This window comes from Desulfonatronospira thiodismutans ASO3-1, assembly GCF_000174435.1.
In the GTDB taxonomy this organism is placed as follows: domain Bacteria; phylum Desulfobacterota; class Desulfovibrionia; order Desulfovibrionales; family Desulfonatronovibrionaceae; genus Desulfonatronospira; species Desulfonatronospira thiodismutans.
This window is the reverse complement of record NZ_ACJN02000002.1, coordinates 57,672-173,014: the sequence shown is the minus strand read 5'-3', so window position 1 is coordinate 173,014 and position 115,343 is coordinate 57,672. Positions and strand designations below refer to the sequence as shown.

General features: G+C 52.1%; 86 protein-coding genes and 2 tRNA genes (2 of these 88 cut by a window edge). 41 read left to right on the top strand and 47 right to left on the bottom strand.

Going from position 1 to position 115,343, the window contains the following annotated elements; all coding sequences use genetic code 11:
- Nucleotides 1-1,970: the 5' portion of an endopeptidase La gene (lon, locus tag DTHIO_RS06965; RefSeq protein WP_008869618.1), read on the bottom strand. It extends 478 nt beyond the left edge of the window; 1,970 of the gene's 2,448 nt are visible here — the first part of the coding sequence; it begins with the start codon at nucleotides 1,968-1,970; its stop codon lies off the left edge, out of view.
- Between the two features lie 137 nt (nucleotides 1,971-2,107).
- On the bottom strand, nucleotides 2,108-2,578 hold the full coding sequence (locus DTHIO_RS06960) for a methylated-DNA--[protein]-cysteine S-methyltransferase (protein WP_008869617.1): 471 nt from the start codon (nucleotides 2,576-2,578) through the stop codon (nucleotides 2,108-2,110).
- A 522-nt stretch (nucleotides 2,579-3,100) separates the two neighbouring features.
- Here DTHIO_RS06960 and DTHIO_RS06955 point away from each other — a divergent pair.
- Entirely contained in the window at nucleotides 3,101-4,807 is a 1,707-nt protein-coding gene (locus DTHIO_RS06955) for an FAD-dependent oxidoreductase (RefSeq protein ID WP_008869616.1), read from the top strand.
- A gap of 50 nt (nucleotides 4,808-4,857) precedes the next feature.
- On the opposite strand, the gene DTHIO_RS06950 is transcribed toward DTHIO_RS06955, so the two are convergent.
- A complete protein-coding gene (locus tag DTHIO_RS06950) occupies nucleotides 4,858-5,310 on the bottom strand; it encodes a metal-dependent hydrolase (protein WP_008869615.1) in 453 nt (150 codons plus the stop codon).
- Nucleotides 5,311-5,841: 531 nt separating this feature from the next.
- On the opposite strand from DTHIO_RS06950, the gene DTHIO_RS06940 reads away from it, so the two are divergent.
- The gene (locus tag DTHIO_RS06940; protein ID WP_008869613.1) at nucleotides 5,842-7,251 is read left to right on the top strand and encodes a sensor histidine kinase; all 1,410 of its coding nucleotides are present in this window, start codon (nucleotides 5,842-5,844) and stop codon (nucleotides 7,249-7,251) included.
- A gap of 45 nt (nucleotides 7,252-7,296) precedes the next feature.
- On the top strand, nucleotides 7,297-10,926 hold the full coding sequence (locus tag DTHIO_RS19650; RefSeq protein ID WP_008869612.1) for a response regulator: 3,630 nt from the start codon (nucleotides 7,297-7,299) through the stop codon (nucleotides 10,924-10,926).
- 66 nt (nucleotides 10,927-10,992) lie between these two features.
- Here DTHIO_RS19650 and DTHIO_RS06930 read toward each other — a convergent pair whose 3' ends face one another.
- Both DTHIO_RS06930 and thiE read right to left on the bottom strand, forming a co-directional pair.
- Nucleotides 10,993-11,277 (bottom strand): GYD domain-containing protein, encoded by a 285-nt coding sequence (locus DTHIO_RS06930; RefSeq protein ID WP_008869611.1) that lies wholly within the window; start codon nucleotides 11,275-11,277, stop codon nucleotides 10,993-10,995.
- A 127-nt stretch (nucleotides 11,278-11,404) separates the two neighbouring features.
- Complete coding sequence (gene thiE / locus DTHIO_RS06925) at nucleotides 11,405-12,049, bottom strand: thiamine phosphate synthase (protein ID WP_008869610.1); 645 nt, start codon at nucleotides 12,047-12,049, stop codon at nucleotides 11,405-11,407.
- 313 nt (nucleotides 12,050-12,362) lie between these two features.
- On the opposite strand from thiE, the gene DTHIO_RS19645 reads away from it, so the two are divergent.
- The 5 genes from DTHIO_RS19645 to DTHIO_RS19640 are packed head-to-tail and all read left to right on the top strand — an operon-like array spanning nucleotide 12,363 to nucleotide 19,305.
- A complete protein-coding gene (locus tag DTHIO_RS19645) occupies nucleotides 12,363-13,769 on the top strand; it encodes a PAS domain-containing sensor histidine kinase (RefSeq protein ID WP_008869609.1) in 1,407 nt (468 codons plus the stop codon).
- A 32-nt stretch (nucleotides 13,770-13,801) separates the two neighbouring features.
- Nucleotides 13,802-16,657, top strand: coding sequence for an intermembrane phospholipid transport protein YdbH family protein (locus tag DTHIO_RS06915; RefSeq protein WP_008869608.1), 2,856 nt, complete (start codon nucleotides 13,802-13,804; stop codon nucleotides 16,655-16,657).
- Nucleotides 16,658-16,717: 60 nt separating this feature from the next.
- Complete coding sequence (locus tag DTHIO_RS06910; RefSeq protein WP_008869607.1) at nucleotides 16,718-16,942, top strand: hypothetical protein; 225 nt, start codon at nucleotides 16,718-16,720, stop codon at nucleotides 16,940-16,942.
- A 30-nt stretch (nucleotides 16,943-16,972) separates the two neighbouring features.
- Complete coding sequence (locus tag DTHIO_RS06905) at nucleotides 16,973-17,377, top strand: YdbL family probable chaperone protein (RefSeq protein ID WP_008869606.1); 405 nt, start codon at nucleotides 16,973-16,975, stop codon at nucleotides 17,375-17,377.
- A gap of 5 nt (nucleotides 17,378-17,382) precedes the next feature.
- Entirely contained in the window at nucleotides 17,383-19,305 is a 1,923-nt protein-coding gene (locus tag DTHIO_RS19640; protein ID WP_008869605.1) for a sensor histidine kinase, read from the top strand.
- A gap of 29 nt (nucleotides 19,306-19,334) precedes the next feature.
- Here the strand turns inward: DTHIO_RS19640 and DTHIO_RS06895 are convergent.
- The 19 genes from DTHIO_RS06895 to DTHIO_RS06810 all read right to left on the bottom strand — a co-directional run bounded on the left by DTHIO_RS06895 (nucleotide 19,335) and on the right by DTHIO_RS06810 (nucleotide 39,085).
- Nucleotides 19,335-19,411, bottom strand: a tRNA-Arg gene (locus DTHIO_RS06895).
- 73 nt (nucleotides 19,412-19,484) lie between these two features.
- Nucleotides 19,485-20,309, bottom strand: a complete 825-nt coding sequence (locus DTHIO_RS06890; protein WP_008869604.1) for a motility protein A — start codon at nucleotides 20,307-20,309, stop codon at nucleotides 19,485-19,487.
- Between the two features lie 78 nt (nucleotides 20,310-20,387).
- Nucleotides 20,388-21,059 (bottom strand): OmpA/MotB family protein, encoded by a 672-nt coding sequence (locus tag DTHIO_RS06885; RefSeq protein WP_008869603.1) that lies wholly within the window; start codon nucleotides 21,057-21,059, stop codon nucleotides 20,388-20,390.
- A 451-nt stretch (nucleotides 21,060-21,510) separates the two neighbouring features.
- Nucleotides 21,511-22,008, bottom strand: a complete 498-nt coding sequence (locus DTHIO_RS06880; RefSeq protein WP_008869602.1) for a 4Fe-4S dicluster domain-containing protein — start codon at nucleotides 22,006-22,008, stop codon at nucleotides 21,511-21,513.
- Nucleotides 22,009-22,010: 2 nt separating this feature from the next.
- A complete protein-coding gene (locus tag DTHIO_RS06875; RefSeq protein WP_008869601.1) occupies nucleotides 22,011-23,108 on the bottom strand; it encodes an FAD-dependent oxidoreductase in 1,098 nt (365 codons plus the stop codon).
- 382 nt (nucleotides 23,109-23,490) lie between these two features.
- A complete protein-coding gene (gene qmoC, locus DTHIO_RS06870) occupies nucleotides 23,491-24,633 on the bottom strand; it encodes a quinone-interacting membrane-bound oxidoreductase complex subunit QmoC (protein ID WP_008869600.1) in 1,143 nt (380 codons plus the stop codon).
- 10 nt (nucleotides 24,634-24,643) lie between these two features.
- Nucleotides 24,644-26,827: a hydrogenase iron-sulfur subunit gene (locus DTHIO_RS06865; protein WP_008869599.1), complete on the bottom strand. Its 2,184-nt coding sequence runs from the start codon at nucleotides 26,825-26,827 to the stop codon at nucleotides 24,644-24,646.
- A 6-nt stretch (nucleotides 26,828-26,833) separates the two neighbouring features.
- The gene (locus DTHIO_RS06860; RefSeq protein WP_008869598.1) at nucleotides 26,834-28,081 is read right to left on the bottom strand and encodes a CoB--CoM heterodisulfide reductase iron-sulfur subunit A family protein; all 1,248 of its coding nucleotides are present in this window, start codon (nucleotides 28,079-28,081) and stop codon (nucleotides 26,834-26,836) included.
- A 131-nt stretch (nucleotides 28,082-28,212) separates the two neighbouring features.
- Nucleotides 28,213-30,216, bottom strand: coding sequence for an adenylyl-sulfate reductase subunit alpha (aprA, locus tag DTHIO_RS06855; protein ID WP_008869597.1), 2,004 nt, complete (start codon nucleotides 30,214-30,216; stop codon nucleotides 28,213-28,215).
- A gap of 50 nt (nucleotides 30,217-30,266) precedes the next feature.
- Nucleotides 30,267-30,761: an adenylyl-sulfate reductase subunit beta gene (gene aprB / locus DTHIO_RS06850; protein WP_008869596.1), complete on the bottom strand. Its 495-nt coding sequence runs from the start codon at nucleotides 30,759-30,761 to the stop codon at nucleotides 30,267-30,269.
- Between the two features lie 278 nt (nucleotides 30,762-31,039).
- On the bottom strand, nucleotides 31,040-31,390 hold the full coding sequence (locus tag DTHIO_RS06845) for a DUF6955 family protein (RefSeq protein WP_008869595.1): 351 nt from the start codon (nucleotides 31,388-31,390) through the stop codon (nucleotides 31,040-31,042).
- Between the two features lie 37 nt (nucleotides 31,391-31,427).
- Nucleotides 31,428-32,792 carry a sulfate adenylyltransferase gene (sat, locus tag DTHIO_RS06840; RefSeq protein ID WP_008869594.1) on the bottom strand — a complete coding sequence of 455 codons (1,365 nt, stop codon included), beginning with the start codon at nucleotides 32,790-32,792 and terminating at the stop codon, nucleotides 31,428-31,430.
- 257 nt (nucleotides 32,793-33,049) lie between these two features.
- Nucleotides 33,050-33,190, bottom strand: a complete 141-nt coding sequence (locus DTHIO_RS21385; protein ID WP_153305063.1) for a hypothetical protein — start codon at nucleotides 33,188-33,190, stop codon at nucleotides 33,050-33,052.
- Nucleotides 33,191-33,322: 132 nt separating this feature from the next.
- A complete protein-coding gene (locus tag DTHIO_RS19635; RefSeq protein WP_008869593.1) occupies nucleotides 33,323-33,772 on the bottom strand; it encodes a universal stress protein in 450 nt (149 codons plus the stop codon).
- A 161-nt stretch (nucleotides 33,773-33,933) separates the two neighbouring features.
- Nucleotides 33,934-34,362 carry a hypothetical protein gene (locus DTHIO_RS06830; RefSeq protein ID WP_008869592.1) on the bottom strand — a complete coding sequence of 143 codons (429 nt, stop codon included), beginning with the start codon at nucleotides 34,360-34,362 and terminating at the stop codon, nucleotides 33,934-33,936.
- 32 nt (nucleotides 34,363-34,394) lie between these two features.
- On the bottom strand, nucleotides 34,395-35,489 hold the full coding sequence (locus DTHIO_RS06825; protein ID WP_008869591.1) for a sulfite exporter TauE/SafE family protein: 1,095 nt from the start codon (nucleotides 35,487-35,489) through the stop codon (nucleotides 34,395-34,397).
- Between the two features lie 256 nt (nucleotides 35,490-35,745).
- On the bottom strand, nucleotides 35,746-36,162 hold the full coding sequence (locus tag DTHIO_RS06820; protein ID WP_008869590.1) for a NifB/NifX family molybdenum-iron cluster-binding protein: 417 nt from the start codon (nucleotides 36,160-36,162) through the stop codon (nucleotides 35,746-35,748).
- 348 nt (nucleotides 36,163-36,510) lie between these two features.
- A complete protein-coding gene (locus tag DTHIO_RS06815) occupies nucleotides 36,511-37,863 on the bottom strand; it encodes a sigma-54 interaction domain-containing protein (RefSeq protein ID WP_008869589.1) in 1,353 nt (450 codons plus the stop codon).
- Between the two features lie 127 nt (nucleotides 37,864-37,990).
- A complete protein-coding gene (locus tag DTHIO_RS06810; protein ID WP_008869588.1) occupies nucleotides 37,991-39,085 on the bottom strand; it encodes a CgeB family protein in 1,095 nt (364 codons plus the stop codon).
- A gap of 393 nt (nucleotides 39,086-39,478) precedes the next feature.
- Here DTHIO_RS06810 and DTHIO_RS06800 point away from each other — a divergent pair, with 393 nt between their 5' ends.
- From DTHIO_RS06800 to DTHIO_RS06770, 7 genes are all read left to right on the top strand, one after another.
- Nucleotides 39,479-40,573 carry a sulfite exporter TauE/SafE family protein gene (locus DTHIO_RS06800; RefSeq protein ID WP_008869587.1) on the top strand — a complete coding sequence of 365 codons (1,095 nt, stop codon included), beginning with the start codon at nucleotides 39,479-39,481 and terminating at the stop codon, nucleotides 40,571-40,573.
- Between the two features lie 31 nt (nucleotides 40,574-40,604).
- On the top strand, nucleotides 40,605-41,057 hold the full coding sequence (locus DTHIO_RS06795) for a hypothetical protein (protein ID WP_008869586.1): 453 nt from the start codon (nucleotides 40,605-40,607) through the stop codon (nucleotides 41,055-41,057).
- A 148-nt stretch (nucleotides 41,058-41,205) separates the two neighbouring features.
- Nucleotides 41,206-41,646, top strand: coding sequence for a universal stress protein (locus DTHIO_RS06790; protein ID WP_008869585.1), 441 nt, complete (start codon nucleotides 41,206-41,208; stop codon nucleotides 41,644-41,646).
- The gene (locus tag DTHIO_RS21655) at nucleotides 41,646-41,909 is read left to right on the top strand and encodes a hypothetical protein (protein ID WP_040418151.1); all 264 of its coding nucleotides are present in this window, start codon (nucleotides 41,646-41,648) and stop codon (nucleotides 41,907-41,909) included. The genes DTHIO_RS06790 and DTHIO_RS21655 overlap by 1 nt, the downstream gene beginning before the upstream one ends.
- Before the next feature lie 537 nt (nucleotides 41,910-42,446).
- On the top strand, nucleotides 42,447-42,815 hold the full coding sequence (locus tag DTHIO_RS06780) for a ribosome maturation factor RimM (protein WP_008869584.1): 369 nt from the start codon (nucleotides 42,447-42,449) through the stop codon (nucleotides 42,813-42,815).
- Nucleotides 42,816-43,442: 627 nt separating this feature from the next.
- Nucleotides 43,443-43,811, top strand: a complete 369-nt coding sequence (locus tag DTHIO_RS19630; RefSeq protein ID WP_008869583.1) for a ribosome maturation factor RimM — start codon at nucleotides 43,443-43,445, stop codon at nucleotides 43,809-43,811.
- 287 nt (nucleotides 43,812-44,098) lie between these two features.
- Nucleotides 44,099-44,479, top strand: coding sequence for an SgcJ/EcaC family oxidoreductase (locus DTHIO_RS06770; RefSeq protein ID WP_008869582.1), 381 nt, complete (start codon nucleotides 44,099-44,101; stop codon nucleotides 44,477-44,479).
- Nucleotides 44,480-44,715: 236 nt separating this feature from the next.
- Here the strand turns inward: DTHIO_RS06770 and DTHIO_RS06765 are convergent, their stop codons facing one another.
- On the bottom strand, nucleotides 44,716-46,581 hold the full coding sequence (locus DTHIO_RS06765; RefSeq protein ID WP_008869581.1) for a sensor histidine kinase: 1,866 nt from the start codon (nucleotides 46,579-46,581) through the stop codon (nucleotides 44,716-44,718).
- A 52-nt stretch (nucleotides 46,582-46,633) separates the two neighbouring features.
- Nucleotides 46,634-46,999: a hypothetical protein gene (locus DTHIO_RS06760; RefSeq protein ID WP_008869580.1), complete on the bottom strand. Its 366-nt coding sequence runs from the start codon at nucleotides 46,997-46,999 to the stop codon at nucleotides 46,634-46,636.
- A gap of 139 nt (nucleotides 47,000-47,138) precedes the next feature.
- On the opposite strand from DTHIO_RS06760, the gene DTHIO_RS06755 reads away from it, so the two are divergent.
- The 6 genes from DTHIO_RS06755 to DTHIO_RS06730 all read left to right on the top strand — a co-directional run bounded on the left by DTHIO_RS06755 (nucleotide 47,139) and on the right by DTHIO_RS06730 (nucleotide 54,018).
- Complete coding sequence (locus DTHIO_RS06755) at nucleotides 47,139-49,907, top strand: cation-transporting P-type ATPase (RefSeq protein WP_008869579.1); 2,769 nt, start codon at nucleotides 47,139-47,141, stop codon at nucleotides 49,905-49,907.
- 666 nt (nucleotides 49,908-50,573) lie between these two features.
- Nucleotides 50,574-52,202: a peptide chain release factor 3 gene (locus DTHIO_RS06750; protein WP_008869578.1), complete on the top strand. Its 1,629-nt coding sequence runs from the start codon at nucleotides 50,574-50,576 to the stop codon at nucleotides 52,200-52,202.
- Nucleotides 52,199-52,981 carry an inositol monophosphatase family protein gene (locus tag DTHIO_RS06745; protein ID WP_008869577.1) on the top strand — a complete coding sequence of 261 codons (783 nt, stop codon included), beginning with the start codon at nucleotides 52,199-52,201 and terminating at the stop codon, nucleotides 52,979-52,981. Before DTHIO_RS06750 ends, DTHIO_RS06745 begins: the two co-directional genes overlap by 4 nt.
- Before the next feature lie 76 nt (nucleotides 52,982-53,057).
- On the top strand, nucleotides 53,058-53,477 hold the full coding sequence (mntA, locus tag DTHIO_RS06740) for a type VII toxin-antitoxin system MntA family adenylyltransferase antitoxin (protein WP_008869576.1): 420 nt from the start codon (nucleotides 53,058-53,060) through the stop codon (nucleotides 53,475-53,477).
- Complete coding sequence (gene hepT, locus DTHIO_RS06735; protein ID WP_008869575.1) at nucleotides 53,477-53,893, top strand: type VII toxin-antitoxin system HepT family RNase toxin; 417 nt, start codon at nucleotides 53,477-53,479, stop codon at nucleotides 53,891-53,893. Before mntA ends, hepT begins: the two co-directional genes overlap by 1 nt.
- Before the next feature lie 48 nt (nucleotides 53,894-53,941).
- A tRNA-Pro gene (locus DTHIO_RS06730) sits at nucleotides 53,942-54,018 on the top strand.
- 131 nt (nucleotides 54,019-54,149) lie between these two features.
- On the opposite strand, the gene DTHIO_RS06725 is transcribed toward DTHIO_RS06730, so the two are convergent.
- From DTHIO_RS06725 to DTHIO_RS06690, 8 genes are all read right to left on the bottom strand, one after another.
- A complete protein-coding gene (locus tag DTHIO_RS06725) occupies nucleotides 54,150-54,371 on the bottom strand; it encodes a hypothetical protein (RefSeq protein WP_008869574.1) in 222 nt (73 codons plus the stop codon).
- An 815-nt stretch (nucleotides 54,372-55,186) separates the two neighbouring features.
- A complete protein-coding gene (locus DTHIO_RS06720; RefSeq protein WP_008869573.1) occupies nucleotides 55,187-56,551 on the bottom strand; it encodes a TolC family protein in 1,365 nt (454 codons plus the stop codon).
- A gap of 291 nt (nucleotides 56,552-56,842) precedes the next feature.
- The gene (locus DTHIO_RS06715; protein WP_008869572.1) at nucleotides 56,843-58,216 is read right to left on the bottom strand and encodes an HlyD family type I secretion periplasmic adaptor subunit; all 1,374 of its coding nucleotides are present in this window, start codon (nucleotides 58,214-58,216) and stop codon (nucleotides 56,843-56,845) included.
- A 478-nt stretch (nucleotides 58,217-58,694) separates the two neighbouring features.
- Nucleotides 58,695-60,317, bottom strand: a complete 1,623-nt coding sequence (locus tag DTHIO_RS06710) for a type I secretion system permease/ATPase (protein WP_008869571.1) — start codon at nucleotides 60,315-60,317, stop codon at nucleotides 58,695-58,697.
- A 161-nt stretch (nucleotides 60,318-60,478) separates the two neighbouring features.
- Nucleotides 60,479-60,859 (bottom strand): four helix bundle protein, encoded by a 381-nt coding sequence (locus DTHIO_RS06705; RefSeq protein ID WP_008869570.1) that lies wholly within the window; start codon nucleotides 60,857-60,859, stop codon nucleotides 60,479-60,481.
- A gap of 429 nt (nucleotides 60,860-61,288) precedes the next feature.
- Nucleotides 61,289-62,935 (bottom strand): type I secretion system permease/ATPase, encoded by a 1,647-nt coding sequence (locus tag DTHIO_RS06700; RefSeq protein ID WP_008869569.1) that lies wholly within the window; start codon nucleotides 62,933-62,935, stop codon nucleotides 61,289-61,291.
- Nucleotides 62,932-63,360, bottom strand: coding sequence for a hypothetical protein (locus DTHIO_RS06695; RefSeq protein ID WP_008869568.1), 429 nt, complete (start codon nucleotides 63,358-63,360; stop codon nucleotides 62,932-62,934). The genes DTHIO_RS06700 and DTHIO_RS06695 overlap by 4 nt, the downstream gene beginning before the upstream one ends.
- A 416-nt stretch (nucleotides 63,361-63,776) precedes the next feature.
- Nucleotides 63,777-64,073, bottom strand: coding sequence for a toxin-antitoxin system HicB family antitoxin (locus tag DTHIO_RS06690; protein WP_008869567.1), 297 nt, complete (start codon nucleotides 64,071-64,073; stop codon nucleotides 63,777-63,779).
- A 552-nt stretch (nucleotides 64,074-64,625) separates the two neighbouring features.
- Between DTHIO_RS06690 and DTHIO_RS06685 the strand changes: the two genes are divergently transcribed.
- The 6 genes from DTHIO_RS06685 (at nucleotide 64,626) to DTHIO_RS06660 (ending at nucleotide 68,856) form a co-directional block, all read left to right on the top strand.
- Complete coding sequence (locus tag DTHIO_RS06685) at nucleotides 64,626-64,847, top strand: helix-turn-helix transcriptional regulator (RefSeq protein WP_008869565.1); 222 nt, start codon at nucleotides 64,626-64,628, stop codon at nucleotides 64,845-64,847.
- A 3-nt stretch (nucleotides 64,848-64,850) separates the two neighbouring features.
- Nucleotides 64,851-66,101 carry a type II toxin-antitoxin system HipA family toxin gene (locus DTHIO_RS06680; protein WP_008869564.1) on the top strand — a complete coding sequence of 417 codons (1,251 nt, stop codon included), beginning with the start codon at nucleotides 64,851-64,853 and terminating at the stop codon, nucleotides 66,099-66,101.
- A 632-nt stretch (nucleotides 66,102-66,733) separates the two neighbouring features.
- Nucleotides 66,734-66,991, top strand: coding sequence for a UPF0175 family protein (locus DTHIO_RS06675; protein WP_008869563.1), 258 nt, complete (start codon nucleotides 66,734-66,736; stop codon nucleotides 66,989-66,991).
- Nucleotides 66,933-67,472, top strand: coding sequence for a PIN domain-containing protein (locus tag DTHIO_RS06670; protein ID WP_492207315.1), 540 nt, complete (start codon nucleotides 66,933-66,935; stop codon nucleotides 67,470-67,472). Before DTHIO_RS06675 ends, DTHIO_RS06670 begins: the two co-directional genes overlap by 59 nt.
- 516 nt (nucleotides 67,473-67,988) lie before the next feature.
- Nucleotides 67,989-68,426: a hypothetical protein gene (locus tag DTHIO_RS06665; RefSeq protein WP_144311477.1), complete on the top strand. Its 438-nt coding sequence runs from the start codon at nucleotides 67,989-67,991 to the stop codon at nucleotides 68,424-68,426.
- Between the two features lie 61 nt (nucleotides 68,427-68,487).
- Nucleotides 68,488-68,856, top strand: coding sequence for a hypothetical protein (locus DTHIO_RS06660; protein ID WP_008869560.1), 369 nt, complete (start codon nucleotides 68,488-68,490; stop codon nucleotides 68,854-68,856).
- Between the two features lie 213 nt (nucleotides 68,857-69,069).
- Here DTHIO_RS06660 and DTHIO_RS19625 read toward each other — a convergent pair whose 3' ends face one another.
- The 13 genes from DTHIO_RS19625 to DTHIO_RS06590 all read right to left on the bottom strand — a co-directional run bounded on the left by DTHIO_RS19625 (nucleotide 69,070) and on the right by DTHIO_RS06590 (nucleotide 85,672).
- Complete coding sequence (locus DTHIO_RS19625; protein WP_008869559.1) at nucleotides 69,070-70,746, bottom strand: MraY family glycosyltransferase; 1,677 nt, start codon at nucleotides 70,744-70,746, stop codon at nucleotides 69,070-69,072.
- Between the two features lie 227 nt (nucleotides 70,747-70,973).
- Nucleotides 70,974-72,200, bottom strand: coding sequence for a glycosyltransferase family 4 protein (locus DTHIO_RS06645; protein WP_008869558.1), 1,227 nt, complete (start codon nucleotides 72,198-72,200; stop codon nucleotides 70,974-70,976).
- Between the two features lie 56 nt (nucleotides 72,201-72,256).
- Complete coding sequence (locus DTHIO_RS06640; RefSeq protein WP_008869557.1) at nucleotides 72,257-73,432, bottom strand: glycosyltransferase family 4 protein; 1,176 nt, start codon at nucleotides 73,430-73,432, stop codon at nucleotides 72,257-72,259.
- A 364-nt stretch (nucleotides 73,433-73,796) separates the two neighbouring features.
- Nucleotides 73,797-74,558 carry a sugar phosphate nucleotidyltransferase gene (locus DTHIO_RS06635; protein WP_244156358.1) on the bottom strand — a complete coding sequence of 254 codons (762 nt, stop codon included), beginning with the start codon at nucleotides 74,556-74,558 and terminating at the stop codon, nucleotides 73,797-73,799.
- Between the two features lie 13 nt (nucleotides 74,559-74,571).
- Nucleotides 74,572-76,851 (bottom strand): glycosyltransferase, encoded by a 2,280-nt coding sequence (locus DTHIO_RS06630; RefSeq protein WP_008869555.1) that lies wholly within the window; start codon nucleotides 76,849-76,851, stop codon nucleotides 74,572-74,574.
- A 145-nt stretch (nucleotides 76,852-76,996) separates the two neighbouring features.
- Nucleotides 76,997-77,770, bottom strand: a complete 774-nt coding sequence (locus tag DTHIO_RS06625; RefSeq protein WP_008869554.1) for a sulfotransferase family 2 domain-containing protein — start codon at nucleotides 77,768-77,770, stop codon at nucleotides 76,997-76,999.
- 134 nt (nucleotides 77,771-77,904) lie between these two features.
- A complete protein-coding gene (locus DTHIO_RS19620) occupies nucleotides 77,905-78,699 on the bottom strand; it encodes a sulfotransferase family protein (RefSeq protein ID WP_161598643.1) in 795 nt (264 codons plus the stop codon).
- Between the two features lie 26 nt (nucleotides 78,700-78,725).
- Complete coding sequence (locus tag DTHIO_RS06615) at nucleotides 78,726-79,412, bottom strand: sulfotransferase family protein (RefSeq protein WP_244156336.1); 687 nt, start codon at nucleotides 79,410-79,412, stop codon at nucleotides 78,726-78,728.
- A 103-nt stretch (nucleotides 79,413-79,515) separates the two neighbouring features.
- The gene (locus tag DTHIO_RS06610) at nucleotides 79,516-80,277 is read right to left on the bottom strand and encodes a hypothetical protein (protein ID WP_008869551.1); all 762 of its coding nucleotides are present in this window, start codon (nucleotides 80,275-80,277) and stop codon (nucleotides 79,516-79,518) included.
- A 58-nt stretch (nucleotides 80,278-80,335) separates the two neighbouring features.
- Nucleotides 80,336-81,271 carry an NAD-dependent epimerase/dehydratase family protein gene (locus DTHIO_RS06605; protein WP_008869550.1) on the bottom strand — a complete coding sequence of 312 codons (936 nt, stop codon included), beginning with the start codon at nucleotides 81,269-81,271 and terminating at the stop codon, nucleotides 80,336-80,338.
- 5 nt (nucleotides 81,272-81,276) lie between these two features.
- Nucleotides 81,277-82,341 carry a glycosyltransferase family 2 protein gene (locus tag DTHIO_RS06600; protein WP_008869549.1) on the bottom strand — a complete coding sequence of 355 codons (1,065 nt, stop codon included), beginning with the start codon at nucleotides 82,339-82,341 and terminating at the stop codon, nucleotides 81,277-81,279.
- A gap of 193 nt (nucleotides 82,342-82,534) precedes the next feature.
- On the bottom strand, nucleotides 82,535-84,340 hold the full coding sequence (locus DTHIO_RS06595) for an ABC transporter ATP-binding protein (protein WP_008869548.1): 1,806 nt from the start codon (nucleotides 84,338-84,340) through the stop codon (nucleotides 82,535-82,537).
- 111 nt (nucleotides 84,341-84,451) lie between these two features.
- Nucleotides 84,452-85,672, bottom strand: coding sequence for an NAD-dependent epimerase/dehydratase family protein (locus DTHIO_RS06590; RefSeq protein ID WP_008869547.1), 1,221 nt, complete (start codon nucleotides 85,670-85,672; stop codon nucleotides 84,452-84,454).
- Nucleotides 85,673-86,289: 617 nt separating this feature from the next.
- On the opposite strand from DTHIO_RS06590, the gene rfbF reads away from it, so the two are divergent.
- From rfbF to DTHIO_RS06510, 14 genes are all read left to right on the top strand, one after another.
- Nucleotides 86,290-87,072 (top strand): glucose-1-phosphate cytidylyltransferase, encoded by a 783-nt coding sequence (gene rfbF / locus DTHIO_RS06585; RefSeq protein WP_008869546.1) that lies wholly within the window; start codon nucleotides 86,290-86,292, stop codon nucleotides 87,070-87,072.
- Entirely contained in the window at nucleotides 87,057-88,187 is a 1,131-nt protein-coding gene (gene rfbG / locus DTHIO_RS06580) for a CDP-glucose 4,6-dehydratase (protein WP_208596382.1), read from the top strand. Before rfbF ends, rfbG begins: the two co-directional genes overlap by 16 nt.
- Complete coding sequence (locus DTHIO_RS06575) at nucleotides 88,184-89,407, top strand: class I SAM-dependent methyltransferase (RefSeq protein ID WP_008869544.1); 1,224 nt, start codon at nucleotides 88,184-88,186, stop codon at nucleotides 89,405-89,407. The genes rfbG and DTHIO_RS06575 overlap by 4 nt, the downstream gene beginning before the upstream one ends.
- A gap of 15 nt (nucleotides 89,408-89,422) precedes the next feature.
- On the top strand, nucleotides 89,423-90,544 hold the full coding sequence (locus DTHIO_RS06570) for an FkbM family methyltransferase (RefSeq protein WP_008869543.1): 1,122 nt from the start codon (nucleotides 89,423-89,425) through the stop codon (nucleotides 90,542-90,544).
- 5 nt (nucleotides 90,545-90,549) lie between these two features.
- Nucleotides 90,550-91,374, top strand: coding sequence for an NAD-dependent epimerase/dehydratase family protein (locus DTHIO_RS06565; RefSeq protein WP_008869542.1), 825 nt, complete (start codon nucleotides 90,550-90,552; stop codon nucleotides 91,372-91,374).
- Complete coding sequence (locus DTHIO_RS06560) at nucleotides 91,364-92,161, top strand: cephalosporin hydroxylase family protein (protein ID WP_008869541.1); 798 nt, start codon at nucleotides 91,364-91,366, stop codon at nucleotides 92,159-92,161. The genes DTHIO_RS06565 and DTHIO_RS06560 overlap by 11 nt, the downstream gene beginning before the upstream one ends.
- A 26-nt stretch (nucleotides 92,162-92,187) precedes the next feature.
- Complete coding sequence (locus tag DTHIO_RS06555) at nucleotides 92,188-93,045, top strand: TylF/MycF/NovP-related O-methyltransferase (RefSeq protein WP_008869540.1); 858 nt, start codon at nucleotides 92,188-92,190, stop codon at nucleotides 93,043-93,045.
- A 131-nt stretch (nucleotides 93,046-93,176) separates the two neighbouring features.
- Nucleotides 93,177-94,844 (top strand): hypothetical protein, encoded by a 1,668-nt coding sequence (locus DTHIO_RS06550; RefSeq protein WP_008869539.1) that lies wholly within the window; start codon nucleotides 93,177-93,179, stop codon nucleotides 94,842-94,844.
- A 436-nt stretch (nucleotides 94,845-95,280) separates the two neighbouring features.
- The gene (locus tag DTHIO_RS06545; protein WP_008869538.1) at nucleotides 95,281-98,913 is read left to right on the top strand and encodes a pre-peptidase C-terminal domain-containing protein; all 3,633 of its coding nucleotides are present in this window, start codon (nucleotides 95,281-95,283) and stop codon (nucleotides 98,911-98,913) included.
- Nucleotides 98,907-100,088: a hypothetical protein gene (locus DTHIO_RS06540; protein WP_008869537.1), complete on the top strand. Its 1,182-nt coding sequence runs from the start codon at nucleotides 98,907-98,909 to the stop codon at nucleotides 100,086-100,088. The genes DTHIO_RS06545 and DTHIO_RS06540 overlap by 7 nt, the downstream gene beginning before the upstream one ends.
- Before the next feature lie 358 nt (nucleotides 100,089-100,446).
- On the top strand, nucleotides 100,447-106,098 hold the full coding sequence (locus tag DTHIO_RS06535; RefSeq protein WP_244156335.1) for a putative Ig domain-containing protein: 5,652 nt from the start codon (nucleotides 100,447-100,449) through the stop codon (nucleotides 106,096-106,098).
- A gap of 933 nt (nucleotides 106,099-107,031) precedes the next feature.
- Nucleotides 107,032-110,736, top strand: coding sequence for a BspA family leucine-rich repeat surface protein (locus DTHIO_RS19615; protein WP_008869534.1), 3,705 nt, complete (start codon nucleotides 107,032-107,034; stop codon nucleotides 110,734-110,736).
- A gap of 505 nt (nucleotides 110,737-111,241) precedes the next feature.
- Nucleotides 111,242-111,472, top strand: a complete 231-nt coding sequence (locus DTHIO_RS06515) for a cycloinulo-oligosaccharide fructanotransferase (RefSeq protein ID WP_008869532.1) — start codon at nucleotides 111,242-111,244, stop codon at nucleotides 111,470-111,472.
- A 15-nt stretch (nucleotides 111,473-111,487) separates the two neighbouring features.
- Nucleotides 111,488-115,343, top strand: partial view of a hypothetical protein gene (locus DTHIO_RS06510; protein ID WP_008869531.1) — the 5' portion only. Its footprint extends 1,625 nt past the window's final position; the window shows 3,856 of its 5,481 coding nt (coding positions 1-3,856); its start codon is at nucleotides 111,488-111,490; its stop codon lies beyond the right edge, outside the window.

Sequence of the window (115,343 nt, the reverse complement as noted above, 5' to 3'; positions counted from 1 at the left end):
ACATAGCTAAGGGCCGCCTTGGCGCTTTCCTTCATTACGTCGCCAAGCTTGCCGGTGATCTCCACCTTGCCCGTGCCGGGCATGAGGGCCACTTCCACCAGGAGGATTTCGCCCCCTACTTCGGTCCAGGCCACACCGTTGGTTACACCAACCAAAGGCTTGTCCTCGCGCTCACCGTGGCGGATCTTGGATACGCCCAGGTAAGAGGGCACACTCTTGGCTGTTACCCGGACCTTTTTGTCCTTTCTGTCCTTTTCTTCGACTTTTTTCTTGGCCACCTTGCGGCAGATGGAGGCGATTTCACGCTCCAGGTTGCGTACCCCGGCCTCCCGGGTGTACTGACGGATTATTTCATTTATGGCCCCCTCGGAAATGGAGACCTTACTGTCTTCCAGGCCGTGATAGTTGAGCTGCTTGGGCCAGATAAAGTGCCTGGCAATGCGGTTTTTCTCGGTTTCCAGATAGCCTGGCAGCTTGATTATTTCCATACGGTCCTGCAGGGGCGCTGGGATGGCCTGCAGGTAGTTGGCCGTGGTGATGAAGAAGATGTTGGACAGGTCGTAATCCAAGTCCAGGTAATGGTCGCTGAAGGCGGAGTTCTGTTCCGGGTCCAGCACCTCCAGCAGCGCTGCAGAAGGATCCCCCCGGAAATCCATGCTCATCTTGTCCACCTCGTCCAGGCAGAAAACCGGGTTGTTGGTATCCACCCGTTTCAGGCTCTGCAGGATCTTGCCGGGCATGGCCCCGACATAGGTGCGCCTGTGACCCCGGATCTCGGCCTCGTCGCGCACACCTCCCAGAGAAAGCCTGATGAACTCACGCTGGGTGGCCCGGGCCACTGATTTGGCCAGGGATGTCTTGCCCACGCCTGGAGGTCCCACCAGGCACAGGATGGGCCCGCGCATTTTTTCCACCAGGCTCTGCACGGCCAGGTATTCCAGGATTCTCTGCTTGGGCTTTTCCAGACCGTAATGGTCTTCATCCAGAATCTTTTCCGCCTTGGTAATGTCAGTGTCTGTCTCCCTGAGCTCGTTCCAGGGCAGGGCCAGGACCCAGTCCACGTAGTTCATGAGCACGCTGTACTCCCCGGCGTTGGGGGGCATGCTGCGCAGTTTCTTGATTTCTTCCGAGGCCTTGTCCTTGGCCTGCTGGGGCATGTTTTTCTGGTCCACCTTTTCCTGGAGTACATCCAGTTCGGCCTTGGGATCGTGGTCGCGGCCCATTTCCTTGTGGATGGCCTTGAGCTGCTCGGAAAGATAATATTCCCTCTGGTTCTTTTCCATCTGGTTCTTGACCCTGGACTTGATCTTTTTTTCCAGGGAGAAGACTTCGATTTCGCCCTGCAGGTGGGCATAAGCCATCTGCAGGCGCTTGAAAGGATCGAATTCCTCCAGGACCTCCTGCTTTTCGTTAAATTCCACCTTGAGATGGGGCATAATGGCGTCAGCTATGGCCCCGGGGTCATCCATGTTCTGGATGGACTGTACGGATTCCTTGGCGATTTTGGTGTTGGCCTTGGAGTATTCTTCCAGGGACTCCTTGGTGGCCCGGACCAGGGCCTCTGTTTCGGAATGGTCGTTTTCCTCTTCCGGCAGGAAATGGGTCTCCACTTCAGGGACCTCTTCCTCGAAATCGACCTTTTCCGGGTTTACCGCCGCCCGGTGCAGGCCCTCAAAGAGAACCTTGACCGTGCCGTCGGGCAGACGAAACATCTGCAGGATCCTGCTTACGCATCCGCAGGCATAGATGTCTTCGGGGCCAGGCTTTTCCGTCTTGGGGTCATTCTGGGTCACCAGGAATATTTTTTTGTTGTAGTTGTTCAACGCGTGTTCAATGGCCTTGATAGATGAATCGCGTCCCACCAGAAGGGGAATAATGGCCTTGGGAAACATGACCACTTCGCGCAGGGTCATCAGGGGCAGTTTTTCACCTTTGGGGGTTGCTTTTCCGGCATTGGTCTTTTTTGTCATTAAGGCACCTCTTTATTGAGTTTTCAAGGGGGTTAAGTTCCCCCTTGCATGGATGTTATATTCAGACAGTTTCAATACTAATCACTGGTCCTGGTTTTGGCAACATGAAAGAGGCCTTTGTTTTAACCCTGGGTTTTTCATAGAATAATGTCCTCCAGGGCCAGCAGCTTTTTCTTTAGTTCAGTTCCGCAGGAAAAACCTCCAAGGCCCCTGTCAGCCCTGATTACCCGGTGACAGGGAATGATGACCGGCCAGGGGTTGCAGGCCATGGCCGTTCCCACTGCCCGGGCCGCCCCGGGGTTGCCGGCCATGGCGGCCAGCCCGGAATAAGTCATGATCCTGCCCCAGGGAACAAGCCAGAAAAGTGTCCTTAGCACCCTGGCCCTGAAAGGGGGCATATTTTTCCAGGCCAGTGGAATCTCCGGATGCAAAGGCTCCCGGTTCAGGTAGTGTCTGTAGAGGTTTCCAAGAGCCCTGGAGGGCCTTGGTGATGTTTTCATGCAACTTGTGGTCCCTGAGTCCGCCGGCTGTAGAAGCGTCTTTTCTATCAGGTTGTTTTTCCAGATAAGAGTCAGGGTGAATTCCGGGTGGATCAAAAATTCCTGCATGGTGTAAGGTTAAAGCTGAAGGGAAAAAGGTGCAAGGAAAAACTGACAAGGGCAGCCAGGGAATGCATCTGCAAAAAGTCTCTTTGCAGGCGTATAGTAGAGAATTTCGCGCAAAAGAAAAAAATAGGTAACTGTTCAGCACATTTTGTGTGTACTCTTGTTCTGGCCATCGGTGTCGGTGTCGGTGTCGGTATCGGCTTCCGGCTCGGAGAGGTTCGATAGAAAACCGAAAACCAAAGTTGCATGGGGCGTTCCCCAACAGCTTCGATTCCGATCCCGATTCCGATACCGACCCCGACAAAATCAACTATTATGGTGAACAGTTACAATAATAGAAAAACAGGAAGAAGGCAGCACAGGGGGCAGCAGGCTCAACCCTTCAAGAATAGACCTTTATTTTTGTGTATAAATTAGGTATAGTGATGTTTAACTATCTGATCTTCAGTCAGGTATGTTATATAGGCTGAGAAGTGCTTCAAGGGCCGTAATGCATTGGAAAACCTTGAAAATTAAGGAGCAGATATGAGTCAGCAGGTAGTGATTATTGGAGCGGTGGCCCTGGGACCCAAGGCCGCCTGCAGGCTGAAGCGCCTGGAACCGGATTCCAGGGTGATCATGATCGATGAAAATGAGATAATTTCCTATGGAGGCTGCGGCATACCCTATTATGTGTCCGGGGATATAAGCGATGCCCAGGAATTGCAGTCCACTACCTTTCATATGGTCAGGGATGTAAGTTTTTTCCGGGAAGCCAAGGATGTGGAGGTGCGCACCCGGACCAGGGCCCTGAGCATTGACCGTATGGCCAGACAGGTGCATGTACACGATCTGGAAAAGGATGAAAAATACCATCTGGATTATGACAAGCTGGTTCTGTCCACTGGCAGCAGCCCCAGGAAACTGCCCCTGCCCGGGGTGGATCTGCCCGGCGTCTATACCGTTTCCGGACTGGAAGAAGCCATCAGGCTCAAGGGACAGATAAGCCAGAGCGGCGTGGAGAAGGCTGTTGTAGTGGGGGCCGGGCTTATTGGCCTGGAGATGGCTGAAGCCCTGGCTGATTTGTGGGGCATCGAGACCAGCGTCGTGGAGATCGCCCCTCAGGTCCTGCCCGGCTTTATCAGCCCGGACATTGCCCGGATGGTAAGAAACGTGCTGGAAGAAAACGATATCTCCGTTTATACCGGGGAACAGGTCAAGGAAATTTTCGGCGAGGACAGAGTCAAAGGCGTCAGAACAGATCAAAGAGAGCTGGAAGCCGATATGGTGATTTTGGCCGCAGGGGTCATCCCCAATTCGGACCTGGCCCGGGAGGCCGGTCTGGAAGTCTCACCCCAGGGTGCAGTGGTAGTGGACAGACACATGCGTACTTCGGATGAGCATATTTTCGCCGGCGGAGACTGCGTACAGCTGCAGAACCTGGTCACCGGCAAACCGGGCTATTACCCCATGGGCTCCATGGCCAACCGTCAGGGCCGGGTCATCGGCACCAACCTGGCCGGAGGCAATGACGAGTTCCCCGGAGCAGTGGGCTCTTTTGTGGTCAAGCTGTTCGATCACGCTGTATCCGGTACGGGACTCAGTATTGAAACTGCATCCAGACAGGGCTTTGATGCAGTCAGTGCTTTTGTGACCCAGTTCGACAAATCCCACTTCTATCCGGAAAAGGACCTGTTGTACCTGGAACTGGTAGTGGAGAGGGGCACGGGGCGTATCCTGGGCCTGCAGGGGCTGAGTACCGGCGGCGACAGCCTCAAGGGCCGCATAGACTGTGTTGCCGCCCTTCTGCCCGGTAAGCCCACTACAAAGGATTTGAGCAATCTGGAGGTTTCTTACTCCCCTCCCTTCGGCTCTGCCATGGATGCCCTGAACAGCCTGGGCAATGTGGCTGAAAATATACTGCAGGGCTTCAACAAGGGGTTAAGGCCTGCAGAATTTGCTGAGCTGTGGGAAAAACGGCAGGACAAAGACGTGGTTTTCCTGGATTGCCGGGACGAGGACAATGCCAGGCCGTTTATGGATAAATATCCTGAAAAATGGAAGAACGTTAAGGCCGAAACCCTGGACTTGAACCTGGACAAGGTGCCCCAGGCCGAAACAGTGGTTCTTCTGTGCAACAACGGGGCGCGCTCCTATGAAGCCAGGCTCAAGCTGGCCAGGCATGGAATCACCAATACCCTGAACGTGCACGGAGGCATGTCCATGATCAAGAAATGGGGCGTGGATATCTAAGGGCTCGTTTTTTAGGCCGGCCTGTAGCGGGCCGGCCTGCCTGTAAGCAATCAGGCCAGTTGCCGGTCCAGTACAAGATGAGTGAAATAACCGAATACCGAGGCCAGATAGTATGGCAGGAGGACCTGCCAGGCCACGCTGTAAAATATGACCGGCAACAGGAAGACAGCCAGGGGGATGGCCAGCATGGCCCACCAGGTATGGATGAATCCCCTGTGCCTGGCCACCACCGGGAGCATGGCCAGAAAACCCAGGATGGCCGCCCAGCGGTAGTATCCAAGAACCATCAGGGTCAGGTTGATTATCAGCAGCAGGGAGTAAAAAAACTTCTGCCCCCTGGAGTCGGTGTCCACATCCGGAAACAGCGCCCCCAGGACCACGCAGCCCATGAGCACCAGGGCCTGCCAGGGCTCGGGGCGAAACCAGGCCAGCCAGTTCACCGCGGCCAGGGCCCCTGCCCCCAGAATGACAGCACCAGCTATATGGCCCTTATATCCGGGCATGCCGTTTCCTTTACAAATATTTGACTGCAGGACGTCCCGGGATAAGAACGGTCTCTTCCTGCAATTTTTGAACGTGCTTCCAGGGGTTCCGGCTTTTGCCGGGCCCTTCCTGCCGATTTAAAAGCTTTTTGCTCTTACCTGTAATTGCGCTCCGTGTCTACTGCATATAACATGCTGAAATTATTTATTTTTTATTTGAGTTTTCTTTTGACTTGCTTAAACATGCCGTGTAATAATATCTTCAGTAAGTTTACGCTCAGGATACACTTTACCCCCGCACAGCCGGATTTGTGCAGCTGTATCTGTTTACCTTTCCAGGAAAGCAGGGTTGAGGCCCCCATGCCACACCCAAAGCGCTGTCTGAACAGATACGAACAGCTTGCCTGTAAACTGGGCCGGGGTACGGCTGTATTTATATGAAATGCAAAAACCTGAACCCGTGAAGTTCTTCTGGACCGGTCCATTTTCACTGATTCAGGCAGGAAGATAACTATAGAAAGACTGTGCATTTATCTATCCCCGGAAAATTATATGTCAGAAGAAATAAGTATTAAGGAAATTACCAACAGGTGCCTGGAGGAGTCCCGGGCTTTCAAGGTCCAGAAGAGGCTGCTGGAAAAAATCGATGATTATGCAGATTATGCCTTCAGCCCCATCCAGAGTTCCGCGCTCAATGTTTTTTTTGATCTCTCCCAGGAGTATGAATCCTTTCACGATCTCCTGGCCGTGTGCGTCCTGGTGCCCAAGGTCTTTTTCAACCTGGAGTGCAACCTTTTTCTTTTGCGGGAGAACCGGGTGGAAATGGTGGCCACCTGCAAGGGCAACTGCCCGGAGGTCACCGAGGGCAGAATGGACAATCTGCAGATATGCCCTGAGCCCCAGGTAATAAAAGATTGTCTGTACCTGCCCATCAAGGCCAACAGGGACATGCTGGACCAGCTTCCCTTCAGTCTGCCCCAGGGGCTTATCGGGATGCTGGAGGTATACCCTGCCCGCAAGATAAACGAACACGGCCGGTTCTTTTTTCAGAAATACGCCAACAGAGTGGGTTTTCAGCTGCACATGCGCATGATCAGCTGGAAAAACGAGGAGCACCTGCAGTTCATCAACTCCCTGGTCAAGGATATTGGTCACAATGTTATAGTGCCCAACATGTTTTTCAAGATTTTTTACCGCCGCCTGGAAGCGCAAATAAACGCCCTGGGAAACCTCAAAGATGATATGGCCGCCATTGCGCGGGCAGCCGGGGACGACCCGGATAAAGGCCTGGTCGATTCCCGGGAACTTCTCCCCCGCCTGGAATATATCCACAACGGCCTGCGGGAGCAGTACAGCGAGATACTCAATCATTACGAGCAGACCAGCCTTTTTCTGGAAACGCTTCTCAGGCGCAGTCATTTCGAACAGGGCAAGTATGTCCTGGAAAAAAAGGTTTGCAATTTCAAAAGCCAGATAATAGATCCCCAAGTGGAGCGTTTTACGCCCCAGTTCAGGGAAAAGGGCATTGACATCGCCCTGGCCGGAGTGCCGGACCAGGAAATCGAGGTGGTGGTGGACAAGGGGCTTATCAGCCAGGTCTATGCCAACCTTTTTTCCAACGCTGTCAAATATACCCGGGAAGTAACTGATTTTTCCGGCCACAAGGCCAAGTTCATCTCTTACGGCTGGGAATACAAGCCTGACTATTTCGGGCCGGAAAAGCCGGGCATCAAGCTCAACGTATTCAGTAGCGGACCGCACTTGAGCCCTGAAGAGCAGGCCAGCCTTTTCCGGGAGGGCTTCCGGGCCGGCAATGTGGGCAAAGAACAGGGAACAGGGCACGGCCTGTTTTTTATCAAGGAAATCGTGGAAATGCACGGCGGCGAAGTGGGATATGAACCAACCCCGCTTGGCAACAATTTCTTTTTTATCCTTCCCCTTACCGAATCCGCGGACTACTGACTTTAGCCTGCTAAAACAGCTGCATTATTTATTTCAGACAATTTTATGCGCATTCAAAGCAAGATTTTTATCCCCTTGATCCTCCTGGTGCTTTTTTTCACCTCGGTGGCCTTTTATGCCTCCACCCTGCAGCGCGGTCATATGGAAAAGTCCGGGGCTGAGAGGCTGGCCCTGGAGAATCAGGACAAAATTGACCAGGTCGTCAGCATAATGGAGCTGAGCGCCAGGGAGCAGGCAGCCATGTTCTCGGCTCACCCCCTGGTGAGAGAGTCTCTGGAAACGGCCGCAGAAGGAGACATGGATGATCCTTACGATCTGCGCGTACAGGAGGCCAGGGAATTTTTGAGGCATGGCCTGCAGGATTTTATGCAGGGGTACAGCCGGATGCTGGGAGAAGACAAGCCTCTGCGCCTGCACTTTCATCTGCCCAACGGCCGCAGCCTCCTGCGCAGCTGGCGGGACAAGAACGTACTCTTAAACGGTCTGCAGGAGGACAGGTCCGATGACCTGACTCAGTTTCGAGGCACGGTGAACCGGGTAATGGAAACCCGTGAGCCGGTTTCCGGCATCGAGGTGGGCAGGGGAGGACTGGTGGTCCGGGCTGTTCTGCCTGTTTTTTCCGAAAACGGAGAATACCTGGGTTCAGTGGAGTCCCTGTCCCGGTTCAGTGATGTCTGGGAGGACCTGGAACTCAAACATGTCAGTCACCTGAACATGTTCATGAAAAAAGAATGGCTGCACCTGGCCCCGGAGATGCAGGACCGGGATACTTATCCACGCCTGAATGAGAACTATATACTGGCTGCAGGCGAGGGCGAGGAAGAGATAATGCAGGCCCTCAATGTCCAGGATCTGGAGCAGGGAGAGCAGGGTCTGCAGGTGCGCATTGAAAAGGGGTATGCCGTTGCTGCCTTTCCCATACTGGACTATGCAGGCAATGCAGTCGGGGTCTCCGCCCAGTATCTGGATGTAAGCCAGCAGCAGTTCAGGCTGGCCTGGATGAACCGCCTTCTGTGGGGCACTCCTCTGGCCATTATGCTGGTTTTTCTCCTGGTGGGGCGCAAAGTGGTCCAGCAAAGCGTTATAGAACCCATCAGCCGTATCCGGGAGCAGATACAAGGTATCCAGGAAAATAAAGAAAGCCTGGGCCGGCGGCTGGATCCCGGGTCCAGGGACGAACTGGGCCAATTGACCTCGGACTTCAACCGGCTCATGGACAGATACCATGAGATGCTCACTTTCAACACCATGGTCCTGGACGCTATCCCGGACCCGGTGTTCGTGGTGGACAGCAATATGCACATCATGCACGCCAACCGGGCCACAATGGACCTGGCAGAAGAGCACGACCCGGAAGAATTGAGATATTATACATGCCGGCAGATATTCAACGCCGACTGCTGCGGTCTGCCCGAATGTCCCATAGCTACCCTGCAAAGAGGCGAAGATGTGGATACCAGACAGATTATCCGCTGGGACCGGGGTGAAGGCCGGGTCATGTATATCCGGCCCAGGGCCAAGGTGCTGCGAGACCGTGAGGGCAACATCGCCGGCTACCTGGAACTGGCTCAGGATGTGACCGCCCTCATGGAAAAAGAGCAGGACCTGGAGCAAAAAAACCAGGAGCTGATGGTACTCAACGAAAAATACCAGGAAGCAGCCAGGCAGGCCAGGGAGGCCAGCCGGGCCAAGAGCGAATTCCTGGCCAATATGAGCCATGAGATCCGCACTCCTATGAATGCCATAATGGGCATGACCGAGCTGGCCGGCAACACCGAGCTGACTCCCGAGCAGAAGGAATATCTGTCCATTATTCAGAATTCCTCTGAGTCCCTGCTGGCCCTTTTAAACGATATCCTGGATTTCTCCAAGATCGAGGCCGGCAAGCTGGATCTGGAGTACATAGACTTCAGCCTGCGCGAAACCGTGCACAACGCTGTCTACTCCGTGGCCATGCTGGCCCATCAAAAGGGGGTGGAGCTGGTAGTGCGTGTGGAGCCGGATATGGAGGACGGGTTCAAAGGAGATCCTGACCGCCTGCGCCAGGTACTGGTCAATCTGGTGGGCAACGCCATCAAGTTTACCCAGCAGGGTGAGGTGCAGGTGGAAGTCCGCCTGGCGGCAGCAGAAGAAATGCTCCAGCATGCAGCCCGGGACGAGGGTTACCTCTCAAAACTGCAGATACTCTTCAGAGTTGTGGATACCGGCAGCGGCATTGCCTGGGACAAACAGGAAGGTATTTTTGAGGCCTTTGTTCAGGCGGACGGCAGCTCCCGCCGTAAGTACGGGGGCACAGGGCTCGGGCTGTCCATAAGCAGCCGCCTGGTAGAAATGATGAAAGGCCGTATCTGGATGCAAAGCGAGCCCGGCAGAGGCAGCACTTTCAGCTTTGTGCTGCCCCTGGAGCCTGGAGAGGATGCGCAAAAAGAGCAGGTCCTGGGGGATGTAAGCCAGCTGCAGGGGCTCAAGGTGCTCATTGTTGACGACAATGCCAACAACGCCGGTATACTCGAAGAAAGCCTCAGGTACTGGTGGATGCAGCCGGCCATCGCCCAGAGCGGCGGCCAGGGCCTGAAGATGCTGGAACATGCCGCCAGCGCAAATGATCCTTTTCAGGTCATGCTCCTGGACATGCACATGCCGGAGATGAACGGCCTGGACGTGCTGGAGGCCATGCAGGACATGGACCCTTCTGTAAAGCCGGTCATACTTGTACTTACCTCCGGGGCGCAGCTGGGAGACTCCCGGAAACTGCGAACCTACGGGGTCAAGGCCTACCTGTTCAAGCCGGTAAAGCAGTCTAAGCTTCTGGGGGCCATCCTGGATGCCGTATCAGGGGGCATGGACCATGAACAGGAGCAGGCGCAAGAGGGCAAAGGGGAGGAAATTGACGGTTTAAGGCCCTTGAAGATACTGCTGGCCGAAGACAACGAGGTGAATCAGCTCCTGGCCGTCAGGATACTCAGCCAGGAGGGGCATCAGGTCCGCGGGGTCCATGACGGCCGGGAGGCTGTGGATGCTCTGGCCCGGGAGAATTTTGACCTGGTGCTCATGGACGTGCAGATGCCGGTTATGGACGGCCTGGAAGCCACAAGGCTTATCCGGGCCCGGGAGCAGGAAGAGGGTCTTTTAAGGACACCTGTTATCGCCATTACCGCCCATGCCCTGAAAGGCGACCGGGAAAAATGTCTGGAAGCGGGCATGGACAGCTATGTGCAAAAACCCATCCGCAAGGCCGATCTGTTCAAGGAGATAAAAGCAGTGCTGGGAGAACACTCTGGCCGGAGCCAGGAAGAAATGGAAGAAGCCGGTGAAAACATGTCAAAAGATCCAGGTCTTCAGTCGCCGGCAGCTGCTGATCTGGAGACTGCCCTGGCCCGCATGGGAGATGACCAGGAGCTTCTTGCGGAACTGTCCGAAAATTTTCTCCAGACCTACGAAGGCTACATGCAGCGCATCCGCAAGGCTGTGGAGGACAATGATCCGGGTTCCCTGACTCACAGCGCCCATACCCTCAAGGGGATGCTGGGTATCTTTGTGGCGGACGTGGCCTGGGAAACAGCCAGAAAGCTGGAGCATAAGGGCCGCAGTCAGGATATGCAGGGAGTTGAGGATCTGCTGACAGAGCTTGAAAGGGAAGTTGAAGAGGTGACAAGGGAACTCAAAACAAAGTAATATTTGAAATCGTTCAGGGGCGTGGACGGCGTCCATGCCCCTGAACAGCTGCCTGCAGGCTGATGATCAGGTAGCCTGTTTGACAAAAGCATCAATCTCTAAGGCCGGCAAGGTCAAGAGCTCTACAGATCCCCTGGATCCCAGTTCCACGGACATCTTCATCATGGCTTCGTTATCCGGAGCCTCCACGATGTTCAGGAAGTCATAGTTGCCAAGCAGGGCATACTGCTGCTTGACCTTTACCCCCATATCCTCGAGCTCCTTGTTTACCTCCATGATACGTTCCGGCTTCTTTTTCAGGGTCTTGCGTCCTTCATCAGTAAGTTTGCTCAAAACGACATACTCAGGCATATGTACCTCCTTAGGTTATGGGTTCCTGATCAATAATTCCTTCAATCCCAAAATCCTCGAATCCCCCAATCCCTCAATCCCCCAATTCCCCGATCCCAAAATCCCAAAATCCCAAAATCCCAAAATTCTAAATCCGCATCTTATTGTCCCTGATTATCCGGACAAGCTCCCTGGCTGCATCAGCGGGAGAATCAGCGGAGCAGACAGCAGATACCAGGGCCACGCCGTCCACTCCGGTGGCCATTATATCCGCCAGGTTGTCCCTGTTGATTCCGCCTATGGTTATAAGGGGTTTGCCGGTCATGGCCCGGGCCTTTTTCAGGCCTTCCAGCCCGAAGGGCTCCTTGGTGTCGGTTTTGGTCTGAGTGGGAAATACCGGGCTCAGGCTCAGGTAATCCACGTCAGTAAGAGATGCCTGCCAGAGCTGGTCATAGGTATTGATGGACACTCCTATGATTTTGTCCGGGCCGAGCATCTCCCGGACCACCTGGTAGGGCAGGTCTTCCTGGCCTATGTGCACCCCGTGGGCCCCGGCGGCCATGGCCACGTCCACCCGGTCGTTGATTATAAGTGGCACGCCGGAATCAGAAAGCCTTTGCTGCAATGCCCTGGCGGTATTTAAAAACTCTCCGGCTGTGCTGTTTTTTTCCCGGATCTGCACCATACTTACCCCGCCCTGTACTGCATCCAGCACAACACGGGTTAGATCCCGGCCCATGCACAGGCCGTTGTCCGTTACCAGATAAAGGGAGTAGTCAATTTCTTTGGTCATAAACTAAACTCTAAAACATGCAGCCCCCAAAAGCAAGATGCCGGGCGGAAAAGATGTGACAGGAACAGTTATTTAAAAGCCCTTGTGCTCTGGCGGCGTATTTTCAGAATAAAGACCTGAGGCATTAATAAAGACTGGACAATTAATCTAAATTCATGCAAAAAAACATCAGAAATGGTTGGTATAATCCAGGGACCAGGTGCTCTGAGCAGGCGGATATTCCTGCAGCATACCCTGGGAAACGGGTGCTCTCAGGCACGGACAAGTGCCTTTGCAGAGATGATTGCAGTCAAACTTTATTGGATCACAATTTATGCCTGACAACGAAAAATCTACCAGGGACAGATTGCAGGAACTCAGGGAAAAGGCGGAAAAAAGCCTTAAGGAGTATGACGATTTAAGCGGGCCTGCATCGGAGTTTGAAGATGTCCAGGAAGTACTGCAGGAGCTAAGCGTCTACCAGGTGGAGCTGTCCATTCAGAACGAGGAACTTCAGGCCAAGCAGGAGCAGCTGGAAAGAACCAGCAATGAGTACAGGCGGCTTTTTGATTTTGCACCTGTGGGGTTTTTCGTTTTCGACGAAAACGGCATCATAGAAGATGTGAACCGCTACGGGGCGGAAATGCTGGGTATGGATCAGCGTACCCTGCACGGCAAACCCTTTATGCTCTACTTAGACACCACATACCAGAGGGCTTTTTCCGATCACCGCCGCCGTGTTTTCAGCAAAAAGCCAGTGGCGGAAGACGTAAGCCTCAAGCTCAAAGTGCAAAACAGCAGGGGGATCTGGGCGCGCATCAAAAGCATAGCCGTTGAGCACGGCGATCAAAAGGCCCTGCGCTGCTTTACAGCCATGCAGGATATTACCCGGCAGGTGGAATATTCTGAAAAGCTCCTGGAGATGAACAGGACCCTGGAGGGCACCAACAACATGCTGCGCCAGGAGATAGAGGCCAGAAAAAAGGTGGAGCAGGAGCTGATTGAGAGCAGGGATGCAGCTGAGGCGGCCACAAAGGCCAAGAGTGGATTCCTGGCCAACATGAGTCATGAGATCCGCACCCCGTTAAACGGTATCTTCGGCATGCTGCAGCTTATGGAAGATACCTCCCTGGATGAGGAGCAGCAGGAGCTTTTGCAGACAGCCAAGGCTTCCGGCCGGGGAATCTTGACCATACTCTCAGATATCCTGGAGTTTGCCGGCCTTGACCAGGTAGAACCCCGGCTGGAAAACAGGCCTTTTGATCTGCGCAGCGTTGTGCAACAGACAATACAAAGCCTGGAGGCTTCAGCGAGACAAAAGGGTCTCGGCATTAAGCTCAGCATTGCAGCGGACCTGCCGGGAGAGGTCTGCGGGGATCAGGCCAGAGTCAGGCAGATCCTTTTCAATATGCTCAGCAATGCCGTAAAGTTTACCCAGGATGGCGAGATTCATCTGGATGTAAGCCTTCTGCGCAGTTATGAGGACAGTATCCTTGCGGGCTTTGCGTTGAGCGACTCCGGTCCCGGGATATCCGATGATCTCATATTCCAGGTCTTTCAGCCTTTTTCCCAGGCGGACAACAGCTTTACCCGCAGGCACGGCGGCCTGGGCCTGGGGCTGAGCATAGCCCGGAACCTGGTCAAGCTCATGGGGGGCACTATCGCCCTGGATACTGAAGAAGGCCGGGGCAGCACTTTTTACTTTACTTTGAAGCTGGGACTCAACTGCCCTGCCCAGTAACTGTCCTTCATCAAAACATAATTGCGGGAAATATGAGCCGTAACAGTCCTGCCGGGAGCAGGAAGAACCGGCCCCGGTCCATGCACGGCAAGGTGGTTTCAGTACTGCTGTTAATGCTGGCGCTTCTGCCGGTCCTGGTCCTGGGGCTGTATATATCCCTGCCCTTCATCCTGGAAAGGTTTCTTGTAAGCTACATGCAAGACCAGGGCATTCAAGAAGCTCAAATCCGGGTGGACTCCGTGGGTCCCAGGGGGATTCACCTGAGTGACATCCGGGGGGAAAACCTGGGGCTGGAAGTTGACCGGGTGGCTGTGCGCCTTGGGTGGTCAAGCCTTATGCAGGGCAGGGCCGATAGAATTGTGGTCACAGGCCTGAACTGGCGGGCCGGATACACTCCGGAAGGACTGGACCTGGGATTGCCCTTTAAAGGGGACGACCGGGAAAGAGAGTTGGCCGTCCCTGCTCTTCCCTTTGATGTGCTTGAGCTGCAGTCGTCTTCATTTCTTATGGAATACGCAGGCCTCGGCTGGCGGGTGCCCCTTAGCGGTGTTGTCCAGGCCGGGGATGTTAAAAACATCAGGGCCGAATTTGAAACCAGGCTCCTTGGTTCAGCTCTGCAGATAAAGGGTTTGGCTGACCTGGAATCAGGCAGGGCGGATGTTTCGATCCAGAGTTCCTGGCCGGAAGATGAGAGGTTTGAGTCCTTGCCCCGGCAGGGGCTGCCCCTGCAGGCGGAACTTTCGCTAACCTGGGCCGGCGGCCTGGATGATCCAGGAGACGGCTGTATTGATTTTTATGCAGAGCTTGGGCGACAGCACCTGACACTGGCTGGTACGAAGTTCGGCCTGGACAGGGCGGCGCTGAACCTGCAGGGTACTTTTGACGGTTTTTCCCGTGACAGTCTGCAGGCAGGTGTTCAGCTGGAAGGCCTTAAACTGGGTGATTTTCAGTTTGCCGGTATTGATATGCTGCTTAAGGACAGGGGAGTATCGTCTATGCAGGCCCGTCTGGAAAAGCCGGACAGGCTGGATCTGGACCTGACGGGCACACATGAAGACATATTTGCCCTGTGGTCCGGGGATGAGCCCTGGTCCGGAGAGTGGGACCTGGACCTGGCGGGATCTGTATCCCCTGAGCTGGCCGGGGTTTTTCTGCCGAAAGACGCCCTGGTCCAGAGGGACTTTCCCCTGCAGGCTGCAGGTAGACTCAAGGCCTGGGCCATCCGTGATGAAGGCGGGCTGGACTGGCGGGTGTCCTTAGATTCTGCCAGTGCTGAAGCAGGACCGCTGGACCTGCATTTGCCGCAGCAGAAGGCGCAGGTCAGGGGCATTTTTCTGGAACTGTTTCCCGGGATTTCTGCCGGGCCGGATTTGACCACTGTGCGCCTGGGCCGGGAGAGCAGGCTTGGTTTTGATTCCATGTCCATGGACCTGGAGGATGAGCACCTGGAAATACCGGGGATTACCCTGTCCGGCAGAGACGACTGGGCCGGGCTGGATCTGGCTGCGGGAGAAGCACCCCGGATAATGCTGGATGCTTCCTTGCCGGGCGGGCTGGTTGTAAAATCCCGTGACGCACGGGCCTCATTCGCCGCAGGGGGGTTGCAGGCTGACCTGGAGTTCATGGACGGCCTGCCCCGGGGCGGGCTTACAGTTAGTCTTTCCGGGGGCGGGGTAGAACTTCAGGATATGGGCCTTGAACTTGCAGGAATAAGCTTTGGCCTGCCCGTGAGCTGGGACAGCCAGGCACAGGACCGGGGCAGGTGGAATATAGAACATATTTATTATAACGGCGAGAAGTTCCCCGGGCCTGAAGGCGGCGTTGCTGTCAGTGATTACCGGTTCCAAGCTTACGGGGCCTGGGAGGCTTTCCCGGGAATCAAGGCTGATCTGGGACTGGATCTTTTTTTCGGGGACCAGGGTCTGAAAGGCAGGGCAACAGCCGGCACTGACTGGTTTGATGTACCGTCCCGGGAGCAGCTCCAGGACTTTTTTCCCCGGATCAGGGATTTTGATATTCAGGGCCGGGCCAGGCTGGATATACAGGCGGACCTGGATGCAGGGGGCATGGAGCCGTACCTTCAGCTGGAGCTGGAGGACCTGGATGTGCAGGGCCGGGAAGCAGGGATTGCAGCCAGAGGCATATCAGGTCTTGTGGCCCTGGACAGCATCGATCCCTTGTACACCGCCCGGGACCGGGACAGCTATCTGCATGTCCAGGAGCTTGACACGGATATATTTTCCGCCCGGGACGGTCTGACCAGTTTCAGGGTCCGGGGGGATACACTGCATCTGGACAAAAGCTCCTGGCTGCTGGTGCCACAGGGCAGGATTGCAGTACATTCTTCCAGGTGGGACCTGGAAGCAGGGGAAGGCCGGCTGGATATGTATTTTGAGGACGTGGATCTCCTTGAGTATGCCGGACGGGCCTTCCAGGACAAGATAGAGGGCAGCGGCCTCTTTTACGGGCACGTGCACCTGGGCCTGGATTCTGATAGGATAAGTCTTGGGGACGGATACATATATTCCCTTCCTGGAACCGGCAGGCTGGGCATAAAAGATGAAGAGCTCATGGATACCCTGCTTATGTATGTGCGCCAGAGCCTGGCCGGGCAGGAGTACCTCTCAATCCTGAGCGAAAGGCTGGAAGAGGCCCTCAGGGATTTCGAGTATGATTATTTTACTCTGAATATCATTCCCATGGCCGATGATGTCCGGGCGCGCATAGAGATCCGCGGAGAGGGAGTGCACGGCGATCCTCCCCAGCGCGTGGGCAGCTTGGTGCTCAATGTCAGTGGCCTGGAAGACACTTTGAACCATGCCCTGGATCTGGGAATCACCGGAGAAGACGCCGCCAGGAGGGCGCTGGACGACTGGCTGGATTTTTGACCCCGACCTTTGACCCGTTTATCAGTACATTGAACTGTTACCAAAGAAGCGGAGAGAATCATGGACAAGAAGATTCTGTGTTTACTGGCAGTGCTTATTTTTTTGCTGGCATCGTGCACAAGGCACCATGTGACCGCCGACACTACCCACAAGGTAGAAATAGCCCCCATTCATGTCACAGTGGACATCAACCTCAAGGTGCAGAAGGCCCTGGATGACGCCTTAGCTTTTCAGGGCGGTATGGAGGATATTTTTTCCGAAGAAGAGCTGAAGCAGTTGCAATAGTTTCAAAACATGAACCACGAGGTTAAGATCATGCAAAATAAAATCTGGACGGTGCTTTTGATATGTCTGCTGTCTTTTATGCTGGGAAGTTCTGCTGCCTGGGCCCAGAACAGGAGCAAGGATGAAGTGGTGCAGAGCATGAAGGACCGCCATTCCAGCCTGGTACAGGCCAAGGACCAGGGCCTGGTGGGCGAGGCCTGGAACGGCATGGTTGCTTTAGTCGATCAGGGCGCTCCATCCCGGGTGCAGGACCTGGTGGACTCGGAAAATTACGACCGCAGAGAGCTTTACCAGATAATCGCCGCGGATACGGATACATCAGTGCAGGAAGTGGCCCTGCAGAACCGCATCCGCATGTATCGCCTGGCTGATGACAACCATTATGTCCAGGACCAGAACCGCAACTGGGTGCGTAAAAAGGATTTCGAAAATTAGGGCCTATGACAACAAAGGACGATAATAATCCTTCAGGCCATGATGCAGGCCGGGCCGGCCTACAGGACCTGCTCCAGGTATTTCACGGAGTAAACGAGGCCCTGTTTGTGCATGACTCGAAAGGCGGTATCCTGGAGCTTAATGAAAGAGCCATGCGGATGTTCGGCGTGGATAGAAACAGGGCTCTTGACCTTGATTTCGGCAGGGATTTTTTTGCGCCGCATGCCCCCATGCGCAAGCTCTCAAGGCTCTGCTCCAGGATAGATGCCGGAGGGAATCTTCTTTTTTCCTCTACTGCCAGGATTCCAGGCGAGGGCAGGCAGTTTTCCGTGGAAGTGTACATGAAGAAGATCGCCTGGAGGGGCAGGGAAGCCGTCCTGACCACCCTCAGGGACATCACCAGACACAAGGAGTACGAATCCAGGCTCAGGATCAGGAGAAAGCAGCTTGAGGCCATCCTGGACGCTGTGCCCATCGCCACCTTTGTAATCGACCATGAGCACAAGGTGGTTATCTGGAACAAGGCCTGTGAAGCTTTTACCGGGGTCTTAAGGGATAAGACCCTGGGCCGGGCCGTGGACTCCAGGATCTTCTACCCCGGTCCGGGCAGGCAGGTACTGGCTGACCTGGTACTGGAAGGCAACGTGGAAAAGATGTGCACCCTTTACGGAGATAAAAACCTTGCCTCCTGCCTTTATATCCCTGATGCCTACGAGGCCAGGGATACCTTGAACATTCAGGGCGAGGCCAGGGATATATATTTTCTGGCTGCTCCTTACCAGGACGTGCAGGGCAGGGTGCTTGGAGCCATTGAGACCATTCAGGACGTAAGCGACCGGACCAGGGTGGAGCGGGCCCTGAAATCCAGCGAAAGACGCCTGCGGGAAATAACCTCCAACATACCGGGTGTTGTATATCAGTATTATGTCCAGGACCGGGACACGAAGATGTTTACCTTTATCAGCGACGGTGTGCGCTGGATGTTCGGCCTGGACCCATACAAGGTGCTGGAGGATCAGGAGCTTTTTTTCCAGAGTATGGACGAGGACATCCGGGCCACTTTTCTGCAGGCCCTGGAGTCGGGGGGAGAATCGGATGAACTCCAGGAATTCATATTTTCCATGCCCGGAGGACCTGACGGGGAAAAGGTCTGGATCAAGAACAGGGCCCTGTGCAGGGTGCGGGAGGAAGACGGAGCCGTTGTCTGGAACGGGGTGTTGACAGACATCACCCAGGAAAAGAGGCTGGAAATAATGCGCAGTGAAGTGGAGCGCATAGTGCGCCATGATATGAAGTCTCCCCTCATTGGCATCGCCGGCCTGGGCCGGCACCTGCTCAAAGAGGACCTGAGCGAAAAGCAGCGCAATTTCGTGGTCACCATCTACCAGAGCGGGATAAAACTCCTGCGCATGCTCAACAACACCATGTCCCTGCTCAGGATAGAACAGGGCACTTATACCCTCAAGGAGGAACGGGTCAACCTGGCTGAAGTTTTCTGTTCACTGCATGAAGAGCTCTTGCCCTCGGCGGAAAACAAGGGCGTAAAGCTGGAATACTATCTCAACGGAGCGGCCATGACCAGAAGTGACAGCGTGGAGACAAAAGGGGAGAGGATTCTTCTGGAATCCCTGTTCGCCAATCTCCTGCACAATGCCCTGGAGGCCTCTCCCACTGGAGAAAGCGTGCAGGTTGTCATTAAACGCAGCAAGGATTCATGCCTGGTGGATATCCACAACCAGGGGGCTGTTCCCGCAAACATCAGGGACAGGTTCTTTGACCGCTACGTCACCCATGGCAAGCAGTACGGCACGGGCCTTGGCACCTACAGTGCCCTGCTCATCGCCAGGGCGCACGGCGGAGATATTACCTTCACCACCTCGGAAGAAGAAGGCACCCACCTCTTTGTGACTCTGCCGATACCGTATTGATAGACCTGAAGAAGGGGGGAAGGGGTAAGTGGCGCGCCTGGGAGGATTCGAACCCCCGGCCAAGAGCTTAGAAGGCTCCTGCTCTATCCTACTGAGCTACAGGCGCACAAAGTGCATATTAATCAGCAGGACGCCAAAAGTAAAGAGATGAATTTCAGGGTCTTTACTTCACAGCCGGGTTACTGACCCTCCGCCCGGGCCTTGACGCCCTGATTTTTTATGGCGGCATTGATGCGCCTGAAGGCACCGCTGTCCTCCACCCGCAGTTCCGGTTCCGAGGCCATGGCGTTGAGCATGCGCTGCATCTTCAAAAAGTCAGCGCCCCTGCTCATGTTGATCATAGCGCATAAAACCATTTCCCGTTCCCTGATTTCCTTTTCCTTTTCCTGGCGCATTTTTTCAGCTACGGGCAGCAGCAGAAAATTGGCCAGAACTATGCCATAAAGGGTGGAGACCAGGGTGACCGGCACATTTTTCAGGATAAGGCTTGTTTCCTCTATACCCATGAGCAGTCCCACCAGCCCGATTACACTGCCGGCCACCCCGAATGAGGGGGCGTAGGCCGCCATGTTGCGAAATACCTTTTCCAGTTCCTGCCGGAAACGGCAGTGGGCCTGGGCATCAGATCCCATGATCTCCCGGATCTCGGTCTCGCTGTAGCCGTCCTTTATAAGCTCCAGCCCGTGGGCAGCTACAGGGTTTATCTCCCTGATGCTTTCCGGGCTGATGATACCGTGCCTGCGGTGCAGATGCCCCAGGCTCATAAGGGCGTCCAGGAGTCTTTTTTCCCGCCCCTGTTCTTCGGTGTAAGCCCTGGATGCGAATCCCAGGGCCTTTTTCACCCTTCCTGGTCCGGAGCTTAAAAGTCCAGCGCCCAGGGTGCCGGAAGTGACCACCAGAAAGGCAGTGGCGTTGAAATATATTGAGGCCTCTCCGGCCAGGAAAAAGGCTGACACAAAGAGCGTAAAGCAAATCAGGCCTGCGGTTATGGTTTTGTTTATCATGACATACTCCCGGGTCGAAAAAATATATGCTTGTTTACGAGATGCCTCTGTGGCATCTGACTTCTGACCTCTGACTTCTTACGAGTCCACGATTCTTATTTCCACCCGCCGGTTCATTTCGCTGCCCACGGGTGAGTTTTCAGGTACCTGGGGACGCGGAGTGCCGTGTCCCTGGATGACCAGGTTTTCCTGCCTGAGTCCCCTGGACCGGGTAAGTTCTTCCCCGATACGAGCAGCGCGCATGGCCGAGATTTCAAAGATACTGCGGTCCCCCTGTACACTGTTTTCCCTGCTGTCGGTAAAACCCGCCACCTTGACCTGTCCCTGGGCCAGGGAAACAATCTCGGCGATCTGCTGCAGATATTTATTAGACTCAGGGTTCAGGTCTGCACTGCCGGGGCTGAAAAAAACCTCCCCGAACAGGGAAATGAGTACGCTGCCCTGCTCGGTCATTTTGACGCTTACCGGAGCTCCGGGCGTACTCAGCTTTTCCCTGGCCTGGGTGTAAAGGCCCTGCAGCTGCAGGCTGCTGCTTTGATTCTGCACTGCCTGGTTCCAGTGACCGTCCTGGTTTACCGGCACCCGGACCAGTGTCTCCCGGGTATGAAAGACAAAAAGAACCAGGAAGAGTATGAACATGACCAGCATAAGATCCGACCAGGGCACAGCCCAGGAACTTTTGCCGGCCTGGTTTTCCTCTGCACCGGGCAGGCTGAAAAGAGAGATATGGGCGTCATTATTTTGATGCATGAATTTTCCCCGTATTTTGCATAACTACCTGTATCTGTATGATATATCCTGGCCGTGCCGGATCCGGGCGGCAAATTTTTGCCGGGCAGTCATTAACAAGCAAAATGCGGACCAGGGATGTAACCATTCAGGGGATGCCGCAATCGTCCTGGGGACAGTCCCCGCGACACCTTTTCCTACAAAATTAAAAAATTACAAACGCTAATTTTTGTGAACCTGCACATATATTACTTAGCGTGGACAGTCCCCAAGGCCTGGTGCCAGTAGCTACCACCGTTGATGCCCCTGAATGGTTACCCAGGGATGGTTGTACGGGGGCATTGTCTTTTTTAATCGAGGTCGGAATAGGTATCGGGATCGGAAGCGAAATCAAAGGCGAGGTCAAGTACCGGCCAGGGGGAGAGTCCCCTGGCCTATGGCTGGATGATGCAACGATATGCCGGCATCTTAATCAAGTGGTGGGGCATTCCGGGCATATTATATGCTGGCGCACAAGTTCGTAGGCTTTCTGCGCTTCCGGGGTCTTAACCTTGTCCAGGTCCTTATGATCAACCAGCATCAAAGCATCACAGGGGCACATGGGAGCGCAGGCCGGTCCCAGACCTCCGCGGTCCAGGCAGAGATTGCACTTGGTTATAGGGGTCTTCTGAGCACCGGTGCAGACCATGGCCACGTAGGGGCAGGCCATGAGGCAGTTTTTCGTCGGGCACTCGGCGCAGAGTTCCTGGTTTAAAAGGATGGCCCCGGTGTCGGGATCACGGTAAATGGCTTTTTTGGTACAGGCCTTCATACATTTAGGATTTTCACAGTGCTGGCAGTAAAGGGGTACCCACCAGCCGTCGGTTGTCCTGGTCATGATTATCCTGGGATAGGTGTGTACGAACTTGCATACCGACTCGCATGTCCCGCATCCAATGCACTTGCTGTAGTCCAGATATAGTGTCTGCATGGTTAGCGCAAATCCTCCCTGCGTATGACTTCATCCTGAAATTCATCAAGGCGTCCCTGGTCCTTGAGGGTGATCCATTCATCAAGAGACTTGGCTGCCTTGAGCCCGCTGTATACCGCCTTGCCGATCTTGCTGGGACCCATAAGCACATCTCCGGCTACAAAAACCGAATCCAGGCTGGTCATCTGCAGCCATTTGACCTCGCCCTTGCGTACGTTGTCCAGGCCCAGGTCGTGAGCAAAGGGAGGGGTTCCCATTTCACCAACTGCCGTAACCACTATGTCCGCATCCATGATAAAGCTGTCTTCCTTCTGGACCGTCAGGCGGCACTTTCCTGCTTCGTCTGGTTCAGACATGACGCAGGGCGCAAACCTGACCCCCTCGACCCTGTCGGTGCCCACAATTTCCAGGGGAGCTGCATGTTCCATGCACGCAGCGCCCTGTTTCTCCAGCATGTTGAATTCCATGCTGCCGCAGGGGGCCTCCTCCCGGCTTCTGCGGTAAACCAGGTTTACCTGGGAAGCTCCCTCGGTAAGAGCGGCATGGACGACATCCACGGCAGTAAATCCTGCTCCAATGACCACGACTTTTTTGCCTTTTATTTCGGGCACATCCATGTTGGTGATCTCGTAGCTGGCGGCCCGTACCGGAAACAGAAACTCCAGCCCGGAGTAGACTCCAGGCAGCTCGTGACCAGGAATTTCCATACGCCTGGACTTCCATGTGCCGGTGCAGATAAGAACAGCGTCATTGTCCTCCACCCGGCCTCCCAGGCTCTTGTAGGTGTAGGCCATATCATCCCCGGTTTCTTCGTGCATAGGTTCTGATCCGCAGATCTTGGTGCGCAGCTTGAACTCGACTCCAAACTCCTTTTCCAGCTTCTCTGCGCCGCGGGCTATATTTTCCGGCTGAATCCGGTGTCCGGGTATGCCGAAGACCATAAGCCCTCCGGGTTTGGGCAGCTTGTCGTACACTTCCACTTTATACCCGGCACAGGCCAGGTAGCCGGTTGCGGACAATCCCGAAGGCCCGGATCCGATTATAGCCACCTTGCGGCCGTTAGGCTCAGGCTTTCCTGAACAAAGAAATGTAAAATCCATGGCACTGTTTCCGTTTTGGGTTTTGGATTGAGGATTATGGATCAGCAGTACTGCGAAAGATTAAGTTTGTCCGCATGTAGCTGTTCAGCTTCAAAGGAAGCCAAGAGGTTTTGCCCACGGAACACACGGAAGGACACGGAAAGAAGAAATGAGAATTTATTCCGTGCTTTTCCGGGTGTTCCGTGGGCAGTCTCTTTTGCCCCGCAAGGGGCCTTCTTTTTCAACGCAGAGCCGCGGGAAAAGCTTAGCTCCTTCCTTTCAATTTAAAACACCTATAACGCGGATTTGATCTCGCGGCAAATAAATTATGGGAGGATTTTTTTTAAAAAAAAAGCTCCTTCCCGCGGGAAGGAGCTTTTATAAGTTCTGTTTGTTATTCTGACTATTCAGAAAGCCCCTTGCGTCCTATCTGTCTGGCATAGGCCAGGGCCACTGTCCTGTATACCAGGTGGGCCAGCTTGGACCAGGGCAGGTATGCAAAGAGCATGAAGACAGTTACCAGGTGCAGATAATAGACTATGTAGGCCAGAGCAGCTGCATCAGCCAGTCTGAAGATCTGGGCCAGGAAGCCGGTGATGACCACTGCCCAGATTACCCCCAGAAGGTACCAGTCATAAAAGGAATTGACGGTCTTTTTGGGGTCAATGTTCAGGCGCATGCGGGTCATGTAAACAAGCCCCACAATGAGCGCAATTCCGGCAATATTGGCGAAAATCTTCACCGGGTTCCACATGGCCATGGGTGTGGCGAAATCGACAATGCCGAATATGTTCATCCAGTAAGCTGTGGCTACAAACGCGGTTACCAGGAAAAGCCCTACAAATCCGTAGAATACCAGCAGGTGGCCGGTGTAGCGCTCCTGGTTGGTTTCGCAGTCCTTGAACTTGACGTGGGTCAGGATCTGTTCCTTGATTACGTCATAAAGGGACCTTAACAGCGAGGGCGAGCCTTCCTGGGGCACGTACCCCGCTTCCTTGAACGACGACAGCATCCTCCCCACCGAATAGATAAAGGTGAAGACCACGAAAATGACCGTCAGGATGAAAATGGGGTCAATGGCCTGAAGTGTGGGGAACACCTTGCTGAATACGATTTCTCCGTCCGGGATGGTCAGTCCGGTGGTAATGGCCCAGACAATGAGAAAAAGTATAGCCGGAATGGCAAAGAGTACCGGCAGATACTTGGCTGAACTCATCCACTCGCCCAGGATGGCCGGCCTGGCCAGGGATTTGTAGGCTGTATTGCGCAGAGCCGCCAGCAGGTCACCCGGCTTTGCCCCGCGGGGGCAGTAGTCGGAACACTCGCCGCAGTTGTGGCACAGCCAGATGTCGATATCATTGACCAGCTTGTCTTTCATGCCCCACTGGGCCCAGACCATTTCCTTGCGGGGAAACGGGGTTTCTTCCGGCGACAGGGGGCATATCACGCTGCAGGTGGCGCACTGATAGCATTTCTTCAGGGATTCGCCTCCGGCAGCCTGCATTTCCCGGATAAACTGTACATCAGGGTCGATTCTTGTAGACATCTATAACCTCCTAGAAACCCTTGTATGGATTTGGTCCGTATCCCTCGATCTCTTCGATGAAATCATCGATTATCTTGGGGATCTTGTCATATTCATCTATGGATATCTGCTTCTGCTGAACCCTTTCGGATTCAACCTGCAGTCTTTCCAGGGTTTCACCTATGTTGTCCATGCGCATATTGCAGAGTTCGCTTCCCTTGATGAAGTGGCACTGGTAGTCGTCGCCGTACTTGCAGCCAAGCAGCAGTACCCCGTCAATGCCCTTACTCATGGATTCAGCGATCCACTGGGTGTTCACCGAGCCCAGGCAGCGGATGCCTATGAAGCGAATGGATGCCGACCACTTGTTTTTGCGCATGGCCGCCATATCCAGGGCCGGGTAAGCGTCGTTTTCGCAGACCAGGCAAAGGATGCGGTAGCCGCCTTCCTCTTCGTCCTCCGGGACCTGAATTGCACCGATGGCCTCATTGAGCATGGAAACGCTGTAGTTGTCAAAGGAGATGACGCGCTCCGGGCATGCTCCCATGCAGGTTCCGCAGCGGCGGCACCTGGTGGTGTTGGGCTCCGGAGTTCCCTTCTCGTCGTCGTCCAGGGCTCCAAATGGGCATTCCTCGGTGCAGCGCTTACACTGGGTGCAGCGGACCATGTTGAACTTGGGGTAGGTGGGGTCCCCGGAACGGGGATGCACAGCCACGCCGTGATTGACTGACTCCAAACACTGGATGGACTTGAGGGCTGCACCGGCGGCGTCGTCCTTGGCAGTACCCATGCTCATGGGCTGGCGCACGCATCCGGCTGCATAAATCCCTGTACGTCTGGTTTCATAGGGGAAGCAGATGTAGTTGGAATCGGCAAAGCCGTTGAAAAGCTCCAGATCCGGGATCTGTTCGCCCTGGCGGTAACCAAGTTTGAGTACGGCATCTTCTGCGATGGTGGGTAACATGCCTGTGGCCAGGACCAGAAGGTCCACCGCAACTTCCACATCTTCACCCAGCAGGGTGTCGGTTACCTTGACCACGACCTTGCCATCGCCGTCTTCGCTTACTTCCTGAATCTCGGACTTGGTCAAAAATATCCCTGGATCATCCTGGGCCGCCCGGTAGTAGTTTTCAAATACTCCAGGTGTGCGCATATCCTTGTAGAAAATAAAGGCCTTGGCATCATCGTCCTTTTCCCGGATATACCCGGCCTGCTTTAAAGAGCCCATGCAGCATACCGAAGAGCAGTAAGGAAGATGCTCGGGATCTCTTTGTCCGGCGCACTGGATAAATGCAGCACTTTTAACCGGCTGACCGTCGGAGGGCCTTTGCAGTTTGCCTTCCTTGGCCATGGTCTCCAGCTCCACATTGGTAACCACGTTCTTGATCTTGCCGTAACCCAGGTGTCCCAGCTTGGAGGCATCGTAGGGCTTCCAGCCAGTGGCCAGAACAACGGAGCCTATAAAGAGCTCGTGTTCTTCGCCTCCGGACTTTACCGTAACGGTGTATTTGCCCGGGGCTCCCTTGATGAGCTGCAGTTCAGCCTTGGTCAGGACCTTGATCTTGTCGTTTCCTTCCACTTTGCGGATCAGTTCGTCCACTGAGGGTTGTTCAGCCTCGGTATACGGGTGTTTGGTGGGGGTCTGCTTGTACATTTTGGCGGCGAAACCACCCAGCTTGTCTTCCTTTTCCACCAGGACCACGTCGTAGCCGGTATTGGCAGCGCCCAGGGCGGCGTTGAGACCGGTCACTCCGCCGCCCAGGACCATGATGGTGTTGCTTGGCTCCAGGGGTTCGCGCTCGGGGTAATCGGTCTTTTCCAGACGGACAACGCCCATGCGGATATAATCCCGGACCATCATGGTCAAAGGATCGGACATCTCGTCATCTTCAGGCTCCGGAAGCTCCGGATCACGGAAAGACCAGACAGCCAGTTCGCGGATATTGGCCCTTTCCACCAAGACACTTGGTCCGAAATCAAACACGTCCCACATGACCCTGGGAGAACAGGCACCTATGCAGACCTTGTTCACCCCTTCATTGTCGATATCATTCTGGATTTCCGCAACTCCTTCCTTGCTGCAAAGAAATCCATGCTCCTTGAGCACCGCTGGAGAGCACTCTTCGTCAATATACTCCCGAACCGCTTCCTTGTTCAGGTTGTCCCCGATTTCGCAACCGGTACAGATATATACTCCTGTCTTGTTGTCAGCCATTGTGACTTACCTCCTCACCGTTTGAATAGCATTCAGTGCCCCGCCTGTGGCTGTTTCGGCCGAGGTCATAACATCCAGCGGCATTTTGGCGCAGCCAACAGGGAAGATTCCCTTTTCCTCGCCGCCGGTGATAAAACCCGACTCATCCCTGGGAACTTCCACCGCCAGGCCGTCTATGGAAATGGAAGGCTGCATGCCCGTGGCCAGGACCACGAGATCGAATTTTTCCTCTTTCTTGACTCCGCCCATGATATCTTCGGCGGTAACCACCAGATCTCCGGTTGCGGTGTCCTCGGTGATTTTTGCAACCTTGCCCTTGACCATCTGCACTTTTTCGTCCTGCTGGATCTTGCTCAGGAAATTCTCGTACCTGCCCGGAGCGCGCAGATCTATGTAGTAGATGACCACCTCAGCGTCCGGATACTGCTCCCGGATGTATGTACAGTGCTTTAGGGATGCCATGCAGCAGATGTATGAGCAGTAATCCAGGTGATTCTGATCCCTGGATCCGGCGCACTGCACAAAGGCGATGCGTTTGGGCTCCTTGCCGTCGGAAGGCCGCAGAACCTGTCCGTCTGTCGGTCCTGCCGGAGCGGCCAGCCTTTCCAGCTGCATGTTGCTGATGACGTTGGGTATTTGTCCCCCGCCCAGGTTGGTAAGCTTGCTCACGTCGTAGGGCTTCCAGCCGGTAGCAACTATAATGGAGCCTACGTTCAGGGTGAACTCGCGCTCTTTTTCATCCAGGTCTATGGCCTGATACTCACAGGCATCAACGCACTTGGCACAGGATGACCCCTCGCACACCTGATCGTCGATGACGTAGCGCATGGGAAAGGACATAAGATGCGGGCGGTAGATGGCCTTGGTTTTGCCCATGCCAAAATCATAGTCACTGTCTCTTTCCACAGGACAGACTTCCACGCATTTGTCGCATGCTGTGCAGTTGCTGTTGACGAATCTGGGCTTGACCTTGATCTTGGCCTCGTAGTTGCCCGGGCCTCCGGTTACCTGAGTTACCTGGGCCATGGTGAACTGCTTCACCCTGGGGTTTTTTCGGATGCGCTGAAAGTTTATCTCCAGGCCGCATGTCGGAGGACATAGTTTGGGGAAATAGTGCTTAAGCTGGGCCACTCGTCCTCCAAGATAGGGCTCCTGCTCTACGATGTACACCTCGTGTCCGACTTCAGCGGCCTCCAGCGCGGCTGTCAAGCCGCTGAAACCGCCGCCGATTACCAGAATACTGTTATTGGACATTCTCAATCCTCCCTGATTTAATGCCTTATCTTACGAAAATGGCCTAAGGCCGAACTAAACCCGGGTTTAGTTCAGCTCGGACTTAGACCATTAAAAAGGCTGCGGGCCATGCGGCCCGCAGCCTGATTCATTTAGTCCTTGTCCCACTTGGGATCGAAGATCTGGATGTAAGGCCTCTTGAAGAAGGTCATTTCGCCCTTCTGAGGATCGTACTTGGAGTTGGTGAAGCACAGCCACTCTTCCTCGTTCAGACCCATGAAGTCGGAGCGATAGTAGAAGCCGGGGTACCTGGTCTCCTTGCGGAACCGGATGTGCATGGTATGCAGGCGCACGGTCCACAGGCGATGGTAGTTTTCCCAGGCGCGCAGGAGTTCATGCAGATCCCTGGCGCACAGCTTCAGGGAGTCTTCCTGGAGCATATCCAGGTGCTGACTGAGTACCTCGAGCAGAGCCTCGGAAGTGGTGTAGTAGGTTGCAACACCACCGCCGTACTCGTCAGAGTACTTGATCAGGCGCATCATGAAGTTGCGCGGTGTGATGTACTTGGGGTTGATGTCCGGAGCAGTGGATACGTTCTTGTGCTCTTCGTAGTTGTACCAGGGCAGATAGACCATTTTGGCCAGATCCTGCGGGGATTCCTGCAGGGTCGGCTTGAAGTCCTTATGATCCACGCACCAGCGCACCATCTGCTTGGCAGCGATGCGGCCCTCGGCGTGAGCACCGGAGGAGAACTTGTGCCCGGAAGCGCCGACACCGTCAGCGCAGGTCCACAGGCCCATGACCGTGGTCATGCGGTTGTAGGCCTTGCCGTTGGCAGCGCGTACCTTGTACTCTTCCGGAACCCAGTCTTCGTCGGGACCGGATACCCAGATGCCGCAGCAGCCGGAGTGGGAGCCCAGCAGGTAGGGTTCTGTGGGCATCATTTCGGAGCCCTTGTTTTCAGGCTCGATGTTCATGCAGGCCCACAGGTTGGCCTGGCCGACACACATATCCAGGAAGTCTTCCCAGGCTTCGGATTCCAGGTGCTTCTGCTCCTTCTTGGACAGTTCCTTGAAGGTGTCCTGCAGAGCAGTGGCTGTATCCATGAAGATGGGACCGCGTCCCTGCCTCATTTCCTCCAGAGTGCAGTGGTTGCGCAGACAGGCAGGCATGACCTTGCCTGTGGCGTAGCCTTTATCCCGGTAGGGCTGAATCAGATGGTCGTTCTTGACCATGTAGTCTTCGCCCTGGGCGTTGGTGGCCTTGGCCTTAAACAGCAGGAACCATGCGCCCACAGGTCCGTAACCGTCTTTGAAACGGGCGGGTGTGAACCTGTTTTCCATCATGGTCATTTCCGCGCCCACCTCGGAGCACATGGTGTAGGTGGATCCGGCGTTCCATACGGGATACCAGGCACGTCCCATACCTTCACCGGTGGAGCGGGGGCGGTATACGTTTACTGCGCCGCCGCAGGCCACCAGGATGGCGTTGGCCTTGAATACGAACACCTTGTTTTCACGGGTGGAAAAGCCCACTGCCCCGGCTATGCGGTTGGGTTCATTGGCGTCTAGGAGCAGCTTGACCACAAAGATGCGCTCCATGTACTTGTCTTCGCCGATGGCGTTTTTGGCTGCCTCGGCCACGATGACCTTGTAGGACTCACCATTGATCATGATCTGCCAGCGACCGGAACGAACAGGCTTGGCACCTTCGCGTACCTGCAGGCCCTTCTTCTTGGCGGCTGCACCGTCGAGGCGCTTGCCGTCGTCAGTGGTCACCCAGATGGGCAGTCCCCATTCCTCAAACAGATGTACGGAATCATCCACGTGACGGCCCAGGTCGAAGACCAGATCTTCGCGCACGGCCTTCATGAGGTCGTTCTGGACCATACGGGCGTAGTCCTCAGGAGTATTGTCGCCCAGATAGGTGTTGATGGCGGACAGGCCCTGGGCCACTGCGCCGGAGCGCTCCAGGGAGGCCTTGTCAACCATGAGATAACTGACATCGTGCTTGTCGGCCCACTTTTTGATCTCTACAGCAGCGCCGCAGCAACCCATGCCGCCGCCCACCAGCAAGCAATCAACATCAATTTCCTTGATTTCCGGCTCACCGATGGGAACACCAAGATTCTGGCTCTTAGATGGAATAACAGGCATAAATACCTCCTTAAAATGCTTGTGACGAATTAAAATCAGCCGTGATCAGACTACTTCATAACGGCAGGGTTCTTCCATGTCTCTGTGTAGTCGGCGTTCTTGATTTCAACCTTCTGGTTGATGACGTTTGTGGGCTTCTTGAGCTCTGTCTCGTTGAACAGGAGCTCGTTTTCCAGGTCGCCTGCTTCGGGCTTGCCTTCGTAAGGCTTGATGGAGCCTTCTTCAGTGGTCCTGATGGGGAACTTGAAGCGTTTGATGTTGCCGTTGCGGAACTGGATGGTCCACATGATGTCGGTACCGCTGCGCATGGGAATGCTGGTACCGCCCATGGGGGCGAAGTCGGCATAGGGACGGGCCTCAATGGCGCCCTGGGGGCAGATCTTGACACAGGAATAGCACTCCCAGCAGGCGTCCGGCTCCTGGTTGTAGGCAAGCATTGCCTCGGGGTCCAGGATCATGAGGTCGTTGGGGCAGATGTACATGCACGCGGTCTTTTCTCCGCCCTTGCAGCCGTCACATTTCTCCGGATTTACAAAGGTTGGCATAACGGTCCTCCTTAACTATAAGGTTTTAAACTTCCACTACCAAATTCCCCGGGTGGGGAAGCCATAACAAACAAGAACACCAGGTCCTCGTTTTACATATATTTCATGACAAATACTGCATTGCATCAATATTGTAAATTCAATTTGTCTAATATTGAACTTTGATATTTGTCAAGAAAAAGATGTTTGTAATAAAAATAACGTAATTTTATTTGGTTATCATCTCATGCCGCAATGATGCTGCATTGCGGCATGAGATTTTGTAACGATCTCCGGAGTTATATTTCCGGTGCGGGCAGATAGTCGGACTCTTTGGCTGCCAGCTCCTTGATTTCTCCGGCCCGGGCCAGGGTGTTGTCCACCACTTCGGGACCAAGAGATTTGGCCTTGGCGATTTCTTCAAACAGGGTACGGTTGAAGGCCAGGGGGGTGTCAGTGATGCAGCCCCTGGAATCGGTGCGGGCCGTATCAAACTCCTTCATTATGGCATTGGCCTTCTCATCGGGCATTTCCATGGTAAAAGCCCTGAGGTTGCCGCCGAACATATACTCGACTTTGTCCTCCAGGCCGCTGCCCTTGAGGGCTTCCATGCGTTTGTCGTCCAGGAGAACCACGAATAGCTTGGACATAGATCAATTCCTCCTTAAAGATTTTGCGGTCAGGACCTTAGACATCCAGATCCGGCAGATCAACTTCCAGTTTCTGTTCCTGGGCAACCACGTAGTTCTGGTTGCAGAAGGGGAAGTTGAATTCCTTCCACCACTTGACCACTGCCTTGTACACTTCGGGCCGGAAAATGACCCGGGGCGGAAAGATGCCTTCGCCCACCATGCCGCGGATAAAGCTGCCGCTGAATTTTTCCTTCTGCTTGGTATGGCCGCAGGACTCGCTGTAGGCGATTTCCTGGCACACGGGGCAGTACCAGAACTCTCTCATGTTCTGGGGCTTGATATGCAGGCCGTACTCCACCTCGCAGATGGACTTGTCAAAGCCGTAGCTGGGAATGCCCTTGTCCCACAGGGTCTGGGTGGCGAACTGGTCGTAGTAGTCGCCCACTGCGGCGTGGTCCCGGCCGAACATGTGATGGGTGCAGCCCATGTTCTGGCGGATGATGCCGTGCAGCATGGATTCCAGGGGGTTGCCGTAGCGCATGTCCCACAGGCAGTAGGTAACCATGTGCCTTTCCGGCTTGATGTATCCGCCCTGGTTTACGGCTTCGTGGCCTTCCAGAATGGACTCGTCGGGGTAGTCGCCCTTGCGCTTTACGCCGATGATGGCGTTGACCAGGATGCCGTGGCAGGGCTCGATGTCGCCGGTGTAGGCGGCGTTTTTCATGAGGTGCTCATGGCCCACGTGGGGGACGTTTCTGGTCTGGTGGTTGATGACCGTGCGCCAGCCGCGCTTTTGGAACTCTTCGCGTGACTTTACCGGCGGGCACCAGAAGCGGTCGAAGGGAGCCCTGAATTTGGGCTCGTTGATGATGGTGTACTTACCGGCCAGAACCACGGGATTGAGGCTCTTGTAAATGACCCAGCCGGGGTGTTTTTCGTTGAAGGCTTCCTGGACCACTTCGGGATTTTTCTCCGGTGAGCCGAAAACCCTGTTGGCCAGCTCGGTGGTGTCCTTGATACGCCAGACTTCCTCAACGTCCAGGATGGCAAAGGGCTTGCCCTTGAGCCGCAGCAGGACACGGTCACCGGCGGTTACGCCCAGCTGCTTGTAGTCTTCCTCGCTGATGTCGAATACTAAGGGGTAGGGGAAGATCCAGTTGTTCAGAAGTCTTCTTTCGTTGAGGACCTTTTCCACTTCGGCTTCCTTCATGGAGCCTTCAACCGGGCTGAAGAAGCCGTAGCAGGTGGACATGATTTCCCGGTATACGTTGCGGACGGGAACGCCTTTGTCGCTCAGGGTGGGCTTGATGTCGTAAACCGGGCAGCCCTTGGCCAGCTTCTTGGCCAGCTGGGGATCCCTCACGACCCTCTCTTCAAGTCTTCCTCCGTGCGGGGGAGGCGTAGTCATTCTCAATGACATTGCAAACTCCTTGGTTTTAAGTTCAACATCCTAAACAGGCCTCAAAGAACAAAAATAGCATATACACAGAAACGGTTGTATAGATGGCGAAACCGTCTTTGTGAATTTATGAACATAATAATTTCATTTTCTACAGGATGCAACCCTTTTGGGTCCAATTTTTTTTGTTTGGACGCTCCAGAGCGCGTTATTTCACAGGCTCGGCTTATCCCTTTGAAATGATTGTGCGAAAAATCATAAGCAAGGACGCACCGACATCATGCTTTAAAATATCCCTGCCTATACAAAATTTTATGTTCAAAGGCAACCAGTTTTTTTAAAAATCTGATGATTTTTTTTAAATCATTTTGGCCTTGGCCACTCAACCCCTCGGCACCGCCTGGTACTGGAGCAGCCATGACGAGTGGTTCCGCAGAGGCAAAGCTCTGCCCTTGCCGGGGTGCTGCGGCAGTTTCGAATTTTTGGAGTTATTTCGAGCCGGCTACGCCTGGCAAGCAACAGCCGGCTCAATTATCATGTTCAACTATATATCAAGCAGGCCGGTCCGGATGTACCAGCAGAACCGGGCAGTGTGCCTTTTTGGTCACCCGCTCGGCCACGGAGCCCACAAACCATGCTTCAGGTCCTTTACGGGTATGGGTGGGCAGAACAATCATGTTGACTGAGTTCTCCCGGGCGTAGTTCAGGATCTCATCAGCGGGCTGCCCCTTGAGAACAGTCTTTTTGCGGACCTTCACCCCGGGAAGGGCCTTTTCAATAAAGGTGTCCATGAGTTTTTCCGCCACTTCTTTTTCATAGCCCACATGACTTGTGTACACAGACTGGAGAATGTCTTCGCTGATAAAATCTATGTGCGGGGTAACGTGGACCAGGTCCACCTCGGACCCGGCGCACATGGCGATCTGGCGGGCATAGCCAGCGGCCAGGTTGTCGTTGTCTGAAAAAACAACCGGCAAGAGTATTCTTTTTATTTCCGGCATGAGAAATCTCCTTTCATCCAGCACGCAAACTGCATACTGGTAAACTGTTTTTTTGCGGACATGATCTGCGTCAACCAGGTTCCAGGTGCCGGCAGGCCGGGTTGGTGGAACCTGTTTGTTTTCTTTCCGGAAACGTGGAAAGAACCGTTTCCGGGTGAAGACTAACCAATTCTCACAATCCCGGAAGCAGCCAGTATGACCATAAAGCAGACAATAGCGCTTAAAATCACGTACTGAAACTGCTTTTCCCTGGTGAATACCACCATCGTAGGGATCAGCGCCCAGAGAGCAACTGTGGTTCCCAGGGCGACTCCGAACATGGTGAAGCCGTCTCCGGTAAAGAAGTTTTTCCACCATACACTGTGAAACCAGGGCCATTCCCCGTACAGGGCTACCCAGATCTCCTCTCCGGACAAGCCTTCAAAGATAAGAGCATAGGTGAAATAGGGGTTCATGGCTGTATTGTCGGGCATGAACATGGCGAACATGGGGCCGATAAAACAGATGAGGCAACTGGTGAAAGTGATCCAGTACACTATACTGCCGTAAACCCTGTTGTGCAGGGGAGCAAGGGGTCTATCTTCGGTCATTTTGTATTCCTCCGTGATTTAAGTTTGGCCGGCTAATCCTTGAGCCTGGATTCCTTGATGATGTTGACCATTACAAAGCTCAGAAGGAGCAGCAGGACAAGTCCGTTCAGCCAGTGCGGCGGACGCTGGATTATATCCCACATGGACAGGGCCCTGGTAATGAGTCCCCAGCAGGAAAAGCCCATGAGCCCTATGAGCAGCCAGCGCACGAAACCGGCCTTGATCTGAACCAGGACCAGCGCCCCAAGCAGTCCTCCCACTACCTGTCCTGCCAGCCATGGAGCGGCGAACATGGGGATCAGCGCCCCCATCATAAAGTAAGGCCATACAGCTATGCAGTCGCCCATGCCTAACAGGACCACGCTGTTGGCAGCGGCAACCTTGACCGGGGTGCCGGCGATGACGTTCTGGAAGGGCACAATGGCCCAGCCTGCGCCCATGCCGAAAAAGCCTGATCCGGCACCCACAAGCAGGATCCCGGCAAAAAGCCAGCCCATGTTGGTCAGTCCGTAATCCACGACCTTTTTCAGGGAAGGCTCATAGAAAGGCTGACGCAGACCAAGAGCCTGTGTGATTCTGTCTGATTTCTTGACATCCGGCCATTCGATTTTTTTCCCGCCGAAAATGAAATAAATGATCAGACCACCGATAAGCAGACCCAGCAAAAGGCGTATAAAAGCCTCGCCCCATTCTCCCAGGTGTTCGGCCACCAGCACTGCCCCGACTGCTCCCGAAAAGCAGGCGATGCCGAAGGCCACGCACAAAAATATGCACATCTTGACGTTGGCCAGGCCGCTTTTGGCTACCGGCCCAGTGGCCATTAGTCCGCTGAACATGGCCACCACGAGTCCCGTGCCCCTGGCAATCAGGCTGTCCACGGGAGTAAAGGCCATAATGAAAGGAGTAAAAAGTACTCCCCCGCCTATCCCTCCAACTGTGGCCACGAGAGCTATTATGGAGCTGACAATGAAGAACCCTACCAGCCAGCCCCATATGACTCCTCCGCCCATTCCCCCTTCCGGGGTGGGTACAATGGTGACGCTGACCAGAATGGCGATATAGGTGAGTACAGCAAAGGCAAGCATTATGTTCAGTTCCAGCCAGGGCGGCTTCCACATCTTGGACATGGTTGTCTCCTTTGTGAATTGTTCATGTTTGATGGCAATTATGCTCTGGAAAACATCTTTGGGTATATTTTTTTGATTTACTGGTTTTGCTTTGAACCTCCCTGGGGTTACGGGTTGATCTTGAGTCATCTGAAAGCAGGAAGAAGCACTCCAAGGTAAAGCCTTTTGCAGCTGGACCTGAGGATGAAGCACCTAAGCCCGGCGTGAGACAGAGGCAGGTCCGGACTGGTGCAATATTTCACAAGCCAGGGCAGATTCAAGCGTGCCGCGGGGGATTTATCCGCATCAAGGCATTTGCCAGATAGGCCAGGAACTTGGTGTTGTGAGTCTGATAGCTCTGAGGGCAGCCAGGCATGAAGAAATCCTGGATATCGCTTTGGCCCGAGAGCAGGGCTGATAATATACTGTCCACTCTGCCGGACACACAGGCAATGACCCTGATGCCCCAGGCAAGAAGAAGGTCATGGCATAGTCTGGAAACGGCCCCGCAAACCAGAACTTCTATGTCCAGGGCGGCAATCCTTCGTATCCTGGCCAGGCCGTCCAGGCCGGACAGGTCGTGATGCTCCCGGGTTTCGATTCTGCCTGAGGCTGCCTGGACAACCATGATTCTGCCTGAAACATCAAATACCGGAGCCACAAGATCGTTCCATATGCTTACGGCCAGCTTCATCTTTAACCTCGATGGCCGAAAGCTATGCATCCAATGTACCAGAAAGATGTACAGCAAAATTAATAGGGATGGCGTGATGATTTTCTTTTATTGTGGGTGAAAGGCAAAATTAGTGTTGCGTATGCGCATCAATTGAGCGTGTGTGTGTAGCAATTATGCATCAATGCGCGGGGGGAGTGGTGCTCTTGTCACGCGAACCACGCGAAGCGCGTGGCAGGACGCGTGGCTGAGGAAAGAAGTGAGATTACAGATGTACCGGCACTCAGTATTCCTGTGTGCCGTGCAGGCTGAAAAATCAGGGGGTTACAAAGATCGATTGAAGGGTTGATTTGTTACAACTATTGGCATTCACATCTTTATCAGCCCCAGTTGTTTCATCTTGCGGTACAGGGTGCTTCTGTGCATTCCCAGGAGCCTGGCCGCCCGGGTCATGCTGTTCTGTGTCTGTTTCAGGGCCCGGGATATATTGGCTGCTTCCAGGGCCTGTTTAGTGGTATGCAGGTCTGTGGGAGCGTTTTCTCTACGTTCCCTGATTATCAGTTCCCGGGGAAGATGGCTGCGCTGGATTTCGCCGCTGCGGCAAAGGACAAAGGCTCTTTCGATTACGTTTTCCAGTTCCCGGATATTTCCCGGCCAGTCATGGGCCATAAACAGGGACAGAACCTGTGGGTCCACGCCGGTGATCTCCCGGTTGTACAGGCGGTTGAATCGTTCTATGAACTGATCCACCAGGAAAGGTATGTCCTCTTTGCGTTCTCTCAGGGGCGGCAGATCAATGCGGACAACATTGATGCGGTAGAAAAGGTCCTGGCGGAAGGCCTTCATTTCGACAAGCTGTTCCAGGTCCTTGTTGGACGCGGCGATAATCCGGGCATCAGTTTTTTCCGGCTGAACAGCACCCAGGGGCTCAAAGCTTCTATCCTGCAGCACCCGCAGGAGCTTGGTCTGCATGTTCAGGCTCATATCCCCGATTTCGTCCAGAAACAGGGTCCCCCCCCTGGCCTGGGCGAATCTGCCCGGCTTGCTCTTCTCAGCCCCGGTGAAAGCCCCTGCCTTGTATCCGAACAGCTCCGATTCCAGCAGGGTGTCCGGCAGGGCGGCGCAGTTGACCGCCACAAACGGAGCTTCGCGGCCCCGGTGCAGGGAATGGATGGCCCGGGCCACAAGTTCCTTGCCCGTGCCGGTTTCTCCCTGAATGAGCACTGTACTGGAGGTCTCGGCTACTGCCGGAGTAAGCTCCAGCACTTTCTGCATGGCCGGGCTGTGGCTTATGAGTTCCCCCATATCGAAGCCGCCCTTGAGCTGCAGGCGCAGACTTTCCAGGGCGCTTAAATCCCTGAAGGTCTCCACGCCTCCGGTAATTTCTCCCTGATCGTTGCTCAGCACGGATGTGGATACGCTGACAGTGATGCGCCTGCCCCTGGAATCTACGAAATAGCAGGTCTTGCCCACAACGGGCTTGCCTGACTCCATGGTATAGCGCAGGGCGCACTCTGATTCGCACAGGCTGGAATGAAACACTTCCCAGCAGGGCCGGCCCATGGCCTGGTTCCTGGAGATCCCGGTGATCTGTTCCGCCGCCCGGTTGAAGGAGGTGATCAGCCACTTGTCGTCCACGGTGAATACACCATCAGAGATGCTCTCCAGGATGTCGCAGTTGAATCCGTTGCACGGCTTTTCAGGTGGCTTCAGGCTCTGCATAAATTTTTATCTATGATGAGAAGTTAAATTTAAGCTCTTTTGCCATGTTTTTTCTGTGAGACAAAGGGCCGGACATAAGCAAAGCAGGCCTCAGGGCAGAAAAACATTCCGGTCTGGCTGGCTCTGGCTAAGCCTTAGCGGCCTGGCTTTGTGCCTGAACACTGTCCATGTATTCCAGCAGATTGTAAAGCCGCCGGCCATAGGTTTCGTGTTCCAGTATATGGGCCTGCAATGCGCTGCGCATGGATTCGCGGGCTCCCTGGTCGTGCAGGTAGTAGCGGACCTTCTCAGCAAGCTCCCTGGAATCCTGGAAGGTGGCCACGTGCCTGCCGAAATCCTGGCGGTCCACCACGGCCTGTTTTTCTGTTATCTGAAATCCCCCGGCGGCGGGTATCTCGAAAAAGGCCGGGTTCAGTCCGTCATGCCGGGCAAAGTCCTCTCCGTGGGTATTTATTACAATGGTGGACGAGGCGTAGGCCTCCAGGTTCCGCGGCGGAAATATCAGACCATTGGCCCGTACCCATTCATTGTCGCTCCATCCGGGTCCCCAGACGTCCACTTTCTGTCCCAGGGTTTCGCTGACCCGTCTCACCAGCTCTTCTTCGTACTCGCCATAAGGCGAAATGAGCATCACATCCCGGCCGTACTTGCGTCTGGAGCCCGAGGTAACTTTTACCTTGAGCCTGTGATGGTAGGGACAGGCTGCAAAGGGAAGGTGCACGACATTCCGGGCTCCCATTGAGCGCAGATTTTCCAGGTCTTTATTAAATGACAGGGCCACGACATCCACCAGCTCGTCAACTTCCATGATCCTGTCTATCTGGTCTTCCCGGCGAACAGGCGGACCCCACCAGTAAATGATGCGGATAATGGGGTTTAGTTCACGGATATTCTCCACGGTCTGACGGTCAATTAGACCCTGCAGGCTGACAACAAGGGGGGTCTTGTTTTTCTTGACCATATCCCGCAGGCGATGGTTGGACATGGTTTCCCATTCCACGAATGTGCCGGGCAGTCCGAACTTTCTCATGAGGTGGTGCATTCGATTGGAGATCCTGGACATGGGCTCGGGGCAGTCATGAAAATGGATGGCCGACTCCAGTCCCATGGAGTAAAACCCTGATTCCACAACCCATGTCCATCTGTTTCCGGCGATGGGGCCTTCTATGGTGACCTGTTTCTTGCCCGAGGTTTTGGCAGGGCCTTCAAATACCCGTTTCATGAAGTTCTTCTCCGAAGTCGGCTGTTTTATGGGATTTTATTTAAAAAAACATTCAATATTTTTGCTCTTTTTTTCACGGGTGTCAACCGCGAGCGAATAAGAGATTCAGCCTGCGTATCCTGGGGCCAGGGTTGCAAATTGCTACAGGCATGTTTTTTATGTTGCAAGGAAGCTGGAAACAAGTTATGTGGAATAAGACTTTATTAACACCAATCCGGGTGTATTTTTTGCCGGACAGGTTTGTCCTTGCATGTCCGGCCAACTGGTTGAGGTTTCTGGATGATGCCGTCCTGGATCAGGTTCAGGGTCTCTTGCCTGCCCCAGACAAGCAGGCACGGGTTGTTAAGGCTTAGTCCAAAATTGAGAAAAATTTCACACTGAGGAGGGGAGATTATGTCCAAGTGGTTGAAGTCGCCCTGGCTTGAGCTGAACATCATGATAGCGCTGGCGGTGCTTTCTTACGGTGTGCTGGCAGTGGCGGCCCCTTTCGTGCCCGTCCCCGAAGGGGGCATGCCCGGTGGAGTTCTGGTAGGCTGGCTGGTGGGATTCTTCATCGCCAGTACCATTATCGCCATTCTGGCCACCATCGGAGGAATCGGCGGAGGAGTGCTCTTTACTCCTCTGGTCATGGCCTTCACCCCGGTTGACAGCGTCATTGCCAGGGGGACTGGGCTCATAGTGGCCATGTTCAGCGGTCTAATGGCCACAGGACCTGTAATGCGCAGCGGCCTGGCCAACCTCAAGATGTGCATCTTTCTCTGCGTGGCTTTTGCCGTCGCCGCTTTCTCCGGGGCCCAGGGAGCAGTGATCGTGGCCGCCCACCTGGGGGATTTCGGTGAGGGCCTGGTACGCATGATGCTGGGCCTGCTCATAGGCGGCCTGGTGGTTTATTTTATTATGGGCGGAAAAAAGGTTGAATGGCCGGACGTGAAGAAATCGGACAAGATCACCGAGGCCCTGAATCTGCGCCAGCCTTTTTATGAGCCCTCCCTGAAAAAGGTGGTGGACTACGGCCTGACCAATATGGGCTGGCTCTTCGCAGCCATTTTGATTGTCGGTCTTGTCTCCGGGTTTTTCGGCATGGGCGCAGGCTGGGCCATGGTTCCCTTCCAGAACGTCGTTGCCGGCACACCCATGAAGGTGGCTGCGGCCAACAGCGTGGTCCTGCTGGGCATGGGAGACTGTGTTGCGGTCTGGCCCTATTTCATAATGGGTGCGCTCATTCCCATGTTTGCCGCTCCCTGGCTGGCCGGGCAGGTTGTGGGCGGTCTCTTCGGCGCCCTGGTCCTGGTCCAGATCAAGGCCGGCTTTGTCCGCTGGCTGCTCATCGGGCTCATGGGCTTTTCCTGCTGGGGTCTTATTACCAGGGCCCTGTCCATGTGGGAGGTCATCCAGCCCCCGCCGCACTGGCTGAACTTTACCGTCCTGGGAGTCCTCATGCTCTTTGTGATCGTAAACGTAGCCAGGGAACTGAAGCGTAAGGATTAGTTCAACCCAATTAATCAGGAGGCATCTTGATATGACCGAAGATAGACCAAAAGTACCGCTTTACAATACTACTTACGGGGATACGGTTTACTGGATAACCTTTGCCGTGTGTATAGCCTGCCTGGTGGGACCTGCGCTGGCCGTGCTCTTTCCGGGAAATACCGCAATGGATCCCTATTTTACCTATGCTCTTATTTTTGAAGGCAAGACAGGCACGGAGATATGGACGGCCCTTTACGGTGAATGGCCTTACATGCATTCAGTCTGGTTCAAGAACTTCTTTACCGGGGACGGCTTTACCATGTTCGCCATGGCCATCGGCTGCACCGTGGCTGTCTGGGCCCTGATCCCCACCATCGTGGCCTTTGTCAAGGAAGGGCTTACCGGATACGCCCTTTTTTCCGTGTTTATTATAGCCATGATTCTTTTTGCCGCTTCCGGCGCTGTCCAGATCGAGGTGCCCGTGCCCGAGCCGGTGGAATAGACTGGTTGCATGCGCAGACGTACTGCCCTGTCGGGGCGACTGCGCATGAAGCGTCAGCATGACTCTGCGTATTGCTGGACGCAACCAGCAATACGCAGAACACATACTTTGACCGCGCGATCAGAGCGCGCTGTTCAGGAGGTTATTCATGCCCGAAATAAAACGAATGCTGCTGCCGGTGGTCTTTTCCGAAAACGATATGCTGGCTGCTGATTATGCCCGCCAGATCGCCATGTGCGCCGGGTCCGAGGTGGACCTGGTCCACGTCACCCCGCAAATTGACTTCATCAGTGAAGATATCCTGCAGTCTGTATATACCAGTCATGTGGGCTATGAAAAGGAAGTGGCCGAGAAACTCATGGACGCCTTTATCGAGAAGTCCCTGTCCGGGGTGAATGTGCGCAACAAGGCGGTCCTCAAGGGCCAGCCCGCAGAAGAGGTCTTAAGGTACGCCAAGGAGAACAACATTAATATGATCGTTCTTCCCACTCACACCCGAAAAGGGCCCGAGGCGTGGTTCGTGGGTTCCGTGGCTGAGAGAATTACCAAAAGAGCCCATTGCCCGGTTCTCATCGTCCATCCGGACTGATGGGCGACGACCATTGGCTTCAGCCGAAAAGTTTCACCATCAGACCGCAGGGCTCAAGCTCTGCGGTCTTTTTTTTGCCGGTTGCCGGCGGTTATAATTTCCGAGGCATGGCTAACAAGTTTCCATCCGGAAATTCTTTATTTCCGGATGTTGAAACTGATGGTTTTCTTTACGGAAACAAGGAGTTTTTTCTTTTGGCAAGGAAATCAAGCAATTATAAGGAGGCGTATCTTAATACGTTGACGAATAATTGTGCAGATTGACGCCGCCAAAAGGGAAAAGAACCGTTTCCGGATGAAAACTAACAAACTTCCCGCCTTGGGCGGGAGACCTTTTTCATAGCTGCAGTTCGAACTGCATGCCGGCAACACCTTCGCTTTACCCTTGTTGCAAATTTGCTACGTGCGCTCGCCCTACTCTTTTTTAGCCTGTATTTTTTGGCTTAACTGCAAAAAGTCCCCAAACGGACCATCTTAATAAAAGCGTGTTGGAACTCTTTGATTTTTCTAACCGTTGCCTGCCACGCATCTTAGCGTGGCTACCTGACTTCTGTCCTCTGCGCCTGCAACATGATTTTTTCAGGCACATTTTTTTTGCAAGTGATTAGAAGCCTGAATTGCTGACTACTTTTTTGGATTTTTTCGGGGGAAGCCTTAAAAAAACACTTGTGAAAAAATGAACATTTCGATATACGATCAGACTTTAAGGCGGGATGAAAATGCCGGTCAACAGTTTAGCCGGTCTGACAGGCCGCTTGCTGAACCGATAAAACTAAAAATGATACCTGACCAGGAGGAATTATGACTTACGAGCTTAATCAGGAGTTGTGTCTGCACAATGTGGCGGGATGTCCCCTTATGCTCCCCGATGGAACCGCCATAGGCACAGTGGAGGGCGTAAAAAAGCATAAGGGCGGCTGCGAAGTCTGGATGGTCCGGACCGAAGAAGACAGGCAGATAATGTTTCCCATTTACGAAGAGATCGTAGTGGAATGCAGTCCGGATGAACATGTAGTGGTGGACCCGCCTGCAGATCTTCTGCAGATGTACATGGAAGGAAAATATCCGGAGAACCCCTGCCGGGCCATCTGCCGCTTCGACCTCAAAGCCAGACGTGAAGCAATGGCAACGGGCCATTCTTCGAAAAATGTACAGCAGCACGCTGCTTGATGCGTAAGCAGGCAATTAAGCCGAAGGCGGCCTCCCTGAAGCCGGAACAGGGAAGCCGCCTTTTTGTTTTTCATGGACCGTACCTGTAAGATGCACCTGCAAAAAGTCGGGAACTGACTAATTCAGGAATCAATCACGCGTCCTGCCACGCGCTTCGCGTGGTTCGCGTGACAAAAATGACTTTTTTGCGGTCATACCATTTAAGGAGGCGTCCAGGGCAGCAAGCAGCCCGTTTTTCCAGAATAATCTGCAGTTGAAACAGTCTGATGCTACGATTTAGAATCGCCGCTTTACGCCTTGATTTTATTGTTTAGTTGTTTCAGTAAAAGGTGAAAATGTCTGGTGATGCGGTTTAGAATCACATGCCCGTGCTTTCTGTTGCAATAATGCAACGGGACGTTGGTGTCTCCAGGTGAAAGCTCTTTAAATTGCGTGGTTACAGTGTGCTTTGTAACCTGCGCTTGTTGGTATGTTCTATGCATATATACTGACAAGAATTGTGAAAAATTGTTCAAGTTTATGTGGCTGCAAAAAGCTTAGAGCAAAAGAGGCCTGTAGACAGTACGTTCCGGGCACAATTGCTTAAGCATCATTGTCTGTATAATAATAAACTATTGAGGAGGAGTTATGAGTTACGATCTTGAACAGGAACTTTGTCTGCACAATGTTGCCGGATGTCCACTCAGGCTGCCTGGCGGAGAGGTACTGGGCTACATTGAGGGCGTGAAAAGGCACAAGGGGGGATGCGAGGTCTGGGAGGTCAGGACTGAAGAGAACAGGGTGATCATGTTTCCCATCTATGAAGACATCGTAGTGGAGTGCAGTCCGGATGAGTATGTGACAGTAGACCCGCCCAGAGACCTGCTGGATATGTACAAGGAAGGCAAACATCCCGAAAATCCTTGCCAGGCTGTATGCCGCTTTGACAAAAAAGGCAGGCAGGAAGCCAGGGAGAAGAGCCATGTCCAGGAAGGTGCAAAGCGGAAAGCGGCATAATAGACAACCCCAACCATTGTTGCTTTGAGGCGGCCGGCCTGTAATTGAGCAGACCGGCCGCCTCTTTTTTTTCAGCACCTCCCGCCGTCAGGGCTATGATCCGCCGAAATACAGCCTCTTTGCCGGTTCAACCAGACAGTCTGCCTGGGTGTTTAATGCCCGCCACAGTTTCACTCCCGGGGAAAAATATCTCCAGGGTCTTGATAACTCTCATTCCCTCGGGTAAATAATCTTTTCGGATAGAAAGGCTTTTTCTCCGTTGAAATGTACGTGCAAAAAGGTGGAGCATGAAAAAGAAAAGCGAAATCGAGGCGCTGTTCGAAGAATGGAACCAGGCCCTGCAAAGCGGTGACCCGGAAAAGGTTGCCTCTCTTTATGCCCCGGACGCTGTGCTTCTGCCCACGGTGTCCAACCAGGTGAGGCGTAACCGCCAGGAGATAAAAGAATATTTCCAGGTGTTTCTGGCCAGAAAACCCAAAGGCAGCATTGACTGGAGCAATATCAGGATTTTTGAGGATATCGCCATAAACTCAGGGATCTATACCTTTGAACTGTCCCCGCCAGGGGAGACGCCTTTTTCAGTTCAGGCCAGGTATACCTTCGTTTACCAATGGTCAGGAGAACGCTGGCTCATAATCGAACATCACTCTTCGGTCATGCCGGAGTAGACCGAAGTCAGAGGTCAGACGTCAGAGATCAGGTCTTTACGAATCTTCACCATTTTTTATGCCGCTGACCCTGGTGAAATGGAAAAAGATTTCACTGGGCAGGTCGGCGGCATTGAAAACTTGATTCGCAGCAGGTGATGAACTTATCTGCCTTGGCGATTAGCCAAGCAGATATTTAAGGTTTTTCTTATTCGTGATCATTCGCGTCAATTCGTGGACAGATCTTTTGTCTTTAATCATAAATTAGCTTCCTCCAGAGGCAGGTAAATGGTGAACCTGGCACCATGCCCTTCCTGGCTGTCTACAAATATATCTCCGCCATGGTCCTGGATGATGCGGTAGCTCACCGCCAGTCCAAGACCGGTGCCCTTGTCCTTGGTGGTGTAGAAGGGACTGAAGATATTTTTCAGTTTTTCCGCAGGGATGCCCGGTCCACTGTCCTGCACTGAAACCACCACCCATTGATTTTGACGCTTTGAGCTGATGCCGAGTGTCCCGCCCTCAGGCATGACTTCCACCGCGTTTTTGATGAGGTTGACCAGGACCTGCTTGACCTGGTCCGGGTCCATATTCACCTGCGTCAAATCAGTTGACAGTTCCTGGCTGCACACAATCCCGGAGCTTTCCAGGCTGTCCTGAAAGATTTTCACTGTCTCGGCGATTAAATCATTGGGCTGGCAGGGCTTGATACTCAGCTTGTGCGGGCGGGTAAAGTCCCGGACTTCCACGAGCATCTTTTCCAGGCGTTTTGCTTCATTGACTATGATGTCGAGCTTCTCAGCTTCAGGGCTGTCTTCAGAGAGCCTGCGCCGGACCTGACCGGCAAAACCGGCCATGAGCATAAGAGGGTTTTTTATTTCATGAGACATGTGCGAGGCGGCTTCGCCGATGGCAGCGAACCTCTCGGACTGCACCAGCCTTTGCTGGGTATCCTTGAGCTTCTGCATACTCTGCTCAACCTTTTCTTTTTCCTCACGCAACTGTTCCCGGGATTCCATCAAGTGCCTGGTCTTGTCTTCCACCTTGCGGGTCAGGACATGATTCCAGCGCAGGGAGAGGAAATACAGGCCAAAGAGGCCCAGGGTGGCCCCCACCAGGAAAAGTCCGGCCACAACCCACTGCCTGACAACTATGGGCTGAATAAGCCCCCAGACTTCTTCATCAGGAGCGGCCACGCCCACTGACCACAGGTGTGAATCCCGTTTTTTTTCCTGATGGGTGAAAAAGACAGGGCTGAAGGCCAGCAGCTTTTTCATTTCCGTGTAGACTTCCCGGTGCCAGCCGGAAATATACCAGTCTGTTCCCTCATCCCCTGCAAGAAGTCTCTGGGAGACGATAGTATTTATCCGTTCATAGGAAATATCCGGATTTCTTTCATGGCGCACTGTAAAAGAGTCCCGGCCGTCAAAATCGTCCTCAATGTGATACAGAAAGTATCCCTCTTCGTTGATTACCCAGGGATAGCCGGTCTGCCCGGAGATGACTCCGTGGGCATAATCTCTGGATACCTTCATGGCGTCCACCACAAAAAAGGCCGCTGGAGGCATACCTTCAAAATTGCCGGACTCAAAAGACATCTCCAAGTCCCTGGAGAGAGGCTTGACCATGACCATGATCCAGGTCCCGGCATAGGGGCCCTGGTCCGGTCTGAAGGTCCGGCTGAAAAAAACCTGTCCATCCGGGTCTGAATCAAGCCAGAGCTGAAATTCTTCCCGGGGAAAGTCAATCCCCATATCTTTCCAGGAGGAAACACTTCCGTCAGGTGCCATCAGGGAGTTGTCCGGGGCGTTGCCGGCAATGCCCAGGCTGAGGACGTGCCAGTCCTTTAAAATATCGTGAGTGGAATGAAGGTAATCATGTGAAGGCTGCTCAGGCAGGATTTTAACTGTCTGGCGGCTCAGGGTGGCCAGGGCTGTTTCCAGAAACTGGAAATGGCCCCGGATGTCGTCGGCGATCTTTTCAGCCAGTATCAGCTGTTGATCGTTGAACTGCTGTGTAACTACTCCTTCCAGTTCCTGACCGGCATTGTATGCCAGACCGCCGATGGCTGTATAAAGTATTGCCAGGAGCAGGACTCCGGGGAAAAGCAGCTTTTTATTCATGTGTGGATAGCTCCTGGCTGTTCTTTATCGTCTGATTCTCAATGGACCTGCACTATTCCAGCTGATGCCAGCCCTTGCGTTCACCTCCGATGTGCAGGGCCCCGAAGAGCACCGCCACTACCAGAAGAGGAACCAGGGCATTCACAAAACTCAGCTGTAAGTAAAGGTAGGCTCCGGCCAGGCTGCTCAACAGAAGTACCCAGAAACCCCATTTCTTCCACCGGAAAAGGGCGATGCCGCAAGCCACGTTCACCAGGGCCAAAATGAAAAGCCCGGTTATGACCCATTCAGGCGTGCCGGGAAACTGCTCCATCAATTCGTCACGCATCAAATAATGTCGAAAAGCATCTAAAAAGTTGGCTCCAATGACCACTACCAACCATATGGTCAGACACCCGTGACGTTTGCGTTCCTGCATTTAAGCACCTCTTTTTGAGATTTGTATTTGACCTGTTGGCTTTGTTTAGCTGCAAACAGGTCAGGTATGCAAGCCTGATCTGCGCAAAAAAAAATGACAACTCATTTACTTTGCCAGGATCATCTTGTATTATCTGCTTATGCTTGAAAAGAAAGATATCCAGAATAAAACCCCCTGGCACGCGGAACCGGTGGAAAAGTGCTTCCAGACCTTGAAGTCTTCACCGGAGGGCCTGGACCCTGAGGAAGCCGGCAAGAGGCTGGAGACATTCGGCCCCAATATGCTGGCCACTGAAAAGAAAAGAGGGCCGGTTCTTCGATTTCTGCTGCAGTTTCACAACCTGCTTATATATGTCCTTTTGGCGGCGGTGGTGATCACCGCCCTGTTGCAGGAATGGATAGACTCCCTGGTCATCCTGGGGGTATGCGTGATCAATGCCCTGATAGGCTTTATCCAGGAGGGCAAGGCGGAAAAATCCCTGGAAAGCCTGAAGACCATGCTGGCCCCGGAAGCACTGGTCCTTCGGGGCGGGCAAAGGATCAGGATTGAGGCCAAAGACCTGGTGCCCGGGGACGTGGTTTATTTAAAGCCGGGGGACCGAGTACCGGCTGACCTGAGAATAACTGAATGCAAAAGCCTGCGCATAGAAGAGGCCGCTCTTACAGGGGAGTCCATGCCCGTGAGCAAGGCCGGCAATGAGGTGGAGTCCGGGGCGGCCCTGGGGGACAGAAAAAGCATGGCTTTTTCCGGGACTATGGTGGTTTACGGTCAAGGGACCGGGTTGGTGGCCGCAACAGGCCTCGACACGGAACTGGGCCGCATAAGCGAACTTCTCACCGAGACCGAAAGCATCGCCACCCCGCTTATCCGCAAGATGAACGTTTTCGCCCGCCATCTCACTGTGGCCATCTTGCTCCTTGCAGTAGCTGCCTTTATGTTCGGGGTTTTTTTGCGCGGATATGCACCGGCGGATATGTTTCTGGCCGCAGTGGGCCTGGCTGTGGCCGCCATTCCCGAGGGCCTGCCCGCCATCATGACCATTACCCTGGCCATCGGGGTGCAGAAAATGGCCCGGCGAAACGCCATCATAAGGCGCCTGCCCGCCGTGGAGACCCTGGGCTCGGTGACCGTCATCTGCTCGGACAAGACCGGTACCCTGACCAGAAATGAAATGACCGTGCAGAATATTCAAACAGCGGATGAGCTGTTCTGGGTTGCCGGGGTGGGTTATGCCCCGGAAGGCGGGTTCAGGCTTGGGGACAAAGAAGTCCATCCAGGGGAACACCCGGTACTGATGCAGGCTTTGCGGTCAGTGCTTCTTTGCAACGAGGCCCGCTTCCAGGAAAAAAACGGCCAGCCAAAGCTGGAGGGAGCACCCACGGAAGGCGCCCTTCTAACAGCCTCTCTCAAGGCCGGACTGGACCAGGACCAGGAAAACAGGGTTAATCCCAGAAAGGATATCCTGCCCTTCAGCTCCGAAGAAAAATTCATGGTTACACTGCACCACTATGAATCCGGGGACAGTGTTTTTATCCTCAAGGGGGCTCCGGAAAAGGTCGTGGAAAAGTGCAGCAGCCAGGGGGCACTGCAGGACGCTGCCCCCCTTGATCCTGATTTCTGGGTTGAGCAGGGCAATCACATGGCCTCCATGGGCCAGAGGCTTCTGGCGGTGGCCGTGAAAAAGGCCCCTGCAGGGAAGACGGCCATAGAGGATGAGGATATCCAGCAGGGCTTTACCATGCTGTCCCTGTTCGGGATCATGGATCCACCCCGGGAGGAGGCCATAGAGGCCGCAGCCAGGCTCAAGGGCCGCGAGTCTGATCCCGGGGACGCCGGGGCGGGCATCCAGGTCAAAATGATCACCGGGGACCATGCCCTGACAGCCTCGGCCATCGGAGAGAAGCTGGGCATGGGCCGGGGCAGAAAGGCCCTTACCGGGCAGGACCTGGAAAAGATAAGCGATCATGATCTGGTGGAGGTTTCTCTGGATGTGGACATATATGCCCGAACCAGTCCGGAACACAAGCTCAGGCTGGTGCGGGCCCTGCAGGAAGGCGGACACATAGTGGCCATGACCGGGGACGGGGTCAACGACTCACCGGCCCTGAAGCGTGCAGACGTGGGAGTGGCCATGGGGGTTACCGGGACCGAGGCAGCCAAAGAGGCCTCGGACATGGTGCTCACCGATGACAATTTCGCCTCCATCGCCAACGCCGTGGAAGAGGGGCGCACGGTTTACGACAACCTCAAGAAGGCCATCCTGTTCATTCTGCCCACCAACGGCGGTCAGGCCCTGGTGGTCATGGCCTCCATTCTGCTGGGCATCGGACTTATGGACGAGGCAGGGCATTTTTCCCTGCCCATCACCCCGCCCCAGATCCTGTGGATAAACATGGTCACCGCAGTCACCCTGGCCCTGGCCCTGGCCTTTGAACCGCCGGAAAAAAATGTCATGCAGCGCCCTCCCAGGCCTGTGGATGAATCCCTGGTGTCGGGATTTCTTTTGTGGCGCATCAGTTTTGTGTCCCTTCTGCTTGTGGTGGGGGCCCTGGGGCATTACCTGCTCATACTGTCCCATGGTGCTTCCCAGAGTCTGGCCTCCACAGCGGCCATCAATACCCTGGTCATGGGACAGGTGTTTTACCTGATAAACAGCCGGTTCATTGAGGAACCCTCCTGGAATCTCAAGGGTATTCTGGGCAGCCGGCCGGTTCTCGTTTCCATCGCTGTCCTGGCGGTTTTGCAGTTTAGTTTCACCTACCTGCCGTTTATGCAGTTTCTTTTCCAGACCGAGCCCCTGGGCCTGGATGCCTGGGCCAGGATCCTGGCCTTCGGCCTGGCCGTGTTCGTGGCGGTGGAGCTGGAGAAAGCCTTTTTCAGAAGCAGGAGTGTCCCGGGCAGGGGATAATTATCTGCAAATGAACTGGTTATATATATTTTTTTATGGATGATATCTTGCAGGGATATGAATCAGTGTAACCATTCAGGGGGACCTCGGTGTTGGCTGATGGCACAAGGCCAGGGGACTGTCCCCGCTAAGTGATGATTATGATGCTTCACAAAACTTCGCGTCTGTACTTTTCAGTTGTGCAGTGAAAGTGTCGCGGGGACTGTCCCCCTGGCCGGTATCTGCCCCCTGAATGGTTACAATCAGTATGGGATTACGGGCACGGAGTAAACTCCCCTCCTTAGCCAAGGAGGGGCCGGGGGTGGTTGTATGAGCTCCCTTCCTTATGACGAGTTTACTTCGTTTTTACCTTGACAGACTGACCAAACAACATCCAGCTTGACGCTTTCCTTTATTATCTTTATCTTTTCAGGTTTTCCAGGCACAAGACTCTATTTTTTCTGTGCAAGAAACCACGTAAATGTTCACCATGATAACTGGTTCTGTCGGGGTCGGTATCGGAATCGGGATCGGTATCGAAGCTGTTGGGGAAGGCCCCACGCAACTTTGGCTTTCGGTTTTCTATCGACCCCGATACCGATACCGACCCCGACACCGATGGCCAGAACAAGAGTACACACAAAATGTGCTGAACAGTTACAAAACCACAAACAATCACCATATACCATGAGTCAGACAACACCATCAGAATCCCAGTTAGCTCAGGAGGTCCGGAAGAGACGGACCTTCGGCATCATCAGTCACCCGGATGCGGGCAAGACCACCCTCACCGAGAAGCTGCTGCTCTTCGGAGGGGCCATCCAGATGGCCGGGAGCATCAAGGCCAAAAAGGCCCAGCGCCACGCCCGCTCCGACTGGATGGAAGTAGAGCAGAAGCGCGGCATATCAGTTGCTTCATCAGTGATGAAGTTTCTTTACCAGGACTGCGAGATAAATCTTCTGGACACCCCGGGCCACCAGGATTTTTCCGAGGATACTTACCGGGTGCTCACTGCCGTGGATTCGGCCCTCATGGTCATTGACTCGGTCAAGGGCGTGGAGGAGCAGACCAGAAAGCTCATGGATGTCTGCCGCATGCGCTCCACACCCATCATGACCTTTGTCAACAAGCTGGACCGGGACGGCCGGGATCCTTTTGAGCTGCTGGACGAAATCGAAAACACCCTGGGCATCCAGGCCTCGCCCCTGACCTGGCCCATAGGCATGGGCAAGCTTTTTCAGGGAGTCTATGACCTGGTCAACCAGGAAATACGCTTTTTCACCCCGCCTGATGACAAGGGCAGACGTCCAGAAGAAAGGGCGGTGATCAAAGACCTGGATGACAGTAAACTGGATGAGCTCATCGGCTCTGCCGCTGCAGAGTCTCTACGCCAGGACCTGGAGCTTATTCATGGTGCGGGCTATCCCTTTGACCGGGATGCTTATCTGGAGGGCAGGCAGACCCCGGTTTTTTTCGGCAGTGCGGTAAACAATTTCGGAGTGCGTGAGCTGCTGGAGACCTTTGTCAAGGAAGCCCCGCCCCCCAGGCCCAGGCCAGCCAGTACCAGGGAGGTTTCCCCCCTGGAGCAGGAGTTTTCAGGATTTGTTTTCAAGATCCAGGCCAATATGGACCCGGCCCACCGGGACCGCATCGCGTTTATGCGCATCTGTTCCGGGCGGTTCCAAAGGGGCATGAAGGTGCGCCATCACCGCATAGGCAAGGATATCCAGCTCTCCAACGCCATAATCTTCATGGCCCAGGACCGGGCCGGGGTGGAAGAGGCCTGGCCCGGGGATATTATCGGGGTGCACAACCACGGGATACTAAAGATAGGCGATACCCTGAGCAGTAAGGAAGAACTGCAGTTTCTGGGCATTCCCAATTTTGCGCCGGAGTTTTTTCAACGGGTGTTTCTGAAAAACCCCATCAAGTCCAAGCAGCTGGAAAAGGGTCTGGTGCAGCTTACCGAGGAAGGAGCCATCCAGCTTTTCAGGCCTGTTGGCGGTAATGATTACATCCTGGGGGCCATTGGTTCTTTGCAGTTCGATGTCACCGCGGCCAGGCTCAAGGCCGAGTACGGGGTGGATGCAGCCTACGAGCCTCTGGACTATTCCACTGTGCGCTGGATTTGGGCCCGGGATAAAAAGGCCCTGGAAAAGTTCAGAAAAAGATATTTCAATTCCCTGGTCCAGGACGTGGAAGGATACCCGGCCATGCTTTTCGCCACCAGATGGCGTCTGGAGCGTACCCGGGAGGAATGGCCCGAAATCGAGTTCCTGGCCTCCCGGGAGCAGCAGGAGGCTGAAGCGGCATGATTATAAACCGGGAACTTATAGATGATGCGCTGCAGGCGGTGCGAGGGGCAGGGGAGATTATTCTCAAGGCCTGGGACAAACCGCGCAACATCAGGCACAAGGGCCGCATCGATCTGGTCACGGATACAGACGTGGCTGTGGAGGACAGCCTCAAGAAGTCCCTGGGCCGGGTCCTGCCCGAGGCTGATTTCCTGGCCGAGGAATCCGCAGGGGAGACGGAATTAAAAGGCGGTCCCACCTGGATCATGGACCCCCTGGACGGGACTACCAATTTTGCACACAGGATTCCTTTTGTGGCTGTGTCCGTGGGGCTCTGGCAAGGCGGGGCTGTCAGAATGGGCATTGTCCATCTGCCGGTGCTGGGGGAGATGTACTGGGCCGCCCAGGACCAGGGGGCCTTTCTAAACGGGGAGCAAATCAACGTCACCGAGACGCAGGATCTTGTCCAGGCCCTGGTGGCCACCGGCTTTCCCTATACCATAAAAACCGACGTGGACCAGGTGCTCGGCTACATGCGCCGGGCCCTGATGAACACCCGGGGTGTGCGGCGCTGCGGTTCAGCGGCCACGGACCTGGCCTTTACCGCGGCCGGGCGCTTTGACGCCTTCTTCGAGATAGGCCTAAAGCCCTGGGACACTGCCGCCGGAGCCTGCCTCATCCGCGAAGCCGGAGGAATGGTCAGCACCATGCACGGGCAGGATTATTTTCCGGGACAGGAGACCATCCTGGGAACCAACAAAGTGCTGCACGAACAGATGATCAAAATACTTGGGGCTTAAGCCTGGCTGATGGCTGCCTGTCTGATTGCTCCGCCTGGTCGGGCAAGGCCTTTTTGATGTTTTTTCAGGAGAAATGATGAAACCAGCGCCTGCAGATATCGCCGACAGGGTAGAACCAGTCCTGTCCCAACACAGACAGGTCATAGCAGCCTATCTTTTTGGCTCTGCTGCATCCGGGCGACTGCGCCCCGGCAGTGACATCGACATTGCTGTTCTGCTGGATGAAAGAGCAGGAAAATTCGACCGCAAAGAGGAGCTGGAAAGACTGCATCCACCCCTTTGCCGTGCCCTGCGACATGATGTTCACCTGGTTTTCCTTAACCAGGCCTCTTGTCTTCTCCTGGGGCAGGTTATTGACAAGGGAGTGCTGCTTTACGTCAGCGACCAGGAACAACTGTCCCTGTTCCGCATGAGAAGCCTGACTCTGTATACGGAGTTCGCCCCTTATATGCGAATGTTCCGGGAAAGTATGAAGAAGAAAGTGAGCAAGGCCTGATGGTGGACAGAAATATCATATTATCCAAAATGGCGGCGGTGCAGAAACACGTTCGCCGGGTTAAAACAAAGAGGGACATTCAGGAACACGAATTTCTTCAGGATCTGGACAGGCAGGAAAGCATTCTCTTTAATCTCCAGATGGCAATTCAAAACTGTATTGACCTGGCTGCACATGTTGTCAGTGAAAAAGATCTGGGATTACCAGGGAGTACCAATGAGATCTTTTACCTACTGGAAGACCAGGGCTACATTCACCAGGATCTAACGGAACGGATGGTCAAAGCGACAGGCTTCCGTAATCTGCTGGTGCATGAGTATGGCGAAATCGATCTGAAAGTGGTTTTCAAGGTGAGTCATGAGGATGTTGAGGATCTGGAAGAATTCGCCCGTGTGCTGGGAGACTTGTTCGGCTGATACTGTACCTTGACTTTTGAATGTTTTGAAATAATAATAATCTGATATCGGGAAGTGGCGCAGTCTGGCAGCGCACCTGCCTTGGGAGCAGGGGGCCGCCCGTTCAAATCGGGCCTTCCCGACCATTTTTTTAAACAAAAAAGGGGCTGCAGGATTGTTTGCAGCCCCTTTTTGTGTGAGTTTGCAGCGTTGCAAGCGCTCCAGCCTGGACCATACCTGCCAAAATGGCACACTCCTTTACCTTTCCGGCCAGGTCCTACTGCGTCTCGCCCTGCGCTTCCCTCTGGGCCTTTAGCTTCTCATCCAGGTCTTTCAGGCTGCCGGCCAGGCCGTTTAAAAAGTTGTTGGCCTGAGAAGCAGGAACAATCAGGGTTCCTGCGTCCACGCTTTCATTGTCCGCCCCTCTCTGGGTGAGGTTGATGCGCAGGTTGCCGTTGGACAATGTTACCTTTGAGATTCCATCTGCGAATACGTGCATAATCTTGATGCTCCTTTTGTTTAATTGTTAAGCTGTGGTTATTGATCCACTGCTCTTTCTAACACTAACGCGGGCCATGCCCGCAACCCAATAAAGAAAAGAGTTTTTTGACAGGATTAACTGGATTAAGAGATGGATAAAGAAAAAATCATTTTGTCCTGGCCGGAAGCCAGGCCAAAAGGTTATCCTGTCAATCTATGCCTGCCACGCGTCTTTGGCGTGGTTAATCCTGTCTAAATTTCTTGTTTTTTGTGACAGGGTTTCAAGAGTAAGCCACTGACATCAGTTGTTTTTAACCGTGCCCTCCTTACAAGTAACTATAATTCCAGTTCAACTATTTCAACATGTTGTTTTCACCTATGTTTCTCATTTTATGAGTACTGCACGGACCACCTCCTTTATTGGCTAAAAAAAATCCATCTTCTCCCCTCCCTGGTGAAGGATACTCCTATCTTTTCCCCTCCTTGGTGAAGGAGGCCTCTATCTTCTCCCCTCCTTGGTGAAGGAGGCCTCTATCTTCTCCCCTCCTTGGTGAAGGAGGCCTCTATCTTCTCCCCTCCTTGGTGAAGGAGGCCTCTATCTTCTCCCCTCCCTGGTGAAGGAGGCCTCTATCTTCTCCCCTCCTTGGTGAAGGAGGCCTCTATCTTCTCCCCTCCTTGGTGAAGGAGGCCTCTATCTTCTCCCCTCCTTGGTGAAGGAGGCCTCTATCTTCTCCCCTCCTTGGTTAAGGAGGGGCCGGGGGTGGTTTGTTCTAAATGACCACTTCCTTATCAATTTACTCACAGGTTTGGACCCGGGCCGCCATGGTGAGACACTTAATCCAGACCGTAATTGCGCTCTCCTATGGCGAAATACAGTTCGGACAATGCCTGCTGAAAATCCATCAAGGCCTGGTTGTTGCGGGTTTCGGCCTCGGTGAGGTGTTCCTGTGCGGTCAGCAGGTCGGTGATGGTCCCGACTCTCTGCTTGTAGCGGTGTTCCTGCATGTCGTAGTTTTCCTGGGCCGCGTTCAGGGCTTTGCGCGTAGACACCAGCCTGTCCCTGGCTTCATCCAGGCGCATCTGGGCAGTACGCACCTCTGTAACAATAGATGATTCGGTTTCCTTGAGGGTCTGCACCAGCCTGCGGATTTCATAGCCCATGGCTTCATGCTGATAATACTGTTGCCCGCCGCTGAAGAATTCCCATTCTATACTTGCTCCTGCAGTCCAGTGCCGGTTGCGCTGGTCCCGGTCCATGGGGCCTTCCATGGTCTGCTGAGGTTCGTCGTAATCCCTTTTGCGGTCGGTATAGACAAACTCCAGGTTGACCCTGGGCATTTTTTGGCCTCTGGCTATGCGCCGCTCCTGTTCAGTAACAGCCATGTTCTTGCGGATAAACATCAGGTCAGTTCTTTGCTCCATGGCGATGTCGATCACCTCGCGGGTTTCAAAGAAAATATCCAGGGGTATCTCTTCCAGGTCGCCCTCGTAGCCTATAAGGTAGTCATAGCCAAAGCCCAGCAGGGCATTAAGCTGGGTCTTCTGGATCTGCTCCTCGTTCTTGGCCTGGCTCAGGTCCTGCCTGGCTTCTTCCAGTTCCACCCCGGCCTGGAGCACGTCCACATACGGAACCAACTGCCTCTCATAAAAGGATTCTGAAGCTTCCAGGCCCACCTCCAGTCTTTCAACGGAACTGTCTAAGGCCCGCCTGTCCTCCCTGGCCTTTAAGAGTTCCAGGAAGTGATGCTGGATTTCCCTTATAAGCTCTCTTTCCGTGTTCTCTTTTTCCAGTTCACTGATTTCCTTTTCTATCTGGGCCTGCTGGTAGGAACTGAGTATGGTCATCCCGGCGAAAACTGTCTGCACTGCCCGCAAATTCCACTGGTACTGCTGCTGGTCCAGGTAGTCCTGGTCCGTCGGCCCCCGGGCGGAAAGGCTGTCCAGATAAGTATATCCGGCTCCGGCTGAAAGCTGCGGGAAAAATTGCCCCCGCACGGATTTGACCTCGGACTCGCTCCTTTTGATTCCATAATCATGGGCCTGTACCCTGTGGCTTCTATCCAGGCCCATCTTGACAGCGTCCTTCATGTCCAGGACCAGGCTGTCTCCGGAATTGTGCGTCTCATCCCCGGCCTGGACCGGACCAGCCATTAAAAAAAGGCTGACAAACCCCGCCAGTACTACTCTTTTAATATCCATCCCCGATTCTCCATTTTTATTCCCACTTTGAAAGTATGCACGTATTTAAGACGTATGTACGTATGGGAGTATGCACGTAGTTAAGACGTATGTAAGTTTGGGAGTTTGCACGTAGTTTAAGATTTCTATGTTGTTAATACTTCCCCACTCCCACTCGTCCTCACTCCCACACCCCCACACTCCCACACGTCCCCACGCCCCATTCCCTGCTCTATCTTCCCTGAATTCCCCAATCCCACAATTCCTAAATTCCCTAGTCCATACTCCCCTACGCCCATACTCCCATACGTCCTAATTCTCCCGAAAAGCCCGGTCCATGCTGTCAATAATTGGTGACAGGACATAACTCATCACGGTCTGGGCCTCAGTTTGTATATACACCTCTGCAGGCATGCCCGGCGTCAACTTTCCCGGATCGTCGATGGCATCTTTTAGAGACTGCTGGTCCAGTTGAACATAGGTCAGGTAATACGGGGGTTCATCACGCTGTTCAGGTTCGGTCCGGTCAGCTGCAACATATGTCACCACACCTTTAACCTTGGGTGTATACCTTCTGGGAAAGGCCGAGAGCATAACGCTGGCATCCTGTCCTTTTCTGACATCGTCGATCTTGTCCGGGTCCACTTTTGCAGACACTATCAGCCCGGTGTCTCGGGGGACAATTTCCATAAGGGGTTCACCGCCCTGAATTACTCCTCCTTCGGTACGCACCTCCAAATTGACCACCACGCCGGCTTTCGGCGCAGTAACGTTAAGCCGCCTGGCTGCATCCTCTGCAGGCCTCATCTGCTCACGCAGATCCACGATTTCCTGCCGGACATCCCCCAGCTCCGAGGCTGCTTCCTGGGCATAACTTTTTTCAAGGTCGGTTATTTCCAGTTCCAGTTCTTTGATTCTCTCTTCAGCCTGGTCAATTTCCGTGGTCAATTCCTCTTTGTTGGCCCTGTTGGAATTCAGGGTGCGCTGCAGTTCCAGAATCTCGGTTATGTCAATAAATCCTCCTTCGAGAAGCGGGTCTTTGGCCTGAATTTCCTCTTCCAGGGAGCTTATGGTGTCTTCTATAGACTGCAGCTGCCTTTCCCGGCCGTGAATCAGCGAGTTCTGGGTGTTGATCTGGGCCCGCAACAGTTCTATCCTGCTGTTCTTGGCCTCCATCCTGGATTTGAAGATCTGCTCTTCACTCTCCATACTTTCAGTTGCATCAGGCAAATGGGATCTTTCCAAAAGGGCCAGGGGCCATTCTATGGAATCTGCGTTCTGGATTTCAGCCATGAGCCTGGCCTGACGGGCCAGAAAACTATCCATCCTTGCCCTGTACATATCCCGCTGAGCCCGGACTTCCTCCCCGTCCAGAGTTATCAGAACGTCACCCTTCTCAACCTGGTAACCCTCGCGTACCTTGATATCCTTGACGATACCTCCGTCTCGGTGCTGCACCTGCTGCCGGTATGTCTCCACTATGATATCGCCTTGTGCTATGACCGCTCCTTCGAGATTAGCTGTTGCAGCCCAGACCCCGATGCCGCCAAAGAACAGGGCCACAAAAAGCAGGCCGGCAATGATTACATTTCTAGAGGAAGTGGGAAGATTAACCGTTTTCTGGTCGCCTTTATCCCCTTCAATGGCCTTGACATTATTGTTTCTTTGCAGTTTGTTTTCGCTCATGTCCCTGTCTCTAAATCTTGAGAGTTAAAAATTCATCCAGAAAGCTCAAAGTTCATTTGGCTAATCCCATTTAAGACGTATGGGAGTATGTACGTATGGGAGTATGTAAGTGTAAGAGTTTTAGACATGACACGCCCACACATCCCCACGCCCCTACGCCCCTACTCCCACACTTCTTCGAGTATGTACGTATGCAAGTATGCAAGTTTTTAGAGTTTTAGAATGCTCCCACACGCCCACACGTCCCCACTCCCATACGCCCATACACACCTACTCCCATACTCCCATACGTACACACTCCCATACGTCTTACCCATGCCTTGCATCCCCCAATCCCTCAATCCCTAAATTTCTTAATCCCTATGCCCCACGCCCTATGCCCTGCATCCCCCAATCCCTACATTCCTAAATTCCTCAATTTCTTAAATTCCCCAATCCCATACTCCCACACGTCCCCACTCCCATACGCCCATACGTCCTACTCAATCCTGCGCATCGACCCCTGCTGCATATCCAACACCTTGTCTGCAAGCTTGATGAGCTCGTTATTGTGGGAGATCAAAATCAAGAATACACCTTTTGATTTGAGATCTGCAAGGACTTCTTTCATGCTCTCCCGGCCGCCCTGGTCCAGATGCGAATCAGGCTCATCCAGAACCAGAAGCCAGGGGTCTTTGTACAAAGCCCTGGCCAGAACAATTCTTTGCTTCTGCCCTCCGGACAAGGCGATTCCTCCTTCACCAACCCTGGTATCATAACCCTGGGGCAGTCCAAGAATCATGTCGTGCGCCCGGGCCTGCATGGCGGCGTCGACTACGGAAGGGGAATCAACTTCACCGAGTCTGGCGATATTTTCGGCTACTGTTCCGGAAAAAAGCTCCACTTCCTGGGGAACATAACCCATTTTCCGGCCCAGTAACGCCTGGTCAAAACTTTGCAGTGAAATATCATCCAGAAATACGCTGCCCTGGTCCGGTTTCCAGACTCCTAGTAGAACTCTGGCCAGGGATGTTTTCCCGGAACCGCTGGGCCCTGTTACAGCCATCATTTCTCCCGCACTCAACCGGAAGGAAATGTCCTGAAAAACAGGCATCTGGGCCAGGTGCAGGCTGATGCCTTCAGCCCTGCAGGTCTCTGGTTTCTCTGGAGAGTCTTGTTCCGGCAACTGTGGATCGTCATGGGTATGCACTTCGGCCATGAGTTCGTTCAGCCGGTTGTAGGCCAGCCTGGCATCCACAAAGCTTCTCCATGCGTTGCCCAGCATCATGATGGGGGACAGGGCCCGGCTCATAAACATGGCCGAGGCTACCATGGTCCCCAGGGTGGCTTCATGGATTATTACTAAGTAAGCCCCTGTGGACATGATGACCACCACTGTGCCCATCATGATGAATTTGGCCATGCTCTGGAAAAACCCGTTCCGGGCGGCCAGCACATCTTCATAGTAAACGTCCTGGTTGTTGTACTGTTTCCATTGTCTGCTCATGGATGGAAACATGCCCATGGCGTATACTGTCTGGGCATTGCGCATGGAGGAGCTTAGAAACTGATCAGTATTCATTGCAGACTGGGAATGACTGGCCTGCATGCGTGAAGTGGAGATCTCCTGGACCACCACCAGAAGAAACAGGAGCAGTGCCCCGGCACAGGCTAAGTATCCCAGAAGTGGGTGAAAAAGAAAAATCACGGCCAGATATACAGGAACCCAGGGGGTGTCGAAAAGGGCGAAGATCCCTGTCCCGCAGAGAAAATTCCGGATGCTGTTTAAATCCTTAAGGCCCTGAGTGTGTTTTTCTCCTCCGGCAGCAACCGACTGGTCGAGCATACTGCCGAATATCCGCCCGGCCACTATCTGATCAAACTTGACCCCGATGCGCACCAGCAGCTTGGAACGGAACACCTCCATGATCCCGGAGACAACATAAGCACCGATTACAGCAGCAGTCAGGAAGAAAAGTGTCTCCATGCTGCGGCTGTCCATAACCTTGTCGAACAAAAGCCGCAGATAAAGAATGTATGCCAGGGCCAGCAGGTTTATAAACATGCTGAAAAAAAACGCACACCCCAGATGGGGCAGAAATCTTACCAGATATTTTCGCATTCCAAATTTTCCAGTGATTAGTTTTTACTTTGATCCACTACTTAAGAAGTATGGGAGTATGTACGTATGGGCGTATGCACGTAGTTAAGACGTATGCACGTCTTTACTCCCACACTCCCATACGCCCACACGTGCATACGCCCACACGTCTCACCACTCCCCTACGTTCTACACCAGTTGTCTGCCTTATTGGACATGGTTATCAATTGAGCTATGATATATTCGTAGCGCTCATCAAAATCCTGGTGTCTTTCATCTTCCAGGTAGCCAAATTTTCTGGCTAAATCTAAACAGGCTTGAACTTCAGTAGCTTCGGTTTCGGCATCACTGAGCTTTGCTATGAAGGCGGCCTTATATCTTCGTTTTCTCCATGCCTCGGCAGTGTTCAGGCAAACAGACATAGATGCCCTCCGGATCTGACCTCCAAGGGCAAACCGTTCTTCTATCGGAAATGTCCTGGCAAACGTGTTGATCTCTCCAGCCAAATCCAAGGCGTTTTGATAAACTTCCAGCTCTCTGAAACTTTTAGCAAATTTACCCATGCTTCACTCCCATACTTCTTCGAGTATGTACGTATTTAAGACGTATGGGAGTATGTACGTATGGGGGTATGCACGTATTTAAGACGTATTTACGTCTCCACTCCCAATAACTCCCCCACTTCTTCGAGTATGTACGTATGCAAGTATGGGCGTATGCACGAATTTAAGACGAGTGCACGTCTTTACTCCCATACGCCCATACACCCATACGTGTTCACTCCCACACTCCCATACGCCCATACATCCATACGTCTTCACTCCCATACTCCCATACTCCCATACTCCCATACTCCCATACTCCCATACTCCCATACTCCCATACTCCCATACGCCCCTACTCCCATACTCCCATACGCCCATACGCCCCTACTCCCATACGCCCCTACTCCCATACTCCCATACGCCCAAACGCCCATACGTCCAAACGTCTCACTTACCCGGAAGCAGCTTCTGCAGCACCTGCTTACTCGGTCCGTACATGGCCACCTGGCCGTTCTTGAGCATGAGCAACTGATGCGTAAACTGCAAAAGCTTAGGCCTGTGGGTAACCAGGATGACGGTTTTGCCTTCATCCCTGGAACGTTTCAGGATCTCTGTCAGGGAATCTATGCCCTGCTGGTCCAGGCTGGCATCAGGTTCGTCCAGGATAAGTATCCTGGGGTCGCCGAACAAGGCCCTGGCCAGGCCGATGCGCTGGCGCAGACCGCCGGGGAGGTTCAGCCCTCTTTCTTCCAGCATGGTCTCAAACCCCTGGGGCATGGACTCGATTATCTCTTCCAGGCCGGCCTTCCGGGCAGCCTCCCGGATTTCTTCCAGGGAGACCTCCTGAAACCTGGCTATATTCTGGGCGATGGTTCCGGCAAATAGCTCCACTTCCTGGGGCAGGTAACCAATGTGAGGTCCCAGTTGCTCCTGGTCCCACTGGTGCATGTCCGCTCCGTCTAAGCGCAGAATGCCGTTTTGAGGACGAACCGCTCCGGTCATTATTCTGGCCAGGGTGGTTTTGCCAGCCCCGCTTGGACCTATGAGCCCCAGGGTCTGGCCGGCCTGCAGGTCAAAGCTTACGCCCTTGATTATAGGCTTGCCGCCGTGGGCGTACACTATGGACTCGGCTTTTAGATTTCCCTGCGGTTCGGGCAGTTTCAGGCTGACTTCCTTTTCTTTTTCCTCCATGCCTTCCAGATAGCTTTTAAGACGATGGAAGGCATCCTTGGCGTCCTGGTAATTCTGCCAGCCGTCGACCGCCATCTGCATGGGCATGATTACCCGCCCGGCAATGATTACCGCGATTATGACCAGGGCGCTGTCTATCTCTCCCATGAGCATGAGGGAAAATCCCACACCCATGAGCAGCACCTGCATGATCCAGCCCATGGACTTGGTAATGGCTGAATGCACTCCAGCCTTTTCGCTGGCCTCGGTCTGGTCCCGGACCATTTCATCCTGCATCCCCCTCCATTTATGGATCAACTGGGGCTGCATGCCCATGGCCCTCACCGCCTGGGAGTTGTGCACGCATTCCTGGGCAAAATTGTTGGCCCGGGCAAAGCCCATGTTGGACCGGCGTAACAGCTCTCTTGTGGATTTCCTGGTGGCCAGCTTGGTGCCCAGGATGACCATGATGCACAAAATGGCCAGTATACCCATTAGCGGGCTGATGTAGAATACAATGAGCAGCATAAGTGGGGAAATAGCGGTGTCCAGGAAAGCGGTGGAAGTGGGGGAGTTGAGAAACCCCCTGACCTTGGACAGATCACTCATGGCCGTGGACGCATCTCCTTTCTGCCCCAGGGCCCGCTCCTGAAACATTTTGTGCAGAATTTTTTCCCCCAGCTGATGGTTCAGATATTTGGCGAAACGCCGCAAAAGGGCAAAGCGAAGCACATCAAAGATGGTCATGAAAAGAAGCCCCCCCACAGCAGCCATGGCGATTACCGCAATGCTGGAGATGCTTTCACTGGGGACCACCCAGCGAAAGAGCATGATCATGTTGAAGGGCAGGGAAAGCGTCAGCAGGACTACAAAGATGCTCAGCCCAATGGATATAATCAGCACCCTTCTAAGTTCTTTTTTCATAAATTTTTTCCTGTTTCTGGCTCTGTTTTTTTCTGGATCTGCCTGATGAGGACAGGAATGCGCACAGTCCGGTGCCATTTCTCATCCTGGTTGTATTCGGCGATGATATAGTGCATGCCGAAGCTGGTGATGTCCAGGCTGTTGATCCTGAAGTGCAGACGGTGCCTGGGCCTTTCCAGGGTCATGGACCGGGTCTGCAGCACGGGCTTTAAAGATTTGTCAGGCAGTTCCAGTGCAACCCGGAAGCGGATGGACTCCTGTTCCTGACTGTCCTTTTCCCATAATGTGCCAAGAAATATAGGTCCTATCTTAATCGGAACCTCAGCCGCCGCCCCTTCTTCGATACAGCGCACATAAGTCACCGAGTTGGTTTCCTGGTCGGTTATGATATCCCGGCAGAGCACCGACCACACATTTCGAATCATATCAGTACCTTCTCCTCAATCCATCCCCTTGTTTCTCTTCCATCCTCATGTGCTGATAGGGCGTTACATGCCTGTCAGGCAAGAGGCCTTGCATGGCAGGCATCAATTAACCGTGCGCGGCGAAGCCGCCCGTGTGCAACGAGCTTGCCAGTGCCAAAAAAATTATTTCTGGCACGGGAAGCCTTCAGGCTTCACACTGGTGCTCCGCACACACGGCTTTAAAGAATAAGGACCACAGTTCTCTGTTACCCCAGCAAAACAACAACCGCTGCAGAATGCCATTTTTTCTGACAGTGAGCGGGCTTTGCCCGCCCGTGTGCAACGTAGTTGCCCGTGCCAAAAAATCTTTTCCCTTATTCTACCTGCGCTTCTATTCTTCCCCATGCTCCCTGCCCCATGCCCCATGCCCCACGCCCCTACTGCGTAACCAAGCTGCTGGACCCGCTGTTGGCCCAGACCATCTCTCCGGGCTCGTTATCACCAACAGTCATGCTGGAGACCATCTCGTGAACTTCCATGACAGTGTCTGCAATCTTTTCTTCAAAATAGGCGGAAGTCTGAGCCTGGCTGAGGTTGCTGCTCAAAAGGTAGACCACGTAACCGTTCAGGGATACACCCTGCCTGGAAGCCTCTTCAGCCAGCCTGGCATGCAGATCCCTGGGCAGGCGCAGCCTGAACTGTCCGCTGTACTCTTTTTTTTTGTCATGGGTCATATCTTTTGCTCCGCCTTTTAAGAAGTATGTAAGTATGGGGGTATGGGAGTATGCAAGTATGTAAGTGTAAGAGTTTTAGACTTACTCCCATACGTCCCCTCACGTCCATCACCAGAATGGTACCAGATATGGAACCAATGTCAACAAAAATATCTCACGCCCGGGCCGAAGCGGCCCTTGAGCCGCAGAGCAAGGCTTGAGGAAGAGAAGACAAGAGGAAAAGGTATAATATCCATATCCACCGAGCCGGTGTATATGAATAACAAGCTCCCCGCCTGGTGCGGCAGACCCTTTTTCATTACTGCAACTCGCAGGAATGAAAAATAAAGACTTCTCTCTTCTCCCAAGCTCTGTGGCTCAAGCGATCCCGCTTTTAGCGGGAGAGCGGGTGAGAGATAAAAAGACTTCTTCTCTCCAACCTATAATCCCGATCAGGAATATTTGCTTGCAATTCAAACCTTCATAGGCTAATTCGACCCGATCAGGATTATTTTGATCTTAAAGTGCTCGTGACAAACAATTTATACCCCATGGGGATGGCCGAGAAACCTCATGACCCAACCAGTTGAAGATACCAGGAAGATTGGCCGGATAATATCCGAAAAACGAAAAGCTGACGGACTGACTCAGGCCCGGCTGGCCGCACTTTCCGGAGTGGGAGTGCGTTTCGTGGGGGAGTTGGAAAGAGGAAAGCCTACGGCCCGTCTGGACAAGTTGTTTAAAGTCCTGGATGGCCTTGGCCTTTATCTGGCTGTAAAGAAAAGAGGCGAATAGGCCATGGATGAGTCTTTGCTGGTCTATTTTAATGAAACCTTGACGGGAAAACTATGGCTGGGCGAAAACAGGACGTACCATTTCAGATACTTCCCTGAATGGCTCCGGGATCCTCACTCCATACCCCTGTCTGTATCTCTTCCGCTGCAGGATGTAACAAACTCCGGCGATGCAGTGAAATTTTTCTTTGCCAATATCCTGCCTGAAGGCTCTGTCAGGGACAGGGTTGCGGCAAAGCTTGGCCTGTCTACAGAAAATATTTTCAGCCTGCTCAGGGAACTGGGAGGTGATTGTGCCGGAGCGATCAGCCTGTACCCCGAGGGGGCTCTGCTGCCGGAAAGACAAAAAGCCTACCGGAAGTTGAGTGCCCTGGAACTGGAAAAAATTGCTGCCGACCTTCCAAAACGTCCTCTGCTGGCAGGCGAAGATGGCTTACGACTTTCCCTGGCAGGAGCCCAGGACAAGCTTCCCCTTCGCTTTGACGGCAAATCCTTTTACCTTCCTGTAGGTGGAGCGCCAAGCACTCACATTTTTAAACCTTCCATCCCCCATTTGAAACGTACGGTTTTTAATGAGGCTTTCTGCATGGCTCTTGCGAGAGCGTCCGGGCTTCCTGCTCCTGAGTGTACTGTCTTAAATTTAGGCAGTAACCATGCTCTGCTGGTAGCCCGGTATGATCGCCTGGTGGACTATGAGGAAATCCGCAGAGTGCATCAGGAGGATTTCTGTCAGGCACTTGGCCAATCGCCCGAGATCAAGTATGAGGCTGAAGGGGGGCCGGGCCTGAAAGACTGTTCAGATCTTTTGCGCAGACACAGTGCTTCTCCTGCCAGAGACCTGATGCTTCTTTTAAGATGGACTCTTTTTAATGTCCTGCTGGGCAATGCGGACGCTCACGCTAAAAACCTTTCCCTTCTCTATGACCAGGGAAAGGCGCCAAGGCTCGCCCCGTTCTACGACTTGATTTCAACCCTTATGTACCAGGAACTGAGCCGGAAGCTGGCCATGAAAATCGGAGGAGAGAACAGGCCGGAATGGTTGATGAACAGGCATTGGTGCAGAATGGCCGAAGAACTTGATCTTAAACCAAAGTTCGTCCTGGATGAACTCGGTCTTTTTTGTCAGGCCGTCCGGGAGGCTGTCGATCCGGCACTTGAAGGGTTTGCCGAACATTCATCTGCACATACTTTTCTGGGCAAACTGGCTGGTGCTGTGAAAGACAGAACCGAGCGGAACATGAAGGAAATAAACTGAACATATCAAACCGTTCAAAGTGAAGACTTTTTCTCGCCATGGAGAGCAGGGAGGTTCAGAGAGGGGAAGAAAAGAGAAGGATTATCTCACGCCCGGGGTTGAAGCGGCCCTAGAGACGCCCCGGTGAAACACCCTGGAAGGTTTACCCGGTTAACTCTCTTCCAGTTAACTGGGGGACCCGGTTTCACCCCAGTGTATTGGAAGAAGATACACGGGGCAGGCTGGGCAGGCAGAGCAAGGCACCAGCAAGAGATTTAATATTCATATCCCCCGAGTTGGGGGCTATGAATAACATGCCCCCCGCTGGGGCGGCAGATCCTTTTTCATTACTGCAACTCGCAGGAATGAAAAATTGACCCTCTCTTCTCTCTGCGCTCTCTGCGCCTCTAGCGAGTCTTCGAGCGGGCGAGAGGCAAAAAAGAACATCTCACGCCCGTCACGCCAGGGCTTTGAAATGTGGTGTACTTGCGGACGTGAGAGCAATTGAGAGTCACTTTCATTAAAAAAGACTTTAATAGGTTGTAAAAATGGTTATATTGTGAAATCATGGGAATGTTCAACTATGCTTATAATCAGGGCTTAAACAGCATCCGTTGAAAACAAGCATGTTCCAAGATACAGGAGGAATTGACATGGAAACCAGAACACTATCCTTTGAATTGCCTGTGGGCATATTTTCTGCTCTGCGCAAGACACCTCATGAGCTTCAGAGGGATATGCGGATTGCAGCAGCAGCAAAATGGTATGAAATGGGCCATGTTTCTCAGGAAAAGGCAGCAGAGATAGCCGGGTTGTGCCGTGAGGATTTTTTGATGGAGCTGTCCAAATTCAATGTTTCTCCGTTTCAGTATACATCCTCTGAAGTTCTTCAAGAAGCCGGTTATGAATAGCATTCTTATTCTCAACGCCTCACCGCTTATTTTGCTGGGAAAAGCTGATCTTTTGCGGATAGTAGGGCCTTTGGCTGATTTCTGGATCATACCTGAGAGTGTGGTTGCGGAAGTAGAGAGGAAAAGATCCATCGGCCAGTATATTGCTGAACTCGAAATCAGCTCAAAGACGTCGCAGGAATCTATCGATGAGATTAATCCCCATGTTGCAGCCTGGGATCTTGGCCAGGGTGAAAGCGAGGTTTTGAGTCTGGCATTGCAAAAAGGGGTGGGGGCTAAAGTTGTTCTTGATGACCTGCAGGCCCGGAAGTGTGCGAAACTCTTTGATATTGGATTGATCGGCTCAGTGGGGTTGCTGGTCATGGCCAAACGATTGGGAGTGATAGATGCTGTTAAGCCCGAGATCAACAAACTAAGAGAAGTCGGCCTTCGAGTTGATCCTGATTTTTTGGCAACAATATACCAAAAAATTTCTGAATAACCTCCAGGAAGAAAAGATTTAATATCCATATCCACCGAGCCGGTGTATAAGAATAACAGGCTCCCCGCCCGGGGTGGCAGACCTTTTTCATTGCTGCAACTCGCAGGAATGAAAAAATGACCTCTCTTCTCCGCGATCTCTGCCTGTCACGCCCTGGCGTGATAAAATGCGCAAGCACCTCGGAGAGGATTTAACTGGGCGCTTCAAGCTCGCCCGGCCTGCCCCGTAAAACCGGAGTCCCCCCCTGGGGTGTTTTACTGGGGTTAAATAGACCTGCGGTCTACGGCTACGCCGTATTTAACTGGGCGAGTCTTCGAGTTTACCCCGTTGAATTGCTCGTAGAGCAACCCTGAAAGGTATTCAACTGGGGCGGACGAGAGATAAAACTGTCTTACGTCTTGGATCAAACAGGCAGTCAGCATGGCGTTGAGCCTTTTCCAAGCTGCGCATGGTTTGAACCGAATGAGCTATAAAAAAGCTTGTAAACTCTGCCTGGTGGATTGTACATGCAAAGACATGCCAAGCAGTCTGCAGCACCAGGAACCTCTAAAACCCTTTGATCAGTACCTGTGGATTATCGAAGGGCCGTTTTATTACCTGGATAAGTATGCCCTTCAGGCGGGACTGGGACCTGACAGCGCCATACCGATTATCTTCAGGGTGCACCAGGATCCCTTTGATCAGGCCTGGCTCACTTATCCGGGCATCAAGTGCCGCCGCCCTGAAAACTGGCTTAAAGTCCTGGCGCTTATGTACGTCAACCATGTAAACTTCAGGCTTTATCAGGGTGAGGGCAGGGAAGAAAGTCCTTACAGTCTGACACTGTTAAGACCGTCTATACATGAAGATCTTCGGGTGATCCTGGGCCTGGCCGCCCAGAAAAAGGCCAGCGAGCTGCAGAAACTGGAAAATCTCCTGGAGCGGGCCTTCAGCAAGCTGCATGATATGGGATGATGCTTGACAGAACCTGTATTTTGCTGTTTATGTAAAAATTGACAATTCGGGAAGGACAAGCATGACACGAGCAGCTTCCATAATAAATCTATACGACAGCCTTCTGGCAGCAGAGGACGAAAGGGCCAGGGCCCGGATTATAGCTGAGGCCTTTGAGAGCCTGGAGGACCGCTATCCTGAACTGAAGGACCTGGCTACTGCCAGTGGCCTGCGCGAGACCGAGCTGCGCCTGCAAAAAGAAATTGAACAGACCCGCCTGCGTATCGAAGAGGTCCGCTCAGAGCTTATCAGGGAGATTGAGAAGCTGCGTTCCGAAACCAGCAAAGAAATCTCAGCCGGCAATCAGAAAATTATTCGCTGGACCACCGGTCTCCTCTTCGCCCAGCTTGTAGCCATTATCGCCGTGATTATCGGGGTTGGATTCATGTAAAAATAGTCCCAGCAGTTCATCCCCCATCAGTGAGCGGGCCCTGCCCGCCCGTGTGAGGCCCCATGCCTCCCGTGCCAAAAAATCTTCCTCTTCCCCACGCTCCACGCCCCATGCCTGCCCCGTGAAACAGCCCAAAGGGCTCCCTGTCGTAGACAGGGGTTTCACCGGGGCCCCATGCCCCACGCCCTATGCCCCACGCCCCATGCTCCATGCTCAAACCAGCCCCACCAGCAAAAAAAGCAGCATCAGATAAAGCATGAACCTGCGGTTGGGGGTCTGGTCCCTGCGCAGATACGCCTTGAGCATCAAGAAAAGAGGAATGGACTGCACAAAGCTTAAAACCAGAAACCTGCGTATCTGCTCATCTATGCCTAAGGAATAGTGCAGGAGTACAGGAGAGACTACGGCAGCGCCCAGAAGCAGTATCTCGAAGCAGCCGGGCACCAGCACCCGCAGCCTGACGGTATCCAGCACCCGCAGCAGGGTCCAGAGTCCGGCAAGACCGGCCAGGGACCACATATACGGCTCAAACCAGGCACTGTGGGCAAAGCCTGCATTGTAAACAAGCAGCAGGGAATAGATTCCGAAAAACATGAGCCCGTGCCCTATGGGCACATGTTTTGACCCTCCCCTCCATGGGTAGTAAAAGCCGGTGAACAAAAGGATGAAGGCAACGTAGTACAAAAGTCCGGGACCAGAACCCTGCATCATTACGGCCGGCAAGGCGCACCCGCCCCAGATCAGGATGAAAATCTTTTTTCTCTGTCTGAAGTTTGCAATCATTAGCGGCTGCAGTTTTTCCTGCAGGCCTGTCCTCGGTGCGTATGTTTTTTTCGGCGCAGAAGTCCTTCTTTCCCAGAACCACAGTCCACCGTAAAAAAGAGAATAGAATCCCAGCAATGAGTAGAACTGGACCCATTCCGGCCAGGGCCTGATCAGCCAGGCACTTATTCCCATAAAGAACATTAGGCAATAAACAAGACTTACTGTAACATTATGGCTTATACCCAGATCCATGAGCCTGTGATGCAGGTGCAGCCTGTCAGGTTTGAATGGATTGTTTCCATTAACCAGTCGTCTGGTCATGACGTAAAGGGTGTCCCATATGGGCAGGCTAAGGATTATCAGTGCGGTAACAGGCTCGTATTCCTGTACCCCGGTAATCTCCCCCTGGGTCAGGACTACTGCGGCCGCAGCCAGGGTAAAGCCCAGGAACATGCTCCCGGAATCTCCCATGAACAGCCTGGCCGGGTGCACGTTGTAGCGCAGAAATCCCAGGAGAGTTCCGAAAAGGCCGGTGAGTATCAATAGATAGATCCAGCTTTCCTGGGCATAGGCAAAGGGGATGAAGAACAGGCAGGCGATGCCGGCCAGCCCTGCAGCCAGGCCGTCCAGGCCGTCGGACATGTTGAAGGCGTTAATCACCCCCACCATGGCGAAGACGGTGAGCAAAGGCGCTGCCCAGCCGGGTTCAATGGGGCCGAACCCCAGAATATCGCCCAGGTTGTGCAGCTGCATACCGCCAAGATATACGAATGCAGTTACGGCCAGGGCCTGAGCCGCGAACTTGACCCGGCTGGACAGCCGGAATTTATCATCAGCCACGCCGGCTGATATGATCACTGCGGCTCCAGCCCAGTAAGCCCCGAGCTGGCTGTTCCATTTGAGCAAAAGAGTCAGGGTAAAAAAAAGGGCCCCGGCCATGGCCAGTCCGCCTGCTCTGCTTACACACCGGGCATGCGATTTTCTGCCTCCAGGGCTGTCAGTCAGTCCGAGCCTCCAGGCCGCCCTGTCAAAAAGCGGGGTCAGGAACAGCGCCATAAGCAGGGAAACAAAAAAAACCAGGCCCAGGATAACCATTTCCTGGACCTGGTGGTCGCTAAGGGTCATATTGAAGGTCTCATCCAGGTTTGAATCAGGGTCGGGGTTCTAAAAAAGATGACCTTATTGTTATTAAAATACCGCATTCCTCTGCCTTGCAGGGCAGGACAGGGAATCGCCTTTCCGTAATTTTTAGTTGAGATTTTGCAAACGCTCATGATTCCCGTTTGTTCCGGAAAAAAATATAGGCATCCTGCAAGGTGATGCTGGATCTAGTCAGTATAGCATTCACCTCATTATCGGTGGTTAACCAGAACAGCCTTTATGTCTTCAATATATTTTTTTATCACAATATTTTCGTCGTATTCTTTCTCCATTTTTTTGCGCCCGCGGATGCCCATGGCCAGTCTTTTTTCAGGTCCCATATCAATGATCAGTTGCATTTTGGCAGCCAGGTCCATGGCATCCATTGGTCGGCAGAGAAAACCGTTTATTCCGTTTTCAACAGGTTCCCTGGTTCCGACGGAATCGGCCGCGATCAAAGGCTTGCCCATGCTCGCCGCTTCCAGAAGAGAGCGAGGGGTTCCCTCTCTGTAGTAAGAAGGTAAAACAACACAGTCTGTCCTGGCAATGAATAAACGTACATCTTCCTGCCGTCCCACCCATTTCAGGATGCCTTCAGCCTCCCATTCCCGGATTCTCTTCTCCGGAACGGCCCCGGGGTTATTATCATCCACGAATCCCAGAAGCATGAATTCAACATCTGGATACTTTGCCTTGATCGCCCTGGCAGCCTCAGCATATTCTCCGATTCCCTTATCCCATATCAGCCTGGCAATGAGGAGAAAAACAACATTGTCTTCAGGTGCCTGAAAAAGGTATTCCTGTCCTTCATGCAAAGGCTGATTACTATTGTCATTTGATTGCCTGCATGTTAGCTTACCATGAACCCCTGAATCCCCCAATTCTGGATTGAATTTTTCCAGATCCACACCGGAACCGGGCAGCAATTCTGCCTGTTCCGGTCTTGCCATGCCGCAACGGATAAACATATCCAGGTCATCTTTGTTCTGGAAAAAAATTTTTACTGCTGATCGCTGTGAAAATCTGTACATGACTCTGGCCATACTGCATAACCAGCCATTGCCGGCAAATGCAGTTCCCAGCCCGCCAATATTGTTGATGTACGGTATCCCAAGCATTTTCGCGACCAGAGAACCGTAAATGTTGGGTTTCGGGGTGAAGTGCAGAACTGCAGCAGGGCGTAGTAAGGAGTAAATGCGCACGTACTGGTATATGGCTTTGATTTCAACCAGAGGATTAATGCTCTTGCTTAGCAAATTTATAGGCAGTATGCGGCAGCCTTCCTGCACCAGCCTGGACAAGTATTCGTCCTCAGGCGCGACTACTGCCACCTCAAATCCCTGATTTATCAGCTCCCTGATCATTCGGAGGCGGAAGTTGAAAATATACCAGGAGGTATTGGCGGAAATAACAATTAAATTTGATTGTAACCACTTCATTTATATTTATTTTCCAGTATTATTGAAGACAAAACGTGCTTAAGAGTATACAATCATTATTCAATCAATTCGCACACTGTTTTCCAGTAGCGTTTAGCCCACTCCCTGTGGGAAAAGAATGCGTCTGCGTCTTTTTGTGCCTTAAGGCTCATCTGTTTAATTAACTCCTGATGAGATATGCTCTTGACAATAGCTTTTTTCCATCCGTAGGCATTGTTGTCATGAACCAGCCATCCATTGACTCCATCCTTTATAATTTCCGGTATGCCCCCCACTGGAGCGGCAAGAACCGGTAGCCCAATGTACATCGCTTCCTGGACAGAGTTGGGCACTCCTTCATCCTGAGAGGGCAAAGCAAATATATCAACATCTGACATAATTTCTCCGATGTCGTTCCGCCATCCTAGAAGCAGGCAGCGTGCATTGGGAGGCGATTTTTTTATCAGGTCTTGAATATTTTTTTCGTATGCCCGGTCCTTGACACGGCCGCATAAAATCAGGGTTAAACTGTATTGAGGACAGGCAGCGGCAGCCTGCTGAACCGCATGAACCAGGGTCAGCTGGTTTTTGCGGGGAAAAATTGTTGCGGCGGTCAATATAGTGAGGTGATTCTTTTGGCTTCTGTAGCCGGTATCGCGCTTTTCACGGTAAGAACGTAAAGGTTCGCTGTCTATTCCGGGCAAAATGGATGCGAAGGATTTTTTTCTCAAAATGCTCCGAGAAAGCAGTCCGAGGTCTTTTCGGGTTTTCTTGTATTGAGCAGTTACCAATCTGCTCAGCAGTATTGCGTATGCTGTGAGCAGGCGTACCGGCATGCGGTATGTGGCAACATAATCCAGATCACATATAATTTTGCTTCCGGCAGCACGAGCGCCGATACCCATATACAGCGGTCCTTTCGGGGCTCTGAGTATAACTGCCGAAAGGTGTTCCTGCCTGACTATGCGATAAGCGAACAAATTGCTGCGGACAAGATCAGCAGTACAACGGAATAACAAAAGCGGATTTTTTTTAAGTTTTTTCAGGGAAATGTTTTCCCGAATTGTTCCAGGAGGAATTTTCAGACAATGCGCACCGCTTTCTTCAAACTCAAGATTCCACACTCCCTTTGTGGAGACAATCGGACAAACAGACACTCCCATATCAGCCAACCCTTTAACCAGATTGGCCAGCCTTCGGGGTTCACCTGTTTTATCCGCAGCATGGACCATGTAAACACCAATTTTTGGCAAAACAACTATATCCCGGTGTATTGATTAGTGGCTTACTCCTGAAGCCCTGTCATAAAATACAATAACCACGCGAACCACGCTAAGAAGCGTGGCAGGACGCGTGGCAGGCCTTAGACAGGATTAACAGGATTAACAGGATTGACAGGATAAGCAATCAGCGGCCGGATGCCGCAGATTGCATTAGCCATCGCCAAAGGCGAGTGATTACCTTTTGGCCTGGCTTCCGGCCAGGACAAAAATGTTTTTCTCTTAATCAATCTCTTAATCCTGCTAATCCTGTCAAAAAACTCTTTTATTTATTGGGTTGCGGGCATAGCCCGCCATAGTGAAAGCGGTTGTCATGTCCTGCTCCGACAATAGACAACTAATTGTCATCCAAGAGTTTTCTGGCTTCAAGATAACCCTTCGGACTGCCTACATCCAGTATTTTGGTTTTGACCTTCAACCCGTAAATCTGGTGACCTTGTTCTGCAAGCAGGCAGTGAACATCCCTGTCTCTGACCTCTTTGTCTTCTTTTTTCTGCAAGAGAACACTGCATGCATCCAGAAAAGTGGGAGAAGCAACATATACTCCAGCGGTTCGCAGTCCGGCCGAAAAATGCCTTGTTTCCATCCTGGGCTCAAGCAGATATACTTCATCAAATGCATGTTCCATGCTCATGGGCTGTGAACTGGGATGATTTTCACATTTTCCTGCGGCCACCAGGGAGACTAGGTCCGAGCCAAGTTCAATATAGCCCTTTCGCAGCGAGTTGGTCACCAGACCCTGACTGTTCAGTATAATATTATCCGGATAGTGCACGATAAACGGACGGTGCTCAACGATTTCACCAGCTGCTAGAATCGCGCCGCATTCACCGTTCATTGTCTGTTGGTGGAAAAAATGAAGATCCAGACTCTCTCTCAGCCAGGACAGCTTTTTACTGTGTATAATATAATCACCGATCTCCTCCTTCCCCTTACGAAGGACTATGCCTACAACCCGTATTCCTGCGGCTGCGGCTTCTTCCAGAGCGTACTGGATTGCGGGCTTGCCTCCAACATCAAGAAGCTCCTTGCTTTTTCCTCTGGTGAACTCCTGCATCCTGGTGCCGAATCCAGCTGCAGGGATGATCATGGTATCCACAATAAACAATCACTCACCTGATATTTTTCATTCGCAATTCTCGTCTCCAGCGAAGAAAAGGTCCCAGGATGCCGAATCTCAGCCATGCTCCAAAGCGGGTGCGGGCAAAGCGCTTGATCTTGTGCAGAATAAAACCCCGCAGCGTAATATCCCTGCCTTCAAAAGACTCTTCCATCAATCCGGTGGATAATAACAGAAGGGGACGCAGTTTGGGAGGAACATGAGGCAGATAGGCCCGGCAGACCCGGACATGGCCGGCCCTGGGGTTGAAGTGCAGGGTGCGTAGGCGCGCTGACATCTGTCTCGCCCAGTAAAGAGCTTCGGGAACAATGGTCAGCCTGCAGCCGCTGAGAACCGCCCGGGCAAAAAATTCTTGATCATCCTTGCCCACGGCATAGTCTTCAGTATTCCCGCCCAGTTCCAGGAATACAGACCTGCGGACCAGAGCGTTGCTGTCTCCAAAGGAATTGCGAAAGATGCCGTAGGAGAGGTCATCTCCTATCTGAATAATCCTTCTGGATGCAGTGGCATCTGAGGCTGGCGGGGTGTCCCCTTCAAAAGCGTCGGACAGGGCAGTCACAATGTCGGCAGGCATATGTTCGGCAACTCTGATCATGGTTTCCAGGGCGTGAGGTTTTAGAATGTTGTCGTCGTCCAGAAAATACAGATACCGGCCGCGAGCCTCCATGGCTGCAGTATTTCTCGCTGCTCCCAGAAAGCGGTTCTGCTGCCGTATGATGTTCCATCCTTTTTCCTGGAACCTGGCCTTGAGCTCTTCTAATTTCTGGATGGACTCCTTCTTCAGGCTGCCGTCATCAACAAGCACCACCTCTAGATTGGTATAAACTTGATTTTCAACCGATGCCAGGGCCTGTTCCAGCAGGTGAGGTCGTTCGAAATGCATGAGACATACGGTAACCAGAGGGGGCTCGCCTTGTTCTTCGGTGCTTGTTTTCGGTTCACCGGGGCTGATCCATGATGCAGGAAGGTCTCCCTCGCTCTGCACCCGGGCATAACATGCCCTGCCTTTGAGTACTTCACGGATGTGCCTGGCGATGGCATCGGGCAGAGGCGCGCAGGTAGAATGTTTTGCTGTTTCTTCGTCCAGAAGATCTCGGGCCTTGTGTTGATCCGCTGCCACAAGCGGCAGCCCGGCCGCAGCCAGGTCCATCAACTGGTAAATGTTCCATTCGTCAATAACCGGGAACACGCATAAGGTATCCGGGTTCTCGCTCAACAGGCGTACCAGCGATCTGCGGTCCGGCACGGATCTGACAACAGTCTGCTCACTCCGGCCTGAAAGCAGGGCCTTTGCATAGGAGGCCAAATCTTTTTGATAGTCATCTGGAACAGCAAATTCCACGGCGAATGAAGCAGAGGTCCCTGGAAAACCGCGGTTCAGGGCTTTGCAGAACAAGGCTGTTCCCCGCCTGGAAACCCCGGGCAGACAGAGCACCCGGCGGAATTCCCCGGACTGCACCCCCTGGAATTGCTCTCTGGCTGCTTTGGAATCATGAGGTATAGGGCAGTGTTCAACCTGGCCCGGCCTGAGATTAATCCCGGCCTCCAGAAGTCTGCGCAGGCCGTAACGGCCGGTCACGGGTACGGTATCGGCCATCTCAAGACTGCTCGATTCCATGTATATTCTGGGCAGGGAGAGCACATTGTTGAGATTCTGATATTCATCCAGACATTTTTGCAAAAGAGCATCTGCTGGATGCACAACGAATCTTGTCTTTGCAAAGGCGATGCCCTGTTGTCTGGCCCGAAGACAAAGGCTGAGAACGCCTAAATTATCAGGGCCGTGCACAGCGTCAAAGTCGCGTTTCTTGAGCCATTCATAGAGCCGATACGCCATGCTGGCGGTCCTGGCCAAGGGGCCATATGAGGGAGGAACATCAGGCTCTTCCACTTGTTCATATACGATTGATCCCTGTGGCCAAAGGGATTCAACTGCAATGCGTGTATTGTCGTTTCGCTGTTCATTCGCTAGATCCAGCAGGACCGGCTTCGCCCCGTTCCGGACCAAACGGGAAACAAGCTCGGCCGTATACCTTGAAACGAACTCATATCCGGAAGTTTTGAGGGAAAAGTTGACCACAACGGCTACAGAAGCTTTCCGGGTATCTTCTGGTCCAGCAGGCATGGGCTTGGCAAAAGGCCAGATATTTTTCATCTGTTCCAGGGTCTGCGGGTAAAGGCTTTTACGCCGACGAAGGGCCAGTATTTCCCGCTCAGGAGTCTCTTCTTCAGAGCTCTGATTTTTTAAGTCATTGACGTCAGAACGTAACATATTTTACATCCTTTAATTCTGTGCCGGCAAAACCCCATAGCCAAATTCATATGCTCTATCCATTAAGGAATTTTTCCAAACCTGTTTACATCTTGTTGCAGGAAAACATTGTTTGCATAGCCTGAATACGAGCTCATGCAGTTCCCTACCGCTTGGTAAGGCTGTCTTTCAGCCATCCGTCGAACAATTTTTCAGCAAAGGAATAAAGTTCGTAGTCCAGTTTATTAATCTCCCGACCGAGTTCAACAAGTGCTGAGTCGTACTCTCGGGGCCTGTTTCCACCGGTGTTGCGCTGCTGGGCTTGGGGCACTTTTTTCCAGCCCAAAGCTTGAGCGATCAACTTCACACTTTCCTGGTAGCGCTCCACAAACCCTAAGCAGATGTAATCTTTCTGGAGCCTGCTTTTGACTGCTTCAAGGTGCTCTCTAGTAATCAGATTTTCCCCCGTCCGGATTTCGTCATCACTTAGAAATCTTATCAGGGGATTATTATTCTTCCTGATAAATTCCTCCGGTCCCATCACGGATCTATTTTTCATCTTTCTCAGGTTTTCTTCAAATTCACCTGGCTGGTTATAAGCTTTCCTTTGCTGCACCTGTGGATCAGTCCTTTTGTAATACCTGGAGAGCACTACATTAGTGGGATCGCGCAAGACCGTAAAATATTGATACGGGCGGTTAACACAGTTCTGCCCTATTCCGCAGGGTACATGTCCACCAAGTACATCGTAACCAAAGGGCTCGCTCTTAAGAAGCTTTGCAACCGCCTCCCTTGTCCCGGCAGGGCCTTTTCCTGATATGCGTTTGACCCTTTCACCGTAAACAGATCGGAAAATTTGCCACATGGAAGTTCCACCGGCCCGGGGAATATGGGTGAATATTATCAAAGGGTTTTCAGAAAAAAGATGTTTTTGTTTCATTTATCATCTCTTGTCAGGGCGTGATCGGGAAAAAGGCTTTTAGCATTTACCTCATAAAGGCACTCTCAAAGAGTCGCTGAACAAAGGCCTGTCAACTGCCGACTGTCCGTGACAGTTTCATAACAGATGAGTATTTACTTTCCTGCTGGAATCAATTTTGTCAGCAATTTCTTGCCCCTTCTCAGCATCAAACCGGTATTACCGGGCAGATATCCAAGCAACACTCCCAGATATTCTATTCCTTGGGGGCGGTAACCAAAACGGACAAAGTCTTTGGCATACAAGCGTGCCAGCCTGAATCTATTAAATGGATTAAGAAGTGCTTCTGGCTCTGCTTTGAACGATTTGACGTTTTGACGTTTTACCGGAAAAACTGGAAGGTTGAGCTTATTTCTGACATAGTTGAAATCAGTGTCAAATGTTTCCAGGTGGCCTATGAAATTATATTTAATAATATTCGGGTAAAGGTTATGAACTTGAGGACGCCAGTGAGGGTTTAACTTTTCAGGTTTTTGGGAGGTGATTGCTTTGACAAATTCATCAAAGGATACTGGTTTTTCAAGTTCATCCGGGTTGTTCCCAAGTAGGGCAAGTATTTCTTTTTTTTGGAATCTGTTGCCAGCAATTTTGTCTCCATAAGCTGAGACCACCCTTTTTAAAGGGTGCCTTACAAACGTAAAAACAAAATAGTTCCCATTGAACAGTCTTTCAAGATTATCATTAGTCAGGTTGCCAGGATCATCAAAGGGCAGGTGTTTTCTTTTATGCAGACTTACAGGTGTGAATTCGGGGTTGTTTGTCATGCACCTAGCCAGATACAGCTTTATTGAGGAACAGGCTGCCTTGGGGTTTGAAATATAAATGTACCCATCCTTTATTGAAGGATGAATTATGTTTTTGAGCCTTTTGGTGCCCAGTTTGTATTTCAAGTAAGCTAGTGACATCCGGGATCCCTTTAAGATCTGATTTGGCGTAAACGCTCACTGAAAAGCTGTTCAGCATAGGAATAAAGTTCGTAATCCAGGGCATTGACCTGCCGGCCCAACTCAATAAGTTTGGGGTCATGCACGTCGGGTCTGTTCCCGCCTGTATTACATTGTTCAGCCATAGGGATGGCTTCCCACCTCAAAGATCTTGATATGAGCTCCATGCTTTCCTGGTAGCGTTCCACAAGCCCGAAACAGACATATTCGTGCTTTAATCTGATTTTTGCTAATTCCAAGTGGTCCCTGGTGACCTGAGTTTCATTATCTTCATCTATGCCTAGTATAAAACGCAATAACAAATGGTTGCTGTTTTGTAGCAGTTCTTCAGGAGAGCTTACTATCTTTTTAATCTTTCTGAGGTTATCTTCATAATCTCCTGGATCTCTTTTTGCTTTTCTTTCCTGGACTTCAGGCTGTAACAGCTTATAGTATCGTGATAATAGAGCATGAGTAGGATCACGCAAGACTGTAAAATATTGATAAGGACGATCAGTGCAGTTTTCTCCAACACCATACCGCACATGTCCTCCCACTACATCATAGTCATGAGGACTTTCTTTTAGAATCTGTGCTGTGATTTCTCTAGTTTTAAGCAGGCCATGGCCCTTTATTCTTTTGACGCGCTTGCCATACACCCTACGAAAGGTTTTCCACATAGATGTGCCACCTGCTCTGGGTATATGTGTAAATATAATTAAAGGTGAATACATTAGTAGCTCCTGAATTCAGAATCAGCATCCAATTTCTTCTTGTGCCATTTCAACGTTTTTTTGGCTGCATATACGGAAACAGCCGAAAATAAAGACGGTCTCTTCTAAGTACGAAATCGATGTCTTCAGGGCTGAAATACTCGGGCCAAGTCTGTTTCAACTCCCCTCTTCCCCCTTTTTTGGGCAAGATGGGTTGAGCATTCAGAAACAAAGTCAGGTAGTTTTCCCTGACACCATATGTTTTTAGCAAGTTATATAAATCCTGGCTTAGATTTTCTGTTCTTAAGAAGTGAAACTCTTTAAACTTTTCCTTGAGTTCCTGATCAGTTAATGCATCAAACGTTTCCAGCAATTTCATGGGATCATAGCTGCTCAATCGGATAAATTCCCGGGAGTTATAGCCTAGTTCACGGTTAGTTAATATCTGGGCCCTGTTCTTGCTTTCGTTCAGCCGTAGATGCCACTGGTTGAACATGCGTAAGAAATCCGAAAAGCTCAGATCAGGGAACCCGGGGTATTCTCTTTCTACCTTGTCCAGATCGAAGATATTTTTTGCGCGATTTGGCTCTGCCCACCAGCGAAAAGTATAGCGTGAAACATAATGCTCAAAGACATTTCTGACATTGATTACAATAGGGAGTCTTTGGAATTCTGGAGGTATTGTTCTGACTCCGGCATGTTTGGGTACAGGGACTTCCAGTATGTTCAGGTCGTCTGTTTCAAAGGCTATGTTGCGCAGCATCTCTGTGACAAATGTGCCTCCAGTCTTGGGGTGGTGAATGTATACAAAGTCGTTATTGACAATAAGCATAAACTAAAATCCTGTTAATAATTCATATTGCAGACTTTTCCAGAAACTTTTAACTCAGTTACGGTTGAGTACAGTTTTTAAACCATTCCCAGGTTAGTTTGAGACCTTGCGTTAATTCAGTTTTGGGATGATATCGTAGTGCTTTCTCAGCTTTTGAGATATCGCAGTATGTAGTGTGTATCTCTCCTTCCCGAAAACCATGGTATCTGACTTTAATATCTCTATATTCGCCAACAACGTCCTGCATAATCTCAATGAGTTGATTGATACTGGTTGGAATTCCCGTCCCTAACTGGTAGACACCTTCAGCTCCTATATTTAGAGACGAATAAATACCTTGGCATATATCATCTACATAAACATAGTCACGTATCTGGGTACCGTCACCATAAACATCGATTGGTTTATCTGCAAGAATCCTTTTAAAAAAGGCAGCCACCACGCTGCCTTTATGGTAAGATCTAGGACCATATACATTAGAGAAGCGCAATGAAGAAGCCTTGACTCCGTATGAACCACTAAAGGCCGAGCAGTAACCCTCAATAGACAATTTGGATGCACCGTAAGGAGAAATGGGCTCGGGTATCATGTTTTCATGTACAGGAGGAGAGACCTCTCCAAGGATTGCTCCGCCTGTTGAAGCATTAACAAGTAAGGGCACGCTGTGATTCCGAACAGCATTAAGTACATTGAAGGTCCCTAATACATTGATCTGAAAATTTTTGACTGGATCAGCAATGGAATCCAGCACCCTGGTATCGGCGGCTAGATGAACAACCGCATCTGCTCCATAAAGTACCCTGTCAACAAGATCGCTGTCTCTGATGTCTCCAGAAAAGAATTCCAGGCCTTCAAATTCTTTTAAGTACTCTTTTCTTCCCAATGACTCGTTGTCCAAAACGGATATTTTGAGATGAGACTTGTTTTTTTTAAGGTAATCGATCGTATTGAGACCGATAAATCCACAACCGCCGGTAATAACTACCTTGTCCATTGCAATTAAGCGCTCCCTTGTTTTTCTTGATCAGGCTTGCCGTCAAGAGTATTTACAAATTTGCCCTCTAGTCTGTTGCTGGATTCAACAATAGACTGCATGGCTTGATATATGTAACGTAAGTGCTTAGAATACTTTTTTCCTTCCTTGGTACTTAGATCGAAAATGTTGTTATATAACTTGTATTGGCTCTGCACTATATGATCATTAAAAAGTTTACTTTTTGAGAAATTGGCCAGCTTTCTGAAGTCTCTTCCAGTAAGCTCGGCTATTCGGTTCAACATTATTATTTCACTTTGTTTTTCTGTCTCTTCTGTTGTAAGCAACCCCTCGAACTCAAGGTCCTCTCTGACGATTTCTTGCAATTTTAATATATCTTTACTGTTATGAATAAAAAAAAGTTTATCAGTATTCCTGATGAAGTTGTGTGTGTAAGTACGTGTAGTAAAAAAACCGACTTCTGGATAGGCTTTTATTTTTCCGCATGCTGCATCGTGAAGCCCCACCATGAAATCGTAAAAGCCTATAGGAGCAAGTTGCTTAAGGCGTTTAAACCTCTTTAGGAGATGTCTTCGTCTGGTCACTGCATAGGTAGTGGCAAAGGACCATTTAGAATAAATTTTCATTCTTTGCCATGCTTCAGCACATTCTACCGGGCGAACCACCGCAAGTCTGGAGCGGATGACCTCGTCCTTTTTAAGATTCAAAACTACACGTGCTCCCATTGCAGTAGAAAAGTCCGGGTTCTTTTTAAGAAATTTTTCTCCTTTGAACATTAATTCCATATTTGGATAATCATCATCTGCTCCAAAGACTATATATTCTTCAGGTTCGGAATTCAGTGCATCCAGGCAGCGATCGATAAAGCCAGTCTCTTGTGAATAAGTTTTATAATTCACACTCAATCCAGACTGCATCTTCTCAACTGAGGACATGTTGGAAGCCTTATAACACTCATCACTGCCATCTGCTATCACAACTCGGGTATCCGGGTAAAAGCGTGCTAAGTAGTTAAGCACCCAGGATAATGATGCTGGCCGATTTTTTGTCGGTATAAAAAGTATGGGCATTATAACAACACAAGGTTAAATAAGTTGCCTGTCCAAATTTGAATGTGCATCCATCCAGCCATTTAATTCGCCAACCTCATGTTTTTTTAAGTTCAAATTCTGTCTGGTTTGAACATTTGCCGCTCGTTCATCAGTATCTTCATCAGCAACTTGGAGGCACAAGTATTTTTTTGCAGGTCAGTTGATAAAGCGGTTATTCCATCGGGTCTTCTTCATCTTCTTCCTCGATCACCCTGGCGTTAGCGATCCAGGCGCTGAGTTTTTCATGATTCATCCTGGCCCATTCAAGGGACATTACGGCCCTGGCCCTGTCTGTTCGCATGGCCAGCAATCCTTTTTCCCCGCAGTGCCCGAAATTTTCCTGCATATTATATCTGATCAGGACAAACCGAGAAGAAGCCCTCTTCCACCAGAGCCGCAAATATTCGTCTTCAGCTTTTTGAACTACTTGATATTCAACAAGAAAAATATCCTTGCCGGATTTTATACCCTGTTCCAGCAACAGGTGGCTGCGCAAAACAGGAGGTAGTTTGTTCCATGTATGTTCGTCAAGAGGAGAGTCAAAGTCAATATCTGCCACGGCAGATTTCAGCGGAGCTGTAACAATACCTTCCAGAATTCTTTGTATTTCATTCGTAGAAATGTACTCATCACAGCCCAGCAGCTCCCTAAGGCTGCCTCCAGGGCGACTTTTTGTCGCATCTGGAATGCAGGCTATGGCTCCCAAAATTTTGTTCCTGTCAACGCCTTTGGGCCAACCCAGTGCATCTCCCCAAGCATAGATATTGTAACGTGTAAATGGTACAGGAGACAATACACCTAAGGTATCGCCTCTTTTAAAGTCTATACTTTTGAGGTCACCCGGGGTGTTCCGAGCGCTACGTGTGATTTTCAGCACGTCCTGGTTCAGCCTTGTCTCCATTGGTTTGCTGCTCAGCAGTTCGTACATTTTGCGTGCACGGGGGTAGTGCCGGGCAAAGCCGGTAATAGTGCCCAGCAACCCGCGCAGGGAGGTCATCCCCACCCTGGCAAAAATTATGTAACCGACTACCAAGGCCCAGCTGATCTGTCCAGCCAAGGCGCTGATCCCGAGGTAAAGAACAATGATCATGGCCATTACAGCTATGAGCATATCACTGACCATCTGGGATTTGGGTTGAGCCATAACCCTGGTAATAAATCTATTGGGGTATTCCCTTATCACTTCACTGGAATAGGCTCTTGCCAGTGCTTCTTCTTCACTCCTGGATACCCTGGGAGCCAAGGAAAGGCTCTCCAGGATATCGCAGATGCCTCTTTGCATTCGTTTCTGGGCTTTCCCTAGAAGTTTCTGGTTCTGGGCTGCAGTATAGTTGATAAGGTATTGGATGAGCAGGCTGGGCAAAGCCAGCACAGCTATTACGGCCGTCAGAAACGGGTCTATGTACATCAGTGCCGCCAGACATATTATCATAAGGAGAAGAGGCTGAAATAGTTGCAGGAGGGGGCGAATGGACCTGGCGATTACAATCACGCCTCTAGATCTCGCGTATATCTCCTTGGGGTAGGCACCGGCGATTGGATTTATATTCCGGGAGGGACGTCCGGCTGGAAGTGTCAGCACCTGCTGGGAGAGATTCAGGGCAAATTCTACAGCAAGCTTGATATTAATACGATTGGCCAAAAAAACCACAATCCCGCCGGAGAGCAGCAATGTACCGATGAGCAAAACCATAAGCGCAAAACCACTTGGCTCGCGAGGCTGCAGGGCAAAGTCTATCTGGTTAAAAGTAAAAGGAGTGTCGCTCTCCAGCATGCTGGCAAAATAGACCAACAGTGTCAGAGATGCACCTTTGAGAAGGGTTCCGGACACATTGGTGGCTATAGCCAAAGCAGCAGTGTATGGGCGAAAGTGAAACACCGACCTGTACAACCAGATGACGGTCTGCGCGTAACGTTTGGCTTGCGCAGGTAGATCCCGGCGTCCGACAAGCCAGCTGCCTAAGGTTTTTAAGGGCATGATCTGGATGCTTGCTTCATCACTAACAACTAACCATTATATATAAATATAAGGACATCAGGTAGGAGAAGTGGTAAAATCATTTCGGCTATAAAGTTAAACAGAAGCGATTCAATTAACTGTTCTGTTTTCGGTTGCTGATCTGCCCTCTCTGTCTACTTCCATATCCTCGCACCAGCAGGAGGTACAAGGTATCTTGCTCATGTCACATCGATACTTGTATTTATCTACAATATACATTACTTCGTCCATCAGTCCGTTTTTTAACTTCACGGGACTAAGTCCTAAATTTAAAAATTTATCATTCTTGACTTTTAGTTCATTAGCCGTGGCTTCTTTTCTGGGGTTATTGTAGTATCGGATCTCAGCACCGGTGTTTTGGGAAACCAGTTCAGCCAAGTATCCTACTGAGTGGGTTTCCGTGGCCTGATTGAATATCTCTACGCTTGAGCCGAAGTCTGGAGGATTTTCTATTGCCATTTTGATACACTGCACTGTATCCTTGATGTGGATGAAGGCTCTGGTTTGTCCCCCTGTACCATGCACGGTTAGAGGGTGTCCCACAGCTGCCTGCACAAGAAATCTGTTCAGCACAGTGCCATAGTCTCCATCATAATCAAAGCGGTTGATCAGCGTCTCGTCCATTCTCGTCTCGTCTGTCTCAGTCCCCCAGACAACTCCCTGATGCAGGTCAGTTACCCTTAGTCCGTCGTTTTTGTTGTAAAAGTAGAATAGTAATGCATCCTGGGTTTTGGTCATGTGGTAAATGCTGCCTGGACTGGGGGGGTACATGATGTCCAGTTCTTTTTCCCCTTCTCTGGTCTCCACTTTTACCTTTAGATAACCTTCCGGGATTTTGAGCCCAGCTGTCTGATAACCGTAAACCCCCATAGTACCCAGGTGAACAACATGTGTGTCCAGCTTGGATTCCACGATTGCCGCCAGCAGGTTGTTGGTTCCGTTGAGGTTGTTGTCCACGGTATATCGCTTATGGTATGAAGATTTCATGGAGTATGGAGCCGCCCGCTGTTCTGCGAAATGAACCACGGTGTCCGGCTCGAATTCCTTGAGCAGGGTCAGCAGGCGGTGATAGTTGCGGGAAATATCGAAATTGTAAAAGTCAATATCTTTACCGGTCAATTCCTTCCAGCGATCAATTCTTTTAAAGATACTGGAGATTGGGGTCAGGGAATCGCATCCCAGCTCAATATCGATCATGCGTCGGGACATGTTGTCGACTATGGTCACTTCATACCCCTGTTGGGAGAGGTAAAGAGAGGTGGGCCAGCCGCAGAATCCGTCTCCACCAAGAATTAAGACTCTTTTTTTCATGATTGATGTCCGGTTTAAGGTTAACACCTTGCTTGCCCTGCTCTTTACCTATTTAAGGAAGAGTTCTGTGGCGCAGATGACAAATTTAAATAAATATAAAAATTTATAAAGTTATCAGTTGATTGTCAATGGTTGAACAATATATAGAAATAATTTATAGGAATTTCCATTGAGTGCAGCAAGACAGGTGGAGGTAAAAAAAACAAAATAAATCCAAGTGGTTGTACTTGAACCTTTTGTTTTTTTAAATTGATTAACGCTACAGCGAAACTTATTTACCTCCGGGGACTGGCTCTTTTGCCGTCAACTTTTTGGAATAATTACAAGTTATCAACCGGCAAAAGTGCCTGTCCCCAATTGAGGCAGGCATAAAATTTTATATGTTTCGCTGTAGTGTACAAAAAATATATTTTAGTTGGAAGTCTGGGAGATGTCAAGAAGTGTGAGTTTGAGCTTTACTGTAAGGTAATGAGGAGTTTGCCCCTCGAGTTCGCTGGCAGCATATTATAAGGTTGAAAAGAAAGCGACTGTCGAGTATGAAAAATTGATAATGTCCGAGTTCAATATCATGTAACCTTCAGGATATTTTTTCATGGCTGAAAGTTAGAGAGATTTACATGCAGACAATAATTTTTTGCGGCGGATCAGGAACCCGTCTTCGCGAAGAGACTGAGTACAGGCCTAAACCCATGGTTAATATCGGCAAAAGGCCGATTCTGTGGCATATTATGAAAATATTTGCTTGCTACGGTTATCAGAATTTCATCCTTCCGCTGGGTTACAAGGGGAATATTATTAAGGATTATTTTCTGCGTTATGAAACCATGAACAATGATTTAACTCTGGAATTGGGTCGCCCGGAAGCAATCCAGATGCACAATTGTCATGACGAGGCAGGGTGGAGGATCACCCTTGCCGATACTGGAGAACATACTCTGAAAGGCGGGAGGCTGAAGCGTGTGCAGCGGTATGTCTCTGGAGATGAATTCATGCTTACATATGGTGATGGGGTGGCGGATGTTGACATCAACAAATTACTTGAATTCCATCGCAGCCATGGCAAAATAGCTACAGTTACCGGTGTTCGGCCCTTGGCACGTTTCGGAGAACTGAATGCGCAGGGAGACAGAGTGGTATCCTTTCGCGAAAAGCCTCAAATAGCAAGCCATGATGGTCTAATAAACGGAGGTTTTTTTGTTTTCAGTCGGGCTGTGTTTGATTACCTGACCCCTGAGGACAACTGTGACCTTGAGCATGGCCCTCTTGAAGTGATTGCTGCTGCAGGCGAACTGAAAGTCTTTCGCCATGATGGATTCTGGTATTGCATGGACACCATGAGAGATGTAGATGTGTTGAACAGAATGTGGGAGCAGGGTCAGGCCGAGTGGAAGATCTGGTAATGTTCAACGATATTTATGCCGGCAGAAGGGTGCTGGTAACCGGACACACCGGATTCAAGGGTTCCTGGCTCTGTCTTTGGCTGGAAATGCTGGGGGCAAAGACATTCGGGTTTGCCCTTGAACCTGAAACAGATTTATCTCATTTTTACCTGAGCAAGCCTGAAGTTCTTTGCCGGACAGCTGATATACGCAGCCTGCAAGAGATCAGGGAGGCCGTAAAGTATGCCAGGCCTGACGTCATTTTTCACCTGGCTGCCCAGCCTCTGGTTCGTAGAAGTTACTTTGCACCGCTTGAGACTCTGCACACCAATGTCATGGGCACGGCCAACCTTCTGGAAGCCTGCAGACATATAGATTCTGTGAGGGCTATAATCAATATTACCAGTGACAAGTGTTATGAAGACCAGGGTAATGGCCGGGGCTGCATGGAAAACGATCCTATGGGGGGATCCGACCCCTACAGTGCATCCAAGGGATGCGCAGAGCTGGTCATCAGAGCATACCGCGATTCATATTTCCCTGTGCATACTTATGGCGCAAACCATCATACCCTGGTGGCCAGCGCCCGGGCGGGCAACGTCATTGGGGGTGGTGACTGGGGGGCGGACCGTCTGCTGCCGGACATTATTCGTGCAGCTGCCGCCAAAAAGCAGCTTAAAGTACGCAACCCAGGACATATACGCCCCTGGCAGCATGTTCTTGACCCTTTGTGCGGATATCTTATCCTGGGAAAGTATCTGCTGGAAGGCCGTTCAGAGTACGCCGGTGCCTGGAATTTTGGACCGGCCGGCGATACCCGGGTGACGGTAGCCAGTATCGTGGAAATGGTTCAAAACCACTGGGACGACTTTTCATATACTTTTGCCCATGAAACAGAACCTTTGCCGGAGACGGCAACCCTTCATCTGGACAGTTCCAGAGCCAGAAAAAGCCTGAACTGGGAGCCTGTATGGGATGTTTCAGACTCGGTGCAAAAGACTGTAGACTGGTATCGCTCATTTTATCATAATGGCGGGATCCTCAGCAGAAAACAACTGCAGGACTACTGCCTGGAGGCTGAAAGAACCGGAGCCTGCTGGGTGGAGCGTTCAGGTTCTGAAGGACCTGGGGTATGAATTGCCGGCATTGTGGAGTAAGTCTGGATTGCGTTTTTGTGGACCTTGGTTTTGCTCCCATCTCCAATTCCTATCTTGAGCGCAGGGATCTTCAAAGGCCTGAGACGTACTATCCTCTGAAGCTTTTCGTATGCAGCAGGTGCAGGCTGGTTCAGACCCAGGACTGTACAGGATCTGAGGATCATTTCCGCTACGATTACGCTTATTTTTCCTCCACTTCCAGCAGCTGGCTCAGGCATGCCGAAGAATACAGCTCCATGATCACCAAAAGGCTGGGCCTGGGGAAAAACAGTCTGGTCCTGGAAGTGGCCTCCAACGATGGTTACCTGCTTAAAAATTTTGTTTCTGCAGGTATTCCCTGCCTCGGGGTAGAGCCGGCAGGCAGGGTGGCTGATGCTGCCGAACAGCTTTGTGTGCCGGTCCTGCGGGAATTCTTCGGCGCTGAACTTGGACTGCGCCTGGCGGAGGAAGGCCGGCAGGCCGATCTGGTCATCGGCAACAATGTCTATGCCCACGCACCGGACGTGAATGATTTTACCGCCGGGCTCAAGGCGGTATTAAAGCCCGGAGGGGTGATCACCCTCGAATTTCCGCATCTTCTGAACCTGATTCGCTTCTGCCAGTTCGACACCATTTACCATGAACACTTTTCATATTTCAGCCTTGACGCGGTCAAAAGCATTTTCTACTCTCACTCCCTCCGGATATGGGATGTGCAGGAACTGTCCACCCATGGCGGGAGTCTCAGGGTCTACGGCTGTCACCTGGATGATCCTCGTCCTGAATCTGCCTCGGTACGCACTCTGCTGGAAAAGGAAAAACAGTATGGGCTGCATGATATGCAGGTTTATAAGGACTTTAGTTCCTGTGCCGAAAGAATAAAGGACGATCTGGTCATGTTTCTCATTGAACAGAAGAGAGGCGGCAGGAAAGTGGCCGCTTATGGAGCCGCGGCAAAAGGCAGCACCTTGCTCAATTATGCCGGAATAAAGCCTGACCTGATTTCCTTTGTATGCGATGCTGCTCCTTCCAAGCAGGGCAAGTTTATGCCCGGCAGTCACATCCCTGTTTTGTCGGGGCATGTCCTGCAGCAGTTCCGGCCGGATACACTTCTGATACTTCCCTGGAATATTCGCGATGAAATTGTTTCCCAGCACAGTTATATCCGGCAATGGGGCGGCAAGTTCGCTGTAGCCGTGCCAGTACTTGAATTTTTTTAACCCAGGAGACTCTGGATGGATTATCAAAACAATTCCATCAGTAAGCTGGAGACAGCTCTTGCCCGCATCGGCGTCAGTGAACAGGCCAGACCGAAAATGATCTCGGCCCTGCGGGAGGTGGAAGATTGTTTGATGGATATTGATTTTGACGCCCGGCTGGAGCTGGTGGCCCCTGTTCTGGATGCCCTGCACCGGGATGTGCATATTCTGGAAAAAAAAGTGCGCATAGAGCCTGAGTTGCCCGTGCTGCACTTCAAGTATTACTATCGCTCTGCAATTGCCAGGGGCCTGGTCCTCAGCCGGCCCGAGATCAGCGACCATGTCTGGGAGCCCCAGACCACCAGGCTTTTTCTTCACCTGGTCCGGGGGGCATCCGCAGTGGCCATAGGAGGCGCTTATTTCGGGGATCACGCCCTGCTTGCTGGGCAGATGCTGCAGTTTTCAGAAAATACACGAACAGCCCGTGTCCATTGTTTTGAAATGAACAGTGAACAGCTGGATCTTTGCCGTGTCAATGCCCGGGAAAACAAAGTATCCAATCTGGTTTTCCACCACAAGGCCCTCTATTCCCGCAGCGGAGTGCATCTGGGGCTGACCGGGGACGATGCAGCCGCCTGCGCCCATGAGGTTTCTCCAAACACTGATGACGCCGTGCCAGCTGTGACTTTGCAGGAGGTCGCACAGGAACATGGCCTCGACAGCTTTCAGGTTATCATGCTTGACATTGAGGGCGGGGAACTGGAAGCCCTCAAGGGCGGCGAGGCTTTTTTAACGCTTCCCCCCGGGCAGGCCCCGGATATTATTTTCGAGGTGCACAGGCATTACATGGACTGGTCCGCAGGCCTGGACAATACCGATATTGTCCGCTATCTCAGAAGTTATGGCTACCACGTTTTTGCTGTCCGGGATTATCAGAGCAATGTGGACCTGCGCGGCTATCCCGTGGAACTGGTTTCCCCGGAGACAGCCTATCTGCAGGGGCCTCCCCACGGCTTCAATATGGTGGCGGTAAAACGGGTTTCTCGCTTGCAGGGGCCGCAATTCAGGTTCGTGGAGCACGTCAGTCCCAAGCTTTTGTTCCACCGGGACCCTGCCCTGCATGCCCCCCTGGTACGTTCCGAAGCCCCCCGGGAGTAAGTTGAATGCATTTTACCGTACTGGGTGCCAGTGGCTTTATCGGCAGGGCCCTCCTGGCCGGGATCCGGGGGCAGGGTTACCAGGTGCTGGCTCCGGGCAGGGAAGAGATATCCAGATGGCCTGACGCGCTGCGTGACATGGATCTTGGTCATGTTATCTATTGCATAGGGGTTACTGCGGATTTCAGAACCCGTCCTCTGGACGCGGTAGAGGCTCATGTCTGTGTGCTTAAACGCCTTCTGAAGTCGGGAAGGTTCACTTCACTGACTTACCTTTCAAGTGTCAGGGTTTATGCTTATGCCGGTTCAACCCGGGAGGACAGCGAGCTCTGGGTCAGGCCGGATTCTCTGGATGCATTATACAACCTGAGCAAGCTCATGGGGGAGAGCGCTTGCCTCCAGGGTTCAAAGCGTGCCCGGGTGGTGCGTCTTTCTCATGTATACGGGTTTGATCCGGCATCACCGGATTTTCTGTCCAGTGTCCTGCAGGATGCCGCCAGGACAGGCAAGGTCACTTTTCGCACTTCCCCGGACTCGGCCAAAGACTATATTTCACTAAAGGATGTAGTCGAATTATTGCCATTGATTGCCAGAGATGGCCAATACGGAATTTACAACCTGGCCTGCGGCATGAATCTGAGCAATCAGGAACTGGCTGACATGCTGAGGGACCAGGGCATTGAGGTGGAATTTGCATCCCGGGTTGCCAGGTGGACTTTTCCCCGAATTGATATTTCCAGGCTAAAAAGTCAATTCTACTCACCAGGGCGGACATTGGCCAGGGATCTGCCCGGCCTGCTGAATGAATACCGGAGGTTTTATGAGGGGTGAAAAAGACCCTGTTCAGCTGTTTGAACAGGAAAAAAAAGAGCGCATAGCCGGGTACGGCCGGGACCCCGAGTTCAACGCCCTCTCCCGGAAGTGGTTCCAGGAGAGCATGCGCCGCAGATATCCTTACAATTTCAACTGGCTGGGCCGGCCCGTAATCCAGTATCCCACGGATGTATTCGCCCTGCAGGAGATAATTTATTCAGTACAGCCGGAACTTATTATCGAGACCGGTATCGCCCATGGAGGATCAATAATTTTTTCGGCTTCCATGCTGGAACTGGTGTCCCTCTGCGGAGGCCGGGAGGGAGAAGTTCTGGGGATAGATGTCGAGATCAGACCCCACAACAAAAAAGCCATCCAGGCCCATCCCATGTCCAGGCGCATTTCCATGATAGAAGGCTCAAGCATTCTGCAAGAAGTAGCTACCCAGTCCCTGCAGCACGCCAAAGATAAATCCCCTGTCCTGGTTATTCTGGATTCCAATCATACCCACGAACATGTACTGGCTGAACTGGAGATTTATGCTCCCCTGGTCAGTCCGGGAAGCTACTGTGTCGTATTTGATACCCACGTAGAGGATTCAGAAGAAGATCTTTTTCCGCAGCGTCCCTGGTGCCGGGGCAACAATCCCAAGACCGCTGTATATGAATACCTCCGGTGCCTGCGGGAAGAGGGTAGAACTGCACAGGACGGTGGTGTTCTCAGGATGGAAGTGGATGAAGTATTGGAAAGCAAGCTGCAGATTACCTCTGCGCCTGAGGGTTTTTTGCGCAGACTCCCCGAATGAATTGCACGGGATGCAAAGGAGATATCATGTTCGGATTCTTGAAAAAAAAATTGCTGAGTAAGTCTGCTTATTCGGAAAAAGAACTTATCAGCGCCATTTTGAAGCAGATAAGCGACAAGAAACTAAAAAGCCTCTTACGTATATATCGCAAAGGCAAACTTGATCCCAAGCGCTTCAGGTCAGCTATGGTGCTTTATAACCGTGCAACATATCTTGAAGATCTTCTGGGCACCAAAGCCAATGCAACTTTTCTGGAAGATTCGCGGTTCAAAGAGGCCTACCAGGCAGCTGCTTCTGTTTCCACGTGGGGCAGGGATATCCGCTGGCGGGTCTATAACCTGATCAAGTTTGCCGGAGTTGCCCTGCGCCTGGAAGGCGAATTCGTGGAATGCGGCGTGGACCGCGGGGGCATGTCTTTGGCCCTGCTTACTTATTACCCTGAAGACTTGCCTTACAGGAGGTTCTGGCTTTTTGATACCTTTCAGGGACTGGTGTATGAGCAGATGAACGAGATGGAACGTGAGAAAAGTCCTTTTCTGAAAGAAAGGAATAAAGACCGCTACCCCCCGATTTATGAAGAGGTCTGCAGGACATTTTCCGGTTACGAAAACATAAATATCATTCCAGGCATGGTTCCGGAAACCCTGGAGCAATTTTCCGGGCAAAAGGTGGCTTTTCTGCACATTGATATGAATGTTGCTTACCCTGAGGTTAAGGCTCTGGAATTTTTCTGGCCTTATCTGGTTCCCGGAGGAGTAGTGGTGCTGGATGATTATGGTTTTCCCCTGCACACAGAGCAAAAGCACGCCATGGATGCCTGCGTCTCCCGTCTGGGGACGGACATCATCCTGCAGCCCACAGGGCAGGGGCTAATTATCAAGTGATGTTCCGGTTGGTTTGATAGGGATGTTTCTGGGTATGTAAGCGTTTAGCAAACCCATTTCTTCTTGATTCCAAAACATATGCAAGTGTTTATAAAAATAGTAAGTACAAAGTAGATACAAGAGAGGATCCCATGAAAGTTCTTTTTAAGTCCATTGCCGAAGAAACGCAGACATTTGGAGAACTGGTGGAGGTTGTTGATGCGGGTTGGGTTCAGCTATGGACAGGATCTGATCATGAAGGCCGACTGGTGGATACAGCTGGCATTTCTGAAATCGGTAACGGCTGGATTCGAACTGAGGATCTCCATGATCTTAAATTGGATTTCGCGCAATACGGACACACTGAGTTGTGGGTCCGCCCGGCAGCAGCCGATGCAGGGACAGGCTCCTGGCAGGGCAGCGAAGTGGATTTTTCCACGGCCACTTCCCAATACCGCACCAGCGCTGTTGGTCCTGAAACATCCCTGCACGAGATGTTTACTGCCAGGAACCTTACCGAGGAATATTGGTTCCGGGTGTTGTTGCGTACAGAACAGGAGGGCCAGGCCCACTGGGAGCCGTTCGGAAATGATGGAGGCTGGCTCCGGGAGGATGAGCTGCACGAACACGGGATCTCTCTGGGTGATATTAAAGAATCGGACTCTGCCTCCATCTGGGTCCAGACCTATAACGGGAACCAGTTCCTGGATTGGGTCAGCTGGGATGTGGGGGGCACGTTTATCGAATTGACCGAAGGAGTGGATTTTTTGGCTCCTGCTCATGAAATGCCCCAGGATAAGGAGGACGATAAAAATTATCTGGAGCTCTCTGATGAAGATTATGTGATCCAAGGCGAGGTCCTGCGCAGCGCGGACGGCGAAACCACCCTGAATCCGGATGACTTTATTCATGGAGGCGGCGGTGAGAACACCCTGTATATTGCCAGGATGACCACTGATTTTGAGGGCTTCAGCAACAGCGGAGGGGTAACTGATATATCCAGCATTATTATTCACGCGGACAACCGGGATGTGGCTTTTGACGCTACTGGGGTGCAGGATGCAGAGCATTATACCCTCAAGACTGAGGGGCAGCAGGTAGACCTGTACAACTTAGAAAGAGGCATCACCATTACCACGGATTACACAGGGGATATGACTTTTGAATTTCTGGCCGGCCCCGACGAAGAGGACAATGATCACCTGACCCTGCTCAGCACCCAGGCCCTGGGAGAAGAAGGCGATCCAGCTGTATTGCGGGTCGGAAGTATTGCTGAGTTAAACCTGGAGATTCTCAAAGCGGGTTATTTGAGTCTGGAGGAAACTCCGGATGTAAAAAGCCTGCATCTAAAGATGGGTGATAGTTTGTTCCTGGAGGATGTGCCTCAGTTGGAAGAGATCAGCGTATCAGGACGGGGTGACCTGGAACTTCCGTGGGTAGAAGGCGATCTGGAGATTGTGGATGCAGGGGAGCTTGAAGGGGAAATGGAAGTTGATCTTTCCGGGGTGGAACAGGATAGTTTGACCAGGATACAGGGCAGCCAGAAAGATACCACTGTAGTGGCTGATCCGGAAAGCTTTGCTCAGGGAGCGGAGCTGGACGGCGGCGAAGGGAGCAATACCTTGATTTTGACTCAAGCCGAAAGCTTTATGGAGATCAGCATCAGCAATTTTCAGAATCTGATTATAGCTGACCAGGAAGAGGATTCGGGCGTTTACGGAGAACTCGATTCAGCAACTCAGGGGCATGAAGAGCCAGTTCTGGATGTTCTGGGAGTAAGCAGATACTCGGAGATCCCGGATCCAGATACGTTTGCATAAACTTTCCGGAGGATGATCTCAGGGCAGCCCAGGAAGATATAACTTTAAATTTCGGGGACTTTTCCGCAACAGATGCAGATTATGTGCGTTTGTGGACTGGTAAGGATGACCAGGGTCAGTTGGTAGACACCGAGCACGTTGGCGAGGGTGGCGGATGGATTCACCCGGAGGATATTTATTGAATCCAGCCCTTCCTGCCGCCTGGAATTTGTTCTTTTTATACCCTTGATTTTTTGTCTTTATTTGAGTAAATTTGTTCCCCAAGTTCCTTGACGTTTGTCGTATTCCTGTCCTTCAGCATCCATTCCTGCTCCCGGATGCTCCTTCCCTCTCCTCACTGCCTCTTATGACCCCGCTGCTGATCCCCTGAATGGGTGTTGATGGATTTTTGGGCTTATTCTTAAACCCAGGCTTTAGCACGCAAAAGGAGGAAATTATGATCAAGTTTTCTGCATCCCAGGCCTATTTGGGCCAGTCCTTTAAAGATCTGCTGGAGATCCCCGAGTATGCCTCAAACTGGTATCGGTTGTTGCTGGGCGAGGAGACCGAGCAGGACTGGCTGGGCGGGTTTGTTCAGGATACCGAGCATGGCAACGGCTGGGCCATGCGGGATGAAATCAGCGATGTCTCCCTGCATGACGCCGCCGGGAAGACCCTGTACTGGCAGCCTCACGGGGAAGACTGGGAACACGCCCAGGTAGATTCAGCACATCAGACAGCAAGCGATGTGTTTACCGATCCTCCTGAGTGGCTGCAGATATGGACGGGAAAGCTGGATGATCAGAACAACGTTGTTGATGGCGGGGTGGTGGATACCAGCGAAATTAACCCCCACGGCCAGGGCTGGATCGAATCCCAGGATCTGGAGGACTTGACCGTCACCCAGGAGCAGGAGGACCATAATCATGTCTATGCCCGGACAGCCGGGGGCGAATGGCAGCATGTACAGATGGAGTTCAGCGATGCCCCAAAACTGGATCTTTACCTGGAACAGGACGTGGTCCCTGACGATGTGGACACATCAGATGGCTATACTCTTGGCGGATTCGGCATCCCGGATGCCGATCCCGAGGATAGCTTTGACTACCAGGTAACCGGGGGTGCCGACCAGGATGTGTTCACCATCCAGAACGGAGGGCTGGTTTTTGAGGCAGGCACAGAGATAGATTACCATGCTCAGTCCGAATATGAGGTAGAGGTAACCGGCCAGGACCAGGACGGCAACGAGAGCATCGAGACTTTTACCGTGTATGTCACCTATGCAGACGGGGCTGGAAACAGCCGGGCAGAGGCCAGGGAGATAGGTGTTCTTTCCCAGGGGGACACTTTTGAACACTCTGAGGATGTGGGCCGCCTTGGTGATCATGCAGATTATTATTCTTTTGAATTGGAGGATAATCTGGATGTGGCAGTTGAGGCTTCAGGGCAAGATGAAACCAGAAACGCAATGGGCCTGCGCCTGTATGATTCCCAGGGTTCCCTGATTTCACACTCCAACCAGGATAACGACCAGGAATCTATAGCAGTCACCCTGGAGGAAGGCGTTTACTATGTTAATGTTTATGAATACTTGGGCCGCTCTGAAGATTATGACCTGAGCATCCGGGCAGATACTTTCAGGACCGCAGACAGTCCTGAAAAGGCCATGGAAATCGGGGAGCTGTCCCCTGGGGACAGCCGGGAACACTCTGTAGAGGTTTTCGACCGAATAGTGCGCGAAGATTATTATACCTTTACCCTGACAGAACAGGGCCAAGTGGATATATCCATGCTCTTTGACGAGGATCTGGATCAGAATCTGGGTTTTCGTATTCTGGACTCTGATGAGGAGCATATCGAATTTGATGTCAGCGATACCGGAGAAGCCTTTTTGTCCCAGGAACTAGAGGCTGGCGATTACTATATAGAGGCCTGGCCGGTACACGGCAGCCACGAGTATGAATTAAATGTGGACGTGAATGAACCAGGAGGAACTTTAGAGGATTTCAGTTCAGAAGCTGGTGATACCGAACTGAATAAGACTGCTGCGGACAAAGCTACCGCTAGCAACCAGAAAAAAGAGTATTTTCAGGAAGAGAGTGATAGCTTGGGCACTGAGCAGATGGATTATGATTTTTCACAGAGTTATACAGAGAACAGCTCTCTCTCCACCGAAAACGATTCCTCTAACATTTTGAATTTTTCCGACGATTCAATAGGAATGTGGGCCGGAGAAGAAGGGGTTTCACTGGACAAGACCTTTGACGATTTTTTGCTTGATGAAACGATAGAGGGCTCACCTATCTTCGAAACAGCTTCTCACGAGTTATCCTACAATTACCACACCAGTATAAAGGCCGGCCTGCTGGCCGAACTCAATCTGGAGACCGGACATCTGGACCTGGATTACCCGGTGGATATGGATCCGGGCGTACCTGAAACCGTGTCTTCCGGGCAATCATTTTCCGTGGATACCTCGGATTACAGCCTGACAGAGGCTACTCTTCAGAGTAATGCCCCCAATCCCAATGATTTTGGGTTCAGCGTGGATCTTATACCTCCTCAGCTGGAGATGTCCGTATCCGATATAAGCCTGGATGCACCTTTGTGGTCCCCAGCGTCCTCGTTTGAGTACAGTGGTTTCGATGTAGATATCGCCCCAGCAGGTGATCCAATAAGCCTTGTCGATGGTACTCTGGGTGATTTTGAACTGGACCAGGACTTTGGGCCTGTAGGGTTTGAGATGGGCATGCCCACCGGCTTGGAGTTGGAGTCGCAACCGGTTTCTTCGCACACCCTGGATCCTGTGAGCACCCAGGGGGACGACTACGGTACCACGGATGATTCGTTTGTCAATCTGGGTCTTAGCCTGACTGGGCTAGCTCAAAACGCCTTTGGGTTTCCGGATCTATTGGAAAGCTCTTATGATTTTGGGGTAGCCGAGTTGGGTTACACGGTTGCGGATGTAAGCGCCAATCTGGGATTGACTTTTGCCCAGGATTTTACATTTGAACCCGGCGAGGTGGAAGTAAGCATGCAGACCCAGGACGGGCAGGTGCAGACCGGACAGCTCGGTGATGACTTTACCTTTGATGCCCCTGAAGATTCCGGATCCATGGATATTGATGCCACCTATACCCTGAATGGCGAGATTAACAACAATACCGGAGTGATGCCTAATGGGAGCATAACTGCAGATGTTTTGGATGCGCATTTGGAGATATTGGATTTCGTTGATATCGGAATGGACCCTCTGTATAGCGATGAGTTTCCAGACGGTGGCTGGGATGCGTTAGATGAGCCCTTATGGTTATATGAGAACACTTTTGATCTGGAGCTGGAAGAAGATGTCACCTACCAGACCGAGATAGGGGACGATCTCCCTGCCCATCTGAGCATAGACTCCTTCGGGGATGTTTCCGTTCAGGAGTCCCAGACGGTGACAGTCGCTGCTGCAGTGGAGAATACCGGGGACAGGGAAACCACCCAGAATATCTCCCTGAGCGTGGATGACGTGCATCTGGAGGAGGAGTTCACCATCCCCGCCGGAGATACCAGGGACATCTCCTTTGACCTGGATACAGCCGAGCACGGCCTGGACATCGGTGAATATGATCTGGAGCTGGATACCGGGGATGAGAGTGAGTCAGTTACCCTGGAGGTTTTGCCTGCGGATGATGAGTCTGATGATGATTTTCTGGAAATCTACGACATTTCCATCAGTCCTGAATCTCCGGGGGTCGGGGAGTCTTTCTCGGTCAAGGTGAAGGGATTCGGCGCCCAGTCAGCCGATGCCGTAAATCCCAGTGTGACTCTGGCTATTCCGAAAGATGATTATGAACATACCTTCAATCCGGCTTCTCTTGATGATGGTCAAACTGAGGAAGTTATATTTCTCGAGGGGATAGTTGACGCTGGGGAATACAAAGCTGAAGTCACAGTTGATGCGGTTAATGCCCAGTCGGTTACGGAACAAATCGAGTTCGCCATAGGAGGCTCTGATCAGGACGTTCATTATGTGGTGACTGATTATGAGGAGCTTGATTTTGCCCTGCAGGATAAGGAAATCTGGCCGGGGATGAATTGGTAATCGAGGTTGCAGACGATATTGATGATTTTGATGGATCACAGCTTTTATATGAAGAAGATGCCGATCTTGTAATTCGTGGTCAGAACGCAGAGAGTTATACCCTGAATGCCGGCGGGGATTCTCGGATCCTGGAAACAAATATACATAACGGAAATGGAAGTCTGATTGTTGAAAACCTGGATTTTAAAGGTGGAGATGGAGGAAATGCAGGTGGGGGTGCTTTACTGGTTAAAAATAATCTGGAAATCTCCGGCTCTGAATTCAGCAATAATCAAAGCGGCACTTTTGGTGGCGCAATTTATGCCATGAATCCTGACGGTGAGGCTACAATAACAGATTCCAGTTTTGATAGTAATCACAGCGGTATAGGAGGAGGAATTTCGTCTGGTGGGTATTTGAAGGTGGAGTCTTCTACATTTGAAGGGAACTCGGCTGATAACTTTGGAGGTGGGCTTGAAACCCAGCAAGGGGCACAAATAGATGAATCCAGCTTTAGCGATAACTATGCATTAAATGGTGCAGCAGTATATGGAATATACAATGGCAAGATCCAGATATCTGACTGTAGCATTGTCAATAATGACAGTCCGTATCATTATGGTGTTGTATCTTCCAGTGAAGTGGATATATATACTCGCGACTCAGACTATATTGACAACAGTGATCCAGTATTTGATCTCCATGAAGCAGAATTTATTGATGAAGGTGGAAACACCTTTCAGGGCAATGAATCATTCAACCCCTATCTGAATGAGCTTGAGTTCTATGAAACCACAGGCAGTAATAATGTCCGGGACCATGTCTATGATGCTGACGATCTGGGCATGACCTTCAGCTATCAGGAAAAGCTACCTCGGGAGGGGGACCTGGACCTGGATGCATTCGCCATTCAGATTACCGATGCCGATGGCAATATGGAGAAGATCGGTATAGACAGCGCTGACGTGGATGGTGCTAATCTCACCTTGAACTTCGCGGATGAGCTCAGCCTTGAATGGGACGGTGAACAATACACCATGTCCAGCGAAGATTGGGAGCTTACTGCCGAATCCTTGGATGACTTCGAAGTGGCCGTGGACTACGAAGATGGCAACATCTCAGATCATGAGGACTTCAACAAGAAAGTTGATCTCCAGGGCATTGCCCATGACTTCGAGGAGCTCTGCATGGCCTAATCCCACTGCAAATTAACCTCCAAAAGGCCCCACCTGCTTATCCCAGGGTGGGGCCTTTTACTGCCCCATTGCATGCATTGCCTGATGTGAGCAATTACGCCCCCTAATTGCCCATTTTATGCATAGCATTTTATGGGCTGCCTGGAAGTTTCTTTCACCCTAAAAAAATAACCAAGACAAAAAAAAGATGACTTCCTGGTTGAAATCCATTATGATCTCCTTGTAGCAAGAACACTCAAGTCTTAAAACATCTTTTTAGGTTATCTTCTTTTGTTCATACCTGAACCGGGCAATTCTCACTGCCATTGCTCAATAGAGGTGAATTATGCCGCCATCCTCCCATTATAAGCAAGATTCTGTGGATAAAAGCCAGGCAGATGCCCTGGGAAATCAGTCAGATTCAATTGCCCAGCACAGCACAGTGGATTCCGGACAGACCGGGGTCTCTTCGGGACGGGTTGTGTTTGCAGCCTCTGATCCCGAATACGGCCGGGAACTGTGGATTTCCGACGGCACTTCCCAGGGCACCAGCCTGCTCAAGGACATTCAGCCCTTGGACTCCAGCAATCCCGGGCACTTAGTCAGGCTCTCCGACGGTCTGGTTCTTTTTTCGGCAAACGATGGACCAGGTACCAGTGATGATACCCATGGTTTCGAATTGTGGCGCACCGACGGCAGTGAGTCAGGTACTGTACTGGTCAAGGACATTGATCCCCACTCCGAGCGGGGTAGTCAGCCGGCATCCATAACACCTCTGGGAGATGGACAGGCGGTCTTCAGTGCCACACAGACCGCCGGGAGCGGACGCGAATTGTGGGTTACCGATGGCACTCAGGAGGGGACCAGCCTGGTTAAGAATCTGCGCCCCGGCACAGACAATGATGGCCAGCCTTTGAGCAGCAATCCGCAAGACTTTATGGCCCTGGGAAACGGTCATGTTCTTTTCACGGCGCTGGACAGCGATAAGGGCCGCTCCCTCTGGTCCACCGATGGAACCGCTGAAGGGACACACCGGTTGATTGAAGCAGATACAGGGTTTCAACTGGTGCGTACTGGGTCTGCTACGGGTTCTGAGCCCACGGCCATGGGATCTGGAAAGGCTTTGTTTACGGCAATAGAGCCTGAACCGGCCATCTGGACAACAGACGGTACACCCTCAGGCACCCGGGTTGTCCAGGAGGTAGAAGAGGTCACTGTTGAGGGCAGCAAGGACCAGAGTCAGCTCCTCCAGGGCGGCGTCGTTTATGACTGGCACGCTGGCTGGGCTACCGACGGTACGTCCGAGGGTACATGGCGTCTTGGAGGAGCAAGCCAGGAGGCCCCTGACCCTGTATATTTCAATAACTGGGACAACATTCATTCAGGCCCGGTGGAAGGACCTTTGCAAGACGTGGAAGCCAATGATTCCAGGCTCAGGGAAGTTCCGCCCATAGAGCTTTCAGATGGTACACTGCTCTATGAAGCCAGTGCTGTAGAGGGGCATCCCGATTATTGGAGATTTGATGGCCCGGAAGAGTATGATTATTATAATCGTGAATGGTCTTTGTTGTGGACTACCGATGGGACACACGGGGGCACTCAGCTGGTAACGGATCCATATGATGACACCCTTAAAGTGGCAAAAAGCTGGGATCCTGTCCCGGAATTCTTCAATCTTGGAAACGACAGGATACTATATCACGCCAGAGGGGAAGGCCTTTTTAACGAAAGCCTTGCTGTCACCGACGGAACCAGTCAGGGCACTGAGATAATTACCAGTGAGGTCAGCTATGCAGACACCTTCGTGCCCTTTTACGATAACGTCTGGCTGTTCAATGGCCATCGTGACGGCATTTGGCGTACTGACGGAACTGCCACAGGGACCGAGCGGCTTGTTGCCGATGCGTGGCTCAATCAGGACTGGTTTGTTGAACTGGAAGACAATAGATGGCTGATAGAAGCAGAATTCTATGAAAGTTATTTTGGCGATTTCATCAAGTCCGAATTATGGATAACCGACGGCACTCCTTCGGGAACCGGGTCTGTCATGGATAACCTGCCAGGAGGCACTTATATTCATGATACAGTACTTTTAGATAATCAAGAGTACTTGCTGTCAGTGGAATACACTGATCCCCGGGAGATTCACTCCCTCTACCGTCTGGATGCGGATACCTTCGAGCTTGAGAGAATCCAGGGCGCAGAGGAGGGTTCCGCTGCGTCATTCTATGGTTTTGCAAAGATTGATGAGCCTGTTCAAGAGTCCATCATCAGCGATCAGATCAGCCTGGAATTCAACGTGGAGACATTATCTCTGGATGATTATTTTTCTTCTATACTTGGCAGCGAGCTGAGCTACCAGGTCAGCGCAATGCCGGAAGGCATGCTCTTTGATGCAGAAACCGGCACCATCACCACGGACGAGGATATTGGCCCCGGGGAGCACACCATATCAGTGGAATCGAGCAACGTCGAGGGTGACAGCGTGACTGACGAGTTTGACTGGACCGTAGTGGATACCGGACAGTTGCGCATTGACTCTACTGGTGACTGGGGGCGGCCCCACGAAGACGGGTCCATCATTTCCGAGGAAGGCAGCACCATCCATGTCGGGCACAAGGATGGCAGTGACTGGCTTTTTCGCCTTGAACAGGGTCGGATGATCATTAGAGAGGATATTCTGGAGGTGACCGGTGGCGGGCTGTGGTCCGGGGGTGTGGAGTTCGACGCCCCGCTGATGGCGGGAGATAGCGGATTTGAGGTCAATATGCAGACCCTGGAAGTCACCGGTTTCGAGGACGACAACAGCGAGGACAGCGCGCGTCTGGTGGGGGATACAATCCAGATGAAGTTCTCGGATATGGAGATCGAGCCTGAAGGTTTAAGTCTGGAAACGGACCTGTTGTTTGGTGGCAGCTTTGTCACCCTGGATACCCAAGATGCGCCCTTGTTGTTGAGTACGTCGCCGCAGGGACCCATGTTTTCACCCCGCATCGATGGAGTGGGAACAGGACGCTGGTTTAAGGATGATGATGCCCTGAATCTGAGTGTTCCCGGGGGCTCTCTTTCCCTGGAACTCTCTAATTTCGGGGTGTACTACGATGCTGTAGAGGACACCTTCGACTTCAGCGGCAAAGCCGAGCTCAGCTGGGGGGGCAAGGTTCAGGACCAGTTCCGGGTCATAGGCGTGGATACTGCCCGCAGCATGGAGCTGGATCTGGCCGGAGATGCAGTTGACGATGATGCTGGGCTGTTCACCCGGGGAGAGAATTTTCTGCGTTTTTCCCCTGGCAGTGAGGAAGAGCCGTGGTCCTGGGACGTGTCCGGATCCATAAGCTATTCCGCCAAGTCTGTCCCTGGCTATGTGGAAACCACCCGTCCTTTGATTTCAGAGCTTGGTCTGGAACTGGATACTACAGAGTCCAGCTTTGGTGGCAACATTAAGGGCCAGGCTCCGTTTCTGGCTTCCGGAGTGGAGCTGGAGATTGAGCTGGGGGCCTTCTGGGATCCCATAGAACTGGAGAAGCTCAAGCTGGGCCTGGACGGTCTGAATGCTCCTCTGGGCTCCACACCGTTTTTTATTCAGGGCGGTGAGCTTGGCGTGGATGGCTTGTCCGGCCGGGATGAGGAGAGTGCTCTGAGTTATCAAGGCAGGATCAAGACCACCCTGGGTCCGGATACCACGGTTACTCCATCGCCCCTGCACGGAAGTCTTGGCGGCGAGTTCACCACCGGGGACATTGGTCTGGATTTTAAAATCGATTCCAAGGTGGGCTACTTTGTACCTGGTGTGGTGCAGAGTTTCACCGATCCCCTGGTGCGCTGGTTTGGTGTGAATCCTGCGCGTATCAACGACTTCACCCTGCTGGAAGCCACGGGTGATATAGAATACGACCTGGCTTACGGAGACATTCAGACCTCACTGGGAATTGAGCTGCTGGAAGGCGTGGTCAGCGCCCAGGCCCAGCTGGAGCTCTACACCCGGGGGGATATCAGCCATGTGGACGCCTCCATGGTAGCTACTCTGCACATGCCGGAAGCGGTTCCGCTCATTGGCGGACGCGGTACTTCCGGAACGGCCATGCTGGAGTACGTCGGGGACGGTAATGGTCAAAACAGCAGCGTTGCGGCCTGGCGTACCATAGACCTGCCCTTCGGCCTCAAGACCGGTGTCGGGTTGCGGGCTGATTTCGCCGGCAATGTTGAGCTTCTCGGTCAGCGACAGATTGAGGAGATTGGCAGCTGGGAGCTGCACGAGGATCTAAGTGTGGTCGTGCTCACCGCCCGCTGGGAGGAGGCGGCCACGGACCGCACTCTGGAGCTCATTACCCCTGATGAGACCGTGCTCGGCGAGGCTGAGTGGTCGGATCACGAGGATATTGTCCTGGTTCAGGAGCTCTCCGACGATTACGGGCGGGCCGTGGCCCTGCAGAATCCCGCCCGTGGCACCTGGGATCTTCGCCTGAGCGATGAGAGCGGCCTGGGCGAGGTGACCTACGACGCCAGCGAGATGTTTCAAGGTCCGAGTACAGAGATTTTGAGCGTGGAGGTTGATGCCGGGAGCGATCAGGTGCATATAGTGTTCGACACCGAGCTTCAGGATGCAGACAGCGGGGTTGTGCAGCTGTATGCAAGCCTGAGCCCTGAAACTGTGGACGAACTGGGCCGGCGCATTACCACTGATGCCATTGAAGTCGTTCAGGGGCAGCAGGAATATGTATGGGATTACCGGGAAATGGCTCCTGGGACTTACTATGTGAACGCCGTGACCACAGCCGAAGGTCTGGCTCCGGACCATGCCTTTTCTGATGAGCCTGTGGAAGTTGTTGGCAGCGCAGATCTCGTGCTCTCTGTGGAACAGGAAAAGGGGCCCATAGAGGAAACATTTCTTTTGACCTTTACAGTGAGCAACGAGGGTGAGCGGGATTCAGGGTCCGGTATTCTGTCCATAGATGTTCCCGAGTCCCTTGTGGGCAATCAGCCAGATTCTGAGTTTCAGTCATTTACTGACAAGGTGACTGAAGTAAATTTTGAAAATATAGCAGCTGGGGACAGCGCTGATTTCGAGTTTCTAATACCGGCCGATTTTGAGGATCCTGCGGCTCCGCTGCAGGCCCAGGTTCAGGCTGCAGCTTACGACGCCGACCCGTCCCGCAATCAAATACTGTACGGGCTTTTTCCGGCATCGGAAGAAGAACAAGATGATGATGACGACCCCTTGCTGCAGGATTTTGAGTTTCATACACAAGTGGATATTGCCGTGGGCTCCCCTTTCTCGGAGCTGTTTACGGATGTGCAGGCCATGTATACCCATTACCAGGTCTGGACCGGGCGAATTGAGGATGGTATTGTTTTAGACGGCAACTCTACAGGCTGGATATCTGCTGAGCATCTTGCTGATTATAGGGTTGGTTATGAAAACTTAGAGCACAACACTTTGTATGTCCAGGGATGGAAACAGGGAGCCCCGCCAGGGGACTGGCACAGCAATGCCTGGAGGGATGGGGATTATTTTGATTTTCCTGGTCCCCCGGGAATCGAGTTCAACGTTGACTCAGACATCTCTGTAGGCACTTCCTTTTCCCAGCTGTTCACAGACCAGGACGACACTACGACCTGGTATCAGTTATGGACCGGCGAGCTGGACCAGGACGGTGTGGTCCAGGGTTCCTTAGTGGATACCCAGTCCGGCGGCGGCTGGGTCCGGGCTGAAGATCTAAACGGGCTTCAGGTCACCGGAGACCAGGCCGGGCACAACACCATTTATGTCCAGGCTTACAGTCCCGAGCTGGGAATGCGTGACTGGCAGTCCAATGAGTGGCAGAATCAGGAATATTTCGGATTTCCAGAGCCCTGGGGCTATGAACTGGCAGCACAGCAAAAGCAGATCGTCCATCTGGACGATGGTTCCAAAGGAAATGTGGCCGATTTACCTGTTGCAGTTGCAGATTATGTTAATTCAGGTGATTCCGGCAGCCTTGCCCTGCAGGGAGTGCAGGATGAGCAGGATTCCGGCGATTTGTTTAGTTAGTTTCCCTGATGCGGGCCATGCCCACCCCCAATTTTTTTCACGCAAAGGTGCTAAGACCGCAAAGCCGTCAACCATCAACCGTCAACTGCGTCTGCAAAAGAGACTTTTTGCATAAGCATCCTGGATCACAAATGATTCATTTTGACCAGCATCTGCGTCACCTTTTTCTCGGTCAGTCCTATGCAGATTTTCTCTCTCCAGGACGTTTTTCCGCTTCATGGTATCAGTTATGGCTTTCCACAAAGGACACCAAAGAGAAAAAACCTCTGATCTCTGAAAAACGCAACATAAGGGATAGGTTGTTCTTGCGTATTTGCAGTCGCATCATACAATGATTTATCCTTGCCTGGACTGGGCCTTGTCCTTTATGGATCCGGTAAAATCCATCTAATTTACCCAAAATGCGCATTGCCTGTTCTGGGTAAATATGGCCAACACAAGGATATTATCGTCCTATGCCCGGTTTTCAACCCCTTACCCGCAAGGATCACGCCGAGTCTGTACCGGCCCCTCTGCAGTCGGCGGAACTCGCCTCCGTAGAGCACATAGAAGGAAGACAAGATTTTTGAGATGCTTGATGGTGGGCTGCACCAGACAGAGGTGACACGGCGATTAAATATTTCCAGACAGGCGATTTATCGTCATTTGAGCCAGGCAGGGGAGAAGAGGTTGCATAGCCACCCCTTTAAAAAATGCTGAAAAAAAGTATTGCACTTTATGGGCAGCTAAAGTATGCAAAGCTTAAAGCAAGGGGGAACTATGTGACTTTCATGTTTCTAATCCGCCACATAGAGCAGGGCTGGTCCCTGCACCAGGCCCTGGACCTGTCTAATCACTGTTTGACACCTGCAGACTTGTAAGCCCGTTTCTGCCTTTGATGGCGGAGACGGGCTTTTTTGTTTTTGAAGCCACAAATTTTTGAAGGAGTAACTTATGTCTATTCAGTTTAACCAAGACTTAGAAATAACCCTTGGTACACCATTTACAGATCTATTCGCCAACACGGATGAGGAACAGACTTCCTGGTACAGATTGTGGACCGGTAAACTGGATAATGAAGGTGAGGTAGTCCGGGGAGCTATGGTAGGCGGTGGCTGGGTATCAAAAGACGGTCTTGAAGATCTAACCGTTGGGGTGGACCAGGCAGGGCATAACACCCTGTATGTGCAGACCTATACTGATGAGGTGAACGCCTGGGAGCACTCAACGCAAATGAATTTTCCGGAGGAAATTCCTTTTGAGCTGGCAATTGAAAAGGATGTGGTTTCTGAAGACACTATGCTCAGTGATATGTTCAGCTTTGATACCCCTGTCAGCAGCAATGAGGTCTGGTTTCAGGTCAAGGTGGACGAAGAGCCCGTTGACACCGCTCTGGGCCACGGCTGGGTCCGTGGAGACAGGCTGGGGGATGAGTATTTTACGGCGGAACATGGCGGTAAAGAGTTGGAGGTTACTCCGTTCTATGCAGGTGAGCTGCATACTGATAAAGCCCGGACTCAAATGGTGGATAGGGCCGAGCATTATGAGTTGAGCATAGACAAAGCTTATGTGGAAGAAGATACCCCTTTGAGCGAAATGTTCAGCTACAACCTGCCAACCGGATTCACTGCGGATACTATCTGGTTCCAGGTCAAGGTGGACGGAGAACCCATTGACACCGCTCTGGGCAACGGCTGGGTCCGTGGAGACAGGCTGGGGGATGAGTATTTTTTTGCAGAGGATACTGGTAAAAAGTTAAACGTCACACCATTTTTTGATGGCGAATTGCAGGAAGTACTCAGCCAGGAGTGGACAGTGCATGAAGAGCTGGCTGAGTTAGAAATTAATTTTATGAACGTTACCCCGGAAGAGCCAGAGGCTGGCGAGGAATTCTCAGTAGATGTAAACCTGGAAGAGCTGGCAGGTATTGAGACTGAAGACCTGACTGTTAGCCTGGCAATAGCAGGCACCGGGATAGAAGAGACCATCGAGGTAGACTCTCTCCAAGGGTCTGAGGACACAGTTACCTTTGATAATCTGGTGATAGAGGATACTGGAGAATATACTATAGACGTGACAGCTGATGCGGGTAATGCGGATGCGGTTTCATCGCGGATCACGCTTTCTCTTGAAGACTTTGTTGACGGCATAGAAATAACCACGCAGCCAGATTTGGAGTACACAGAGGGCCAGGAACTGGATTTAAGCGATTTGGTGGTAACCAAGAGTTACCAGGAGGCAGATGACCGAACCGTAGCCTTCTCAGATTTTGCAGACTACGGCCTGACAGCAGAGCCGGGAGACGGTACCGGGCTTTCCCTGGAGGATGATGGTCAGACCATAGAGGTGGAGCATTCTCCGACAGAGAACACTGCAGAAACGCAACCCCTGTCGGTCTCAATGCAAGAAGTCGAAAATCATTTTCCGACAGACTACGAACAGTACATGATAACTCTTATAAACCGTGCCAGACTGGACCCGGAAGCCGAGGCCGATTTATTTGGCATAGACCTCAATCAGGACATTTCTCCTGAAGATGAAATATCTCCAGACATGAAGCAGCCCCTGGCCTTCAACCCGGATTTGACGCAGGCAGCCAGAGAACATTCACAGTGGATGCTGGATAACGATACTTTTGATCACACCGGTGAAGGAGGCAGCTCCGTGGAGGATCGCATAAAGGATACGGACTACAATACCGATCCGCCCTGGGGCTGGGGTGAAAATCTGGCTTTAACGGGCTACACAGAGGGTATGGATGAACTCATCGCTCAAAAGCATGAAAACCTGTTTCATTCATCTGGGCATCGTGAAAACACCATGAGAGAGTCATTTATGGAAGTCGGCGTGGGCTCTCTGCTTGGAGACTATACTGGTGATACTGGATACATGACAACTGTCAAATTTGCTCATACCAGTGATACGCCTTTTCTAACCGGTACTGTGTTTCAGGATCTTGATGGTTCAGGGGCATACAAGCCCGGAGAAGGTCTGGGAGATGTCCAGGTTCAGGCTGGAGAACAGGTCACTGCTACCTGGGATTCCGGTGGTTATGCCATGCAGCTTGAACCTGGAGATTATCTGCTTACCTTTAATCATGATGAATTTGAAGAAAAAGTGGAAATGGATTTTACCATGCCCGATGAAAATGTCCTGGTGGATCTGGTACTAGAGCCAGATGATTTACAAAATCAGACTGACTCTTCTGACCTCTCCATCCAGTCCATAGTCATAACCCCTGAAGAGCCAGAGGCAGGCCAGGAATTCACAGTAGATGTAAGCATAGAAGAACTGGCAGGTGTAGAGACTGAGAACCTGACTGTTAACCTGGAGATAAATGATACGGATATAGACGAGACCAAATACGTAGACCCGCTGCAGGAAACTGAGACCACTGTCAGTTTCGAAGATCTGGTGATTTATGAGGTCGGGGAATATATCATTGAGGTTACGACTGATGCGGATAATGCTTCCCAGGCAACACAAACTAAAGAGTTTGCGATTTTAGAAGAAGACGCCTCTCAATTCCTGACAGTCACGGAAGAACAGCTCCGAGGGGCTGCCTCCGGCCTAATAGACGGGGATGGGTCTTTTGCCATAGTACATGAAGATATTGAGTATACCTTTGAGGATTCCGAATATAATATTGATACCTCTCAGGTTGCTGATATGTCCGGGATTTTCGCTGGTACGGACTTTAACGGGGATATTGGTTACTGGGACGTCTCAAACGTAGATGATATGAGGTCAATGTTTTTCCTGGCCGAATCCTTTAATCAGGACATAGGCGACTGGGACGTCTCAAACGTGCAGAGTATGAGTTCTATGTTCTCGGAAGCCGGGTCCTTCAATCAAGATATAGGCGACTGGGTTGCACCAAACGTGCAGGATATGAGTTCTATGTTCGTGGGTGCCCGTAATTTTAATCAGAACATAGGTGACTGGGACGTCTCCAACGTAGATGATATGAAGGCCATGTTCCTGGGTGCCGAAGCCTTTAATCAGGACATAGGCGACTGGGAGGTGTCCAATGTGACAAACATGAAAAAGTTGTTCGAAAACGCCGGGTCCTTCAACCAGGATTTAGGCGACTGGGAAACATCCAGCGTACAGGATATGAGTTATATGTTCCAGGATGCTGAATCCTTTGATCAGGATATAGTACGCTGGGATGTTTTCAAAGTGCAGGATATGAGAGCCATGTTCTGGGGAGCCGAGACCTTTGATCAGGATATTGGTGAGTGGGAAACATCCAGCGTACAGGATATGAGTTATATGTTCCGGAGTGCTGAGTCCTTTAACCCTGAGTCCTTTAACCAGGGTATAGGGGGCTGGGACGTCTCAAACGTGGATGATATGAGATCCATGTTCGATGGAGCCAAGTCCTTTAATCAGAATATTGGTGACTGGGACGTCTCAAACGTGCAGGATATGAACATGATGTTCGCCGGCGCCTCTTCCTTTTACCAAGATATATCCGGATGGCATGTTCCCCATATCCCCGAGGAACCATTTGGATTTGCAGGCGGTTCTCCTTTGGCGGAAAATGAGCACCTTCATCCCTGGGGTGACGAGGATGACGAGGGTAATTCCCAGGCAATAGAGTTCATGGGATTAGAAAAGGAAAAAGACATCCTTGGAGACGGTGAGTTTATCTAAACAAACACAATATTCCAATACACCACAGGCCTGACCCCGGTGATAATTATACTGGAGCCGGGGTCACCTGGTGTGATTTGAGCAGCAAAGACCGGAACAGCTGACTTAGGAGACCAGGGTAGCATAGAACAGCGAATACGTGATGTCCAACCAGGATTGGGAGCTTACTGCCGACTCCCTGAATGATTTCCGAGCGTCAGTGGACTACCAGAACGGCAACCTCTCCGACCAGGACGACTTCAACAAAGAGGTCGACCTCCATTTCATGAATGGCATATTTTGGGTAACACGCCCCTCGAAATGCCCATTTTATGGGCTGCCTGGAAGCTTCTTTCACCCTGAAAAAAATAACCAAGGCAAAAAAAAGATGACTTCCTGGTTGAAATCCATTATGATCTCCTTGTAGCAAGAATACTCAAGTCTTAAAACATCTTTTCAGGTCATCTTCTTTTGTTCATACCTGAACCGAGCAATTCTCACTGCCATTGCTCAAGAGAGGTGAATTATGCCCTCCTCAGCCAATTATAAGCAAGATCCTGTGGATAAAAGCCAGACAGATGCCCTGGTAAGTCAGTCAGATTCAATTGCCCAGCACAGCAAAGTGGATTCCGGACAGACCGGGGTCTCTTCAGGACGGGTTGTGTTTGCAGCTTATGATTCCGGATACGGTCGGGAACTATGGATTTCCGACGGCACTTACGAAGGCACCGGCCTGCTCAAGGACATTCAGCTTTAAAAGAAGGAGGCTATAATGAGCAATTCAACACAACAAAACTCTGTATTTCAGGTAAGCTCTGCAAACAACCAATCCCCCCGTTTTGTTTTTGTTGGCAATGATGGCCAAGATGGCCATGCTTTATGGCTTACTGACGGTACTGAGGCCGGTACCGAGCTGGTGAAAGCCTCCGACCAGGACAGCTACACTAGGATTTTTTCGATGGAGCTGCTAACAGACGGCCAGGTCCTGTTTGACGCCGGAACCCGGGGTCTGTGGATTACCAACGGGACACAGGATGGAACCCGTCCGGTCTTCGACCCGGGCATTACTTATGATTCCGGCCCATTGGAGCCTGCGGACCTGACCCAAGTCACTGACGGGATTGTTGTCTTTTCTGCGAGATCTAGGGGTGAACCGTATCTTGTCCGGGAATTATGGGTATCGGACGGTACCCCCGGAGGCACAAGGCTTCTAAAGGAGATCAATCCCACGAAAGATAACGAAGGCAACGCGCTGGGCAGCCGCCCCCTGCACTTCCATCGCCTTGGAGACCAGGTCTTGTTTTCTGCCATCGACGAAGGAGACATGGCAGCCAATCGAAGCTTGTGGGCCACCGATGGCACCCAGGGCGGCACTATTCGTCTTCTGGATTCTGATACATTTTACATGTTTTCTCCCAGATCCATCGGCACGGACAAGCTCCTGTTCCAGTGCCTATCAACGGATGAGGACGGTACGTCTTATTGGGTTACGGATGGCACCATTGCCGGGACAGTGCCGCTGGGTGACTTCGGATTACAGCCGGGGAGCAGGTTCCATACCTATGCAGAACCCGACGGCCGGGTAAGTTTCTGGAGTAACGGGCAGTGGAACCTCACCGACGGTACTAACGCAGGAACCCGTGTTATGGGCTCTGCCCCGGGTCTTACAGATGAGGGCCCGGAGCCCATCACCTTCTTTCGCGGTGGAGGCGAAGGCCCATATCCTTCACAAATTTTTTATTCCCATGCGGTCACTGACCATTTGACCCTTTATTCAGCGCGAACCCAAGAAATTAGTGCTGAGGGCAATTTCATATATGGTGGTAACGGGTTGTGGCTTACCGACGGCACCGAGTCCGGAACCGATCTGGTGCGGTTGTTCGATGGTCGACCACGCGACTTCTTCACACTGGACGACGGCAGCACACTCTTCGCCGTTGAAGGTGGCAGCGATGGAGGGTTATGGGTCACGGACACCACGACCAACGTTATGCAGAAGCTCGCAGAAGGGGTCTTCGACCTTTCGGGCACCCATTTTAGGCCTACTCATCTCGGTGACAACCGGATTCTTTTCCGTACCGGGGAACATTTGTGGGTCACCGATGGCACCATTGCGGGAACGGAGCAGTTGCGGGATGACTCAAGAGGTGTTAGACTTTCTTTGCCGGACGGTACTGTTCTTTTTACAGGCACGGATTCGTCACTCTGGAGTACGGACGGTACGGGGGATGGAACATACCAGTTGATTGAGGAATACGAGCCTTTCCAGATCCGCGATTTGTTGAGCTACCTGGAAGAAAACGTTCATTCAGTGGAACTGGGCGGCGGCCGCTACATTGTGCCCTATGCAACCCCCGAGGTCGGCATGACCACTGAACCTTTCCTGATGGATACCGGGACCGGTAGCTTCAACCTGATCAGTGAAATCAATCCCGACGGATGGGGAACCAGAGCGCTCTTCATGAGGCTCGATTCAAGTGCCATTGACAACATCTTGCCACCACTGCGATTCAGTCTGGAGGGCATGGTATCTACCCTGGCATTGGATGAATTCTTCTTTGACCCTCTGGGGGAGGAACTGGACTACCAGGTCGGTGGACTGCCGGAAGGCATGCAGTACGACGCCGATTCCCGTGCCGTCACCACTCTTGAGGGCATTGCCCCCGGAGAGCATACCATCACGGTAACCGCAGCCAACCCACAAGGTGACAGCGTGACTGACGAGTTTGACTGGACCGTAGTGGATACCGGTCAGTTGCTGATTGACTCTACAGGTGATTGGTTGATACCCCAGGAAGACGGTCCGATTTATTCGGAACTGGGCAGCACCATCCTTGTAGGCCACAAGGATGGCGATGGCTGGCTGCTACGACTGGAGGAAGGGCGAGTAGCCATTGAGGATGGCACCTTGGAGATCATGGATGGGCAGTTCTGGTCAGAAACCCTGAATCTGGACAGTCCGCTTATGGAAGGTAGCTTTAATGTAGATATGCAGAGCCTTGAGGTATCAGAGTTCGAGGACACTAACAGTCCGGACAGCTATCGCCTGGTGGCGCAAATGATTGGCCTGGAGTTCGCAGACCTTACTATCCGCCCTGATGAACTGCTTTTTGATACAGACCTGCGCTTTGGTGAAGGCTTTGTCACCCTGGATACCGATGGAACGCCGCTATTGCTGAGCACCTTGCCTGAGGGGCCTATGTTTTCACCCCGTATGGCTGGAGTGGGAACAGGACGCTGGTTTAAGGATGATGATGCCCTGAATCTGAGTGTTCCCGGGGGCTCTCTTTCCCTGGAACTCTCTAATTTCGGGGTGTACTACGATGCTGTAGAGGACACCTTCGACTTCAGCGGCAAAGCCGAGCTCAGCTGGGGGGGCAAGGTTCAGGACCAGTTCCGGGTCATAGGCGTGGATACTGCCCGCAGCATGGAGCTGGATCTGGCCGGAGATGCAGTTGACGATGATGCTGGGCTGTTCACCCGGGGAGAGAATTTTCTGCGTTTTTCCCCTGGCAGTGAGGAAGAGCCGTGGTCCTGGGACGTGTCCGGATCCATAAGCTATTCCGCCAAGTCTGTCCCTGGCTATGTGGAAACCACCCGTCCTTTGATTTCAGAGCTTGGTCTGGAACTGGATACTACAGAGTCCAGCTTTGGTGGCAACATTAAGGGCCAGGCTCCGTTTCTGGCTTCCGGAGTGGAGCTGGAGATTGAGCTGGGGGCCTTCTGGGATCCCATAGAACTGGAGAAGCTCAAGCTGGGCCTGGACGGTCTGAATGCTCCTCTGGGCTCCACACCGTTTTTTATTCAGGGCGGTGAGCTTGGCGTGGATGGCTTGTCCGGCCGGGATGAGGAGAGTGCTCTGAGTTATCAGGGCAGGATCAAGACCACCCTGGGTCCGGATACCACGGTTACTCCATCGCCCCTGCACGGAAGTCTTGGCGGCGAGTTCACCACCGGGGACATTGGTCTGGATTTTAAAATCGATTCCAAGGTGGGCTACTTTGTACCTGGTGTGGTGCAGAGCTTCACCGATCCCCTGGTGCGCTGGTTTGGTGTGAATCCTGCGCGTATCAACGACTTCACCCTGCTGGAGGCCACGGGTGATATAGAATACGACCTGGCTTACGGAGACATTCAGACCTCACTGGGAATTGAGCTGCTGGAAGGCGTGGTCAGCGCCCAGGCCCAGCTGGAGCTCTACACCCGGGGGGATATCAGCCATGTGGACGCCTCCATGGTAGCTACTCTGCACATGCCGGAAGCGGTTCCGCTCATTGGCGGACGCGGTACTTCCGGAACGGCTATGCTGGAGTACGTCGGGGACGGTAATGGTCAAAACAGCAGCGTTGCGGCCTGGCGTACCATAGACCTGCCCTTCGGCCTCAAGACCGGTGTCGGGTTGCGGGCTGATTTCGCCGGCAATGTTGAGCTTCTTGGTCAGCGACAGATTGAGGAGATTGGCAGCTGGGAGCTGCACGAGGATCTAAGTGTGGTCGTGCTCACCGCCCGCTGGGAGGAGGCGGCCACGGACCGCACTCTGGAGCTCATTACCCCTGATGAGACCGTGCTCGGCGAGGCTGAGTGGTCGGATCACGAGGATATTGTCCTGGTTCAGGAGCTCTCCGACG

Excerpts from the sequence above, each read along its gene's own strand:
- rfbF (WP_008869546.1), top strand. The coding sequence starts at position 86,290 with ATGCAGACAATAATTTTTTGCGGCGGATCAGGAACCCGTCTTCGCGAA.
- aprB (WP_008869596.1), bottom strand. The coding sequence starts at position 30,761 with ATGCCAACCTTTGTAAATCCGGAGAAATGTGACGGCTGCAAGGGCGGA.
- DTHIO_RS06800 (WP_008869587.1), top strand. The coding sequence starts at position 39,479 with ATGTCCAAGTGGTTGAAGTCGCCCTGGCTTGAGCTGAACATCATGATA.
- DTHIO_RS06670 (WP_492207315.1), top strand. The coding sequence starts at position 66,933 with ATGTTTCTCCGTTTCAGTATACATCCTCTGAAGTTCTTCAAGAAGCCG.
- hepT (WP_008869575.1), top strand. The coding sequence starts at position 53,477 with ATGGTGGACAGAAATATCATATTATCCAAAATGGCGGCGGTGCAGAAA.
- DTHIO_RS06720 (WP_008869573.1), bottom strand. The coding sequence starts at position 56,551 with ATGGATATTAAAAGAGTAGTACTGGCGGGGTTTGTCAGCCTTTTTTTA.
- DTHIO_RS06915 (WP_008869608.1), top strand. The coding sequence starts at position 13,802 with ATGAGCCGTAACAGTCCTGCCGGGAGCAGGAAGAACCGGCCCCGGTCC.
- DTHIO_RS06550 (WP_008869539.1), top strand. The coding sequence starts at position 93,177 with ATGAAAGTTCTTTTTAAGTCCATTGCCGAAGAAACGCAGACATTTGGA.
- DTHIO_RS06815 (WP_008869589.1), bottom strand. The coding sequence starts at position 37,863 with ATGCAGAGCCTGAAGCCACCTGAAAAGCCGTGCAACGGATTCAACTGC.
- DTHIO_RS06610 (WP_008869551.1), bottom strand. The coding sequence starts at position 80,277 with ATGCTTATTGTCAATAACGACTTTGTATACATTCACCACCCCAAGACT.
- DTHIO_RS06780 (WP_008869584.1), top strand. The coding sequence starts at position 42,447 with ATGACTTACGAGCTTAATCAGGAGTTGTGTCTGCACAATGTGGCGGGA.
- DTHIO_RS06715 (WP_008869572.1), bottom strand. The coding sequence starts at position 58,216 with ATGAGCGAAAACAAACTGCAAAGAAACAATAATGTCAAGGCCATTGAA.
- DTHIO_RS06860 (WP_008869598.1), bottom strand. The coding sequence starts at position 28,081 with ATGTCCAATAACAGTATTCTGGTAATCGGCGGCGGTTTCAGCGGCTTG.
- DTHIO_RS06680 (WP_008869564.1), top strand. The coding sequence starts at position 64,851 with ATGGATGAGTCTTTGCTGGTCTATTTTAATGAAACCTTGACGGGAAAA.
- DTHIO_RS06615 (WP_244156336.1), bottom strand. The coding sequence starts at position 79,412 with ATGTGGAAAACCTTTCGTAGGGTGTATGGCAAGCGCGTCAAAAGAATA.
- DTHIO_RS06570 (WP_008869543.1), top strand. The coding sequence starts at position 89,423 with ATGGATTATCAAAACAATTCCATCAGTAAGCTGGAGACAGCTCTTGCC.
- DTHIO_RS21655 (WP_040418151.1), top strand. The coding sequence starts at position 41,646 with ATGGGCGACGACCATTGGCTTCAGCCGAAAAGTTTCACCATCAGACCG.
- DTHIO_RS06605 (WP_008869550.1), bottom strand. The coding sequence starts at position 81,271 with ATGGACAAGGTAGTTATTACCGGCGGTTGTGGATTTATCGGTCTCAAT.
- DTHIO_RS06765 (WP_008869581.1), bottom strand. The coding sequence starts at position 46,581 with ATGAATAAAAAGCTGCTTTTCCCCGGAGTCCTGCTCCTGGCAATACTT.
- sat (WP_008869594.1), bottom strand. The coding sequence starts at position 32,792 with ATGTCATTGAGAATGACTACGCCTCCCCCGCACGGAGGAAGACTTGAA.
- DTHIO_RS06665 (WP_144311477.1), top strand. The coding sequence starts at position 67,989 with ATGCCAAGCAGTCTGCAGCACCAGGAACCTCTAAAACCCTTTGATCAG.
- DTHIO_RS06710 (WP_008869571.1), bottom strand. The coding sequence starts at position 60,317 with ATGCGAAAATATCTGGTAAGATTTCTGCCCCATCTGGGGTGTGCGTTT.
- DTHIO_RS06955 (WP_008869616.1), top strand. The coding sequence starts at position 3,101 with ATGAGTCAGCAGGTAGTGATTATTGGAGCGGTGGCCCTGGGACCCAAG.
- DTHIO_RS06695 (WP_008869568.1), bottom strand. The coding sequence starts at position 63,360 with ATGATTCGAAATGTGTGGTCGGTGCTCTGCCGGGATATCATAACCGAC.
- DTHIO_RS19635 (WP_008869593.1), bottom strand. The coding sequence starts at position 33,772 with ATGCCGGAAATAAAAAGAATACTCTTGCCGGTTGTTTTTTCAGACAAC.
- DTHIO_RS06890 (WP_008869604.1), bottom strand. The coding sequence starts at position 20,309 with ATGATAAACAAAACCATAACCGCAGGCCTGATTTGCTTTACGCTCTTT.
- DTHIO_RS06675 (WP_008869563.1), top strand. The coding sequence starts at position 66,734 with ATGGAAACCAGAACACTATCCTTTGAATTGCCTGTGGGCATATTTTCT.
- DTHIO_RS06885 (WP_008869603.1), bottom strand. The coding sequence starts at position 21,059 with ATGCATCAAAATAATGACGCCCATATCTCTCTTTTCAGCCTGCCCGGT.
- thiE (WP_008869610.1), bottom strand. The coding sequence starts at position 12,049 with ATGACCAAAGAAATTGACTACTCCCTTTATCTGGTAACGGACAACGGC.
- DTHIO_RS06750 (WP_008869578.1), top strand. The coding sequence starts at position 50,574 with ATGAGTCAGACAACACCATCAGAATCCCAGTTAGCTCAGGAGGTCCGG.
- DTHIO_RS19615 (WP_008869534.1), top strand. The coding sequence starts at position 107,032 with ATGTCTATTCAGTTTAACCAAGACTTAGAAATAACCCTTGGTACACCA.
- DTHIO_RS06595 (WP_008869548.1), bottom strand. The coding sequence starts at position 84,340 with ATGCCCTTAAAAACCTTAGGCAGCTGGCTTGTCGGACGCCGGGATCTA.
- mntA (WP_008869576.1), top strand. The coding sequence starts at position 53,058 with ATGAAACCAGCGCCTGCAGATATCGCCGACAGGGTAGAACCAGTCCTG.
- qmoC (WP_008869600.1), bottom strand. The coding sequence starts at position 24,633 with ATGTCTACAAGAATCGACCCTGATGTACAGTTTATCCGGGAAATGCAG.
- DTHIO_RS06745 (WP_008869577.1), top strand. The coding sequence starts at position 52,199 with ATGATTATAAACCGGGAACTTATAGATGATGCGCTGCAGGCGGTGCGA.
- DTHIO_RS06590 (WP_008869547.1), bottom strand. The coding sequence starts at position 85,672 with ATGAAAAAAAGAGTCTTAATTCTTGGTGGAGACGGATTCTGCGGCTGG.
- DTHIO_RS06555 (WP_008869540.1), top strand. The coding sequence starts at position 92,188 with ATGTTCGGATTCTTGAAAAAAAAATTGCTGAGTAAGTCTGCTTATTCG.
- DTHIO_RS06600 (WP_008869549.1), bottom strand. The coding sequence starts at position 82,341 with ATGCCCATACTTTTTATACCGACAAAAAATCGGCCAGCATCATTATCC.
- DTHIO_RS06880 (WP_008869602.1), bottom strand. The coding sequence starts at position 22,008 with ATGCAGACACTATATCTGGACTACAGCAAGTGCATTGGATGCGGGACA.
- DTHIO_RS06685 (WP_008869565.1), top strand. The coding sequence starts at position 64,626 with ATGACCCAACCAGTTGAAGATACCAGGAAGATTGGCCGGATAATATCC.
- DTHIO_RS06630 (WP_008869555.1), bottom strand. The coding sequence starts at position 76,851 with ATGTTACGTTCTGACGTCAATGACTTAAAAAATCAGAGCTCTGAAGAA.
- DTHIO_RS06645 (WP_008869558.1), bottom strand. The coding sequence starts at position 72,200 with ATGAAGTGGTTACAATCAAATTTAATTGTTATTTCCGCCAATACCTCC.
- DTHIO_RS19630 (WP_008869583.1), top strand. The coding sequence starts at position 43,443 with ATGAGTTACGATCTTGAACAGGAACTTTGTCTGCACAATGTTGCCGGA.
- DTHIO_RS19625 (WP_008869559.1), bottom strand. The coding sequence starts at position 70,746 with ATGACCCTTAGCGACCACCAGGTCCAGGAAATGGTTATCCTGGGCCTG.
- DTHIO_RS06660 (WP_008869560.1), top strand. The coding sequence starts at position 68,488 with ATGACACGAGCAGCTTCCATAATAAATCTATACGACAGCCTTCTGGCA.
- DTHIO_RS19645 (WP_008869609.1), top strand. The coding sequence starts at position 12,363 with ATGCCTGACAACGAAAAATCTACCAGGGACAGATTGCAGGAACTCAGG.
- DTHIO_RS06690 (WP_008869567.1), bottom strand. The coding sequence starts at position 64,073 with ATGACCCATGACAAAAAAAAAGAGTACAGCGGACAGTTCAGGCTGCGC.
- DTHIO_RS19640 (WP_008869605.1), top strand. The coding sequence starts at position 17,383 with ATGACAACAAAGGACGATAATAATCCTTCAGGCCATGATGCAGGCCGG.
- DTHIO_RS06905 (WP_008869606.1), top strand. The coding sequence starts at position 16,973 with ATGCAAAATAAAATCTGGACGGTGCTTTTGATATGTCTGCTGTCTTTT.
- DTHIO_RS06875 (WP_008869601.1), bottom strand. The coding sequence starts at position 23,108 with ATGGATTTTACATTTCTTTGTTCAGGAAAGCCTGAGCCTAACGGCCGC.
- DTHIO_RS06820 (WP_008869590.1), bottom strand. The coding sequence starts at position 36,162 with ATGAAGCTGGCCGTAAGCATATGGAACGATCTTGTGGCTCCGGTATTT.
- DTHIO_RS06795 (WP_008869586.1), top strand. The coding sequence starts at position 40,605 with ATGACCGAAGATAGACCAAAAGTACCGCTTTACAATACTACTTACGGG.
- DTHIO_RS06755 (WP_008869579.1), top strand. The coding sequence starts at position 47,139 with ATGCTTGAAAAGAAAGATATCCAGAATAAAACCCCCTGGCACGCGGAA.
- DTHIO_RS06790 (WP_008869585.1), top strand. The coding sequence starts at position 41,206 with ATGCCCGAAATAAAACGAATGCTGCTGCCGGTGGTCTTTTCCGAAAAC.
- DTHIO_RS06770 (WP_008869582.1), top strand. The coding sequence starts at position 44,099 with ATGAAAAAGAAAAGCGAAATCGAGGCGCTGTTCGAAGAATGGAACCAG.
- DTHIO_RS06575 (WP_008869544.1), top strand. The coding sequence starts at position 88,184 with ATGAATTGCCGGCATTGTGGAGTAAGTCTGGATTGCGTTTTTGTGGAC.
- DTHIO_RS06940 (WP_008869613.1), top strand. The coding sequence starts at position 5,842 with ATGTCAGAAGAAATAAGTATTAAGGAAATTACCAACAGGTGCCTGGAG.
- DTHIO_RS06515 (WP_008869532.1), top strand. The coding sequence starts at position 111,242 with ATGCCCTCCTCAGCCAATTATAAGCAAGATCCTGTGGATAAAAGCCAG.
- DTHIO_RS06565 (WP_008869542.1), top strand. The coding sequence starts at position 90,550 with ATGCATTTTACCGTACTGGGTGCCAGTGGCTTTATCGGCAGGGCCCTC.
- DTHIO_RS06830 (WP_008869592.1), bottom strand. The coding sequence starts at position 34,362 with ATGACCGAAGATAGACCCCTTGCTCCCCTGCACAACAGGGTTTACGGC.
- DTHIO_RS06960 (WP_008869617.1), bottom strand. The coding sequence starts at position 2,578 with ATGCAGGAATTTTTGATCCACCCGGAATTCACCCTGACTCTTATCTGG.
- aprA (WP_008869597.1), bottom strand. The coding sequence starts at position 30,216 with ATGCCTGTTATTCCATCTAAGAGCCAGAATCTTGGTGTTCCCATCGGT.
- DTHIO_RS06845 (WP_008869595.1), bottom strand. The coding sequence starts at position 31,390 with ATGTCCAAGCTATTCGTGGTTCTCCTGGACGACAAACGCATGGAAGCC.
- DTHIO_RS06825 (WP_008869591.1), bottom strand. The coding sequence starts at position 35,489 with ATGTCCAAGATGTGGAAGCCGCCCTGGCTGGAACTGAACATAATGCTT.
- DTHIO_RS06725 (WP_008869574.1), bottom strand. The coding sequence starts at position 54,371 with ATGCACGTATTCGCAGATGGAATCTCAAAGGTAACATTGTCCAACGGC.
- DTHIO_RS06810 (WP_008869588.1), bottom strand. The coding sequence starts at position 39,085 with ATGAAACGGGTATTTGAAGGCCCTGCCAAAACCTCGGGCAAGAAACAG.
- DTHIO_RS06910 (WP_008869607.1), top strand. The coding sequence starts at position 16,718 with ATGGACAAGAAGATTCTGTGTTTACTGGCAGTGCTTATTTTTTTGCTG.
- DTHIO_RS06705 (WP_008869570.1), bottom strand. The coding sequence starts at position 60,859 with ATGGGTAAATTTGCTAAAAGTTTCAGAGAGCTGGAAGTTTATCAAAAC.
- DTHIO_RS06865 (WP_008869599.1), bottom strand. The coding sequence starts at position 26,827 with ATGGCTGACAACAAGACAGGAGTATATATCTGTACCGGTTGCGAAATC.
- DTHIO_RS06760 (WP_008869580.1), bottom strand. The coding sequence starts at position 46,999 with ATGCAGGAACGCAAACGTCACGGGTGTCTGACCATATGGTTGGTAGTG.
- DTHIO_RS06560 (WP_008869541.1), top strand. The coding sequence starts at position 91,364 with ATGAGGGGTGAAAAAGACCCTGTTCAGCTGTTTGAACAGGAAAAAAAA.
- DTHIO_RS21385 (WP_153305063.1), bottom strand. The coding sequence starts at position 33,190 with ATGGCTGCTCCAGTACCAGGCGGTGCCGAGGGGTTGAGTGGCCAAGGC.
- DTHIO_RS06545 (WP_008869538.1), top strand. The coding sequence starts at position 95,281 with ATGATCAAGTTTTCTGCATCCCAGGCCTATTTGGGCCAGTCCTTTAAA.
- DTHIO_RS06625 (WP_008869554.1), bottom strand. The coding sequence starts at position 77,770 with ATGAAACAAAAACATCTTTTTTCTGAAAACCCTTTGATAATATTCACC.
- DTHIO_RS06930 (WP_008869611.1), bottom strand. The coding sequence starts at position 11,277 with ATGCCTGAGTATGTCGTTTTGAGCAAACTTACTGATGAAGGACGCAAG.
- DTHIO_RS06700 (WP_008869569.1), bottom strand. The coding sequence starts at position 62,935 with ATGAAAAAAGAACTTAGAAGGGTGCTGATTATATCCATTGGGCTGAGC.
- DTHIO_RS19650 (WP_008869612.1), top strand. The coding sequence starts at position 7,297 with ATGCGCATTCAAAGCAAGATTTTTATCCCCTTGATCCTCCTGGTGCTT.
- DTHIO_RS06950 (WP_008869615.1), bottom strand. The coding sequence starts at position 5,310 with ATGCCCGGATATAAGGGCCATATAGCTGGTGCTGTCATTCTGGGGGCA.